This window comes from Trueperaceae bacterium, from assembly GCA_036381035.1.
Lineage (GTDB): Bacteria > Deinococcota > Deinococci > Deinococcales > Trueperaceae > DASRWD01.
In genome coordinates, this window is record DASVDQ010000099.1 from 1 (window position 1) to 106,959 (window position 106,959).

Consider the following 106,959-nt stretch of genomic DNA (forward strand, 5'->3'; position numbering starts at 1 on the left):
GCGTTCGTGAAAGCGTTCTCGCCCCGGCGCACCCTGCTGGTGGGCGGCGACGGGATCCCGCTGCGCGAGTTCCTCGCGAGGCCGGTGACGCACTGGATGCAGGACTGAGCCCCCGCGGAACGCCCCGCTCGACCCGCCCAGTAGCATGGGACGCGAAGCTCTGGGGGGCGCGAGTTGTTCGTAGAGATGTTCGGTTCGGCCCTGCGTCAGGCGTTGCCGCTCCTCGCCGTCCTCGCCCTGGCGTTCGTCGCCTTGGTGGTGCTCAAAGGACGCTCGAGCGGAGCGGGCTCGAGGCCCGCGAGCTTCCCCTACGTGCGGCGACCTGGCCTGTTCACGGAGGCCGAGTCCAAGTTCCTATGCGCACTCCGTGCGGCGGTGCCGGACCTCGACGTGTTCGGGAAGGTGCGCCTCGAGGACGTGGTGGAGGTCCGCCGCGGCCTGTCGGAGGGCGAACGGGCGTCCGCCCGCAACCGCATCAAGTCGCGGCACCTGGACTTCGTCCTCACCGACCCCGCCTCGACCCGGATCGTGTGCGTGGTCGAGCTCGACGACAGGAGCCACGCCACGAAGCGGTCTATGCGGTCGGACGAGGTGAAGGAGGGCGCGCTGGCAGCCGCTGGCGTACCGCTCCTGCGCGTGCCGGTTCGCGCGTCCTACGACGTGGAGGAGCTGAAGGGACGCGTGGCCGCGGCGTTGAACCCTGAGCCGCTTGCCGCCGGACCGAGGCCGCGCGGCAGGATGTAGGCCAAGCGCCGGCGGATCGCAAGCCCATCGTTCGGCAGGTCGAAGGTCGGCTCGCCGGTGGGTCGCAGACCGAACCTGCGGCGGCATCCAAGCGAGAGAGCCACCGCCTACTTGAGGCCTAGCGAACGACCTCGTAGGCGAGGAGGCGGCCGCCGGCATCGAGGACCACCAGGTCGCCGACGAGGCTGACCGCCGGGGAGCCGCCGCTGCTCGCTGCGGCCACCCCTACCTGCGACTTCGCCACGGACAGGGCGCCCAGGTCGAGCCACACGAGCTCGCCCAGGTCGGTGACCAGCGCGAGGGTGCCGCCGGCCTGGTCGAGCACGGAGAAGCTCGGGCTGGTGCCCGGTAGCGGCAGGCGCCACGGCTCAGAACCGTCGATGGGGTCCAGGGCGACGAGGTCGCCGAAGCTGCGGTGCGCGAGGACCGCGGCTTCGCCGGCGAGCGCCACCGTGATGCCCTCCCGGTCGCCGCTCACGTGGGCGCGCCAAGACTCGCGGCCGGTCGCGTCGAAGGCGACGTAGACGCGGCCCTCCCCGCCGACGTCCGCTACCAGGGCGTGTCGTTAGCCGAGCAGGACATCTGCCTCCCACACGGGGCGCAGGCTCGGCGGCTGCGCGTCTGCGGGCGCGGCCGCGAGGGCCAGCGCGGAGAACTGGAGCGCCGCCTAGAACGACGCTGGGCGCATGAGGACAGGTTAGCCGCGGGCAGCGGGGTCGAGCCGCCGGCGTGCCGCCTCCGCTAAGACGGCCACGGCAGCTCGGCGCCGTCGAGCCTTCCCTCCAAGGCCCGCCGGTAGCGCTCCACGGAGCGCCGCACGGCGTCCTTGGCGCCCGACTCGATGACCGTTCCCCACCAGCCGCCGTGGATGCGCTCGAACGCGAACGGCGCGACGGCCGCGCCGACCCTCTCGACCTCCCGGGCGGGCAGGGGGATCTGGTTCGGGTAGGAGTACAGGAACGAGACGTGCCTGCGGTCGGGGACGACCCTGATGATGTCGCTGGTGAGCAGCGCGCCGCGGCCGCCGGCCCCGGCGGGCCAGTGGAGCACGGTGCCGCCGGCGAAGTGGCCGCCCGCCCGCACGAGCGTGACGCCGCCGAACAGCTCCAGGCGCTCCCCCTGCCAGAACCGGATGCGGGGGCTGGGATGGGTCACGTGCTCCCGGTCCGCCTCGTGCAGGTGGACGGTCGCGCCCAGCAGCTCGGCGAACAGGGCGATGCCCGTGTAGAAGTGCGGGTGCGACACCGCGATCGCCGCCACGCCGCCGAGCTCCTCCAGGCGGGCCCGGCCGGCCTCGGTGAGCACCGGCACGCAGTCCCATAGCACGTTGCCCTCCGGCGTCCTCACCAGCAGGGCGCGCTGGCCGATGCCCACCGGCGGCTCGACGCCCACCCCGTGGAGGTCTGGCTCCACCTCCTCGATGCGGTTCACGTGGTCCTCGGCCAGGCTCGCCAGGCTCAGCCAGCGCTGGCCGCCGGTCGGCACGTACTGGCGCTCGTCGGCGCAGATGCGGCAGGTGTCGGGCCGCGGGGCGTCGCCCGGGTAGTGGGCCCCGCAGGTCGCGCATACGTGAGCGGCAACCGGGGTCACGCCACCGCTCCCTCTCGCCCGGCGCCCGTCACGAGCGACCTCACCAGGCCGAGGAACGTGGCGGCCCAGGCGGCGACGGCCGCGACGACGAAGACGCGCGAGACGCCCTCGAGGAAGCCCAGCTCGAGCGCCCGCGCCAGGTGGTGGCTGCACAGCGTGTACATGCCCAGCGGGAAGACCATCCCCCAGTACGCGGCGTCGTAGCGCAGCGGGAAGCGCTTGACCAGGTGCCGCCACACGCCGAGCACCACGAGCATGGGTATCCACCAGGTGCCCGTGGCCCAGAAGAGGATCGTCACGCCCTTCAGGAGCGGCTCGATGGCCGCGAGCAGCGACGAGCCGGCCGTCTCGCCGTGCACGATCAGCAAGGTGCCGGCGAGCGTCGAGATGGCCATGGCCCCCATGTTGATCCAGTAGGGCGGGGTCAGGTCCGCGGGCGAGAACGCGTAGAAGACGTGGCGGTAGAAGATCAGCGCCATCAGCCAGACGTAGAGCATGCCGCCCCACAGCCACATGGAGAGCGCGAGGAACCAGAGCGGCGGCAGCAGCGAGCCCTCGACGGCCGGGACGATCTCCAGGGCCAGCACCACCACCGACTGCGTCGCCACGACGGCCAGCAGCCAGCCGCCCGTGATGCCGCCGGCCAGGTCGGGCTTCGACTCCTTGATCGTCAGGCCGGCGAACACCGTGAACGTGAGGAGCGTCCACAGCGCCAGCGTCAGCACCCACAGCGCGCTCGCGACCCAATAGGCCGCCCACAGCGCGACGAACTGGCTGCCGAGGACCCCCGTGGCCGCTACCACCGTGAAGAAGCCGGGCCCGTTCACGTGGTCGAAGAGGTCCGCCAGCAGCGCCCGTCGGTGGCGGGCGAGGCGGGCGACCGTGAGCGCCCAGAGCAGCGCGTAGGCGACCACGTTGAGCGCTCCCAGGGCGTCAGGCAGCAGGGGCAGTCCGAGCTCGCGGCCGGCGATGGCGATCACGCCGGTCGCCATGACCAGCGCGAAGTAGGAGGAGGGCAGGTTCCTCACGCCGGCGTCGAGGCGGGCCGCGATCCCTGCCGAGCCGTGCCGAGGCGATGTGCTTGCTTGACCTGGCATCGGGGCCCCAGCCTACGCCTGGTGCCCACCTCGGACGGGAGGTGCGCGGCGAGGCGGCGGCCGGTGGCTGGGCTCGGGTTCGGCGGCGGGGCGTGGGGTCGGCGGCGAGGTGGGCGGGACGGGCGCAGGTCCGCGGCGGGACGGGCGTCCTACTGGGACCCGGAGAGGTCCTTCGTGCCGAGGGAGCGCAGCAGGCGCCCATCGAGGCCTATCACGTCGCTGTGGAGCGCGCGGAGGCTGGCCGCTCTCTCGTGAGCCGGGTTGACGATGACCTCGTGGTCGTAGATGCGCCAGACGCGCACTCAGTACACCCCGTACTCGATCTTCCCGAGCGTGCCCTTGACGCGCTCGTACCCGTCGATGCTGTCGAGATGGTCTATGGGCCGCTCGTTGTCGAGGCTGATGATGGGGCTGGTGAGCCACCTGCGAGCGAGCTCCTCGTCCCTGAACACTCGTGTGGTTTCCTCGAGCACCTTCTCGACCATCTCGACCTTCAGGCTCTCTCCGCTCTTGAGGTGCTCTTCCTCGGCGCGGCGCAGGTAGGTGCGGGGGTCGATGCCGAGGAAGTCCGCGTGTTCCTTCTGGGTGAAGCCGACCCTACGGCGGACATGCTCTGCCACCCCGAACGACCGCGGCCGCACACCGCTCGTGGGGCCGTGGCGTCCCCGGGGGCCCGTCCGGCGCTCGCGCCCCTCGTGCGTTCGCGCCTCCGCTCAATCGCTCACGCGGGCCACCCACCAGTCGCCCTCCTCGACGAACAGCTCGACCCTCACGCCGCCCTCCAGCTCGACGAAGAAGTAGTCGCGGTGGAGCTCGTGGCCGTCCCACCAGCGGCCGTCGTAGCGCCAGCGGTCGATGACGGTGAGGACACGGCGCGGGCGGGCGGCCTGCCCCCGCGGGGCGGGGCGGCCCGTCGGGGAGCCGGGGCCGCCGGTCGGAGTGGGGGCGCGGGCGGGCGGCGGGCCGGCGTCCTCGGGCGCCGCGTCCCGCGCCCGCCGCGGCCCGGGCGGCGCCCACGTCACGGCCATGAGGGAGCCGTCGGGGGAGAGCTTGACCGTGGCGGGCGTCATCAGCAGGCGCATGGGACCTCGATCCGTCGGGCGCGGCCGGCGCGGCGCGCCGCGCACCCTATGAATCATAGGGTAACGGCGAGGCGGCCCCGTGCATGAGAGCGTCGTCACCGCGGCGGACACAGCGCGCCGCACGCGTCCCTCACGGCTCTCGCGCGGCCGCTACCAGCGCCGGCGCGACGGAAAGTAAGAGAACGGTGAGAAGAGACCTGGCATGCTCTCGCCGTGGCGGAGGACTCACACCTCTGGGGTGGTCACGCCTGCGTGCCGGAGGCGGCTCCTGGGCTCAGGCTCGGCCTGCCCGGCGACAGCCTCGCCTCCGTGGCCACGAAGACGGGCACGCTCGCCCTGCTGGCCTCGGGCCACGGCGTGGAGGTCATGAACGTCGACCTCCAGGACGGTGAGCGGCTGAACCTCGTCCCCGCCGAGGACGGGCGCAGCGCCCTCGAGGTCGGGGTCGTCGTCTCCGGGGTGCTGACGGCGCCACCGGAGCTCGAGGGTCGCCTGCTGCCGCCCGGCAGCGTGATCACCGCCGAGGGCCTGCGCCGGCCCGTCAGCTTCACGGCGCAGGGCGAGGTCTAGCTCGTCTACGTGACCTCGAGCCCCTTCTTCGAGGAGATCCGCCGCGACCTCAACGAGCTCCGGCGCCTGGCCGTGGAGATCGAGGTCACCGACGGCTACACGGCCGACCACTGCGAGAGGCTCCAACGCCTCTCCTACGCCACCGGACGGGAGCTGGGGCTCGACGCCGCCAGCCTCTACACCCTCGACTTCGGGGCGTACCTGCACGACGTCGGCAAGGTGAAGGTGCCGCGCGAGATCCTGACCAAGCCGGGCAAGCTCACCGACGAGGAGTGGGCGATCGTCAAGCTCCACCCCACGTACGGACGCGAGCTGCTGGAGCCCACGTTCATGCGCGACGCGGGCGCGATCGTCGAGCAGCACCACGAACGCCTCGACGGCAGCGGCTACCCGCATGGCCTGGCCGGCGACGAGGTGCTGACCGAGTCGTACATCGTCGCCGTCGCCGACACCTACGACGCCATGACCACCGACAGGCCGTACCGTTCCGCACTCCCCGCGCAGGCCGCGTTCGACGAGCTCGAGCGCCTGGCCGGCGTCCACTACCCGCGCGACGTAGTGCGCGCGTTCCGCTCGGCCGTCACCCAGGTCGAGCCCTTCCCCCACGCTGAGGACCGCCGCTGTGGGGGCGCGGCGATTCTCTGAGAGAGGAGTGTCGGTGAAACGTCAGCTTCGCGTCCTCGTCATCCTCACCGCTGCCCTCGCCATGGCGAGCAGCGCATCGGCCAGGGACTTCCACCTGTTCCTGAACGTGCCGATCGTCACCGCGGTGACAGACCGGCTGCCGCTGGGAGGCATCGGGGATGGGCTCCACGCCGCACAGGAGAGCGTGCACGAGGTCGTCGGACGCCTCACCGGGGTGCGCCTCCCCCACGACTACCTGTGGCTGCACCTCGGCAAGACCAGGGTCCCGATCGACCCCATCAACTTCAGCCGCTGATCCGCTAGCCGGTCAGCCACGAGGTGGCGCCCCCACGGGCGCCACCTCTCTCTTGCCCTCGGCGGGCCGCTGTCCGGCGGGGCGCCCGCTGCGGTCGGCGCCCATCATGCGCAGGAACTCGGCGGCGATCGCCGGGTCGAACTGGCGGCCGGCCTGCGAGGCGATGTAAGCGAGCGCCTCCTCGCGCGACCACGCCGGCCGGTAGGGCCTGTCGTTCGTCAGCGCGTCGTAGACGTCGACGATCGCGAAGATGCGCGCGGCGCGCGGGATCTCGTCGCCCTTGAGGCCCAAGGGGTAGCCGGTGCCGTCCCACCGCTCGTGGTGCAGGTAGGGGATCTCGAGGGCCGGCCACAGGAACGGGATTGGCTTGAGCAGCTCGTAGCCGTGCGTCGTGTGGCGCTTCATCACCTCCCACTCCTCGCGGTCGAGCTTGCCGGGCTTCAGCAGGATCGCGTCGGGCACGCCCATCTTCCCGATGTCGTGGAGCAGCGCGCCGCGACGGACGTGCATCAGCTCCTCGCCGCGGATGCCGAGCCGGGCCGCCAGCGCCACCGACAGCTCGGTGACGCGGCGGCTGTGACCCTCGGTCTCCTGGTCCTTGAGGTCCAGCGCCCGCGCCCAGCCCTCGATCGTGCGGTCGTAGGAGAGCGTGAGCTCGTCGTGCGAGCGCTTCAGGCCGGCGATGAGGTTCGCCTTGGCGATCGCGATCGCGGCCTGGGCCGCCACCGTCTGGAGGAACTCGTGCCACTCGTCGTCCGGCGCTATGCGCCGGCGGGTGAAGAGCTCCAGCGCGCCCACGAGCTCCTCGTTCGCGACCAGGGGGACGGCGACGTACGACTCGAAGCCCTCCCGCGCGTACTGGTAGTGGCGCCACAGGCGGCGCGCGATCTCGTCGGACCCGCGCAGGACTATGACCGCCCTCTGCTCCACGCAGCGGCCCATCAGGCCGTGGCCGACGGGCACCGAGACCGGACGCCACTCCGAGTCGCGGAAGCCGCGCCTGGCGCCGAAGACGAGCCGCTCCTTCTCGGCCGAGTAGAGGAGCACGTTGCCGGCGTCCAGGTGGAGGCGGTCCAGAGCCACCTCGAGGATCAGCCCGAGGGTCTCGCGGAGGTCGCCGGCCTTGGCGATCGCGGCGTCGATGGCGTGCACGGCGCTGAGGGCGTGGAGCCGCTCGCGGAGCACGGCGTTGAGGGCGTCGATGCGGGCGTGGGCGGCGTCGAGCTCGCGCCGGTCGATGCCGACGCCGGCCAGGAAGCGGTCGCCCCTCGACCTCACGCGGGCCGCGACCACGTAGAGGGGCACGTGGTGGCCGTCCCGCGACAGCACGCGGACCTGGAAGCTGGCGCTGCCCGACTCCAGCGCCTCGGCCATCGCGCCGCGCGCGGCCTCGCGGTCCTCTGGCGCGACGAGGCTCAGGGCGTGCGACCGCCGCAACTCCGCCTCGCTCACGCCGAGCAGGTCGAGGACGTTCTTGTTCCACTGCACGAAGCGGCCGGCCTCGTCGACCACGTAGTACGCGCCGGGGAAGCTGTCGCGGATGGCCTCGTTGAGCTCGCGCTGGGCCTCGAGCTCCGCCCTCGCCTCCAGCGCCTGCACGCGCAGTGCCGACTCGTGCGCCGCAGCCCTGAGCAGCGCCCAGCGCAGCGTGATGCCGAACCGCTCGAGGAGCACGACGATCGCCACGTAGACGACGCTGAAGTCGAGGGCCGACGCGCGGCCTAGCCACACGGAGCCGAACTGGGAGCCGAGCTGGAGGCCGTCGCCGGTGCCGGGGGTCGGCGCGTCGAGGCCGGGCTGGGCGCCGGGCCCGAGGGTCGCGACGAATGGCGCCAGCCACACCGTCGCCAGGGACGCCGCGGCGGTGATCACGAGGCCGCGCCGGCCGAGGGTGAGCCCGGCGAGCGCGAGGGGGATGAACAGGTGGTACGGCGTCAGGAGGGAGCCGGCCGGCGCCAGCCGCGAGGCGTTCAGCGCGACGAGGAACGCGGCCGTGACGAGCCAGACGGCCGCCGCGCTGCGCCCGCGGTGGTTGAGCACCAGCCCCGTCGCGAGGATCGCGATGATGACGACGGGGAAGGCGTAGAGGTAGCGGCCGGGAGCATCGACGGCGTGCGGGCCCGCCACGAGGCGCGCGAGCACCAGGACCAGGAGCGTCGCGAGGAACACGGTGAGGACCTGGCGGCGCCGCGCCTCGAAGCGCGCCATCACCAGGTCGTGCGCCGTCGGCTGCGGCGAGCGTGCGGCGTCTCTGGCCGGCGTCTCTGGCGTCTCTTCCATGCTGCGAGCGGCCAGGTTAAGCCGGGGCTACTTACCCGACTCTTACAGCCGCCCTGGGAGGGGCCCGGTCGGGCCCCGGCCGCCGCGGCGCGCGGCGTCCGTCCCGGGCGCGGGTCGGGGCCCGCGCGTCCGGGCTGGCCGCGGGAGGCCGCGGCGTGCAAGTCTGCCAGCCATGCGCGCCGATCCGACGGAACCCGCGCTCGTCGCCTCCGGCCTGAGCGTGCGGCTGGGCGGCGTGGTCGTCATCGAGCGCGCCGACCTCAAGCTCGCCGCCGGCGACCTCGTGCTGCTGACCGGCCCCAACGGGGCGGGGAAGAGCACGTTCCTGCGCGCGCTGGTCGGCCTCGTGCCCGCGAGCGGCGACGTCGCGATCGCGGGACGCCCCCCGGCCTCGCTGTCGGGGCGCGCCGCCTTCGCCTTCGTCCCCGACGAGCCGGCGCTCTACGAGGACATCACGCTGGCCGAGCACGCCTACCTCAACGCCGCGCTCTACGGCGACGCCGGCGCCGAGGGCCGGGCGCTCGAGCTCCTCGGGCGGTTCGGGCTCGGCGAGCGCACAGACGAGTTCCCTGGCACCCACTCACGCGGCATGAGGCAGAAGCTGGCCCTGTCGCTGGCTCTCGCCCTGGAGCGTCCCGTCACGTTGCTCGACGAGCCCTTCAACGCCCTCGACCTGGGGTCGCAGGAGCTGCTGGCGCGGCTGCTCGCCGAGCGCGCCGCCGCGGGCGGCGCCGTGCTCCTCACCGGCCACCAGCGCGACCTCGCCGGTCTCCTGGGCGCCCGCGTCGTGGCGATGGACGGCGGCCGGCTCGAGGCCGTCGGCGCCGCCGCGCCCGCCGCGTCGGAGGGCGCGTGACTGCGGCCTCGGCTCCGGAGGGCGCCCGGCGCCGTACGAAGGCCGCGCAGGGCGCGTGAGCGTGGTCGCCGTCGCGGACGCCGCCCGCGCGGTGTCCTTCCTCCGCCGCCGCACGCTGCTGCGCTCGGCGCGGGCCTACGCCCGCTGGGTCGGCAGGGCGGTCGGCTGGTGGACCGTCGCCTACCTCGTCTTCTGGCTCGCCGTGTTCGTCGCCTCCGGCGTGCAGCTGGCCCTCGTACCCGCCGCCGAGCCCCTGCCCGCCGAGCTGGCGGCGCTGGCCTCGGCCGGGCTGGCGGTGTGGCTGGCGCTGCCGCTGCGAGCCCGCGTGCCGCCGGTCCACCTCGACCGGCGCGACCTCGTGCGCCTGGCGCTGGCGCCCGTGCCACCGCGCGCCGCGCTCGGCTACCGCCTGTGGCTGCGAAGCGGCGCCGCCGCCCTCGGCGGGGCCGCCCTCGGCGCGGTGTGGTCGCTGTTCGCCGGCTCGTACCTCCGCTTCGCCGCCCCGTGGGCCGCGCTGACCGTGGCCGCCCTGGCCGTCGCCCGTGTACAGCTCGCTTGGCTCCGCTACGTGGGGGCATCCGCCGCGACCCCCGCCGACCGCGGTGCCGGGCGGCTCGGCGGCCTCCTCGCGCTCGCAGCCGCGCTGTCCGCGGCGTCCCCCGCCCTCCTCGCGCTTCTGGGTAGCGCGCCTCGCTGGGACCTGGCCGTGACGAGCGGTCTCGCGGCGGGAGGACCGGCGGTCGCGCTGGCGCCGCTGGCGCTGCTCGCGGTCTCCTGGCTGGCCGTCAGGAGCTCCCTGGCGGAGAGCTGGCCGCCGCGCTTCGCCGCGCAGTGCCTGGTGCTCTCGCAGCTCGGTGGCCTGCGGGCGCTGCAGCTGTTCTCCGCGGCGGCCGGGCTCGACCTGGGCGGCGGGGCCCAGGGCGCGGAGCGCGAGCGGCTCCTGGCGGCGCTCCACGACAGGCCCGGCAGCCTGCGGCCGGCGCGGTCGCTGCGGCGCCCCGCCCCGGGCGGGCCGGCCTGGCTCGCGCTCGCCTGGCGCACCGCGTCGGCGCTGTACCGGCGACCGGCGCGTCAGTGGCCGCGCCTGGCTCTGCAGGCGCTCGCGGCCACCGCTGCCGGGCTGGCGGTGAGCGGGGCGGCAGGCCTCGCGCCCATAGCCCCGGGTGCGCCCGCGAGCGGCGGGGCGTCCTCGGCGGTCGCTCCGGCGCTGCCCGGCGCCGCGCTGGGAGCGTCGCTCGGCGGACCCGTCGCCGTGCTCGTCGCCGGCTTCCTCATTGCCCAGGCGGTAGCCGCGCTGCTCGGACCGGCGCCGCCCTCGCGCCTGGCGCCGCTGGCTCCCGCCGCGCGGACCTGGGGCCGGCTCCTGCCAGTGCTGGCCGCCCTGGCCGTGGTCGCCGCGTTCGCCGCCCTGCTCCTCGACGCCGTCTCCGCGGGGCCGCTGGCGAGCGCCGCGACGGCCGTGGCGGGGTTCGTCGCCCTGACCCTCGCGGCGGCGCTGGTGCTCGAGAAGTACTCGTCGTGGACCGGCGTTCCTCCCACGCGGCTCGAGCCCCAGGCGGTGGCCGCGATCGTGGTCGCGCTGCCGGCGCTGCTCCTCGAGGCGTTCGGCTACGCCTCCTGGACCCTCGTCGCCCAGTGGGTGCTGCTGGGCGTGGTGCTGCTCGTCGACGTCTAGGCGCGCCTAGGCGCCCGCACGCGCCGGGCGCGCGTGCTGCTGATGCCTTTCGTCTTCGGCCGCCGCGACGTGGAGCGGATCGCCGACGTCCCCTGCGGCGATGGAGGGCGTGAGCAGACCCCGGACGCCTACCGCACGCCGATGCGTCCCGCGGGTGCCCCGTTGCTCACGGCGCCTCCAGCCAGGCGTAGACCCAGCTCAGGCCGTTCGTGTTCGAGCAGGTGCCGTCGCCCGTCCAGTCGATGTCGAGCGCCTCGCCGGCCGGCGACAGCATGTCGCGGCCCATGCGGAGCGGGCGCCGCGAGCCGTCCGGCGCGACGAGCGTGGCGGTCACGCGGTACGGCCCGGCGGGCAGGTCGCGCACGTCGTAGTCGCGCGCGGGGTCCGTGATCGTGCGGGTGAACGGCGCGACGGTCGAGCCGTCGATGCGGGGACCCGTGGGCGTGAAGGCCAGCTCGATCGCGTTGCCGGCGTAGTACCCGGCGTTCATCACGCGGAGCATCCCGCCGAAGTGCTCGCCCAGGTCCCGGAGGTCCTCGATGGGGCCGGTGAGCTGCCAGCGGAAGTTCCGCACCGCCCCGTGGGTGGGCACGAACGAGTCGTAGTCGACGGGCGAGTCCATGCCCAGGCGCAGGCAGAGCTGGCTACCGCCGTACTCCACGTAGGCCCAGGCCTTGGCCGTGTAGGGCACGTCGAGGAGTCCCTGCGCCAGGTAGCGGCCGGTGGCGTCGGTCCTGACCTCGACCAGTCCCGTGGTTATCGACGGCTGGATCCACACGCGGGCGCCGGGGATGGGGCGCCCCTGGGTGTCGACCACCGTGCCCGTGACCGTGCGCGGCTGGGCGGCCGGCGGCGGCTGCGCCTGGTCCGCCGGCGGGGCCGGGGGCCGGCTCACCGGCGGGACCGGCGTCTGGCCAGCGGGCGGCGTCGGTGGGGCGCCGCCCCCTCCCGCCGCTCCGCCTGCTCCCGCCGCGGCGATCGTGAGGCGGTAGGCGCCCGACTCGTTCGGGAAGGCGGACGTGACCACGACCGTGTAGCGTCCGGCCTCCGGCAGGGTCACCGTGGCGTTCACGTTCAGGCCCGCCCCGGCGCTGTCGTCCTCCTGGAACAGCGGTCGGTCGCTGGGGTCGAGGACGATCAGGTAGGGGTCGAACTCGGTGGACGTCAGCTCGATGACGACGGTGTCGCCGGCCGCGGCGTCGAAGGTGACGCGGTCGTAGTACTCGCCGCTGGCGAGCTGGGCGTCGCCGGGGCCCAAGCGACCGGCGCCGGCGGCGGCCGTGCCGGCCAGCGCCAGGGCCAGTGCCGCCGCGGCGGCGCCTGTGAAGCGTCGAGACGAACCGGGTAGCCGCATGTCCGACCTCCGCGGGCCGTGCAGTGTGGAGCTCGCCGGAGGATAGCGCCCGCGCGGCGGCGTGGCGGTGGCGGACGCGGCGCGTCGGTCCCGGTGTGGCGCCCGCGGCGCGCCGGTCCCGGTGTGGCGCCCGCGGCGCGGCGGTCCCAGCGTGGCGCCCGCGCGGCGAGGGGTGGTGCGGCGGTCGGCGCGTGCCGCGTGGGCCCCGGCCGCGCGGTGTCTCGCGTCGGCGCGCGCTCAGGCCGCCTCGAGGCCGTAGTCGTCGTCCTCGAGCGAGTACTCCTCGGTGTAGCGCTGGCCCCGGCGCCTGGGGAAGAGCCGGCGCTGCGTCGGAGCGTCGCCCCGGCTCCCGGCGGAGACGCGCGCGGGCAGGCCCAGGCCCTCGTCGTCGCTCACGAGCTCCTCGGCCGGCGTGAACGCGCCGGTGAAGAGGGCGTCCAGGTACCTCGCCGCCGCGACGGTGCCCGGGGCGGGCTCCTGCGCGGGGGCGCCGTGCGCACCGGCGACGTCGGCGACGGCCGGCGTGGGCAGGTAGGGCTGGTCCTCGAACAGCGGCACCGAGGCGGCCAGGGCCGCCTCCGGCACGGGCGCGCGCTCGCCCGCGCCGGCGCGACGGCGCCGGCCCGCGGGGGCGGCCTGCGGCGCGGCGCGCTCGGCCACCGACGCGGCGTCGTACGCCCCTCCCTGCCTGGCGTAGCCCTCCCAGCGGCCGACGCGGTCCGTCGCCTGCGCGTGGGGGTCGTCCCACTCGAGCCGCCGCGGGGCGCTGGGGAAGCGCTCCATGGTCGCCTCCAGCGCCCGCTGCCGCCGCTCCCGGCGCGGCCACAGGCCCTCCTGCACGCCGAGCGGCTCGGGGGCGGCGAGCTCGAGGGTGATCCGCTCGATGGGCTGGCCCTGGGCGCGGCTGTCGTGCAGGGCGAAGAGCGCCTGCTGGCGGATGTGGCGCGCCTGGGTGAGCGGCTGCTTGCTCAGGCGGCTGGCGCGGCGCGTGCTGCCGGGGAGGCTGGCGGTGAGCGTGAGCCGCCGCGCGGCGCGTCCGCCGAGCTGCCTGGCGAGCTCCTCGGCCAGGCGGTCGATGGCTGGGAGGAGCTGGCCCGGCTCGACGACGGGCTCGGTGAAGGCGAGCGACCGGCTGACCGTGGGCACCTGCTCGAAGGGCCGCAGGGCGGTGCGGCGCGGCCCGTGGACGTAGGGGAGGAGGGCGTCTCCCTCCTCGCCCAGGTACGAGGAGACCTGGGAGGGCGTCCACGCGGCGAGGTGGCCGACGGTGCCGAGGCCGAGCCAGGTGAGGCGGGTGAGGTTGCCGTCGGACAGCCCGACCCCGCGCAGGAAGCGCAGCGGGAGACGGGCGAGGAAGCCGTGGACGTCGTCGACCTGCCGCGCCGCGCCCGGCCGCACGCTGAGGGCGGCCAGCTCGGCGGTCTCGCAGTCGGGCGCGACGCCGACGCGTACGCCGTAGGCGGCGGCGAGGGCCTCGGCCTCGTCCGGCTCGAGCCGGGCCAGCGCCCGGCCGCGCGCGAGGCTCTCGACCCAGGGGGTGTGTCCGCTCAGCTCGCGCAGGAGCTCGTCCCAGGCGTGCTGGAGGTCGGGCTCGGCGTAGGAGACCGCCTGCAGGCCCTCGACGCGCAGGCGCGCGCCGTCGAGCCGCATGCCGGGCGTGATGCCGTGGCGCTTGGCGGCGGCGTTCGCGTGGGTGACGCGCTGCTCCTCGACGCTGACGAGGGGCGCCCTGGCCAGCTCCGGGTCGGCCCTGACCGCCAGGAACAGCGGCAGCGGGTCGAAGCAGAGGGCGGCGATCATCGGCGCCCCCTGACCGACAGGCGCAGCGGCGGTCGGCCGACGGGCGGCCGGCCCGGCCGCGGCGGCGTCCCGGCCGGCTGGGTCGGCTTGGTTGCCCGGTTGGGGGGTGTTAGCATGAGAGCGACCTGAGTTCCGACCGCGTTCGCGGTCGACTATGGGCGGCGAAAGGACACATTCTCTTGCTTGGCGGCGGTGGATGTGTCCTTCCGTTTTTGTCCTCGACTAGCGGCCCGGCGGCGAGCCGGGGCCGTCAACCACTCCCTTCGAGGAGCAGGTCCTGCACCACGTCACCGCGGATGAGGCCGCGCATGACGCCGTCCACGTGCAGCTCCGACGCCGGGACCGTGAGCGTGGGGTAGCTGGGGTTGTGGGGCCGCAGCCGGTACGCCGGGGGCCTGTCCCCCGCGCGCGGCTGGCTCCACTCCAGGTACTTGAGCGTGGACTCGTCGTCCCCCACCCTCACGGCGCAGACCTCGCCGGAGCGCTGCGGCTCGCCGCGCTGCAGGAGCACGACGTCGCCGTCCTCGATGCGGTCGGCCATGGAGTCGCCCCGCACGCGGAGCGCGAAGTGGTCGGGCCGTCCGCGGAGCACGAGGTACCCCTCGGGCTCCGGGTAGGTGCCCACGGGCAGGCCGGCGGCGATCTCGCCGAAGAGCGGGACGCCCACGGCGGAGCCGAGCAGCCGCAGGCGCGGCGCGCGGCCGGGGCCGCGGCTCTCGAGCACGAGCTTGCCCTTGGCCTCCAGGGCCTTGAGGTGCTCCCGCAGCGTGGGGTAGGTGATGCCGAAGCTGCGCGCCAGGGACGAGAGGTCAGGCGTGGCGCCCGTGCGCTCGTAAGCGCTCTTCAGCGCCTCGAGGATCTGGGTCTGCTTGAGCGGCCGCGGCGGCATCGTGCCTCCCTCCGTCACCCTTAGAAAATAAGGGTAAGCACAGGATAGGGGCGGTGCGGGCGGCTGTCAAGCGGGACGCGACGCGCGCTCGCGCGGCGGCGGACGCCGGCGACGGACCGGCGGGCGCCGGGGCTCCGCCCGCCCCCTGGCCAGGGGAGGCGGGCGCGAGACCGCCTATGGGAGAGATGTACTGCATCGAGGGCCCGAGTCACTTAGGCTGTCGAGGTCAGCGTCACAGCGCGCCCTGGGGGTGGGGCGCGTCGAGCCACCAGGGGGTGAGCATGATCCAGCGTCGTCACGTCACGTCCTCCCGCGTCGGGCCGGGCCGGTCGCGGCCACCGAGGCCGCGCGGCCCCGCCCCTGCGAGAGCCGCGTGACGCGGGAAGCGTCCGAGCTCTTCTCGCGCGTCGAGAAGCAGCGGATCGCCGTCGTCCAGCGCGTCCTGTGGGTCCTCTTCGCGATCTCCGGGGTCACGCTACTCGCCATCGTGCTGGGCTCGAGCGGCGCACCGTGGCGCGAGACGCCCTTCTGGGTGAACCTCATCGCCCTGCCCGTGCTGGGGGCGGCGCTGTGGCTGAACCACAGGAACCGCTTCGCCTTCGCGGTCTCCATCGTCATGGTGGTGCTGGTGCTGGCGGGCACGGCGCCGCTGATGCTGGGAGGGCTCGACGGCAGCCCGCTCAGCCTGCTGATCCTGGCCGTGCCCATCGTCCTCGCGGGCCTGGTCCTCACGCGGCGTGCCCTGGTCGTCGTCACCGCCTGGTCCGTGGGGGTCGTGGCGCTGACGACGGCGCTCGAGGCCCGCGGGCTGCTGCCCTCCGCCGGCGGGCCCGACCTCAACCTCGCCGTCCAGGCGGTCGTGCTCCTGCTGCTGATCGCGTTCTTCCTCGACCGCTTCGGCCTGGTGTTCCGGGCCACGCTCACCGACGCCCTCGACTACCAGGTCCGGCTCAAGGAGCAGGCCAACGACCGCCTGCGGACCCAGGCCGCCCTGCTCGAGCAGAAGAGCCTGACGGAGGCGATGATCGAGAACACGCCAGGCCTGTTCGCGCTCATCGGGCACGACGGCAGGCTCAGCCGCTGGAACCGCAGCCTGCAGCGCGTGCTCGGCCACACCGAGTCGGACCTCGAGGGGCTGGCCTCGACGGACCTGGCCGCGCCGGAGGACCGGCCGGCGTTCGCCGACCTGCTCCGCGAGATCCTCGAGCGCGGCGTCGGCTCCGGCGAGGTGAGGCTCGCGACCCGCGACGGACGCAAGGTGCCGTTCATCATCCACGGCGCGCGGCTGACGCTCGCCGGCGAGGACTTCATCATCGGCATGGGCCTGGACCGCAGCGAGGTCGCCGCGGCGCGCTCGCGCATCGAGAGCCTGGACAGCGAGCTGCAGGAGAGGCTCGAGCACATCACGGCCCTGCACGAAATCGACAGGGCGATCACGGGCAGCCTCGACCTGGGCCTCACCCTCGACGTGATCCTGCTCCAGGTGACCCGACGCCTCCACGTGGACGCCGCCTCGGTGCTGCTCTTCGACCCCTCGCGCAACATGCTCGTCTTCGGCGCGAGCCGCGGCTTCCACGGCAAGGTCCTCCGCAGCACCGCCCTCAACCTGGGCGAGGGGCTGGCGGGGAAGGCGGCGATCGACAGGAGCCGCGTCGTCGTCGTCGGCGCCGACGAGCTGAGCGCCTCCTTCCCGCCCGACAGCAAGGTCCAGGCCGAGGGGTTCGAGAGCTACGTGGCCACCCCCCTCGTCGCCAAGGGCAGGCTGCAGGGCGTGCTCGAGCTGTTCCACCGCAGCGAGCTCGAGCCCGACGACGACTGGCACGACTTCCTCACGACCCTGGCCACCCAGGCGGCGATCGCGCTCGACAACGCTACGCTGTTCGAGAGCCTCGAGCGCTCGAACCTCGAGCTGCGGCTGGCCTACGACAGGACGATCGAGGGCTGGGCGCGCGCCCTCGACCTCCGCGACGAGGAGACCGAGGGCCACAGCAGGCGCGTCACCGACATGACGGTGCGACTCGCCGAGCGCATGGGCATGCCCTCCGAGGAGCTCGTGCACGTCAGGCGCGGCGCGCTGCTGCACGACATCGGCAAGATGGGCGTCCCCGACCGCATCCTCCTGAAGCCGGCGAAGCTCGACCCCGACGAGTGGGAGATCATGAAGAAGCACCCCACCTACGCGGTCGACCTCCTGTCGCCGATCGAGTTCCTGCGGCCGGCCCTCGACATCCCGTACGCTCACCACGAGCGCTGGGACGGCAACGGCTACCCGCGCGGCCTCTCCGGCGAGCGCATACCGCTGGCCGCGCGCATCTTCGCCGTCGTCGACGTCTACGACGCCCTCACCTCGGACAGGCCGTACCGCGCCGCCTGGCCACCCGAGAAGGCGCTCCAGTACATCAGAGAGCAGTCGGGCCAGCACTTCGACCCGCGGGTGGTCGACGAGTTCCTCGAGATGATCGCGCAGGGCTGACGGGCGCGGGCGAGCCCGCGCCGGAGCGCCGGCCCAGGGGGGGCGTACGGCGCTCGCCGGCGCGCGGTCCCGTTTACGGCCGACCGGGCCCCGCCCCGCCCCCGAGCGGCCGGTGTGGCCGACCCCACAGGCGCTTCGTGGTGCGGGCCAACGAAGCGCGGGGAGTTCGGCGCGTTATCGTCGGCCTCATCCGGCCCTCATGGGCCGCGGGAAGCCCCCGATGATCCGACCGCTGAGACGCCGCCTCCCCAAGCCCCACGCCGCGTTCGCCGAGCTGCTCACGGCCGAGGAGGCGCAGGAGTACCTGCCGCTCTCGCGCACGAGCGAGGCGCTCGTCTACTTCGCGGTCCACGGCTACGGCTGGGACCGCGGTCAGGGGTGGCCGGCCCGCCGGCAGCGCCGGCGGCGGCCCGTCGCGATCGTCACCTGGGACCCTCGGGCGCGGGAGGTGCGCGGCGTGACGTGCTTCACATACCCGTTCTGCGTCGAGTACCACTCCCTGCTCATGGTCATCGAGAGGCCGCAGGACCTCGACGACCTCGTCGACAGCCTCCACCCCTTCGTCGACCCGCGCGACCGGCGGGTCCGCCTGGCGTGAGCGTCGCGCGCTACCGACGGCTCACGGCCGGCGAGCTCGAGCCCTTCGCCGGCCGCGACTGGGTGGCGTGGGGGGCGAGCCGCGACCCGCGCTCGTTCCGCCTCGACGGCGTCTCGCTGCACGTCCCCGACCACCCCGAGCCCGTCGTGTTCGTGTGGTCATTCGCGACGGTCAGCGGCGACGAGCGCGGCACGCCCGTGTTCAGCCACGTGCCCTACCCGCACGACCTCCCCAAGCAGGCGCGCCGGACCGTCGAGGCGCTCCAGTCGTACGACGGGCCCTTCGCGGGCTTCCTGCGCCTCCTGGACTCGCTCGCCTCGCGCCTGGACTGAGCGCCCGCGCCCGGACCGCGGCCAGGCGGCGCCATACCGCGCCACCATAGCCGGACGGCGGGCGTGGCGCGGCGTCGCGCCGGCCGTCACGGGGGCATCACGATGGCGTCACGGCCCGTTCCCTACCCTCCGACCGAGCCAGCGAAGCTGGCCCGAAGGAGGTCGGCGATGAAGAAGGCACAGGTCCTGCTCCTCGGCGTCATCCTCGCTGCGTCCTCGATCACCACGGCACACGTCGGCGCCACCTACGACCGCGGCACGTCTGGCGGCTCCGCCGCGGACTTCTCGAGCTCCTACCCCTGGTCGCTCACCGACCCGCGGGCGAGCGTGGCGGTGAGCGAGAGCGAGCTGTTCCCCGGCTACCCGCAGCCGAGCCACGCGGCGCGGGCCGCGACCGACGCGCGCCTGCAGCGCGTCGGCCTCGCCGCCCCGCCGGAGCGCGTCGTGCTGTTCGGCGGCCAGGGGCTGAGCCAGTACCTCGTCCCCTGAGGAGCACACCGAGCCCGGCGCGTCGACCGCGACGGGCCGCCCCCGCGCGCCCCCGGGGCACCGAGCACCCGAGGGCGCGCGGGGGCAAGTGGCGCGTAGTGCGGGCGCGAAGGCACGGCTTCGCGGAGGACGGGGAACGGGCGTAGTACCACGGAGCCCTCAGGAGCCTGGGACTCGTCTCATGCCGGGCTCTGGCACCATCCGTTGCCGGGTCGGGGCGGGCGCGAAGGGCGCCCGAGAGGCGCCACCACCTTCGCTACGCGTTCGGCGCCCGCCGCGGCCCTCCACCTCCGCGCCTGCGGTGCGACGGATTCCCATGCTGTGGTCACGGGGTGGCTGTAGCTTGGTGCACGGATGTCACAGGGCGCACCTCGGCAGGGGGTCGGGGGTCCATCTGGACGCCCACGCTCGCTCGCGCGCCCGTCAGGGGCGCCGCCCTGTGGGTGCTGCTCGGTGCGGCGACCGCGGGCGCGGCGCTCGTCGTTCTCGCCTGGTACATGGGGTTGGGCGACCCCTTCACGAACCTCGTCGTGCTGGCGGCGATCGGCTGGCTCACCGTGGCAGGCGTCGTGGGGGGCGAGCCGCGGCGCTACGTACTGGCCGTCACCCCGTACGCGCTGGCGGGGCTGACCCTCGTCACGCTCGCCGTGCTCCAGGCGACCGGGGACCCGGGTGAGATCCGGCACACGAACGCGCTCCTCGGGGCGTTCCTTACGCTGCCCGTCGTCTACCTGCTGTTCTTCCTGCTCAGGCGCCCGTCCGAGGCGCTGTGGGCGGCGATCGTCACGCTCGCCGCCGCCGTGGCCCTGCAGCTCGCGCTGCCGCCCGCCGTAGCAGGCAGGCAGACGGAGGCCACCTGGGTGGGCCTCCTCACGGCCGCGTGGCACGGCGTCCTCGTCCTGCTCTTCTACTCTGTGCCGCGCCTGCGCTCGGCCAAGGACCTGCTCGAGGCGGTGATCGGCAGCTCGCGCGACGCCGTGGTCCTCGTCAGCCCGACGGTCGAGGAGCCGGCGGACGGTGCCGCCCGCGCCGTGACCCTGGCCCCGGTGAGCTTCGCCAACGAGGCCGCCAGGCGCCTGTTCGCCGCGCGCCCCGGCGAGGACCTGCTGGCGTCCGGGCCTCTGGCGGGGGAGACGAGCCTGCACGAGCGGCTCCTCGAGGCGGAGCGCGGCGACGGCGCGGTGAGCAGCAACGTCTCCCTGCCCACCCTCGAGGGCCCCGTCTGGTTCCGCGTGACGGCGGCGGCGTTCTGGGGCGGGGTCGCCGTGACGTTCGCCGACATCACCGAGCATAAGGAGGACGAGTCGCGGGCCCTCGAGCTCGCCCACACCGACCCACTCACCGGGCTGACGAACCGGCGCGGCTTCGAGGCCGAGGCCGAGGAGTGCCTGAAGGCGGCCGCGGCCGCGGGCGAGGAGGTCGCGCTGTGCTACCTCGACCTCGACGGCTTCAAGGCCGTGAACGACCGCCACGGTCACGACGTCGGCGACGACCTGCTGCGGCACGTCGCCGGCAGGCTCCGCACGGCCGTGCGCGCGTCCGACCTCGTCGGTCGCATCGGCGGGGACGAGTTCGTGATCCTCGCCACGGGCCTGGACCGGGACGCCAGCGTGGCGTACTTCGAGCGCGTCCGCGCGGCGGTGGACGCCCCCTACTCGGTGACGGGCCTGCGGCTGGACGTCACGGCGAGCCTCGGCGTGGTGCCGCGCGTCGCGTCGCTTCCGTCCGCGCTCGCCCGCGCCGACGCCGCCATGTACCGGGCCAAGCAGCGCGGCGGGGGCGTCGAGCTCGACACCGAGCCGCCCTAGGGGCGCGGCGCGGCGGAGAGCGCCGTCCGGGGCAGCGTCGGCGCGGCCGGCGCGGTCGGCGGGTCGCCGTGGGCCAGGGTCTCCCGGAGCGCGCGTCGCGAACCAGGGGGCGGCATAATGCTTGTCGACCTAGGGAGATGGCAGAGGTGAGGCAGTTCACGCTCTCTGCGTTCTTCGGGTTCCGCGGTCGCCCGATGAGGGTGATCACACAGGTGCCGAGGGACGCGATGACACGTGAGCACTGGTTCGCCGAGTCGGGCCTCGAGGCCAGCCTCACGACCGAGGAGCTGAGGATGCTCAGGCGCGAGCGCTACCTCTACGACCCCGAGACGAACACGATCCACCTCGACCTGGAGGACGCGACCGGCAAGCTGGTGCTCGACGAGGCCGGACGCCCCGTCATGGAGGCCGAGCGCGACACCGAGACGGGAGAGCTCCGCTCCCTGCGCTTCCACCTGCCGCAACCCGAGGGCGTGGAGCTCACGGTCGGACCGGACGAGTCGTCGCCCGGCGCCGTCGACCTCTCCGCGCTCACGGCGGACCACAGGTTCGACAGGCGCGGACGTCCCACGTACACGCGCTACCGCGACGAGTCCGGACGGGTAGTCGAGGAGCGCTTCTACACCTACGACGCTCGCGGCTTCCTCGCCAGCGTCATGCGGCTCAGCCCCAGCGCCGCGCTGCGGGTCCTGTTCGAGTACGAGGTGGACGGACCCGGCAACTGGACGACGAGGCGGGCGCTGCGCCGCGACCTGATGAGCGGCGCCGAGGCGCTCAGCGTGGCGCTGCGCGAGATCGCGTACTGGCGTCAGTAGTCGGGGTCAGAGGTGCAGGTCGGAGTCGCCCTCGGCGAGCAGCAGCGCGCCGAGGTGCAGGCGGACGGCCTTGGCCGTCGCCGCCTCGACCTCCGGCAGCCGCGGCTCGTAGAGCGGCGGGACCGGGTCGGGCCGCGGGTGACCGATGCCGAAGCCCTGCACGTGGGTAGCGCCGAGCTCGCGCAGGCCGTCGCACAGCGCGGGGTCCTCCACGCCCTCGATGACGACCACGGGGAAGCGCTCGCCGAGCTCGCGCACGAAGCGCTCGAGCTCCCGGCGCCGGCTGCCGTCGGCGAGGCCGCCGGTGACGCTGCGGTCGACCTTGACGCCGTCGATGAGGTCGGCCGAGGGGATGCGGTCGGCGGCGTCGCGCTCGGTGACGTCGTCGAGCAGGAGCGCGCCGCAGCGCTCGCGCAGGGCCGCGAGGCTGTTCCACAGGCGCCTGGCGTCGCCGAAGCGCTGCTCGGTGAGCTCGATCCTCAGGCGCTGCCTCACGTCGGGCAGCAGGCCCTCTAGGCTCGCCAGTGTCTGGGGGTGGGTCACCTGCGCCGGGCTGAGGTTCACCGACACGCTTACGTCGTCGTGCTCGGCCAGCGTGGCCGCCACGCGCTCGATGCTGAAGCGCGTGAAGACGTCCTGGCGCTGCTCGGAGAGCCAGTGCGGCAGGACCTGCAGGGGACCGCGGACGGTGCCGTCCAGGAGGTGCCAGCGCACGAGCGCCTCGACCCAGATGGCCTCGGGCTCGCTGAGGCTGACGATGGGCTGGTACTGGAAGCCCAGTTCGTGCAACGGGGGCATGCTGTTTCTTTCAGGCACTATGCGGCCCCTCTGAGGGCTTCCGTGGTCGAGAACGTGGGGGCAGGGACGGCCGCGGCCTCGCGGTGCCCTGCTGCTTGGCCGGTCGCGCTGCGAGCCCGTGCGGGCTCCCCCCGTCGGTCAGCGCGCCGGAGCGGTCAGGCGGGGTGGGGTAGGGAAGACGGCGGGCTCAGCCGGGATCCCAGTCGCCCCTCTGGCCGCCGCTGTCGGCGATCGTGGCGTTGGCGGTGAAGGCGTTGGTGACCTGGACGGAACCGAAGGCGAGACCGAGGACGGTGAGGGCGACTGCGACTGCACGAGCGACCTTGTTGAACATGAGTACCTCCTGAGATGGATGAAAGGTACATCCGGGGGCGCTTCAAACCCGCTTCAGTGCCTCGCAGCGTCGCCGTACCCGAATGATGCGCCGCTGAATCGGCGCGCCGCCTAACGTGGCCGCACTACCAGGGAGGTAGGCAGTGGAAAGAGCTGAAGCACTCGCGCGTCTGCAGCGCTCGACTAGGTTCCAGTTCGTTGGGGAACGGCTGGTCGTCCGGGAGGTCGCGCTGCTCAGGTCGATCGCGGCGGCGGAACGGGTCGAAGAGGAGAACGGGGTCGCGGCGCGACGCGCCGACGTGGACGCCACCGCGCCGCTGGGGCTGGCCGCGGCGTAGGCCGCGCCGCTCGTCCGCGCGCCGTCGCGCGGCGAGAAGCGGTTCACCTGAACTAGGCCACACCTCGGCGGCGCTATCCTGGCGGCATGTGGCTGCCGCGCGTCGCCGAGGCCGTGATCGGGTCCGACAGGCCCGTCGCCCTCGTGGGCGGCGAGCCCTTCGGCGTGCCTTTCGTCATCGAGTCGCTGCGGCAGCACGGACCGCTGGCGTGGTTCGACCTCGACCCCTGGGGCGACCAGGTCGCCCAGGGCAACGCGCTCGCGCGGGCCGTCAACGGCGAGCTCTCCGCGCCGCTGCTGACGCTGGCGCTCCCCTACAGGTCGCACCTGGCGGCGCTGGCGCGCTACCGCGCCGACCTGAGGCCGCTGAGGTTCGCGGTCACCACGCCCGACCTCGAGCAGCCGCTCATAGGCGACCTCCTCGACCTCCACGGCAACGGCTACGCGGTCGTCCTCGACGTCAGGAGCCCCGTGGCGGGCCAGCGCGAGGTGCTGGACCGCTGCCTCGTCCTCGACGAGGAGTTCTTAAGCGTCACGCGCGAGGAGGCCGCCGCCATCGTGCCCGGGGGCCTGGGCCGTCACGCGGTCGAGGAGCTGTGGCGCGCCTCCGGTGGCCGGTTCACCGACCTCACGACGGCCGCGCAGCAGGCGGCCGGCCTGCCGCGGCTCCACGTGCCGTCGCCGGGCGGCCCGCTCCTGCCGGAGGCCGTGCCCGAGCTCGTGGACGTCAGGCAGGCGGTCTACGCCTACATGCGGGAGGGCGACCCCATCTCGGCGCTGGAGCTCGCCGTGCTCAAGGCGCCCGACCTCGTCGACGACCTGCTCAAGCACGCCGGCCCCCGCTTCCAGTCCGAGGGCCTGCTGGGTCGCCTCCACGTCCTCCTCTCCGCCCTGCCCGAGTCGCACGCCCACGGCGAGCGGGTCCTCGAGTGGCGGGTGGTCGCCGGCGTGGCCGCCAACGACTACCAGGCCGCGCTGGCCGACGCCGACGCCTACCTCGCCGCCCACCTGGCGCCGGCCCTCCGGGCCCGGCGTGCCGGCACGCTCCCGCAGGACGAGGGCTTCGCGATGGCCGAGCAGGCCGCCGCGGCGCGCAAGACCCCCCTCACGCTGTGGCAGTACGGCCGGCTGCACCCGAACGACGAGAAGGCCGTGGAGATCCTGCGGGACAGCGTGCGGCTGGCCGAGGAGCAGGGCAGCGCGTACGACGTGGCGCGCAACGCCTCTACGCTAGCATCGCGCCTCCTGCACACGGGCGAGTACGCGCGCGCGGCGAGCTGGGCGCGGTGGGCCCTCGACGTCGTGGACCGAGAGCAGCTCCAGGACGGCAGCAGGCGGCTGATGATCATCAACCAGCTCGCCATGGCGCGCATCATGGCGGGCGACCTGTTGGGCCTGCGGAACACGCTCGAGGACGCGCAGGCGCTCGTCGAGGGGAGCCTGCCCAACCTCGCCGTGGCGTTCCGCAGCACGCTGGCCCTGCTGGAGCTGGCCGAGGGCCGCCCCGCCGAGGCCGTGGAGCTCTTCAGCGCCACCTACCAGGCCAGCCAGCGCCGGCACCGCGCCCGCTACGGCTACCAGCTCGTGCGCGCCCTGCTCGAGCTGGACCGCGTAGCCGAGGCCAGGAAGGTCGCCGACGACGCCTGGGAGGTCGCCTCGGCCGGGGAGGGCCACGAGCGCAGCCTGGCGGCCCTCGCCAGGGGCATGGTGGGCGCGGTGACGGGTGAGCCGACGGCGACGGACGACCTGTTAGAGGCGCTCCTCGCCAAGGAGCTCGTCGCCGAGCAGCGCCTCACGGCGGCGCTCTACTACCTGCTCGCCAGCGGCGGCGCGGCGCACAACGTGCCGCGCGAGCTCGTGCCCGTCCTGAGCGGCCTGAGCCGCACCGGCCTGGCCGTGCTCAGCGGCCCGGCGCGGGCCTTCGAGCGCGTGTGGGCGACCCTGTCCGCGCCGCGCGCCCCGCTGTCGTTCCGGTTCCTGGGCGGCTTCGAGTGCCGCCTCGACGGCGAGGAGGTGCAGCTCCCGCCGCGGCTCGCCGAGGCGGCGCTCGCGCTCGTGCTCCATCCCGACGGGATCACCCGCGACGAGCTCAACGACTTCCTCGTCTCGGAGGGCAACGCGCCGTTCACCAGCGGCGGCATGCGCAGCCTCGTGACGCGTCTGCGCCAGGTGCTGCCGGTGAGCGACGCGCCCTACCGCTTCACGGTGCCGTACGAGGCCGACGTCCTGCAGGTCGAGGAGCTGATCAAGGCCAGCCGCATACGCGAGGCCGTGAGCCTGATGCGGGGGCCCCTGCTGGCGCAGAGCGACGCGCCCGGCGTCGTCGACCTGCGCTGGGAGGTCGAGGAGGAGCTCAGGCAGGCCGTGCTGCTGGCCGGCGACGCCGACGCCCTCTACGACCTGGCCGAGCGCCTCGGCGACGACCTCGAGTTCTGGCAGGCGGCCGCGGCCGCGCTCTCGGCGGGCGACCCGCGGCTGGCGCTGGCCAGGGCGCGCGTGCGCCGGCTCGAGGAGTCGTACGGGCTGTCCTGAGGTCGCGTCGCAGCGCGCCTCAGCCTTGCAGCGCGGCGAACGACGCCGCGGCGGCGTCCACGACGGCGGCGATGTCCTCTCGCGTGTGCGCGGCCGAGACGAAGGCCGCCTCGAACTGGCTCGGCGGCCAGTAGACGCCCCTCTCGAGCAGGCCGTGGAACCAGCGCGCGAAGAGGCCGAGGTCGGACCGCTTGGCGCCGTCGAGGTCGCGCACGGGCCCCGGGGTGAAGAACACCGTGACCATCGAGCCCACGCGGTTCACCGTCACCGCGATCCCGGCCGCGTCAGCCCCGGCGCGCAGGCCCCGCTCGAGCGCGGCCGACGCCTCCTCGAGCCGGTCGTAGAACCCGACCTCGGCGTCGATCGCCTCGAGCGTCGCGGCGCCGGCGGCCATCGCGACGGGGTTGCCAGACAGCGTCCCCGCCTGGTAGACGTCGCCGGCTGGCGACACGCGGTCCATCAGCGCGGCCGGGCCGCCGTACGCCCCCACGGGGAAGCCCCCGCCGATCACCTTGCCCCACGTCACCAGGTCGGGCTCGAGCCCGAACCTCTCCACGGCGCCGGCGCGGGCGAGGCGGAAGCCCGTCATGACCTCGTCGACGACCAGCAGCGCGCCGTGCTCCCTGGTAAGGGCCCGGACGCCTTCCAGGTAGCCCGGCTCGGGCGGCACGACGCCCATGTTCCCCGCGACCGGCTCGAGGACCACGGCGGCGACCTCGCCGCGCCGCGAGGAGAGCAGGCGCTCGAGGGCCGGCAGGTCGTTGTAGGGCGCCACCAGCGTGTCGCGCGCGACCGCCTCCGGCACGCCCGCGCTCGACGGCACGCCGGTGGTCAGGGCGCCGGAGCCGGCCTGCACGAGGAACGGGTCGGCGTGCCCGTGGTAGTTGCCGGCGAGCTTGACGAACGCGTCGCGGCCGGTGACGGCGCGCGCCAGGCGCAGCGCGCTCATCGTCGCCTCCGTGCCGGAGTTCACGAAGCGCACGCGCTCGCAGAGCGAGTACCTGTCGAGGACCAGCTCGGCGAGGCGGACCTCGCGCGGGCTGGGGGTACCGAACGCGACGCCGTCCTCCAGCGCCTCGCGGGTCGCGGACACCACGGAGGGGTGCGAGTGGCCGAGCAGGTGCGGGCCCCAGGCCCCGACCATGTCGACGTACTCGTTGCCGTCGACGTCGTAGACGCGACTGCCCCGGCCCCTCGCCATGAACACCGGGCTGCCGCCCACCGCTCCGAAGGCGCGCACCGGCGAGCTCACGCCGCCGGGCATCAGGCGGCGGGCCCTCTCGAACAGCGCGCGCGACGTCTCGTGGCTCCTTGGCATGGCGGGCATGTTGTCACATGCCGGGCCGCGGCCGGCGTCAGCGTGAGCCGCGGCCACAGGCTGACACTTCCGTGACAAACCTCAGCCGGGACGCGCTTAACATTCGCCGCGTGGAGCGGCTGGCCGTCATCGGCGTGTCACATTCCCGCGGCGGGCCGGAGGCCGTGGCCGCCTTCCAGGCCTGCTACCGCGGACCGCTGGACGTGGCCCGCCTGGGCTTCCCCGAGGCCGTCGTCGTGGCGACGTGCAACCGCTTCGAGGCCGTCGTCGCGCTGCCCCCAGGCGTGAGCGCGCGGTCGGCGCGCGCGGCGCTGCCGCCGGCCGACGGGCGCTACGAGCCCGCCTTCGCCTTCGCCGGCGACGCCGCCGTCGAGCGACTCATGCGGGTCGCCGCCTCCCTCGACTCCATGAACCCGGGCGAGGACCAGGTGATGCGCCAGGTGCGGCGCGCCTACGCCGAGGCGCAGGCCCGCGGCACCACAGGTCGCCTCACCAGCTTCGCCTTCGAGCAGGCCCTCAAGGCGGCGAAGCGCGTGCGCCGCGAGGTGCCGCTCGCGCCGCTCAACACCTCGCTGTTCACGCTGGCCCTGCCGCGGCTGCGGGAGCTGCTGCGCCCGGGGGACGGCGTCGCCGTGCTCGGCGCCGGCGAGATGGGCAGGGCCGCCGCCGTGGCCCTGGCGCGCGCCGGGCTGGGCCTCGACCTACTCGTCGTGAACCGCGACGCCGTCCGGGGCGGGGCGCTGGCGGAGGAGGTCGGCGGGCGCTGGACGCCGCTCGACGCCTTCCTCGGGGAGCCTCCCGCGGTGGCGGCGGTCGTGTGCGCGACGCCGCGACGGGACCTGCTGAGCGCCCCCGTGCTGGCCGCCATGCCGGACCTGCGGGTCGCCGTCGACCTCGGCACGCCGCCGAACGTCGACGCGGGCGCCGCGCGCTCCCTGGGCGTCGAGGTGATAGGTCACGCTGAGCTAGAGGCCGCGGGTCGGCGCCGGCGCGAGCGCCTCGCCGCCAGGCTGGCGCGCGCCGAGGCCGTCGTGCTCGAGGAGCTCGACGCCGCGCTGGAGGCCTGGACCGAGCGCGAGCTCGCGCCGGCGATCGGTCGGCTGCGCGCGCACTACGTGGACACGATCAGGGGCCTGGTGGCGCCCGGCGACGCCGAGCGCCTGGCGAGCCGCTTCGCGCGCGCGCCGCTCAAGGGCCTGCGGGAGCTGGCCAAGCGCTACGGCGTCGGCGCGGCCGAGGCGTTCGTGGCGGCCATGGAGGAGAAGTGATACGCATCGCGACGAGGTCCAGCGCGTTGGCGTTGTGGCAGGCGCGCCGGGTCCAGGAGCTGCTGGCAGCCGCGGGGGTGCGCTCCAGGCTGGTCACCGTGACGACGGAGGGGGACCGCGACCACAGGCCCTTCGCCCAGCTCGAGGGCAGCGGCTTCTTCACGAAGGCCGTCCAGGAGGCCGTGCTGCGCGGCGAGGCCGACGCGGCCGTCCACTCCTACAAGGACCTGCCCAGCGCGCCGGTGCCGGGCCTCGTGATCGCGGCCGTCCCCGAGCGCGCCGACCCCCGCGACGCGCTGCTGTGCCGCCGCGAGGCACACGACCCGGGCGCGCCGGGGCTGCCCGTCGCGGCCGGCGCGCGGGTGGGCACGAGCGCCTCGCGGCGCCGGGCCCAGCTCGCTGCGCTGCGCCCGGACCTCGTGCAGGCCGACCTGCGCGGGAACGTCCCGACCCGCGTGGGGAAGCTGCGGTCCGGCGACCTCGACGCGATCGTCGTGGCCAAGGCCGGCCTGGACAGGCTCGGGCTCGACCTCCGCGACCTCGCCTGCGAGGTGCTGGAGCCGGAGGTGCTGATGCCGGCGCCGGCGCAGGGAGCGCTGGCCGTGGAGACGACGCCGGAGCTGGCGGACGCGGTCGGGGCGATCGACGACCCCGCCGCGCGGCGCCGCGTCGCCGCCGAGCGCGCGCTCATGGCCCGCTTCGACGCCGGCTGTCAGCTCGCCCTGGGCGCCGTGGCGCGCGAGACGGGCGGTCGGCTGGAGCTGAGCGCCTGGTACGAGGGCCGGCGCGCCAGCGCCACCGCCGACGCACCGGAGGAGGCGGCCGCGGCCGTCTACGCGCTGCTCACCGGCCGCTCCGGGGAACCGGGCGTCGCGCCGCTCGCCGCCGGGAGGGCGCCGTGAGGGTGGGCCTCACGCACTCGCGCGGCGCGCTGCCGGGCCTGGACGCGCGCCTCGCCGCCGCGGGCCTGACCGTCGAGTGGCAGCCGCTTGTCAGCACCGAGCCGCGAGGCGCGGCGGCGCTGGTCGAGGAGGCGGGGAGGCTCGTCGGCTGCGACTGGCTGGTGTTCCCGAGCCGCTCCGCCGTAGGCGCGTGGTTCGGCCACGCGCTACCCGCGCTCCGCTCCGCTTCGCCGGCGGCCGCGGTCCGCCTCGCGCGCCAGCGCGCCGACGGCGGTCCGTCGCTGGCCGTCGTCGGCGCGGGCACGGCGGCGGAGCTGCGCGACTGGGGCCGCGCGGCCGACCTCGTCGGCGGCGGCGACGCCCGCTCCACCGCCGCCGCGCTGGTGGCCGTGACCGGCGCCGGCGAGCGCGTCGGCCTCGTCCAGGGCGCGCTGGCGCGCCCGACGCTGCGCTCGGAGCTGGAGCGGGCGGGGCGAGAGGTGGTAACCGCGACCGTGTACGACACGATCACGCGTCCGTGGGCGGGAGAGCCGGCCCACGTGACGGTCTTCGCCAGCCCCTCGGCCGTGAGGGCGTTCGGCGGCGCGGCCCTGCGCCGCACGCGCCCCGTGGCGATCGGGGAGGTCACGCTGGCCGAGCTCGCGCGGCTGGGCCTGGAGGCGACGGTCGCGGCCCGGCCCGACGGAGCTGCGGTGGCCGAGGCCGTGGAGCGGGCCGCCGCGGTCGCCGGCGTCCCGGACCGGTCCGCTGGCGGGGAGGCGCGTCCGTGACGCTCACGAGGGCGCGCGGGCCCGCCGTCAGGCCGCGCCGGCTGCGGGCGACGCGGGCGCTGCGCGACGCCGTGGCCGAGACCGAGGTCTCGCCGCGCCACCTCATCGCCCCGCTCTTCGTCACGTCGGGTGAGCCGGGTCCGGTCTCCGGCATGCCCGGCGTCGAGCGCCACGCGCCCGAACGGGCGCTGGCCGCGATCGAGGAGCTCCTGCGCCACGAGGTGAGGACCGTGCTGCTGTTCGGCGTGGTCGAGGAGCCCGCCAAGGACCGCCTGGGCAGCGCGTCGCGCGACCCGGGCGGGCCGGTCCCGCGCACGCTGGCCGCCGCCAGGCGCGCGTTCGGCGACGACGTCGTCCTCGTCACCGACGTCTGCCTGTGCGGCTACACGGACCACGGACACTGCGGCGTGCCGGCCGCCGGGCCGCGCTTCGCGGTCGACAACGACGCCACGCTGCCGCTCCTGGCGGCGATGGCGCTGGCGCACGCCGAGGCGGGCGCCGACCTCGTCGCCCCCTCCGACATGATGGACGGCCGCGTCGGCCACATCAGGAGCGAGCTCGACAGGGCCGGCCACGAGGGCGTGGGCGTGCTGTCCTACGCCGTGAAGTACGCCTCGGCGTTCTACGGGCCGTTCCGCGAGGCCGCCGGCTCCTCGCCCGAGCACGGCGACCGCTCCGGCTACCAGATGGACCCGCGCAACCGGCGCGAGGCGCTCAGGGAGGCGCGGCTCGACGTGGCCGAGGGCGCCGACATGCTGATGGTCAAGCCGGCGCTCGCTTACCTCGACGTGATCCGCGACGTGCGCGCCGCCACCGACCTGCCCCTCGCCGCCTACAACGTCTCGGGCGAGTACGCGATGGTGAAGCACGCGGCGGCGGCGGGCGCGCTCGACGAGCCGCGCGCGGTGCGCGAGACGCTCATGGCGATCAGGCGGGCGGGCGCCGACCTGATCATCACCTACCACGCCCTCGACGCCGTGCGGGGAGGATGGCTGTCATGACGACCAAGCACCTCCGCCGGCGCGCCCGCTTCACGCAGTGGGCCTTCGGCTTCGTCGTCGTCTTCACCGTGGCCCAGGTGGCGTGGTGGCTGTGGTTCCAGGCCGACTACATCGGCCGCGTCACGGACGCGACCGAGGCCGCCTGGCGCGACGACGCCGCGCTGGCCGACCGCATCGCCGCGATCGAGCCGGCGGCGATCGACGAGCTCCTCGCGGCGCACCCGCACCTGCGCTACGAGGACGGCCGCTTCGCCGTCGACCAGCTCCGCCTCGAGGCCTTCGTCGACGAGCAGCGCAGCGCCCTGAGGATGTACCGCTACGAGGGCGTCTTCTTCCTGCTCATCGTCATGACCGGCCTCGTCCTCCTGGCCAGGAGCCTGGCGGCGGAGCGCGAGCTCGAGCGGCGCCAGCACAACTTCCTCCTCGCGGTCACCCACGAGTTCAAGACGCCGATAAGCGCCATGAGGCTGCTGATCGAGACGCTGCAGTACCGGAAGCCGTCGCCGGAGCGGCTGGAGGAGTACCTGCGCCGCATGGACCGCGAGCTCACGAGGCTCCAGCACTCCAGCGACCAGGTGCTGGCCAGCGCCAGGCTCGAGCAGCTCGCGCACCAGGGCGAGGCGAGGCGCGAGGACCTCGACAGGCTGGTGCCGGCCCTCGTGGCCAAGGTGCGCGGGTCCTTCGAAGCGCGCGGCGCCCGGCTCACGGTCGAGCCGGCGGGAGAGCCGCTGGAGGTGCGCGCGTCGCCCGAGGCGTTCGAGCTGGTGCTCACGAACCTGCTCGACAACGCCGTGAAGTACAGCCCGGGCGAGGAGAAGCCGGTGCTCGTGAGGCTGGCGCGGCGCGGCGACCAGGCCGTGCTCGTCGTCGAGGACGAGGGCGTCGGGGTGCCGCCCGCGGAGGCCGACAAGGTGTTCGAGAGGTTCTACAGGCCCGGGAGCGAGATGACGCGGAGGAGCCGAGGTGTCGGATTGGGTCTCTACCTGGTGAGGAGCAACGTCGAGATGATGGGCGGTCGCGTGGCCTGTCAGCCGCGACCCGACGGGAGGAGGGGCACCCGCTTCACGGTGACGCTGCCGCTCGCGCCGGCGGCCGACGCGGCGCCGGGACTGCAGGGCGCCCCGGTCGGCCAGGCGGCGGGGAGGTCGGCGTGACGGGGCTGGCGGCCGAGGGGACGCGGCCCGCCGCCTCAGTGCTAGTGGTCGAGGACGAGCCGGCCCTCGCCGAGGTGCTCTCCGAGAACCTCGTCGAGGAGGGGTACGACGTGACGGTCGCCGGCGACGGGGCCGAGGCGCTCGCCGCCTGGCGGCGCGAGACGCCCGACCTGGTGGTCCTGGACGTCATGCTGCCGCACGTCGACGGCTTCGAGGTCTGCCGCGTGCGGCGCGCCGAGGGCGACTCGACGCCGGTGCTGTTCCTCAGCGCGCGCGGCGAGGCCGTGGACCGCATCACCGGCCTCGAGGCCGGGGCCGACGACTACCTGACGAAGCCGTTCCACCTCCACGAGTTCCTGCTGCGCGTGCGCGCGCTCCTGAAGCGGACGCTGCCCGCGCCGGCGCAGCGCCTGGCCTTCGGCGGCCACGTCGTCGACTTCAGGACCTGGACCGCGAGGCTCGACGACGGCCGCGAGGTCCAGCTGTCCGAGCGCGAGCTCGGCATCCTGCGCGTGCTCGCCGAGCGGGCGGGCGAGGTCGTCAGCCGCGACGAGATCATGGACCGCGTCTGGGGCGACGACACCTTCCCGAGCAGCCGCACGATCGACAACTTCATCGTGCGCCTCCGGCGGCACTTCGAGCCCGACACCGACGAGCCCGTCTACATCCACACCGTGTGGGGCGTCGGCTACCGCTTCACGCCGGACGCCACGCCGGCGTCGTCGGCCGGGCCCGAACGAGCGGGAGAGGAGCGTCCGGCGTGAGCGTCTACCTCGAGACCCTCAGGGGACGGGACGGCGAGCGCGCGCCGGTCTGGTTCATGCGCCAGGCGGGCCGCTACCTGCCCGAGTACCGGCGCATTCGCGAGAGGCACTCGTTCTGGGAGATGGTGCGCACGCCGGAGCTCGCCGCCGAGGTCACCCTCCAACCGGTCGAGCGCTTCGGCGTGGACGCGGCGATCCTCTTCCAGGACATCATGTCGCCGCTCCCGGACATGGGCGTGGAGGTCGAGTTCGCGCCCGGCCCCGTGATCGCCAGGCCCGTGCGCGACGCCGCGTCGGTCGCCGCCCTGCGCGTGCCGCCAGCGGGGGAGGTGGCGCCCTTCGCCGCGGAGGCCGTGCGGCTCGCCTCCCAGGCCTCGCCGGTGCCGGTCATCGGCTTCGCCGGCGCCCCCCTCACCCTGGCCGCCTACCTGGTCGAGGGCGGCGGCTCGAAGGACTTCGCGACGTTCCGGGCGTTCCTGCGCTCCGAGCCGCTCGTCGCGGAGGCGCTGCTGGCGAAGCTCGCCGACGTGGCGGTCGGCTACCTCGCCTCGCAGGTGGCCGCGGGCGCCAGGGCCGTGCAGCTCTTCGACTCGTGGGCCGGCCTCCTGGACCGGCGCACCTACGCCAGGCACGGGGCGCCGCACCTGCGGCGCATCGTCCGCGCCGTGCGCGACCTGGGCGTGCCGGTGACCTACATGGCCGTCGGCGCGGGACACCTGCTCGAGGAGGTCGCCGGCCTCGGCTGCGACGCCGTCAGCGTCGACTGGCGCACGCCGCTGCGCGCGGCGCGGCGCCTCCTGCCCGGCAAGGCCCTGCAGGGCAACCTCGACCCGGCGGCGCTGTTCGCCCCGCGCGAGGCGCTGCTCGCGGAAGCGCTGCGGGTCCTCGACGAGGGGCGAGGCGGCCCGCACGTGTTCAACCTCGGCCACGGACTGCTCCCCGGCACCGACCCCGACGCCGTCGCCGCCGTCGTCGACCTCGTCAAGGGCTACGCGCGTCGGCCGGCGTCCGCGGCGGAGGTGGGGGCGTGAGCGCGCCGTGGGACTCCGCCGCGGCGCGGCGCGTCGTCGACCTGGTGAGGGGCGCGCAGGGCGAGATCGTGGCGCGCTTCGAGGGGCTCGAGGAGCGGGCGCGTTTCCGCCCTCACACCTGGGAGCGGCAGGGCGGCGGTGGCGGCACGGCGATGGTGCTGCAGGACGGGGAGACGTTCGCCAAGGTCGGCATCAACGTCTCGGCCGTGCACGGCGCCGAGGTGCCGGCCAGCCTGGCGGCCGTCCACCCCGAGGCGGCCGGTAAGCCGTTCTTCGCGACCGGCCTGTCGCTCATCGCCCACGCCGTGAACCCGTACGTGCCGTCGTTCCACGCCAACTACCGCTACTTCGAGGTCGGCGACCTGTGGTGGTTCGGCGGCGGCGCCGACCTCACGCCCAACTACGGCTTCGAGGAGGACGTGCGCTACTTCCACGGCGTGCTCAAGGCGCAGTGCGACGCGCGCGACCCGGCGCTCTACGACGAGCTCAAGCGGCGCTGCGACGAGTACTTCTACCTCCCGCACCGCCGCGAGACGCGGGGCGTGGGCGGCATCTTCTTCGACCAGCTCACGCCGCCGCGCGAGCTCGCCGCCGCCGGCGCCGACGGCGCGCCCGGCGGACCGCTCTGGGAGGCCGACCTGGCGTTCGTCGCCAGCGGCCTCGCGGCGATCCCCGAGGCGTACCTGCCGCTCGTCGCGAGGCGGCGCGCCGCCCCTTACGGCGAGCGCGAGGTGGCGTGGCAGCGCCTGCGGCGCGGGCGCTACGTGGAGTTCAACCTCGTCTACGACCGCGGCACGCTGTTCGGCCTGCAGACGGGAGGGAACATCGAGGCGATCCTCGTCTCCCTGCCCCCGCTGGCCGCCTGGGCCTTCGACCACCGGCCCGAGCCCGGCAGCCCCGAGGCGCGACTGGCCGAGTACCTCGTCCCCCGCGACTGGCTGGGGACCCGCCGACAGGAGACGGCATGAACGAGACGGACACGGCGTCCGCGGGTGTGGACCGCGGGGAGGCGCGGGGCGACGAGCGCGGCGCGTCCCGCGGGGCACAGCGGGGCGAGCCCCGCCGCCCCACGGGCATCGTGATGCTGAACCTGGGCGGCCCACGGGACCTCGACGAGGTCGAGCCGTTCCTCCTCGAGCTCTTCGCCGACGAGGAGATCATCCAGCTACCGGCGCAGCGCTGGCTGGGGCCGTTCATCGCCAGGCGGCGCGTGAGGTCGGTGCAGGCGAACTACCGGGACATCGGCGGCGGCAGCCCGATCCTCGACTGGACGACCAAGCAGGGGCGCGGCATGTGCGAGCGGCTCGACAGGATCTCGCCGCAGACCGCTCCGCACCGGTTCTACGTGGCGTTCCGCTACGCCAAGCCGAAGAGCGAGGACGCGCTGGCCCAGATGAAGGCGGACGGCGTGACGCGCGCCGTGGCCTTCACGCAGTACCCGCAGTTCTCCTGCGCGACGACGGGCAGCAGCCTCAACGAGCTGTGGCGCGCCGCGCGGCGGCTGGGCATGGAGGGCGACTTCGCCTGGAGCGTCATCGACAGGTGGTTCGCCCACCCGCGCTTCGTCGAGGCGATGACCGAGACCGTGCGCGCCGGCCTGGCGGGCTTCGCCCCCGAGGACCTGGCCGACGTGCTCATCGTCTTCAGCGCCCACAGCCTGCCGATGAGCGTCGTCAACCGCGGCGACGCCTACCCGGCCGAGGTCGGCGCGACCGTGCACGAGGTCATGAAGAGGCTCGGCTACGCGCACGAGTACCTCGTCAGCTACCAGTCCGAGGTGGGCCCGGTGCCGTGGCTCGGGCCCTCGACCGAGAGCGTCGTCAGGGAGCTGGGCGCGAAGGGGAGGCGCAACGTCCTCGTCGTCCCCGTCGCGTTCACCAGCGACCACATCGAGACGCTCCACGAGCTCGACATCGAGTACGGCCACCTCGCCGCCGAGGTCGGCATCACGAACTACCGCCGCGCCCCGGCCCTGAACGACGCGCCGCTGTTCCTCGACGCCCTCGCCGCGATCGTCGCCGAGCACCTGGCGGCGGGCGAGGCCTGCTCGGGACAGTACGGCCTGAGGTGCCCGGGCTGCGTGAACCCGCAGTGCCGCGACCTGCCGAACGCCGTCGCACCCTACCGGCGCACGCCGGTGGGTCCGCGCGCCCGCGAGGCGAGTTGACGCCCAGCGCGAGCGAGCGGGACGGCGCGGGCGAGCCGCGGACCGCCGCGGCCGCCGGGCAAGGTCAGAGGGCCGGCGCCGCGCCGGTCGACGTCCTCGTCGTCGGCGGCGGCCTAGCCGGCCTCGTCACCGGGTTCTGGGCCTCGCGCCTCGACCCCTCTGCGCGCGTCGTCGTGCTCGAGGCCGCGGCGCGCGCCGGGGGCAAGGCGTCCACCGTGGAGGTGGACGGGTTCGCGGTAGACACCGGGCCCGGCACGCTGTCTCTCGAGCCGGAGGCGACCGCCCCGCTCCTCGAGGCGCTCGGACTGGCGGGGGAGGCCCTGGACCCGGCCACCGACGTCGGCCGCCGGTACCTGGTGAGGAACGGCCGCCTCGTGCCCGTCCCCTCCGGCCCGGGCGGCTTCCTGGCGTCGCCGCTGCTGCCGTGGCCGGCCAAGGCCTGGGCGCTGCTCGAGCCGACGCGTCCGCCCGCGACCGGCGACGAGACGGTGCACGACTTCCTCGCCCGCCGCTTCGGGCCGGGCGTCGCGCGGGTCTTCGGCGAGGCGCTGGTCTCTGGCGTGGCGGCCGGCGACCCCCGCGACCTCAGCGTCGCCGCGCTCTTCCCCCAGCTCAAGGCGCTGGAGGCGCGCGCCGGCAGCCTCATCAGGGGCATGGCGGCCGCGCGTCGGGCGGGGGCGCCGCCGCGGCGCACCGTGGCCCTGCGCGGCGGGATGCGCCGCCTGCACGAGGCGCTCGCCTACGCTCTGGGCGCGCGGCTGGTCACCGGCGCGGAGGCCGCGTCGCTGCGGACCAGGGGAGGCGTCTACGAGGTCGCGTCGCTCGACGGCCGGACGTGGACGGCGCGGTCGGTGGTCCTGGCGACGCCGGCGTACGTCACGGCGCGGCTCCTGGAGGACACGGCGCCGGAGGCGGCGAGGCTGCTCGGGGAGGTGCCCTACGCCCCGGTCGACGTCGTGGCCCTGGGTTACCGGCGGGAGGACGTCCCGCCGCTCGCGGGCTTCGGCTTCGTAGCGCCGCGCGGCCAGGGCGTGAGGAGCCTCGGGGTCATCTACGCCTCGGCCATCGCGCCCGGCCTGGCGCCCGAGGGGCACGTGCTCCTCAGGGCGATCGCCGGCGGCGCGCTGGACCCGGGCTTCGCCGACCTGGAGGCCGGCGATAAGGTCGAGGCGGTGCGGGCCGACGTGCGGGCGGCCCTGGGCGTGACGGCCGAGCCGGTCGTCGCGCACGTCGCCAGCTGGCCGCGGGGGATACCGCAGTACCGCCTCGGGCACCTGGAGAGGCTGGCGGCGGCCGAGGCAGACCTGGCGCGGCTGCCCGGCGTGCGGCTCGCCGGCGACGCCTACCGGGGGCTCGGCGTCGTCGACAGGCTCAGGGAGGGCCTGCGCGTCGCCAGGGAGCTGACGGCCGGACGCGCGGCGGCGCCCACCGGCGCGTCCCCGCCCGGCTAGCCGGGCCGCCGCGGCGGCCCCGCCCGCGGTCGTCCTAGCGGAGCCGCAGCGACACGTCTGGCACCAGCAGCGCGCGCTCGGCGAGCAGGGGGGCCACGGACGCGAGCGCCTCCTCCGGCCCCTCGCCGGCCGGCAGGACCAGCCGGGCGGGCGCGTGGACGTCCCACACGTCGGCGTCCTCGTGCAGGCCCGCCAGCTCCTTGGCCAGGGCGATCGCGTGCCTCACGTCTCCGAGCTCGTCGACGAGGCCGACCTCCAGCGCGTCGAGGCCCGTCCAGATGCGCCCGCGACCGATCTCGTCGACCCGCTCCCTGCTCAGGCGCCGGCCCGCCGCGACGCGGCTCACGAACCTGTCGTAGACCTCGGCGATGTAGCGCTCCATCAGCCCGCGCTCGTCGTCGTCCCAGCCTCGCGACGTGCGCATGAGGGTCGCGAAGCGCCCGCGCCTCAGCACCTCGGGGTTCAGGCCATGGCGCTCGTTGAACTCCTCGAGCACGAGCTTGCCGGCGACGACCCCGATGGACCCGGTCAGGGTCGCGGGGGAGGCGACGACCCTGGTGGCCGCGGCGAGGACGTAGTAGCCGCCGCTGGCGGCGAGCCGGCCCATGACAGCGACCAGCGGCATGCGCTCGGCGATGCGCCTCACCTCGCGCCAGATCAGGTCGCTCGCCAGCGCCGAGCCGCCGCCGGAGTCGACGTGGAGCACCACGGCCTCGGTGTGCGGGTCCCTGGCGGCGGCGCGCAGTGCCCGTACCAGGGTCTCGCTGCCGGCCATGGTCCCGCCGAAGATCGGCAGGGGAACGGGCGAGCGGCGCGAGCGGCCCGTGACGATGGTGCCCTCCAGCGAGACGACCGCGACCCGTCCGCCAGGCGGGCGCGGCCGGCTCGGCGCGAGGGCCGCCGCCCGCTCCGCGGGCACGTACCCGGCGCCGACGACCTCGTCCTCGTAGGCCACGCGGTCGACCATGCCCAGCTCGAGCGCGCGCCCGGCGCTGGTCACGCCCTCCTCGATCCAGCGCCTCACCTCGTCCGGGGGCCGGCCGCGCCCCGCCCCGACGGCCCCGAGGTAGTAGCGCTCGACGCCGTCCAGGACGGCCTCGTACTGGCGGCGCTGCGCCTCGCTCATCGCCGGGAGCGCGAGCTCGTCGCCGGCGTTCTTGTACTCGCGGATCGCGAGCTTCTCGAACCTGATGCCGGCGCGCCCCAGCGCGTCGGCCACGAACGTCGCCCCCAGGGCGCTGCCGTGCACCCACAGCTCGGCGCTCTCGGGCACGACGACCTCGTGGGCCGCCGAGACCACGAGGTAGCCGGCCATGTCGAGGGCCGGGGCGACGGCGACGGTGCGCTTGCCGGCGCCGCGTAGGCGCGCGACGAGGCGCCGCAGGGCGTAGGCCGCGGCGAGGTCGACGCTCAGCTCGTGAACGCGCAGCACGACGCCCTCCAGCGACGGGGAGCGGCACAGCGCGTCCACGGTCTCGGCCAGCTCGGCGAGCGAGGTCTCGCGCCGGCCGGAGGCGAGGGCCTCGAGGGAGAGTAGCCGGCGCGGGGGCCTGCGCTCCGGGTAGCGCCCGGTGAGCTCGAGCACCGCCCAGCGCGGGCGCGGACCGGGCAGCGCGGCGACGAGGGCGTCGCGCACCCGCGCCGCGGCGTTGCCGAGGGCTCGCCCGGCCTCGCGCAGCGCCGGTGACGTCCCCCGGCCCGGCGGGGTCATGCGCCGGCGAGGCGCTCGAGCTCAGCCACGTGCCCCTCGAGGACGGCGAAGGCGCGCTCGATGGGCTCCGGGGTCGTGAGGTCGACGCCAGCGGCGCGCAGCGCGTCGATGGCCGGCAGCGAGCTGCCGGCGCGCAGGAAGCCCAGGTAGCGGTCGACCGCGCCCGGCTCGCCCCCGTAGACGTCCTCGGCGAGCGCCGCGGCGGCCGAGATCCCCGCCGCGTACTGGAACGTATAGAACGGTATGTACAGGTGCCCGAACTCCGCCCAGGTGATCCCCACGCGCTCGTCGGCGCGGATGTGCTCGCCGTAGCCCTCCTGGAACAGGTCGCGCATCAGGCCCACGAGCTTGTCGGCCGTGAGCCCCTCGCCGCGTGCCGCCGCCTCGTGGACGGTCAGCTCGAAGCGCACGAGCGTGGGCATGACGAAGAAGTAGCGGTGGAAGTTCCCGAACGCCTCGTCGAGCACGTCGAGGCGCTCGTCCGGCTCGGTGAAGCGGGCCAGGAGGTGGCGGCGCACCAGCGCCTGGTTGAAGTTCGAGGCCGTCTCGGCCGCGACCATCGACACGTCCGTGTACGGCAGCGGCTGGGCCGAGTCCATGAGGACGTCGTGCATCGCGTGGCCGAGCTCGTGCGCCAGGGTCGACAGCGAACCCAGGTCCCCGACGAAGCTCATCATCACCTGGGGCGTGCAGCCGTAGGCGTGCGAGCAGAAGGCACCGTCGCGCTTGCCGCGGTTCGGGTAGACGTCGACCCAGCGCTGCTCCAGCAGGCCGCGGCGCAGCGGCTCCACGTAGTCGGCGCCGAGCGGCGCCAGGCCCTCGAGTACCATCTCCACGGCCTGGGGGTAGCTGATCTCCATGGGCCGGCGCGACAGGGGAGCGAAGACGTCCCACTCCTCGAGGCGCTCGACGCCCAGCAGCCTGCGGCGCGCCGCCCAGTAGCGGTGCCACACCGGCAGCTTCGCCTCGAACGTGTCGACGACGGCGTCGAGGACGCTGCGGGGCACCTCGTACGGCTCGAGCTCCTGGGCCACGGTGTCCGCGTAGCCGCGCGCCCGCGCCGTGTACACGGCCTGCTTGACGCGGCCGACGTAGAGCTCGGCGAGCGTGTCGGCGAAGGAGAGGAAGCCGTCCTTGTAGGAGAGGTACGCGGCCTCGCGCACGGCGCGGTCGCGCGAGCCCTTGAGGGCCGGGTAGGTGCTGCGCTCGACGACGTACTCCTCGCCGTTCACCCGCGCGGGCTCGAAGCGTATGTCGCCGTTGGCGAGGCTGTTGTAGGCGCGCCCCACGGCGCCGAACGGCTCCGACAGACCCGACAGCAGCTCCTCGACCTCGGCCGAGCGGACGTGCGGCCGCATCACCTCGAGCCGCTCGAAGTACCGCCTGAGGTAGGCGAGGCCCGGCTCCTCGCGCATGAACTCCTCTACCTTCGCGGCGCCGAGCCCCAGCAGCTCGGGGCGCACGAAGGCCAGGCGCTGGCTCGCCCGAGCCGCCACGGCGGCGAACTCGCCGGCCTTGCGACGGGCCTCCTGGTCGTGCTGGTCGACGCTGACCGGCAGCGTCGCGTAGTTGCGGAGCCGCTGCATCGTCTCCAGGTAGCCGAAGAACAGCTCGAGGAACGAGGCGAGCGTGGCGGCCGACTCGCCGAGGCGTCCGCGGTAGCCGGCCAGGGCCTCGACCTCGCCGGCGACGCGCTCCAGGTCGGCGCGGTAGGCCTCCTCGCTGGCGTAGAGCACGGAGAGGTCCCAGGTGTAGGCGGCATCGACCTCGTGGCGTGAGGGGAGCGTCTTGACTGCCATGCCCCCGAGTGTAAGGGGGCCGCCCGCTTCCGCGGGCCGTCGCGGGGCCGGCGCCGCCGCAGACCCGGGCGCTGGCGCTCGGGGAGGGTCCGTCGCGCCCCTCCGGCACCGCCGCGGGGTCGCCGCCGCGGTTAGAGTCGCCTGGTGCTCCGCGACGGCCGGCTCCAGCTGTTCCTCGTGTGGGTGGCGGCGTACGTGCTGTCGTACTTCTACCGGTCGGCGAACGCCGTCATCGCCGGCGACCTGCGGGACGACGTGGGCCTCGACGCCGAGCAGCTCGGCCTGATGACGAGCCTCTTCTTCCTGGCCTTCGCCGCCGTGCAGCTCCCGCTCGGCGGAGCGCTCGACAGGTGGGGGAGCCGCCGCGTCGTGCCGGTCATGCTCCTCGCGGGCGCCGCCGGCTCGGCGACCTTCGGGCTCGCCGACGGCTTCCTGCCCCTGGCGGTCGGCCGCGCGCTCCTTGGCGTCGGGTTCGCCGGCGTGCTGATGGGCGCGGTCAAGGCGTTCGCGGCGTGGTTCCCGCCCGGAGCCTTCGCGACGGTCTCGGGCCTGTTCGTGGCGATCGGCTCGGCCGGGGCGCTGATGGCGGGCACGCCGCTGGCGCTGCTCGCCGGCGCGTTCGGCTGGCGCGCCGTGTTCGCTTGGGGCGGCGCCGTCGTGCTGGCGGCCGCGGCCGCGATCGCCCTGCTGACCAGGGACGCCCCGCCGGCTGCCGGGCCGGGAGAGCGCGCCGCCGGGCGGCCGGCGGGCTCGGGGGCCGGTGCGTCCCTACGAGCGGGCCTCGAGGCGACCGGGCCAGAGCGCGTCGCCGACGGCGGCGAGATCGCTCCTGGAGCGGCGAAGGCGGCGTCCGCCGGCCTCGTCGGCGTCCTGCGCGACCACCGCTTCTGGCGCATCTCGTTCGTGAACCTGGGGCTCGTCGGCGCCGTGCTGGCCGTGCAGGGCCTGTGGGCCGGGCCCTACCTCGCCGACGTCTACGGCCTCCCGCCCGTGGCCGTCGGCAACCTGCTGGTGGCGCTGGGCATAGGCGTCGTCGCGGGCAACGCCGTCACCGGCTGGCTGGCCGACACCTTAGGCCGGTACGCGACCGTGCTCCTCGCCGGCGTGCTGGCGGCCGCCGCGAACCTGGTGCTGGCGGCGGCCCCGCCGGGGCTGTCGCAGGCGGCGCTGGGCGCCGCGTACCTGGCGCTGGGCTACTCGGGCTCGTTCTTCGCCGTGCTGCTGGGGCACGTCAGGGAGCTGGCCGCGCCCGGGGCGCTCGGGCGCGCCATCACGGCCGTGAACTTCTTCGGCATCGCCGGCGCGATGGCGCTGCAGTGGCTGATGGGCGCGATCGTCGAGGGCGGTGCCGCGGTCGGCGGCTACGGGGCGGCGGCGTACCGGCCCGCCTTCCTGCTCACCGCCGGCCTGGCCGTCGTCTCCACGCTCCTCTACCTGCCGGTGGCCGGGGGGCGCAGGGCGGCGCGCGGGAGGCGGACCCCGGCCGCGGCCGAGCCGGGCTGAGCCCCGGGGGGTCAGGCGCCCCGCAGCGCCCCGAGACGCGCCTCGACGTCCGCCCGTCCCTCGCCCAGCTCCGCGCGCGGCAGCCCCCCGGCGGCCAGCTCGGCGTCGTCCCTCAGCTCCAGGTCGGCGTAGAGCCGGCCGGCGACGCGCCCCACGTCGGCGGCGTCGCCGCCCCGCTCCTCGACCTCGTCGAGCCAGTCGAAGAGCGCGTCCTCGGCGTGGGCGTAACGGCGCAGCGCGAGCCAGAACCAGACGAGGCGCTCCCGCGTCGCGGGGCTCAACGAGCCCGCGGGCGCGAGGGCGAGGAGGCGCTCGACGCGGTCCGGCAGGTCGGGCTCGCCGAGCTCCTCGATGCCGGCCTCGAGCGCCATGTCGAGGGCGCGCGACCGCAGCGAGACCACGAGTGGGTCGTCCGCCCCGGCGCCGAGGGCGTGCTCGAGCTCAGCCTCGGTCTCGAGCAGGGCCGAGAGTAGGTAGGCGCGCTCGCCGTCGACGTAGCCGGCGGAGCCGATCACGGCCAGGAGGTCGTCGGTGGAGAGGCGGGAGACGAGCTCGGCGCTGGTGCCGAGGAAGCGGCGGTAGACGTCGTCGAGCTCGGCGCGCAGCTCTTCGGCCTCGACGTCGCCGACCTCGAGGTCCGCGGAGCGGGAGGTGAGCCGCAGGAACGCCGCCGCGAGCTGGCGGATCACGCGCTCGATGAGCTCGTCGCGTACCGGCACCCCGGCAGGTTACGCCCGCGCGCGCCGGCGCGCCAGCCGGTGGGGCGCGCGCCGCGACGGACGCCGGTCTGCTCGGCTAGCTCCCCGTCAACGGGCCGGGTGCCGCGCAGCCTCGGCCTCGTCGACGGGCACCGATGGGGCACTCCCGGCCCCGCTGATACGATTGGCGCCACTCATGCTCGGCTACGTCGGCCGGCGCTGCCTGCTGGCCCTACCCACGCTCTTCGGCGTCGCGCTCATCGTCTTCGCCCTCATGCGCTCGGTGCCCGGCGACGTCGTCACGAACCTCGTCGGGCTCCAGGGCAACGTCTCCCAGGAGCGCCTGGCCGAGCTGCGGCGGATGTTCGGCCTCGACCTGCCCGTGCACGTGCAGTTCGGCCAGTGGGCCGGCGCCGCGGTCCGCGGCGACCTCGGCAGCTCGCTGCGCACGGGTAGGCCCGTGGCCCTCGACCTGGCGCTGCGCTTCCCCGTGACGCTCGAGCTGACGGTCCTCAGCCTCGTCGTCGCCCTGGCCATCGCCCTGCCGGTGGGGGTGCTGGCCGCGCTGAACCGCGGGCGCTGGGCCGACCACCTCGGCTCGGTGTTCGCGCTCCTGGGCCTCAGCATCCCCGGGTTCTTCCTCGGCATCCTGCTGATCCTGCTGTTCTCCCTGCGCCTCGGCTGGCTGCCGCCCGCCGGCTACGTCCCCCTCGCCGAGGGGCCGCTGGCGAACCTGCGGCACATGATCATGCCCGCCCTGTCGCTGGGGCTGATCCTCGCGGCCGCCACGGCGCGCATCGTGCGCTCGACGCTGCTAGAGGTGCTCGGCCTCGACTTCGTCCGCACCGCCCGCGCCAAGGGCCTCGCGGAGCGGGCCGTCGTGCTGCGGCACGCGCTGCGCACGGCCCTCATACCCGTCGTCACCGTCGTGGGGCTGCAGTTCGGGCAGCTCCTCGGCGGGGCCGTGATCATCGAACAGGTGTTCAGCCTGCCCGGAGTGGGGCGCTTCGCGCTCGAGGGCATCAACCTGCGCGACTACCCCGTCGTGCAGGGCGCCGTGCTGCTGATCGCCGCGTCGTTCGTGGTCGTGAACCTGCTCGTGGACGTCCTCTACGCGCTCATCGACCCGCGGGTCCGCTATGACTGAGAGCGCCGCCACGCTCGGCGAGCGACCCGAAGCGACCTCGTCGCGGCGCCGCCGGCCCTACCGCGTCGCGCTGGCCGGGACTGGCGGCCTGGGCGCGGCGATCGTCGCCGTGGCCGCGCTGGCCGCGGTGTTCGCGCCCTGGGTGGCGCCGTACGACCCGGTCGCGCTCGACCCGCCGGCGCGCCTCCTGGGGCCGACGCGCGAGCACCTGCTCGGCACGGACCAGTACGGGCGCGACACGCTGTCCCGCATCGTCTACGGCGGACGCAGCTCGCTCTCCGTGGCGGCGGCCTCCACGCTCTTCGCGCTCGTCGTCGGCGGCACGCTCGGCGTCCTGGCCGCCTACTACCGCGGCTGGGTCGACGGGCTCATCATGCGCGTCACCGACGTCCTGCTCTCGTTCCCGGCGATCCTCCTCGCGATCGCGCTGCTGGCGTTCCTCGGCCCCGGGTTCGTGAACCTGGTGCTGGCGATAGGCCTCGTCTACGTGGGGCCCTTCGCGCGCGTGGCGCGCGGCGCCGTGCTGACGGTGCGCGAGGAGCTGTTCGTCGAGGCCAGCCGCTCCCTGGGCAGCCGCGACTGGCGCGTGATGCTGGGCACGGTCCTGCCGGCGGCCGCGGCGCCGCTGATCGTCGAGGTCACGCTGCGCCTCGCCTACGGCATCCTGGCCGAGGCCTCGCTCTCGTTCCTCGGCCTCGGCACGCAGCCGCCGGCGGCGAGCTGGGGCCTGATGGTCGCCGAGGGGCGGCGGTTCCTCTCGCTCTCGCCGTGGGCGACGGTGGCGCCCGGTCTGGCCATCATGGTCGTCGTGCTCGGCTTCAACCTCTTCGGCGACGCGCTGCGCGACGCCCTCGACCCGCGGACGAGGACGCGCGGCTGACGGCGGCTAGCGCGACCGCGCGGCCGGCCGTCGCGGACGCGGGCGCGCGGCTGGAGTATCGTCGGCCGGTAGCTGACACTCGGAGGAGGTCCCGCATGGCTCGCCGCCTGATGGCCCTGTTACTCGTCGCGACCGCCGGACTGGCGCTCGCCCAGCAACCGAAGTACGGCGGAACGCTGATCGCCGGCATGCAGACGGACCCCGTGGGCCTCGACCCCCACATCACGAACGCCACCTCCACGCGGAACATGCTCGAGAACGTCTACGACACGCTGGTGATGTTCGACTCGTCCCTGCAGATCGTCCCAGGCCTCGCCGAGTCGTGGGAGGTGTCGGACGACGGGCTCACCTGGACGTTCCACCTGCGCCAGGGCGTGACGTTCCACGACGGCGACCCGCTGCAGGCGTCGGACGTCGTGTTCTCGATCAACAGGATCAAGGACCCTGCCGTCGCCTCGCCGCGCGCCGACGACTTCGCCGTCGTCGCCGACATCCAGGCCCCCGACGACAGCACCGTGGTCATGACGCTCTCCGAGCCGTTCAGCCCGCTGCTCTCGAAGCTGGCCGCCAGCCTCAACGTGATCGTCTCCGAGGACGTGGTGAAGGCCAACGGCGACCTGCAGAACGTGGTCGTGGGCACGGGGCCCTTCAGGTTCGTGGAGTACGTGCCGCAGACGAGGCTGGTGCTGGAGCGGAACCCCGACTACTGGGGCGCGGACGAGAGCGGCAACCAGCTCCCGTACCTCGACGGCATCGTCTTCCAGTTCTACCCGGACCCCACCGCGCGCACCACGGCCATCCAGACCGGCAACGCCGACTTCATCGAGTACGTGCCCTCGGCCGACGTGGAGGTCCTGCAGGCCGACCCCAACGTCGAGGTCGTCGGCGGCCTCTCGGCGAACTTCCGCAGCATCTACTTCAACGTCGAGCGTCCCCCGTTCGACGACGTGAACGTGCGCCGCGCGATCGCCTACGCGATCGACGAGCAGGCGATCGTCGACCTGGCGCTCTTCGGCACCGGCGGCGTCCCGGCGACCGGCACGACGATCCCGGCCTCGAACTACTACGGCATCAGCGACAGCCCCTACGTCGGCCGCGACCTCGAGGCGGCGCGCGCCGCCCTGGCCGAGTCGGCCTACCCGGACGGCTTCGAGTTCGACCTCTACGTCACGAGCACGTACGACTTCCTGCGCACCCCCGCCGAGGTGATCCAGGCGAACCTGGCGGACATCGGCATCACGGCGAACATCGTCGCCGAGGACTGGTCGATCTACCTGCCGAAGGCGCTGGAGGGGGACTTCGCGGCCACGATCCTCGGCGAGTCGGGCCAGAGCGACCCGGACGACTTCCTCTTCAACGTCTTCTACACGGACAACGGCGGGAACCTCGGCAACTTCAGCGACGCCGAGCTCGACGCGCTGCTCGAGGAGGGCCGCAGGGTCGCCGACCAGGAGGCGAGGCGCGAGGTCTACCGGCAGGCGCAGGAGCGGATCCTCGAGCTCGTCCCGCACGTGTTCCTGTTCCACTCCTCGCAGTTCGAGGCGCTGCGCAGCGACGTGAAGGGCTTCGAGCACTTCCCGAACACCAGCTACCTCGGCCTGCGCACGACCTGGCTCGACCGCTGAGCGGCTGAGCGTCGCAGAGGCGGAGAGGAGGCGCCCGCCGACCGAGCGAAGATCGGCTGGCGCCTCGCCGTCGAGGCAACGGGTCTCACTGGACCCCGGCGCGGCGGCGGCCGTCCGCGGGCACGCGTCAGCGGCTCGGCGCCGTGCGGCCGCCGCCGGCCGGGGTCGCCTCAGCCGTTCGCGGTCTCCGGGCCGATGACCTCCGCGATCACGGTCACTGAGTCGCAGGGGAAGCCGCCGCGGCGGGCGTGCTCGCGGACGATGTCGGGGTCCGCGGTCTCGTGCACGCAGTAGATCTTGTCCCCCGCCACGTAGCTATGCAGCCAGCGGTACGGCACGCCGAGGTCTGCCACGACCCGGTTCGACGTGCGGGCGATCTCCCGCAGCTGCTCCTGGCTCAGCTCGCCGGCACCCGGCAGCGTCCGCTCGATGATGAAAGTGGGCATCATGGGCTCCCTTCCGACCTCTACGGTCGGCCCGATCCTGCGGCGGCGCGGGGCCGCGCGGCATCGGGGGAACCCCCTAGCTTGAGGCCGGCGGGAGGTCCTCGCCCCCCGGCACCAGCCCGAGGCCGACGGCGGTGGCGACGGCCCGCGCCCGGTTCGGGGCGCCGAGCTTGGCCAGCACGGCCGACACGTGGTGCTCGGCGGTCTTCTCGGTGATGTCGAGACGCTGGGCGATCTCGGCGTTCGTCAGCCCGGCGACCATGAGCTCGAGGACCTCGACCTGGCGCGGCGTGAGCTGGGCGGGGTTCCGCCTGGTGACGCGGCGCGGTCCGCGCGGCAGATGGGAGAGGCCGAGCTGCCGCATGCGCGCCGCGAGCCGAGCGGCGGCGGGAGCGGCGCCGAGGCGCCTGAACTCGACCAGCGCCTCGCGCATCGCGTCCTCGTCGCCGTGCGCCAGGGCGAACGCGCGCTCGTAGGGGCAGCCGATCTCGCCCCACAGCCGGGCCGAGCGGCGCCAGTCGCCGCGCACGAGGGCGGCGAACGGCTCGGCCGAGCCCGGCAGCGGCTCCGCCATGGCGCCGGCCTGCCACGACCACAGCGACACCTCGCCGCGCGCCCACGGGCTGTCGGCGTCGGTGACCTGCGGCATCACGGGAGCGAGCAGCTCCGGGATCTCCGCCTCGCGGCCCTCGAGCCAGGCGAGCTCGGCCAGGCCGCAGTAGGGGGACCACAGGTACTGCATGGCGGCCCTCGGGCTGACGGCCAGCGCCTGCCGCAGCACCTCTTCGGCCCCGGCCTCGCCGCGGCGCACCATGGTCCTCCCCTTGGCGCCCAGCGCGGTGATCGGCCCGATGATGCCGTGGCCGGGGCGCGGCGGCACGCGGTCGGCGAGCCGCACGGCCTCGTCGTACGCGCCGCGCTCGAACGCCACGCGGGCCCGCCAGGCCACGCCGTAGGCCAGCGCCGAGTCGTCGTCGGTGTCTGAGGCGGACGCGACCATCGCGGCCAGCGCCTCCTCGGCCTCGTCGTAGAGCCTCGCCTCGCCGGCGCCCGAGCCCAGCATCCAGGTGGCCAGCCGGGAGACGTCGGGAGCGCCCACGCGCTCGCCGATGCCGTGGGCCTCGCGCAGCAGTCCCACGGCGCGCCGTGCGTCGCCCATCACGATCTCGGTGGTGCCGAGCATGATCATCGTCCGGCCCTCGAGGCGCGCGTCGCCCAGGCGCCGCGCCATCTCCAGCGCCGCTTCCGCCGCGGCGACGGCGGGTCGGTAGTGGCGCTGGAGCATCGAGACCATGGCGGCCTGGTCGTAGGCGCGGGCCTTGGCGAGGCTGTCGGGGAGGTCCCGGAGCAGCTTCAGGCACTCGCCGATGGGCCCGGCCACCTGGTCGTCGAGGCCGGCGCGGAAGCGCGCGTGGCCGAGCTGGCCCAAGGCGAGCGCGAGCTCCTCGGGGTCGCCGAGCTCTCGCCTCAGCCCCACCGCCCTCTCGCTGGCCGTGAGGGCCTCGGCGTGGAGGTCGAGCACGTGCAGCTCGTACGCCAGCTCCGCCCACAGCGCCGCCGCGGTGGGCCGGTCGAGGTGCTGCTCGCGCTCGAGCGCCAGCCTGAGGAACTGCGCCGCCTCGCGGTGGGCGCCGCGCTCGGCCGCCTGGCGCGCCGCCAGCGGCGCGAAGCGGACGAAGAGGTCCCAGGCGTGCGCCCTGGCGGCATGGTGGGCGAGCCGGGCCAGGTCGTCCGGCTGGCTCCGCTGCAGCAGGTCGACCATCGCCCGGTGCCACGCGAACTGGCGACCGAGGGGCGTGACGGCCTCGATAGCGCCGCGGGCCAGCTCGTGCCTGAACCTCAGGTGGCCGCGCTCGGCGAGCAGGACGCCTGCGGCCACCGCCTCGTCGGCCGCCGACGGCTCGGCCTGCGCCACCTCGAGCGCGACCGTCAGCTCCAGCGAGCGCGGCGCGGTGGCGACGACCTCGACGACGCGCCTGGCGCTGTCTCCGAGCCGCGCCGCGCGCGCCAGCACGGCCTCTCTCACGGTCCGTGGCACCTCCTCGCCGGAGGCGAGCACCTCGGTGACGTAGAAGGCGTTGCCGTCGGTGGCGCGGTGGACCCGCGCCGCCCGGGCGGCGTCGCCGCCCGCCAGCTCCGTCACGGCCTCGAGGCTGAGCGGCGGCACCGACAGCAGGCGCACGGAGGGCCGCGCGGTCAGCTCGCCTATGACCGGCCGCGCCGGGTGCCGGGGGCCCACCTCGTCGTCGCGGTAGGTGGCCACGACCAAGGAGGGGAGCCCCGCGATGCGGCGTCCGATGAACCGCAGGAAGTCGAGCGTGCCCTCGTCGGCCCAGTGGACGTCTTCGATCACGAGGACGAGAGGGACGTCGGAGTCGGCCATCCGGCGCTGGATGGCCGTGAACAGCTCGTAGGGCTCGGCCGAGGCGGCGAACGTGGCGGAGAGGTGAGAGCGGGGGTCGACCGCGATGTCGACGAGGGGGCTCAGGGGGCGCGGGGTCGTGAGCGGGTCGCAGCCGCCGAACAGCACGTGCGCGCGCTGGCCGTGACGGTGCCCGAACTCGGTGACGACCGCCGTCTTGCCGGCCCCGGCCTCCGCGCCGAGGAGCACCAGCGAACCGCGGCCGCCCACGGCGGCGCGCAGCCGCGTGCCCAGCTCGTCAAGCAGGCCCTCGCGTTCCAGGAGCGGCACCCGGGCGGCACCCCCCTTCCGGTTCGTGTGCTGTGACCATACTGCTCCGCGCCGGCCGGCCCGTCTCCCTCCGTGTTGTAGGGTGACGGGGTCCGCGCACAGGCAGGCCGCTCACGGGGCTCGTGCGCGGCGCGCCTAGAAGAGCCGCTCACTGTCCCTTGACCCCGACCGCTACGGAGACGACATGACGACCGCACAGCGACGAGACGCCCCAGCTCCCCCCGACGGCCAAAGCCGAGAGACGACCAAGATCGCGGTGCGGGGCCTCTACAAGGTCTTCGGCCCCGAACCCGCCCGCGCCATCGCGGCGCTCGAGCGGGGCGCGACCAAGGCCGAGGTGCAGACGCGCCTCGGCCACGCCGTCGGCGTCGCCGACGTGAACCTGGACATCGAGGCGGGGGAGACCTTCGTGCTCATGGGCCTCTCTGGCAGCGGCAAGTCGACGCTGCTCAGGCTCCTCAACCGGCTGCACGAGCCCACCCGCGGCAGCGTCGTCGTCGACGGCGTCGACATCACGCGGCTGTCCCGGCGGGAGCTCCTGGAGTTCCGGCGCGAGAGGTTCAGCGGCATGGTCTTCCAGCAGTTCGCGATCCTGCCGCATCGCACCGTGCTCGACAACGTCGCCTACGGCCTCGAGGTCCAGGGCGTGCCGAGGACCGAGCGGCGGGCGCGCGCCGAGCGGGCGATAGAGCTCGTGGGCCTCGCCGGCTGGGAGGGCAGCTACCCTCACCAGCTCTCGGGCGGCATGCAGCAGCGCGTGGGCCTGGCCCGCGCGCTCGCCGTGGACGCCGACGTCCTGCTGATGGACGAGGCCTTCAGCGCCCTCGACCCGCTGATCAGGCGCGAGATGCAGGACGAGCTCATAGACCTGCAGGCGCGCATGAGGAAGACGATCGTCTTCGTCACTCACGACCTCGACGAGGCCCTGCGCCTCGGCGACCGCGTCGCGATCATGAAGGACGCGCGCGTGGTCCAGGTGGGGACGCCGGAGGAGGTCATCACCGCGCCGGCGGACGACTACGTGGCCGCGTTCGTGGAGGGCGTCGACCGCAGCGGCGTCCTCACCGCCGGGTCGATCATGCAGCCGGTGCGCGAGGTGGTGCGCCTCCGCGACGGACCGCAGACGGCCCTCAACAAGATGCGCCGCTCCGGCCTCTCCGGCGTGCTCGTCGTCGACGGCGAGCGAAGGGTGCTCGGCTACCTGACCTCGGAGCGCATCGTCGCGGCGCTGCGCGAGGGCGGCGTGACCCAGGAGCGCATCCACGGCGACCTCATGGAGGACGCGCCCACCGTGTCCACGGACACCCCCCTCAGCGACGTCATGCCGCTCGCCTCGGAGGGCTCGTTCCCCATAGCGGTCGTCGACGAGGACGGGCGCCTGCGCGGCGTGGTCGTCAAGGGCGCGATCCTGGCGGCGCTGGCGCGACCCTCGGGGGCCGAGAGGGACCGGGCAGCCGGCGCGCCGCCGCCGGCCCAGGCGCCGACCGAGCCGAGGACGGAGGCCCGCGGTGCCTGACTTCCGCGTGCCCATACGCGACTGGGTGTCGGCCGCCGTCGACTTCCTGCGCGACGCCCTGGGCCCGCTCTTCGACGGCTTCGCCGACGGCGTCGACGCCCTCATCGGCGGCCTGCTGGCGGCGCTCCAGTGGGCCCCGGTGCCCGTCGCGATCGCGTTCTTCGCCGGGCTCGCGGCTCTGCTGGCCGGCTGGCGCGTCGGTCTGTTCGCGGTCGCCGGGCTCTTCGTGGTGGCCAACGTAGGTCTCTGGCGTCCGTTCCTGGAGACGCTGGCGCTGGTGCTCGCCGCGCAGGTGCTGATCCTCGCCGTGGGCGTCCCTCTGGGGATCCTGGCGGCCCGCAGCGACGCCGTGGACGGCGTGCTCAAGCCCGTCCTCGACTTCATGCAGACGATGCCAGCCTTCGTCTACCTGATCCCTGCCGTGATGTTCTTCGGGATCGGCGTCGTGCCGGGCGTCGTGGCCACCTTCGTGTTCGCGATCCCGCCGCTGGTGCGCCTCGTGAGCCTCGGCATCAGGCAGGTGCCCGCGGACCTCATCGAGGCCGCCGACGCCTTCGGGTCCACGAGCTGGCAGCGCCTCGTCAAGGTCGAGATGCCGGTGGCGCGGCCCAGCATCATGGCCGGCGTCAACCAGTCGATAATGCTCAACCTCTCGATGGTCGTCATCGCCGGGATGATCGGCGCGCGCGGCCTGGGGGCCGAGGTGCTGCGGGGCATCCAGCGGCTGAACGTGGGCCAGGGGTTCGAGGCCGGCTTGGCCGTGGTCATCATGGCGATCGTCCTAGACCGCGTCACCGCCTCGGTGGGACGGCGCCGCGCCCGCGACGCCTGAGAGCCGCCCCTGCCGCCCGGCCGGCGGCCGGCGCTGACCCCGGTCGGCCGCCGCTGACCCGCCGCGGCAGGGGAGCGTCCGCCGCCCACGCGGGACAGCGGGGCGGCGCAGTGCGCGCAGCAGCACTGCCGCGGCACCGAGGGTTGGCAGCCTCGGAGCGAGCGTGTTAGGTTCGGGACTAGCCGGTTGCGGCTTGTGGAAGTCAGCGTGCGTGCGTACGCTCGCGGAACGGTTCGTCGTTCCGTCGCCACCAAAGCCTCGAATTCATCGGGAGGTAACAGATGCGCAAGTGGTGCGCCGCCTTGGCGGCCTTGATGCTATGCGGTACCGCCTTGGCTCAGGACACGACCATCGACCTCGGCTACGTGCTGTGGGACTCCGAGATCGCCTCTACCCACGTGGTCGCCGCCGTGCTGATGGACGAGCTCGGGTACGACGTCGAGCTGACCTCGGTCGACGCCGGCCCCATGTGGACTGGCCTCGCCCAGGGCGACTTCGACGCGATCGTCGCCGCCTGGCTGCCCGCCACGCACGCCGCCTACTGGGAGCAGACGCAGGACAGCCTCACCGACCTCGGGGCGAACCTCGAGGGCGCCGACATCGGTTGGGCGGTCCCCACCTACGTGGAGATCGACAGCATCACGGAGCTCAACGACCACGCCGACACGTTCGGCGGCGAGATCGTCGGCATCGACCCGGGCGCGGGCCTCATGGCCGCCAGCGACAGGGCCCTCGACGTCTACGGCCTCTCGAACTTCGTGCTCCTCGACGGGTCCGACGCCGCCATGACCGCCGCGCTCGACCGCGCCTACAGCCGTGAGGAGCCGATCATCGTCACGAGCTGGCGTCCGCACTGGATGTGGGCCGCCTACGACCTCAAGTACCTCGAGGACCCGGAGGGCGTCTTCGGCGAGGCCGAGGAGATCCACACCATCGTCAACAGCGAGTGGGCCGAGAACGATGCCCCGGAGGACGTGCTCGCCTTCCTCGACAACTTCCACTGGACCGGCGAGCAGATGGGCGAGGTCATGCTGATGATCACGCAGCAGGGCATGGAGCCGCTCGAGGCGGCGCGCGCCTGGATCGCCGACAACCGCGACGTCGTGGAGGGCTGGCTGCAGTAGGCCGCCCGCACGGACGGGGGGCCGGCGCACGTGACGGGTGCCGGCCCCCGCCTCGACCGCTCCGGACGACCGCCTCGCGCTCCGGCGCCACCTACCTGTCCGGACCCGCCCCCGGCTCCGGGCCGTCCCCGCTCTCGAACTGGATGACGCTGAGCTGGCCGTCCACCTCGAGGATCGCCTGCTTCACCGTCGAGACGTCGTCGATGCCCTGCGCGCGCAGGCTGGCGGCCAGCTCTTCCGCGGTGAGACGCTCGCGGCGCATGTTCGCCCGCAGCGGCTTGCCCATGTGGACGACGAGGGTCGGGGTGTCGCGCGTCAGGCGTCGCCAGCTCGGGAACCTGAACTCCCACAGGTCGATCAGGTAGCTCCACATGATGACCACCACGGCCATCAGCAGGTAGTCGAGCATCGAGCTCGAGCCGCCGCCGATCGCGTCGGTCGTCAGGCCGCCGATGATCACGAGGGCGATGAAGTCGTTCGGCGAGATGTTGCCGAGGTGCCGCTTGGGGATCACGCGCAGCACGACGACGATGGCCAAGTAGGCCACCGTGCCACGCAGGACGATCTCCCACAGCGGCTTCTCGAAGGCGAAGACGGTGTCCATCGTTCCGCTCCTCCCGTCGACGGAGCGGGCCGCGCCGCTCGTGGCGCCGCGGCTGGACCGAGCCGGCCACGGCCGGCCGCTCCGCACGCGCGTGCGTAGGGGACTAGTTTGGGAGCGTGAGGCGCCTCCTGTCGGTACTCGCCGTCGCGGTGCCCGTGCTCGCGGCGGCGCTGCTGCTCTCGCCGCGCCGGGACGGCGCGGGCCGGCGGGAGCTGACGGTCTTCGCCGCCTCGAGCCTCGAGGAGGCGTTCACCAAGCTGGCCGCGAGGTTCGAGGAGCGGGAGCCCGGCGTGGACGTGAGGCTGCAGCTCGCGGGCTCCTCGACCCTCGCGCTCCAGATCGTCGAGGGCGCCGAGGCAGGCGTGTTCGCCTCCGCCGACGCGGCGCAGGTCGAGCGCGTCGCTTCCGCCGTCGACGGCTACGGTCTCGGGCGCGTCTTCGCCACGAGCCGCCTGGTCGTCGCTCTCGCGCCGGGTTCGGGCTTGCGCGCCGTCGAGGACCTCGGCCGCCCCGGCGTGAGGCTGGTCCTGGCCGGGCCCGAGGTGCCGGCGGGCCGGTACGCGCGCGAGGCGCTCGCCGAGGTGGCTGCCGGGATGCCAGGCGGCGAGGGTTGGCTGGCCAGGGTCCAAGCGAACGTCGCCTCCGAGGAGCAGAACGTGCGGCTCGTCGCCGCGAAGGTGGCGGTGGGCGGCGCCGACGCCGGCATCGTCTACGCGACCGACGCCGCCTCGTTCCCGGGACTCGAGACGGCGGCCATCGACGCGTCCGTGACGCCGACCTACGTGGTGACGGACCGGGCGGGCGACCGGGCGGCCGAGAGGTTCGTGGCGCTGCTCATGTCAGAGGAGGGAGCGGCCGTCCTGCGCGGCTACGGCTTCTCGCCGGCGCGGTAGCGTGCGCCCGTGAGCCGCGGTCGACCGCGCGTCGAGGTGCTGGCGGCGGGGGTGCTCCTCGCCGCCTACCTCTCGCTCCCGACGCTGGCGATCGCCGTGCGCGCCTTGGGCGCGCCCCGCGCCGCGCTGGTATCGCCCGCCGTCCTCGACGCGCTGCGCCTCAGCGTGGCCACCAGCTCGCTGGCCATGGCCCTGGTGGTCGCGCTCGGGACGCCGCTCGCCTACCTGCTGGCGCGCCACGACTTCCGCGGGCGCAGGCTCCTCGACGCCGTGGTCGACCTGCCTCTGGTGCTGCCGCCCGTGATCGCCGGTCTCGGCCTGCTGCTGGTGTTCGGCAGGCGCGGACCCGTCGGGGCGGCGCTGGAGGCGGCGGGGCTGGGCGTCGCGTTCACGACCGCCGCGGTGGTGATGGCGCAGGTCTTCGTCGCCACCCCGTACTACGTGCGTACGCTCAAGGTCGGGCTCGCCGCCGTGCCGCGCGAGGTCGAGGCGGCGGCGCTGACCGACGGAGCGGGTCGCTGGCTCGCCTTCTGGAGCGTGACGCTGCCCGTGGCCCTCCCCGCCGCGACAGAGGGGCTGGTCCTGGCGTGGTCGCGCGCGCTGGCCGAGTTCGGGGCCACCCTGGTGTTCGCCGGCAGCCTCATCGGCCGCACCCGCACCCTGCCCCTCGCCACCTACGCGGCGCTGGAGAGCGGCGTCGAGGAGTCCGTGGCGCTGGCCCTCGTGCTCACCGTGCTCTCGCTGGCCCTGTTCGCCCTGTCCCGCGCGGCGCTGCGGGCGCCGGGGGCCGCGCCAGGGCGGGGGTGACGTCGTCCCCGCGACGCGCGCGGGGAGGTGGACCCGCGCCCCCGTGAAGCGGTCGGCTAGGCCAGCACCTTCAGCGCCGCGTCGAGCCCCTCGAACCCGAAGGACAGGTCCTCGCGCGAGATCGTGAGGGGCGGCGAGACGATGAGCACGTTGTAGCGTCCGAAGGCGTAGACGCCGCGCTCGCGCAGCGCCGCCGTGAGCTTGCCGATGGGAGCGTTGTCCCCGCCGTACCACGGCACGAGCGGCTCGCGCGTGGCGCGGTCCTTGACGAGCTCGATGCCGAAGAACGCGCCGACCCCGCGCACGTCGCCGACCACGGGGTGGCGCTCCTTGAGCGTCTCGAGGCCGTCGCGGATCACGGGCTCGAGCTCCCGTGCGCGCCGGAACAGGCCCTCCTGGCGCATCGCCGTCACGGTCGCGAGGCCGGCGGCCATCGCCAGCGGGTGGCCAGAGTAGGTGTGGCCGCACATCAGCACGTTGTCGTCGAAGTGCTCGGCCAGCGACTCGCGCACGAGCACGCCGCCGAGAGGCACGTACGCCGAGGCGACGCCCTTGGCGAAGACGATCATGTCGGGCGTGACCTCGAAGCGCTGCGCCGCGAACGTCTCGCCGGTGCGGCCGAAGCCCGTCATGACCTCGTCGAACACCAGCACGATGCCGTGGCGGGCGGTGATGTCGCGCAGGCCCTTGAGGTAGCCCTCGGGGTAGACGACCACGCCGTTCGAACCGACCACGGGCTCGATCACGAGGGCGGCGATGTTCTTGGCGCCCTCGAACGTGATCACGTCCTCGAGGTGCTGCAGCGCGCGCCGCGTCTCCTCGGCCGGGTCGTCGGTGAAGAACGGCGAGTTGAACGGGTAGGGCGCGAAGAAGCGCACCACGCCCGGCATGCCCGGCTCGTTCGGCCAGCGCCTGTCCTCGCCGGTGAGGCTGCCGGCGCCCGGCGCCGAGCCGTGGAACGACCGGTATGCCACCAGCACCTTGTGCCGGCCGGTGATCATGCGCGACATCTTGACCGCGTCCTCGTTGCCCTCGCCGCCGTTGGCCGTGAAGAAGACGCGCGCGCCCTCGTCCCAGGGCGAGACCTCGGAGAGCAGCGCCGCGAAGTCGCTGCGCACGTCGTTCATCAGCGAGGGCGCGGCGTAGAGGAGGCGCTCGGCCTGGCGCTTGATCGCGTCGACGACGGCGGGGTGGCCGTGCCCGAGGTTCACGGCGACGAGGCCCGCCGAGAGGTCGAGGTAGCGCTTGCCGTCCTCGTCGTAGAGGTACGAGCCCTGGCCCCGCGTGATCGTCGGCGTGTTGACCGCCGACTGCTTGCTCCACGGGGTGAGCACGTGCTTGTGGGTGCGGCTGGTGGCGGTAGGCGACATGCTGACTGCCTCCCTCGCTGCGCCGGTCTGCCGGCGTCGCTGTGGCTCGGCTGGCAGAGTACTCCTTCCGGAACGGGCCCGGCCGCCCTCGCCTCGCGGACGCGGAGCGTCCCGGACGCCCTCGGTGTCGGGCGATGACCGGCGCCGCCGGCCCGCGCGGCGGCTGCCCGGCCTCAGCCCACCCGCAGCGGACCGAAGCTCGGCAGCGGCAGGCCGGAGTCGGCGCCGCGGATCACGTCCTCGAGGTACTCCGAGGTGGCCGTCGGCTCGTGCGGCCTCATGTAGCGCAGGTAGACGTCGCCGGCCGGGTTCGACGCCAGCGTGATCACGACCTTGCGGGCGTCGGAGGCGTGGCGCTCCACGTTCGCGATGGCCAGCTCGTTGCTGCTGCCGTACGAGCTGGAGTAGTCGGAGCCGCCGTCGGGCGGGCCGTCCCAGGCCGTGAAGTAGCCCGAGTAGGCCGCCGGTCCGCTCACCTGGGGCGGCGTCACCTCCCGGTCGAACGTCAGCGTCACCGTGGTCCCGGAGCGCGTGAGCGAGACGAGGCGCGGGCCGGTGCCGTCGACGTCCCAGCCCAGCACGTGCTCCTGGTAGGCCAGGGCGACGCGTCTGGCGAGCACCTGCTGCCCCTCGGCGCTGAGGTGGATCCTGTCGAACCGCGGCAGGTCGTGCGTCACCACCATGTGCGCGCCCTGCACCCCGCCCTCGAGGCCGGAGCTCGGGAGCAGGTGGGGGGTGCCGAGGAAGGCGCCCTCCTCGAGCCGCCGCTGGCGCTCGGCGATGTCGTGCGACTTGAGCTGCTCGACGTAGGCGTCGGTCGGGCTCTCCGCGCCGAAGCAGCAGCCGTAGGCCGCGAGCTGGGCGTAGATGATCACGGGGTCCACGGCGCCCGTCGCGCCCGCGAGCGTCGCCCGCATCGCCTCGAACACGCTCGCCGTGTAGCCCGCGTAGTCCTCCCGGAGGTCGAGGGTCGAGTTGTCCGACTCGCCCTGGTACCAGAACACGGCGCTCACCGGCCCGCCCTCCGGCTCCTGGTCCCCGACGGGGTCGTCGCGGAGGCCGGCCGACAGCAGCGCCCGGTACATCGCGCTGCCGTAGAGCGTGTCGCGGTCGGTGCCGGCGAGGTCGGCGGGCCCGAGGTACCAGCCGACGTTCGTGATGGGCCGCGGCGTCATGCGGCTGCCGCCGAGGGCGGCGGGTATCAGGTAGGCGGCGCGACCGGTGCCCGTCACGCCGGCGTCCTCGTCCCCCACCGCGAGGAGCCGGCCGAGGGACGTGCCCGCCGAGGTGCCAGGGTCGGCGTCCTCGCTGACCACGTCGAGCTGGCCCGTCGGGTCGTCCAGCGGCTCGGTGGCCGGTCGCCACCTGTAGTCGTTCCCGAGCATGCGCACGGTCGGGAAGGCGTCGCCGTCCTGCAGCTCGGCGGGGACGTCCCTGTCCCAGCCCACGGCGTTCGACTGGCCGGCGACGAGGACCGCGACGTTGCCCACGAGGACCTGGGTCTCGGCGTCCCCGGCGACGACCCGGAGGGTACCGAGGGCGTCGTTCGGGTCGGTCGTCAGCGTCCACAGCGCCGACTGGCCCTCGATGGGCCAGCTCACCTGGCCGACGAAGCCGCTGCCGTTGAGGTTCACGCCGAAGAACGCGAGCCCCGAGAGCGGGGCGTTGCCGGCGTTGCCCACGAGCACCGGCGCGCCGGCGCGCAACCGCGCGTAGCCCAGGAGCGGGGGTTTGGCCACCGGCGCGGCCTCCGCGTCGGGGAAGGCGGCCTTCACGAACGCCTGGCGCACGTCGGCCTCGTCGTAGACGCAGTCGCCGGTGAGGTCGGCGTGGAAGAGCTCGTGGGGGTCGCCGCCGGCGAGGCCTTCCTCGGCGATGGCCGTGTGGATCAGCACCACGTCGCGTAGGTCGACGTCGCCGCCGGCGTCGATGTCGCCGAGCGGGTAGGAGGCCAGCTCGGCCGGGTAGTCGGACGAGAGGCAGGCAGAGGTGGCGTCGGCGTCGGGCTCCAGCTCCGGTAGGCCGTCGTGCAGGTCCACGGGCTCGTCGGAGCCGTCCTCAGCGAAGCCGCCGAGCGCGACCGCGCCGGGGACGTCGGAGCCGTCGGGACCGTAGGCGGAGGACCCGGTCACCGCGGGCGGCGCGGCGTCGGGCGGCGAGGACCAATGGAGCGTGAGCAGGTGGCCCGACCCGGCCTCGTAGGAGAACCAGTGGACGCTCACCCTTCCGGCACCGTCGTCGCGAGCGGCCGCGATGGCGGCTGCGTCGGCCACGGTGAGCCCCCGGAACGTCGCCTCCTCGGGGTCGTAGGCGACCGTGACGACGAGCGCCGAGACCGCGTCCTGTGCTTCGAGATGCTGCGCCAGCCACTGGCTGCCGGGCGGTGGCGGCGGGGGAGGCGGGGGCTCGGGCGGCGGTGGGAACAGCGTGTCGCAAGACGCGAGCAGGAGGGCTACCGCGAGCGCCGCCAGGGCGCCCGGCCCGGGCCGCCCACCGACGAGCGACCGGCGCGTCCTCTCGCTGACCGTCCGCAACGGTGAAGGCTCTCCCACCGGCCCTCCTCCTAGGGCCGGCGCCAGCGGCGGCCGGGCCCCCGCGCGACCGTGTTCGCGCGCTGCCGTGCATCGTGTCAGCGGAAGATGTGAGCCGCGTGACGGCGGCAGCACGCTCCGCCACGCGACCGGCCGGAGGGGCTGCCATGCGCCTCTCATCTGGCCAGCGGTTTCTCATCTTCCTGCTAGTACCCTCGCACTACTCGTACGAGATCGCCTGCCCGGCTCCGTGGGGGACCGCGGATGCCGTTGGCAGCGCGAAGTGGCGATCGCAGCGGTGCCCGGCCGGGTCGGGCGCGAGGCCAGTAGTCCGGCGTACCAGAAGGAGACGACGTGCAGAGACTTCGATTGGTAGCCATCTTCACGGCGCTGGCGGTCGTCGTGGCGGCCTGTGGCGAGCCGATACCACCGGCCGAGACGCACACGCTCACGGTGAACGTGGGCGGCGACGGCACGGGATCGGTGAGGTTCGACGCTGCCGACGGCGAGAACGCGGCCGGCGCCAGCGAGCACGAGGCGGGCACGGAGGTGACCCTCGTCGCCGCGCCCGGCGACGACAGCGTCTTCGGCGGCTGGGGCGGCGCCTGCTCCGGCGCGGACCCGCAGTGCGTGGTCACGATGGACGCGGACAAGACGGTGACCGCGACGTTCACCGCGGAGCCGCAGGTGCCGGCCGAGGTGCAGCTCAACGTGGACTTCACGGGCAGCACCGGCGGCGGGACGATCGAACAGGCCGAGCTCGGCATCGCCTGCACGTTCGCGCCCGGCGCGGGCGCCACGGGCGCGTGCGGTCCCGTCACGGCCTCGACCTCGACCGCCTACACCTTCACCGCCACCCCGGCCACCGACATGGAGTTCGCTGGCTGGGCCGGCGACGCCGACGCCGCCTGTGACGACGCCAACACCACCTGCGCGGTGACGCCGGACCAGGACCCCTTCGTCGTCGTCGCCGTCTTCAGCGACCCCAACGCCGGGGCACCGGTCTCCGGCTCCGTGGCGATCGCCGGAACCCAAGACGACGGCTTCGAGTGGCGGGCCGACGCGAGCGGCGCGACGGGCGTCCCGGCCGACGTGGAGGGCAACACCTACAACGAACTGCGGCAGATCGGCCTCTCGTACCTGTTCCGCTACGGCGTCGAGGTCGTCTCGGGCTTCGCCTTCCGCGACCTCGAGATACCGCGGGGCGCCACGGTCCAGGAGGCCTACATCCAGTTCACGAGCATCGTGCGCGAGAACGGCTCGGGCCCGTCCGGCTCGTACGACCCCAGCGACGGCCAGCCGGTCACGCTGAAGATAAACGTCGAGGACTCGCTGGACCCGGCGCCGATCCCCTCGCGGGACCCCGGTCCGCCGTTCCCCAACAACCTCAGCAGCCGCACCCTCGTGCCCGACGCCACTGTCGACTGGGACGTCCCCGACTGGGCGGACCACGGCGAGGCGGGCCCGGCGCAGCAGACGCCGGACCTCTCGGCCCTGCTCCAGAAGCTGGTCGACAAGGGCGGCTGGACGCAGGGCGACAGCGACGTGATGTTCATCGTCTCGAACGCGGACGACTCGCCGGAGACCGGGTGGCGCCAGGTCGCCGACTTCTCCGAGACCGACGGCGACCCGGGAGAGTTCGCGGCGGTGCTGCACTACTCGTACACGCTCCCCGGACCGTAGCGAGTCGCGGTCACCGGCGGGAGGTGCCCCGTGCGCTGCGGGGCACCTCCGCCCCTCGGGCCCCGAAGGGTCGCGTGCCGCCGTACCAGCCGGTGCGTGCCGGCGCCGCGCGCGCCAGCGGGGCGGCCGTCGCGGACAGGGGAACGCCGCTGACCTACCATGGGCGGATGCGACGCGGCTTCGGCTCGGCCATCGCCCGGCGGCTCGGCGCCCCCGGGCGCCGCGTGCGGCGCTGGTGGGACCGCCGCACCATGCCGCGCTTCGCCAGCGTCGGGCCGGGGTTCGTGATGCGGCAGCCCCGCAGCGTCGTGGGCGCCGACCGCATCCACGTCGGCCGCGACGTGAAGCTCGGTCCCGGCAGCGAGCTGAAGGCGAACGTGCGCTACCCGGGAGGCTGGATGCGCCACCCGCTCGGGGAGCACGTCGAGCAGCGCTTCGAGCCCGTGATCCGCATCGGCGACCGCGTGACGGCCACGGCCGCGCTGCAGGTCGTCGCGTTCCGGGAGGTCGTCATCGAGGACGACGTCATGTTCGCCTCCAACGTCTTCGTCGCCGACGGCACGCACGCCACCACGAGCGGGGAGGTCCCGTACAAGTACCAGGGCATCGCGCCGGTGGCCCCGGTCCGCATCGGACGCGGCGCCTGGCTCGGTCAGAACGTGGTCGTGCTGCCCGGCGTGACGATCGGCGAGCTGGCGGTCGTGGGCGCCAACAGCGTCGTCACGCGGGACGTCCCGCCCCGCACCGTCGTGGCCGGCGTGCCGGCCCGGCCCGTGAAGACCTGGGACGAGGCGAGCGGCGCCTGGCGCCCCGCCGACTCAAGGGGGTGAAGCGAGCCTGGTGAGCCCACCGCTGGTCACGATCGGCATCCCGACGTACAACAGGGCGCGCGGCTACCTCCGCGAGGCGCTGGCGTCGGCGCTGGCGCAGACCTACGAGCGCGTCGAGGTCGTCGTGGCCGACAACTGCTCGGAGGACGACACCGCCGAGGTGGTGGCCGAGGTCGGCGCCGGCCGCGTCAGGTACCACAGGCACGAGAGGAACCTGGGCGCGCAGGCGAACTTCAACTCGCTCCTCGAGCTCGCCGCGGGCGACCACTTCGTGCTGCTGCACGACGACGACCTGATCGACGCCGACTTCGTCGCCACCTGTGTCGCGGCCATGGGGGAGAGGCGGCCGGGCCTGGTGCGGACGGGCACCCGCGTGATCGGCGAGGACGGCCGCGTCGTGTACCAGCGCCTGAACCAGGCCCCCGGCACCGACGTCCGCGGCCTCGTCGAGGCCTGGTTCGCGAACCGCACCTCGTTCTACCTCTGCAGCACGATGTTCGACACGGCGGTGCTGCGCGGCGTCGGCGGCTTCGACACGCCGCGCGCCCTGTTCAACGACGTGGCCGCCTACGTTCGCGTCGCCGCCGCGGCCGGGACCGTCGAGGTCCCCGACGTCAAGGCGACGTTCCGGATGCACCAGGACAGCGCCGGCAAGGCCGCGAAGGTGAGGGCGTGGGCCGAGGACGCCGCCTACGTCGTCGAGCTGATGACGGACCTGGTGTCGCCCTCGGCGGCGCTGCCGGACACCGCCTTCGCCGCGCGGGCCAGGGAGTACTTCTGCGGCAACTGCTACCACCGGGCCAGCCGCATCGCCGACCCGCGCGCCCGGCGCGAGGCGATGGCGGCGGTGCACGAGGCCCTCGGCTGCACGCCGCCGTGGCGCTACGAGCTCGAGCGCCTCGCGCTGCGCGTGCGGCGCCGCCTGGGGCCCCGGCCCGCTTGAGCGGCGCCGCGCCCCGCGCCCGCTACCGGGTGGCGTTCCTCACGCCGGAGTACCCGACCGAGCTGACCGGCGAGGGCGGCGTGGGCAGCTACGTCCACAAGACCGCGCACCTCCTCGCGCGGGACGGCCACGACTGCACGGTGTTCGTCACCAGCGACGCCGACGAGAGGCTGCGCGACGGCGACGTCGCGGTCGTGCGGGTGGCCCGCAGCCGCTCTTCCGCGCTGCGGGGGCTCGCCTGGCTGCTGCGGCGCCTCGACCGCGCCTCCGGCTACCTGCCCGCCTACGTCGCGAACGCGCGGCGGCTGGCCGCGGCTCTCGAGGCGGAGCACGAGCGCGCGCCCTTCGACCTCGTGCAGTCGGCGAACCTGCGGTTGGCGGGCCTGTTCGTGCGTCGGCGGGAGGGCCGGCGGCACCTCGTGCGCATCAGCACCTCGCGGCTGCTCTACGAGCCCGCCTCCGGACGCCCCGTGACGCCTCTGGCGCGCCTCACCGAGCGCCTCGACGTGCTGGCCCAGCGCCGCGCCGACGCCTCCTACGCTCCCAGCAGGCTGCTGCAGCGCCACTTCGCCGACCGCTACGGGCTCGACGTGGGTCTCGTCTGGCCGCCTCTGCCCGTCGACGTCGCCGACCGCGGGGAGCCGCCGCCGCCGGGCCTGCCGGGGCGCTACCTCGTGCACTTCGGCTCCCTGGGGCGCCGCAAGGGCACCGACGTGGTCGCGGACGCGCTGCCCCTGGCCTGGGAGCGCGAGCCGGGGCTGCGCATGGTGTGGGCCGGCCCGCTGGCCGACGCGGCGCGCGAGCGCTACCGCGCCGCGTGGGGCGAGCGCGCCGAGCTGGTCACGCTGCTGGGCCCGCTCGCGAGGCGGCGCCTCTACGGCGTCGTGGCCGGGGCCGTCGCCAGCGTGCTGCCGTCGCTGATGGACAACCTGCCGAACACGGTCATCGAGAGCCTGGCGCTGGGCGTGCCGGTCGTCGGCACCGACGGCGCCAGCATCGACGAGCTGGTGAGGCACGGCGAGAGCGGGCTGCTCGTCCCGCCGGGCGACGCGCCGGCCTTGGCCGACGCCCTCGTCGAGGTGTGGCGCGGCCGGCCGTTCCCGCGCGTCTCTCCGCCGGAGGAGATGCTCCCTGAACGAGCCGTGAACGCCCTCCTGGCGTTCGCCGGCCTGGCGCCTGGTACCGGACTGGTATAGTCCCGGCGTAACGTTCTACCCCACCAGGAGGTGCTGATGCGACGGTCCGCACTGAAGGTGCTCGCGGCGCTGCTGGCTCTCACGCCGGTGGCCGCTGCGCAGCCAGAGATCGAGCTCACGTGGTGGATCAACCCGTGGCGCATCGTCACGCCGGACCTGCCCGAGGGCCAGAGCCCCACGGGCGAGGAGTACGCCCGGTACATGAGCGAGCGCTTCATGGAGCTCCACCCCAACGTCACCGTCCACTACGAGCTGGTGCCCAACGCCGGTTTCGGCGAGAAGGTGACGACGGCGATCTTCGCCGGCAACCCGCCGGACGTCCTCAAGGACCTGGACTGGAACCCCGAGTGGGCGCGCGAGGGCCTGCTCGAGCCGATCGACCCCTACCTCACCGACGAGGACCGTCAGGACTTCCTGCCCTACGCCCTCGAGAAGGGCAACGTCGACGGCCAGCACTACATCTGGCCGTGGAACAACTCGAACAACGGCATGGGCTCGACGCTGCTCCTCAACACCGCCCTGTTCGAGGAGGCGGGCGTCGAGGTCCCGCCGCTGCCCGACCGCTCCTGGACGATCGACGAGTTCCTCGCCGCGGCGGAGAAGCTCACGATGGACCGCGACGGCGACGGCACGACCGACGTCTACGCGATCACCTTCGCCGCCCGCGACACCGAGAACATGCTGGCCTGGCTGATGCGCTTCGGCGCGAAGCTCATCAACGACGAGGGCACGGCGTTCGTCCTCAACTCCGAGGAGGGCGTGCGGGCGCTGCAGTTCATCGTCGACCTCATCTACGAGTACGGCTACGCGCCGCGCGGCGGCGAGGCCCTCGACGTGTACGGCACGATCGAGAACCTGCACAACGGCCGCGCCGCGATCGGCTACGGCGGCATCTACGAGATCGGGCGCATCGACCGCTACCTCAAGGAGGGGCGCATCGCCGACCCCATCGACGTCGTGATCGCGCCGTTCCCGCACGACCCCGAGGTCGGGCCCATCGCCTACCAGACCTCCGGCGGCTTCGTCGTCTTCAAGCAGGAGGACGACTACAAGCGCGAGATGGCGATGGAGTTCGCGCGGTTCCTGACGAGCAGAGAGAACATCAAGATGCTCGAGAGCCTGCTCTACATCACGGCGCGACGCTCCGCGAACGCCGAGCTCGACTTCGCGAACGTCGCCGACTACACCGACGACGTGCCCACCGAGGTGCAGGTCTACCAGGCCGCGATCGACCACGGCGTGCCCTACTTCGGGCCGTCCGACCTCGACATCTCGCCGGCGATGGAGTACTTCACCGCCGCCATGGAGGCCGCGCTCAGCCGCACCAAGACACCGCAGCAGGCCCTCGACGACTTCGTGAGGGAGGCCAACCGGGCCGTCTTCGGCAACTGACGGCGGGACCGGAGCCTTAGGTGTCCACCACTCAGGTGCCCGTCGGCACTCTCGGCGGGGACACGCGACCCCGGGCGCAAGCCCGGGGTCGCGCCGCCGGGCGGCCGCGAGGCGGCGGAGGCGGGCGCGCCCCCGGGTCGGGCGGGCTCTGGGGGGCCGCTTTCGTGGCGCCCCAGACGCTCCTCTTCGCGGCGTTCTTCCTCGTCCCGGTCGTGATCGCGTTCGCCCTGGCCTTCATGGAGGTCCGGCCGACCCGCATGACGTGGGTGGGGCTCGAGAACTTCGAGCGCGTCCTGGCCGACCCGCTCTTCGGGCGGGCGCTGATCAACACCAGCCTGTTCACGGCCGTCGTCGTGGTGTTCTGGCTGGGCAAGGCCCTGCTGATCGCCTACCTGCTCGACCCCATGAACGGCACGCTGCAGACGTTCTTCAAGTCGGCGTTCTACCTGCCGGCGGTGACCTCGAGCATCATCATCTCGCTGATCTGGCTCTGGATATTCAACCCGACTTTCGGCCTGCTCAACGCCTTCGTCGGCCTCTTCGGCGTCGAGCCGGTCGCCTGGCTGGGCAACACGGGCACGGCGCTGCCCTCGCTGATGGTCATGCAGGTCGTGATGGGGGGCGGCTCGAGCATCGTCCTACTGTCCGCGGCGCTGGCGCGCATACCGCGCGACCTCTACGAGGTGGCGCTCATCGACGGCGCCAGGCGTCCGACGATCTTCGCCAAGGTGATCCTGCCCCTGATCCGTCCGACGCTCCTCTACCTGGTGGTGACGGGAACCATCAACACGTTCCAGGTCTTCGACTCCGTCTACGTCATGACGCAGGGCGGGCCGCAGTTCGCGACCACGACGGTCGTCTACCGCATCTACCAGGAGGCGTTCCAGCGCTTCGACCTCGGCCTGGCCTCGGCGATGGCCATCGTCCTCTTCCTCATCACGCTGGTGCTGGCGGCGGTGCAGTTCAGGCTGCTCGGCCAGAACGTGGAGTACTGATGGCCGCCGGCCTCGCGCGACGCGACCCGTTCCTCCGCGACCCCTCGCACCCGGTCAAGCCGACGCCCGCGGGCGCCGTCGCGATACTCGTGACGCTCGTGGTGCTGTCGCTGGCCGCGCTGGTGCCGCTCTACTGGATGTTCGCCACGTCGCTGACCCCCTCGGCGATGACGGTGCGCTTCCCGCCCGAGCTGGTCCCCTCCGACCTGACCCTCGACAACTACCGGGCCGTCCTGCGGCAGCCGAACTTCTGGCGGTGGGTGCAGAACTCGCTGGTCCAGTCGCTGGCCGTGACCGCCGTCGTGGTGACGACGGCCTCGATGGCCGGCTACGCGCTCGCCAAGCTGCCGTTCCCCGGCTCGCGGGCGCTGTTCTGGCTGTTCATCGTGTCGATGATGCTGCCGTTCGAGGCGATCCTGGTGCCGCTGTTCCTCGTCGTCACGCGCCTCGGCCTCGTCGACACCTACCTGGGACTGCTGCTGCCGCTGATGGCGGCGCCCTTCTCGATCTTCCTGATGAAGCAGTTCATCCAGACGCTGCCCAGCGAGCTCATCGACGCCGCCCGCGTCGACGGCGCCAGCGAGCCGCGCATCTACTGGGACGTCGTGCTGCCGCTGGTGCGGCCCGGGCTGGCCTTCCTCGGCATCATCACGTTCGTCGCGCAGTGGAACTCGTTCGTGTGGCCCCTGGTGGTGACCCGCTCGAGCGAGATGCGCACGCTGCAGGTGGGACTGGTCCTGATCAGGGAGCAGGAGCCGCTGTTCTTCGGCCTGCAGATGGCCGCGGCGATGATGGCGGCGATACCCGTGATCGTCGTGTTCTTCGCCTTCCAGCGCTACTTCCTGCGCGGCGTGACCGTGGGGGCCCTCAAGGGATGACGGAGGCCATCGGCGGTCCGCGAGCCCGCCTCGGCGCCGACCGTCCGCCCGCGGTCGGCTTCGACCTGGACGGCGTGCTGATACGCAACCCGTTCGAGACCTGCGTCCTGGCGCGCCTGGCCGCGCTCCTGAAGGCCACGCCCGGCCTCAAGGACCTGGGCGAGGAGGAGGCCACGCGTGCCGTACGGCGGCGCGTGTCCGGCGGCTGGCAGCGGCGCATGGACGCCGGCGACCTCGTGGGGGCCTACGACTGGGACGCGATCTACCGCGAGGTCGCCGCCGAGCTGGGCGGCGCCCCGGAGCTGGCGGGCGGCATCGACGTCGCCCGCTGGGTCGAGGAGTGCTGCTGCCAGGACGGGCACATCGCCGCGCTGCCCGGCGCGCGGGAGGCCCTGGCCGGGCTGGCGGCGCTCGGCGCGCGGCTCGTCGTCGTCACGAACGGCTTCGCCGCCTACCAGGAGCCGGTCCTCGACGCGCTCGGCCTGCTGCCGTACTTCGAGGCGGTCCTGACCCCGGAGCGGACCGGCGCCGCGAAGCCCCAGCCCGGCATCTTCATGGCGGCCGGTCCGCTCGACCTCTTCGTCGGCGACACGCTGGTGCACGACGTGCTCGGCGCGCGCTCGGCGGGCGTGGCGGCGGCGTGGCTGCATCCCCGCCTGCCGCCGGAGCTGGAGCGCCTCTCGCCGCGCGAGCGGGCACTCCACCCGCTGCTGCCCGGCGTGGTCGAGCGCTCCCTGGGGGCCTCGCCGCACGCGCGCTTCCACCCCGAGGCCGACGCCAGGAGCTGCCGGCCGGACTACGTCCTCGCGCGAGTCGACGAGGTCGTGGACGTGGTGGCCGGCGACGCCGCGCGGCGGTAGGGCGCCCAGGCCGGGTCGTGCTCGAACTCCCACCTGTAGTGGTCGCGCCCCGCGAGACTGGCCGCCGCCGCCTCGTCGACGATCACGACGCAGTGCGGGTGCAGCTGCAGGGCCGTCGCGCTGATCATCGAGGTGATCGGCCCCTCCGTGGCGCGGGCCAGCACGTCGGCCTTGCGCTCGCCCGTCACGACCATCAGCAGCTCGCGCGCCTCGAGGATCGTGCCCACGCCCATCGTCAGCGCGCGCTCGGGCACGCTGGCCGGGTCGCCGCCGAACAGGGGGGCGTTCTGCTCGCGCGTCGTGGGCGTGAGCGCGATGTGCCGCGTGCGCGACATCAGGGCTGACAGCGGCTCGTTGAAGCCGATGTGCCCGGTGCGGCCCAGACCCAGGAGCTGGAGGTCGATGCCGCCCGCCAGCTCGATCGCGGCCTCGTAGGCGCGGGCCTCGGCGTCCAGGTCCTCGGCGACGCCGTCGGGCAGGTGGACGTTCTCGGGCCGCAGGTCGACGTGGTCGAACAGGTGCCGGCGCATGTAGTAGTGGTACGAGCGCTCGTCGTCGGGCTCGAGGCCGACGTACTCGTCGAGGTTGAACGTCGTGGCCCGCGCGAAGCTGAGGCCCTCATCGCGGTGCAGGCGCACGAGCTCGGCGTATATGCCCTCCATGGTCGCGCCCGTCGCGCACCCCAGCACCAGGTCGGGCTTGGCCCTGAGCCGGTCGGCGACGATCCGGGCGGCCAGACGCTCGGCGTCGCGCGCGGTGGGCAGGATTACGATCTCCATCGGGCCATCCTAGCCGGGCGGCGCGCCGCGGCGGCGGCCGGCCGGCGCGTCCCGTGCTCGCTCGGCAGGGACATCGGTCGGCCGCCGCGGCGGCCTCCGCGGCGCCGGCGCCTCAGCGCAGCAGCAGCGGGTCGCTCTTGCGCGGGGCGGCCCTGACGCGCGCCTCCAGCTCGCGCGCCTTGTCGAGCGCGCGCTCGGCAGCGGTCCTGTCGCCCGCGAGGAGCACCTCCTCGACAGTGCGGTGGAGGGCGAAGAGCTCCATCTCGAACGCCTGCATCAGGCCCTTCTCCTCGGCGAGGCCGCGGATCTGCTCCACGGCGGACCTGAGCTGCGCCTTCAGGTAGAAGGGGACGTCGTCTCGGCGCATCGGCGTCATGCTCGCCCGGCGGCTATGTCGGGAATGTCACAGGGGAACGCTGACCTCATCCACGGAGCTCCTCCTGAGTCGGCTCTCGGCGACCACCCGCAGGGCTGCGGCTCGAGGCACCGCCGGCGCCCATCCTAACCCCGTGGCCCGGGGCGTCACGGCGCCGGGGCGGGCGGCAGGGGGTGTAGGGGGCCCGTCGTGACCGTCACCTCCTCGCCGACCGCGAACATGCCGCGCTCCGCCGGGTTCGCCTCGTGGGCCACGACGGTATCGCCCGACGGGAGGGTGACGTGGTACTCGGCGTGGTCGCCGAGGAAGGCCGCGCGGGCGATCCTCCCGCGCGCACCGGGCCCGTCGCGCCGCAGCGCCACGGCCTCCGGCCGCACGACGAGCTCGACGCGGCGACCCGGGCCCACGGGAGCGTCCGAGCTGAGCGGCAGGCGGGCGCCGGCGACGTCGACGGTGCGGGCGTCCACCACCTCGCCGGTCAGGAAGTTCGCCTTGCCGATGAAGTCGGCGACGAACCTGCTGTTGGGACGGGAGTAGAGCTCGCGCGGCGGCGCCACCTGCACGATGCGCCCGCGGTTCATGACGACGACGAGGTCGGACAGCGCCATCGCCTCGGCCTGGTCGTGGGTGACGTAGACGCTCGTCACGCCCAGGCGCTGCTGCAGCTCCCGCACCTCGATGCGCATCTGCTCGCGCAGCTTGGCGTCGAGGTTCGAGAGCGGCTCGTCGAACAGGAGCACTTGCGGCTCGAGGACTATGCACCGCGCCAGCGCCACACGCTGCTGCTGACCGCCCGAGAGCTGGCTGGGCGCGCGCCGCTCCAGGCCGGCGAGGCCGACGAGCTCGAGCACCTCGCCGACGCGCTCCCGCACCCGCGCCTCGGGCACGCGCGCCATGCGCAGGCCGAACGCGACGTTCTCGAACACGTCGAGGTGGGGGAAGATCGCGTAGGACTGGAAGACCATGGCCGTGTCCCTGACGTTCGGGGCCAGCCCGTCCACGCGCCTGTCGCCGAAGTGGATCTCGCCGCGCGTAGGCTCCTCGAAGCCGGCTATCAGGCGCAGCAGCGTGGTCTTGCCGCAGCCCGAGGGGCCCAGGAGGGTGAGCATCGCCCCCTTCTCGACCTCGAGGCTCACGTCGTCGACGGCCACGACGACGTCCCCGCCGTCGTGACCAGGGAACTCCTTGCGCAGGCCCACCAACCTCAGGTCGACTGCCACGTCCTTGAGCCCGCCTCCTAGAACCGCACGGTGGCGGCGGCCTCCGCCCGCCTGCCGACGAGCGCGCCGATGACGCCCACGGCGACGAGCACGATGCCGAGCAGGACGATGCTGAACGCCGCGGCCACGCCGAGCCTACCCGAGCCGACCTGGTTGAGGATCTGCACGGTCATCAGGTTCCAGTTCGCGGACACGAGGAAGATCGCCGCGCTGATCGCCGTCATCGCGCGCACGAACGCGAACACCAGCCCGGAGAAGAAGGCGGGTGCGATCAGCGGCAGCGTCACCCTCCTGAAGGTCGTCACGCCGTCGGCCCCGAGGTTCTGGGCGGCCTCCTCGATAGAGGGGTCGATCTGCCGCAGCACGGCGATGCCGTTCTGGATGCCGACGGGGACGTAGCGGAACACGAAGTTGAGGACGAGGATCGCCAGCGTGCCCGTCAGGACCAGGGGCGGGGCGTTGAAGGCCAGGATGTAGCCGATCCCCACCACCGTGCCGGGCACGGCGAAGTTCAGGATCGAGAGGAACTCCATCGGGCGCCTGCCGGGGAACGCGCGCCTCACGACGAGGAAGGCGATGAGCATGCCCAGCAGGCCGGAGACCGGCGTCGAGGTCACGGCGATGACCACCGTGTCCTTGACGGTGTCCCAGCCGACGTCGAAGACGTAGCGGAAGTGCCTCAGCGTGGGCGTGTAGTCGAAGCCCCACACGGCCGTCGTGGCGCCCACGAGGATCACGGCGTAGAAGGCCACGACGACGAGGGCGAAGAGCAGCACGCCGGCGTAGAGCAGCCACCTGCCGGCGGCGCTCACGGCCTTCGTGGTCGAGGAGGTCGGCTTGCCCGTGACCGTGACGTACTGGCGTCTGCCGATGTAGTAGCGCTGGATCGCGAAGGCGGTCAGGGAAGGGACGAGCAGGACGACGGCGAGCATCGCCCCGCGCGGCAGGTTGAACGAGCCGGTGATCTCGAGGTAGGCCTGCGGCGCGAGCATCGGGAAGGCCGCGCCGGCGAGGACGAGGGGGTTGCCGAAGTCGGCCATCGACTCGATGAACACGACCAGGAACGCGCTGGCCACTCCCGGCAGCGACAGCGGCAGCACGACCCGCCGGAAGACCTGCCAGCGCGACGCGCCGACGTTCATGGCCGCGTCCTCGAGCGTGGGGTCGATGCCGGCCAGCACGCCCCGCAGGCTCAGGTAGGCGATGGGCGCGAACGTGAATACCTGCGAGGCGACCACGCCCCAGAAGCCGTAGATGCTGAAGTCCCGCAGTCCGAGCAGGTGCCGCGTGACGAGGCCGTTGAACCCGAACAGGAAGAGGATCGAGATGGCGCCGGAGAAGGGCGGCGACACTATCGGCAGGATCGTGAGGTTGTGCAGCACGCGCTTCAGCGGCACGTCGGTGCGCGACAGCGTGAACGCGACGACGTAGCCGATCACCACGCTGAGCGCGCCCACGAGGGTCGCCACGCCCACGCTGTTGCGGAGGGCGTTGCGGTAGAGGCGCCGCTCGGCCAGGAGCCGGTAGTTGTCGAGGCCGAGCCCGTCAGGCGTGGCGAGGCTCTGCCTCAGCACCAGCACCAGCGGGTAGAGGACGAAGACGAGCAGGGCCGCCACGATCAGCGCCACGAGCCCCAGCAGCAGGGGGTCGCGGGCGAGGAGCCTCAGCTCCCTGGCGGCCCTGCGCACGCCCTTCAGCGGCTCTGGGCGGCCGCCGTCACTGGCCCAGTACCTCCTCGACCCAGCGGTCGATGAGGCGCTGACGCTCGGAGGCGGCCTCCTCGGGGTCGAAGCTGACTAGCTCGATGGTGTCGAGCGGGGGCACGCCCTCGCCGGCGCTGACGTCCGGCCGGATGGGCATGAAGTAGGTCTGCTGCTCCGACAGCGCCTCCTGGCCCGCCGGCGAGGTGACCCAGTCGGCCAGCGCGCGGGCGTTCTCGAGGTTGCGCGCGCCCTGGAGTATCGACATGGCCGCGACCTCGTAGCCCACGCCCTCCTCGGGGAAGACGACCTCGACGGGGAAGCCCTCGTCGATGAGCCGCAGGAAGCCAGGCGAGAACTGGATGGCCACCGCCGTCTCGCCGACGCCCAGGGCGCCGGACGGCGCCGTGCCCGACTGCGTGTAGGTCTGGACGTTCGCGTCGAGCTGGCGCATGTAGTCGAAGGCGGCGTCCTCGCCCATGATCTCGCGCAGCGTGAGCACCAGGTTGTAGGCGGTGCCGGAGGACTGCGGCGACGGCATCTGGATCAGGCCGGCGTAGGCGGGGTCGAGCAGGTCCTGCCACGACCGCGGCACGTCGACGCCGCGCTCCTCCAGGATGTCGGTGCGCACGCCGACGGCCATCGGGTTCATGTAGATCGCGTGCCAGAAGCCCTCGGGGTCCTTGAACTGGTCGGGCAGCGCGTCGGCCTCCTGCACCCTGTAGGCCTGGGTCAGCCCCCGCTCCTTGGCGACGATGTGGTTCTCGCTCGGCGCGCCGAACCAGACGTCGGCCTGCGGGCGCGCCCGCTCGGCCTCGATGCGCGAGAGCGCCGGGCCGGAAGAGAGGAACACCATCTGGACCTCGATGCCCGTGTCGGCGGTGAAGGCGTCGAGGAGCTTGCGGGCGTTCTCCTCGTCGACGCTGCTGTAGACGACGAGCCCCTGGGCGGACGCCACGCCGAGCAGCGCGACCGCGCAGGCCAATAGCGCTCTCCGAAGCATGCTGCCTCCGTTCGGGCCCGCAGCGCGGGCCTGTGCTGACGCCCCATCGTAGCCGCGTCCGCGCGCTCGGCGCGCGGGACGCCGGTCCCCGCCGGCGCCCGCCGGGCGCGCAGCGCTAGCGGCCCCTCGCCGCGCGGTAGCGCCGCTCGACGGCGGTGAACAGGCGCCGGCCCAGCGGCGTGCCGAGCCGCTGCGCGGCGCTGGCGAAGAACTCGTCGAGGTGCGTGTGGCCGCCGGCCGACGGCACCGGGACCGTCGGGTCGTAGCGGCCCCACTCCTCGTAGGCGAGCGCCTGGAGGCACATGTCGAGGATGTTCATGTCGCGCACGAAGAGCGCCTCGGCCGAAGCGCGCTCCTCGTACTCGAGCCACAGCTCGCGCAGCTCGGCGGCCTCCGGCGGCACCAACGACGCGATCGCCGCGCGCTCGGCCGCCGCCTTCTCCGCGTCGCTGACGCGTCGGTCGGCGGCGTCGGCGCGGTTGGCGAAGTCGCCCGTCACGGCCTCCGCCAGGTCGTGGGCCAAGGCGATGGCGACGGCGCGGTCGCGGTCCACCCCGGTGTCGGCGGCGTAGAGGAGGCAGAGGAGGGCCGTGCCGAAGCTGTGGTCGGCCACCGACTCGGGCGCGACGATCCCGTGCATCGCCCAGCCCGCGCGCTCGACGTCCTTGAGCCGCAGGGCCGCGAGGGCCAGGTCGAGCCGCGGCTCCCCCGTGGTCTCGTCGCTCCCGGCCTCGCGCGTCCCCCCGCGCTGGCCGCCGCTCACCGGGGCACGCCGCCGTCGGCGCCCTCGGGCACCGACATGTCGTCGAGGAGCAGGCTCTCGGGCACGCCCGTCGGCCCCGCCGACGCGTCCGCGGCCTGCGCGTCGCGCTGCAGGCGCCCGATGGCCGCGTAGGCGGTGCAGGCGCCCAGCGTGACCATGCCGGCCACCCACAGCGCCAGACGCGGCGAGGTGGCGCTGGCGAGCCAACCGAGGGGCCCTGATGCGACGGCGATGCCGAGCGAGAAGACGAGGGAGTGCACGCTCAGCATCGACGAGCGCCGCGACGACGGCACGGCCTTGTGCAGCAGCGTGTCGTGCGGGACGTTGCTGGCGGCGAGGGCGAGGTAGGCGACGCCCAGCCCGGTCGCCAGCGAGCCGGCGCCGCCCGCCATGGCGAACAGCAGCATCGCGGCGCCCCGCACGAACATGGCGGCGCCGGCGAGCGCGGCGCTGCCGCCGGGGAAGCCGTGCCCGTAGCGCATGACCGCGAGGCTGCCCGTGAGCACGGCCACGCCGGCGAGGGTGCCGAGGACCGCGAAGGCCTGGCTGTCCTCGGCAGCGGCGCCGAAGACGGTGGCGGCGATGGGCTGCCAGAACGTCTCCACGCTGACCATGGCCAGGCCCCCGGCCGCCGCCGCGAGGAGCAGCCAGCGGATCACGGGCTCGTCGCGCGACAGGCGCAGGGCGCCCGCCAGCACGCCGGGGACGGCCCGCACGCCCTCCCGCAGGACGGCGGCGTCGACGCGCGGGCGCTCCGGCTCGCGCACGAGCGCCGCGGTCGCGAGCCACACGAGCGCCCGCATCGCGACGCCGGCGAAGAGCGCGACCCCGAAACCCGAGAGCGGCCAGGGCAGGTCGAGGGGGGCGGCGAGGCTGGGCAGTAGGCCGCCGACCGCCGAGCCGACCAGCATCCCGCCGGCCTGGGCCACGTCCACGACCGCCAGGTGCCGCTGGAGCGGCACGTCGGGGTCGAGGCGGTTGAGCTCGTCGACGAACCAGGCGTCCATGGCGCCCGAGTGCAGGGCCGAGCCGACCGCCTGGAGCACCGCGTAGACGAGGGCCGTGACGGGCCCGGTGACGAACAGCAGTACGCCGAAGGAGGCGAGGGTGAAGAGCTGCGAGGCCAGCGCCACGGGCCGGCGGCCGATCGCGTCGGCGAGCCCGCCGGTGGGCAGCTCGAGCATGACGACGAGCAGCGCCCGCACCGTGAACGCCAGGCCGACCAGGGCGAGGTCGAGGCCGCGTCCCGTCATGTGCAGGATCAGGACGGGCATCGGCAGGGCGATGGCGAGTTCGAGGGAGCCGGCCAGCGCGGCGTACCGCCAAGTCAGCGCCCTGGCTCTACCGGGCTTCAAGACGTAGTCCCCCCACCTCTCACCGGCGCGCCGCCGGCACCCCCAGGAGCGTGCGATACGTGGCGCGATGATAACAGAGGGCCACGGCGGCTACCCACGGGACGCGGACAGGAAGCAGTAGGTCGCCTCCCACGGCGTCTCCGCGTCGGCGAGCTGGGCGAGGAAGGCGCGCCTGACCCGCTCGACGTCGTCGGGGCCGAGGCGCCTCGCCAGGTGGTCGGCGTAGCTGGGCCGCCCCGCGCCCGGCTCGAACCAGCCCTCGACGGTGCGGCGCGGGAGGGTCTCGCGGGTCGTGAAGCGCCTGCGCTCGAGCCGCGCGCCGCGCAGGCCGGCCTCCTCGGCCGCGGCGACGAGGGAATCGTCGTCGATCCGCTCGCCCGCGTAGACCGCTTCCTCGGCCTCCGCCACCGCCTCCGCCAGCTCCGGGTCGCCGAGGTCGACGAGCCTGTGGAGACGCTGCGCGGCGCCGCGGTCCAGCTCGGCCAGCACCAGGCGGCCGCCCGGGGCGAGCAGGTCGGCGGCCTGCGCGAGGACGCCGGCGACGTCGCCTGAGGCGGCCAGGACCCCGCGTCCGACGACGACGTCGAAGGCCGGCGGCTCCGACCCCCGGCGCCGCGCCTCGTCGGCGACGCGCGCCGCGGCCGCCCGCGGGTCCCCGACCACGACGACGGGCCTCTGCGGCTCGGGCAGCGAAGCCGACGCCTCGGCCAGCGCCGCGGCGTCCCTCTCCGACGCCGCCAGCGCCCAGACCTGCCCGTCGGGGGCGCGCCGCAGCGCCTCCCAGGTGAGGAGGCCGCTGCCGGCGGCGAGGTCGAGCACGACGTCGTCCTTGCGCACGCCGGCCAGCGCGAAGAGGTGGTCGCGCACCGCCGCCAGGCGCTCGCCGGCCCGGGAGACCGTGCGCTCGAGCCAGCGCTCGGCCTGGCGCTCGGGCAGCGGACGCCGCGGCGCCCCTCCCGGAGCGGCCGCGCGCTCCTCGGGCTCGAGCATGGCGGCGAGCTGCGCCTCGCGGCGCCGCATGACCTCGTCGCGCACGGCGGCCTCGTAGCCGCTGCGGGTCGGCTGGTAGAAGACCTTGCCCTGCAGCGCGTCGGGCAGGTACTGCTGCGCGACCCAGTGGTCGCGGTACGCGTGCGGGTAGAGGTAGCCCTGGCCGTGCCCCAGCCCCTCGGCGTCGCGGTTCGCGTCCTTGAGGTGGTCGGGCACCTCGGCCTCGCGCTCGCGCTCGACGGCGGCGAGCGCGTCGAAGAACCCCAAGGTCGAGTTGCTCTTCGGCGCGGTGGCCAGGTAGATCGTCGCCTGGGCGAGGTGGAACCTCCCCTCTGGCAGGCCCACGTAGTCGAGGGCCTGCGCCGCCGCGGCGACGACGCCGAGCGCCCGCGGGTCGGCCATCCCCACGTCCTCGCTGGCGAGGATCAGCAGGCGGCGCATGATGAACCGCGGGTCCTCGCCGGCGTAGACCATCTTCGCCAGCCAGTAGAGGGCCGCGTCGGGGTCGGAGCCGCGCACGCTCTTGATGAAGGCGCTGATCGTGTCGAAGTGCGCGTCGCCCTCCTTGTCGTAGAGGACGGCGCGCCGCTGGATCGACTCCTCGGCCACCTCCCTGGTGACCCTGATGACGCCGTCGTCGCCGGGCGGCGTGGTCTCGACCGCCAGCTCGAGGGCGTTGAGCAGGGCCCGCGCGTCCCCGTTCGCGACGTTCACGAGGTGGTCGAGCGCGTCGTCATCGAGCGCGACGTCGAGGCGCCCGTAGCCGCGCTCCGGGTCGGTGAGCGCCTGGTGCGCCACCTGGCGCAGGTGGTCCTCGGTGAGGGGCGTCAGCTCGAAGACGCGGCTCCGGGAGAGCAGCGCCTTGTTGACCTCGAAGTACGGGTTCTCGGTGGTGGCGCCGATGAGCACGACCGTGCCGTTCTCGACCCACGGCAGCAGGGCGTCCTGCTGGGCCTTGTTGAACCTGTGGACCTCGTCGACGAAGAGGATCGTGCGGCGGCCGGCCTCGCGGGTGGCCTGAGCGCGGGTCACCGCCTCGCGTATGTCCTTCACGCCGGCGAGCACGGCGTTGATCGCGAGGAAGTCGGCCCTCGTCGTGTTGGCGATGACGCGCGCCAGCGTCGTCTTGCCCGTCCCGGGCGGCCCGTAGAAGATCACCGAGCTGAGCTGGTCGGCCTGTATCGCGCGCCTGAGCAGGCGGCCGGGGCCGACGATGCGCTCCTGGCCGACGAACTCGTCCAGCGTGCGCGGCCGCATGCGCGCCGCCAGCGGCTCGCGCGTCTCGCCGGAGAACAGGCCTGACTGTCGGGGCGCCGTCATGACGCTCTCAGCGCTTGTAGTACGTCTCCAGCGTGAGGGTGTAGGCGCCGGCCTCGCCGGCGAAGTAGGTGCTGGCGGCGATGACGTACGCGCCCGGCTGGAGGAGGGCCACGAGCATGGAGTCCGTCGAGTACCCGTCGTCGTCGTTCTCCGCGACGACAGCGCCCGTCGCGTCGTAGAGGGTCAGGTAGGCGTCGAGCTCCTGCGATGACATCGCGGCCAGCAGCAGCGTCTCCTCAGCGACCTCGAAGGAGAAGAACTCGGCGCCGCCGCCCGCGCCGTGCGGCAGCGGCGGCATCTCGGCCGTGATCGCCGACTCCAGGGTCGTGGGGAGCGTCAGCCCGCGCGCCTCGCCCGGCCCGCCGGCGACGGACAGGCGTGTGACCGTGTACTGGCCGAGGTCGTAGTCCGACCAGCCGCTGACGACGACCACGTAGAGGCCGCCGGTCTCGGCCACGAAGCTCACCGACGCCACGCCGAAGTCCTGCCCGTAGTCGGCGAACGCGACGAGGTTGCCGGCCGCGTCGAACACGCTGAGCACCGGCGAGAAGACGTCCGAGACGACCCTCACCGTCTGCGCCTCGCCGGCCCGCGCCCTGAGGGCGTAGAGGTCGAGGCGGCTGCCGTCCTTGAAGTTCTGGCCGTCGGTGGCGTCGAGCTCCCCGACTACCTCGTCGCCCGACAGCAGCTCCGCGAGCTGGGAGGCGTAGTAGTTCGGGGTCACGAGGGGCCGCTGCGCGAGGCCGGCCGCCGCGGTCGACACGACCGCGATGACCAGCGCCGCGCGCCTGAGGACGTGCGTCGGCGTGGGCACGTCTCAGCCTACCCGCTCACGGACCGAAGAGCGAGGGCTGCTCCGAGTCGCCCGGGCGCCTGAAGTGCGAGGTGTCGAGCGCGGGGTAGCGCTCGCGCTCCAGGCCGAGCCGCGAGGCGACGAGGTGGAACAGCTCCCGCACCTGCTCGGCCATGGCGCCGTGCCCGCGCATGCGCCTGAAGAACGCGGCGTCGGAGAGCGAGCCGTCGTGCGCCTCGCGCACGCGGTTCAGCACCTTCTCCTTGCGCAGGGGGTAGTTCGACTCGAGCCACTCGGTGAAGATGTCGGCCACGGGGCCGGGCAACCGCAGGACCGTGTAGCCGGCGTAGGTGGCGCCGGCCTCGGCCGCCGCGGCGAGGATGTCGGGCACCTCGTGGTCGGTCAGCCCCGGGATGATCGGCGCCACGTTCACGCCCACCGGTATGCCGGCGTCGGCCAGCTCGCGCACCGCGCGCAGCCGGTTCGCGGCCGTGCTGGTCCGCGGCTCGAGGCGCGAGCGCAGCGTCTCGTCCAGCGTCGTCACGGAGAGGAAGACGTTCACGCCGTTCCAGGCGGCCATCTCGGCGAGCACGTCGATGTCGCGCGTCACCAGCGCGTTCTTCGTGATGATGCCCACGGGGTTGCGGTAGCGGGCTAGCACCTGCAGGACGGCCCGCGTGATGCCGAGCCTGCGCTCGACGGGCTGGTACGGGTCGGTGACCCCCGACATGGCCAGCACCGTGGGCTGCCAGCTCGGCGAGCGCAGGCGCTCCTCGACGAGCCTGGGAGCGTCGCGCTTGACGAGGATCACGCGCTCGAAGTCGAGGCCGGCCGAGAGGCCGAGGAACTCGTGGGTGGGGCGGGCGTAGCAGTTGTGGGCCACCACGCCGTTGGCGATGAAATCGCCGGTGCCCGTCGTGATGTCGTACAGCACCTGGCCGTCGTTCAGCCGCTCGACCACCGCCACTCGCAGGTCCGCGCTCGACCTCAGCGCGGTGCCTCCCCCTCCAGCGGTCCGTTCGTTTGTGTAGTGGCCCAAGGGGCCATCGCCGCGGACGACCCCCGACAGGTATCCGATAGCGTAGTCGTCGTCGGGCTCCACGGCAGCGCCATGTTCGCCCCACCCGACGAGGTTGTTCGCGGTGGTGAGCGTGGGCCGGCGCTCGCCGTCGGGGCTGGCCACGTGCTTCCAGCCGCGCTCGGTGAGGAACAGGTGGTCGGCGCTGGCGACGATCTCCGTGCCGTCCCGCAGCTTGACCGCGAAGGCGGGCTTGAAGGTCGTCCACTTGTCGCGCACCACGGTTGGCACCAGGCGGCGGTAGTGCCCCCGCCTAGCCGTCCCGAGTATCGCGTCGCCGACCTCGACGTCGGCGAGCGGCTTGCTGCTGCCGTCGGCCATGAGGATGAGGGTGTCGCCGCTCAGGCAGTAGCTGCAGCCGTGCTCGCAGCCGCGGTAGGGGTTGACGCTGAAGTCGAAGCCGACGTCGGGGCTCGAGTTGCTGGCGACCGCCGAGCGGGAGGTGTCGTCGAGGTAGCGCGTGCGCACGCGCAGGTCGCCCTCGGTGACCTCCTCGGGGTCGAGCTCGACCTCGAGCTGCGTGTAGCGGTTCACCGTGTTGAGCCGCGCGCCCCTGCCCCTGTGAGCGAACGGGTCGGCCGGACGGGAGCCGTCGTCGCCTGTCATGCCTCAGATACTAAGGTATGGCGCGTGTCGGCGTTACGGCGGCTGCCACACCGCCGCCGCGCGGTTCGCGGGTTAACCTGTCCCGTCATGCCCGATACCAGCACGCCGCCCGAAGCGGTGAGGACCAGGGTGCGTCCCGCGGCGCGGGCGGCCGCCGAGCCCACCACGTGGCGGGGCAAGCTCTGGCGCGAGGTCAGGGGCTACGCCGAGGCCCTGGCCATCGCCTACCTCGTCGTGACCTTCGTCTTCACCACGGTCGGCGTCGTGGGCAGCTCGATGGAGCCGAACCTCGACGGCGGGCAGGGCAGGGGGAACCTGCTCCGCTCGCTCCTCACCGGCGACCGCGTGTTCATCCCCAAGTTCGACACGTGGCTGAGGCGCGCGGGCGTCCTGGGCGAGTTCGAGCGCGGCGCCGTGGTCGTGCTGCGCGAGCCGGCGAACGCCCCCACGGCGCTGGAGACGGGCCGGCGCAGCTTCTACATAAAGCGCGTGATCGCGCAGCCCGGAGACAGGGTCCGCATCGAGCGCGGCCAGGTCTACGTCAACGACTACCCCGTCGACCAGGGCTTCATCACCGACAGCGGCGAGATATACGTGGCTCCCGTCGACTTCCCCAGGGTCATCGTCGAGGACGGCGAGGTCGCGGCGTTCGTCGCGGACTTCCAGATGTCGGCGAACGGCAACTGGCTGCCGCGCCTGGGCGGCGACAACGCCTACGACGTCGACGATCCGCGCGTCCAGCTCTTCTACGGGCGCGTCGTCGACAACGTCGAGGTGCCCGAGGGGACCCCCGAGGGCGTGCCTGTCGTGCTCGACCTCGTGGTGCCGGAGGGCACCTACTTCGTCATGGGCGACAACCGCACGCCTAGCGGCAGCGAGGACTCGCGCTACTTCGGGCCCATCGACGCGATCACGATCGCCGGGCGCGCGACGGCCGTGATCTGGCCGCCGCGCCGCGACGGCGAGTGGAACTGGCGGCTGCTGCCCGCGCCGGAGGCGTTCGACGCCGTGCCGGACGCGCCCGCCAGCGCCAGCCGCTAGCCCGTTCCGTCACCCCGACCCGACGCCCGCGGCCGGACCCTTCGGCCCCGGCAGGAGGGCCGCGTCGGCGCCGGGTCGGGCCCCAGGCCGACCTCCGGCGCACCGGGACGCCGCGCCGGGGCGCGCGCCGGCCCGGTGGTAGAATCGGTGGTCGCCCATAGCCCTGGCGGGGCCCGGGTGCCCCGCAGCGCCGCGGGAGCCGCCCTGGCGGGGGAGGCGACGCGAGAGGGACGAGGGTGAAGACCTTCTACGTCATCGACGGCCACGCGCAGCTCTTCCGCGCCTACTACGCGCCGTTCCGCGACCTCACCGGCCCCAACGGCGAGCCGGTGAAGGCCGTCTACGTGTTCACCCAGCTCCTCATCAACCTCCTCAGGAACGTCAGGCCCGACTACCTCGCGATCGCCTTCGACGTCAGCGACTCGACCACGCTGCGCAAGGGCGACTTCGCCGACTACAAGGCCAACCGCGACCACGCGCCCGACGACCTGCACAGCCAGTACGCGCGCATCAGGCAGGTCGTCGAGGCGATGGGCATCAAGGTCTACGAGATGGAGGGTCACGAGGCCGACGACGTGATCGCCACGATCGCCGAGCGCCTCAAGGGCGAGGACGTCGAGCTGCGGATCGGCAGCAAGGACAAGGACCTCCACCAGATCCTCTCCGACAAGGTCAAGCTGTGGGACCCTTCGAGCGGCGAGCTGCTCGGCCCGCGCGAGCTCCTCGAGACGCGCGGCTACACGCCGGAGCAGTCCGTCGAGGTCCAGACGCTGACGGGCGACAGCACCGACAACATCCCCGGCGCCAAGGGCGTGGGCACGAAGACGGCGGCGAAGCTCGTCGCCAAGTACGGCTCGGCCGACGCCGTCATGGAGCACCTCGACGAGCTGACGCCGAAGCTGCGCGAGAACCTGGCGGAGCACCGCGAGAACATGCACCTCACACGGCGCCTGGTGACGCTCGAGCGCGACGTGCCCATCGACTTCTCCCTCGAGGACTGCGTGACCCCGCGCCCCACGCGCCGCGACCTGCGCGAGCTGTTCGAGGAGCTGGGCTTCCGCTCGTTCCTCGACCAGCTCGACTTCGCCGGGCCCGACGCGGTGGCGGCGGCCACCGAGGCGGCGCCGTCGGACGTCGAGGGCGCGGGCATGGAGACCGACTACCGCGTCGTGAACACGCCAGAGGCCTTCGAGGCGTTCGTCGCCGAGCTGGAGAAGCAGGAGGCGTTCGCGCTCGACACCGAGACGACCGCCCTCAGGGCCGTCGACGCCGAGATCGTCGGCTACGTGTTCTCGTGGCAGGCCGGCACCGGCTGGTACGTCCCCGTGCGGGGCGAGCACGGCGAGACGCTCGACCCCGACACGGTCGCGGCGCGGCTGAAGCCGGTCCTCGAGAACGAGTCGACGCTGAAGGTCGGGCAGAACCTCAAGTACGACATCATCGCGCTGTCCCGCGCCGGCATCGAGCTGAAGGGCCCGCTCTTCGACACGATGGTCGCGGCCGCGCTGCTCTACCCGGGGCGCCGCACCTACAACATGGACGACCTGGCGCGCGACCTGCTGGGCGTGAAGACGACGCCGATCACCGACCTGATCGGCAAGGGCAAGGACCAGCTCAGCATGCTGCAGGTCCCCCTCGATCAGATCGCCGCCTACGCCGCCGAGGACGCCGACATCACCTGGCGCCTCTACGAGCGCCTCGCCAAGGGCATCGACGCCGAGCCCGTGAACGGGCATGACGCCAACGGCCGCTCGCGCGCCGCGGGCAACGACGGCGCCACGCTCAAGCAGCTCTTCACCGAGGTCGAGATGCCCCTGGTGCGCGTGCTCTCAGACATGGAGCGGGAGGGCGTGAGCCTCGACGCCGGCATGCTCACGGCCTACGCCGAGACGATCAAGGGCCGCATCGAGGAGCTGAAGGCGCGGATGGTCGAGGTGGTCGGGCAGGAGTTCAACCCCGACTCGCCGAAGCAGCTCGCCGAGGTGCTCTTCGACAGGCTCGGCATGCGCGTGGTCAAGACCACGAAGACGGGCCGCTCGACCGACGCCGAGGTCCTCGAGACCTTGGCGGCCGAGACCGACCACCCGCTGCTGCCGCTGCTGCTCGAGTACCGCGAGCTGAACAAGATCCTCGGCACCTACCTCCTCCCGCTGCCGGGGTACCTGAGCCCGGTCACCGGGAGGCTGCACGCCTCGTTCCACCAGACCGGCGCGGCCACCGGGCGCCTGTCGTCGTCCGACCCGAACATCCAGAACATCCCCATCCGCACGGCGGCGGGGCGCGAGATCAGGCGCGCGTTCCGCGCCCGCGACGAGGACAGCGTCCTCATCACCGCCGACTACTCGCAGGTGGAGCTGCGGATGCTGGCGCACTTCTCCGACGACGCCGAGCTGGTCAAGGCGTTCAAGGAGGGGCAGGACATCCACGCCTTCGTGGCCTCGCAGGTGTTCGGCGTGCCGATCGAGGAGGTCACGCCGGACCAGAGGCGCATCGCCAAGACCGTGAACTTCGGCATCGTCTACGGGCAGACCTCGTTCGGGCTGGCGCGCACGCTCCGCATACCGCGCGGCGACGCGCAGCGCTTCATCGACGAGTACAAGGAGCGCTACGCGGGGCTGGACCGCTTCCTCAAGACCTGCGTCGAGGAGGCCGAGGACCTCGGCTACGTCACGACGATCCTCGGTCGCCGCCGCGAGATCCCCGAGATCAGGTCGCGCAACCGCAACCAGCGGTTCCTCGGGGAGCGCTTGGCCATCAACTCCGTGATCCAGGGCAGCGCCGCCGACCTCATCAAGGTCGCGATGGTCAAGCTGCGGGAGCGCCTGCAGACCGACTGCCAGGGCGCCAAGCTGCTGATCCAGGTGCACGACGAGCTGGTGCTCGAGGCGCCGCGCGACGTCTCGGAAGCGGTGGTGAGGGCCACCGTCGAGACGATGACCGGGGCGCTGCCGCTGCGCGTCCCGCTGAAGGTCGACGCCTCCGTCGGCACGAACTGGCTCGAGGTCAAGGCCTAGCCGGAAGCGAGGAGGTCGAGGCCCGAGCGAGCCGCTCGCCGCCCCGACCTCCCGCCCTCACGCTGGGGCCTTGATAGACCGGTCAGTCTCCCTCGGCGTCGTCCTCCGCGCCGGCGTTCCCGTCGTCGCCCGCGTCGTCACCGGCGCCGGGCAGCGCGTCCTCGCCCTCCGGGGCCGCGGGCGGCGCCTCCAGCTCGGGCGCGCCCTCGGCCGGCTCGCCGCCGCCCTGCATCAGGCGGGCGGACTCGCGCGCGAACCACTGGTAGGCCGGCTCGCCGGGCGCGAGGGCGACGGCGCGCTCGTAGGCCACGTTCGCGTCGGCGTAGAGCCCCTGCTCGAAGTAGACCCGGCCCAGCCAGGCCCACGCCTCGGCGTAGTCGGCGTTCCGCGCCGTGGCGGCGGCGAAGCTGTTGCGGGCGCGCGTCAGGTCGCCGCTCTCGTAGGCCGTGACGCCGGCGTAGAACGAGTTCGCCGCGTCGACGCCCCAGCGGGCCTGCGCCTGCGCCAGCTCGAGGAAGTACTCGGCGCCGGGCGAGTCGGGGTCGAGCTCCAGCACGGTCCGCCACGCGGCCACGGCCGGCTCGGGCATGCGCAGCTCGAGGAGGATCCGGCCCAGCCACCGGTGCGCCTCCACGTTGTCCGGCTGGACCTCGACGATGTCCTCGTAGCGCTCAGCGGCCAGCTCGCGGTCGCCGACCTGGTAGGCGGCGAAGGCGTACTCGTTCGCGGAGCGGGCGAACAGCTCGGCGTCCTCGCCCTCTAGCTCGCCGCCGGCGTCCAGGTAGTCGCGCCACGCCTGCACGGCCGGCCCGTGCCAGTTCGACAGGCTGTAGGCCCTGGCGAGGAAGCGCAGGGGCTCGGGGTGCCCGGGGGCGAGGTCGATGGCCGTGCGCCCCTCGGCGAACGCCTGCCGCCACAGCGGGCGGTCGGGGTACTGGGCCTCATAGGTGCTCAGGGCCTCCTCGACGAGAGCCTCGCCGCGCTCCAGCGCCTCGGCGGCGTTCTCCGGCAGCTCCTGGGCGCCGGCCATGGAGAGCGCCGTCGCCACGGCGACCAGCAGCATCAGCTCGCGCACCGCTAGACCTGCCCGTCGCAGGACGTGTGAGCCATGGGTCATGGTGCACCTCCGTGCGGAGCGCGCGTCCGCGTCGAGCGGAAAGAGACGCGCGCTCACCCTCATGAGCGAGCCTATCGCGCGCGCATTAGAAGCCCGCGTAGCGCGGGAGTCAGGCGCGACCGGCGTTCAGTTGGGGCTGCGCGGCGTGTCGACCGGCAGCGGAGGCAGCAGGCGGGCGCTGGCGCGCGAGTTGCGCGGCGGGACGATGTTCTCGCAGGCGGTGGGCCGGGAGAACAGGTAGCCCTGGCCGAAGCGCACGCCCTGCTGGATCAGCCAGGTGCGCTGGCTCTCGGTCTCGATCCCCTCCGCCACGAACGGGATCCCTATGCCCTTGGTGAAGACCTTGACCGCCCTCAGCAGGTACTCGTCCTTGTGCGACCGGCCGATGCCCCGCGTGAAGCTGGCGTCGACCTTGAGGAAGGAGATCGGCAGGCGGTCGAGCGTGGAGAGCGACGAGTAGCCGCGGCCGAAGTCGTCGAGCGCGACGCCGACGCCGGTCTCCCGCAGGCTGCGCAGCACGCCCGCGCTCGCCTCGAAGTCGTCGAGCGCGGTGCGCTCGGTGACCTCCAGCACGAGCAGCTCGGCGGGCGCGCCGGTCTCGGCCAGCAGCTCCTCGATGTAGGCGGGCAGGCTCGGGTCGGAGAGCGTCTGCGCCGCCATGTTCACGGTGACCAGCACGTTCGCGCCCAGGCGCGACCAGGAGGCGAGCTGCGCCATGGCCTCGCGCAGGGTCCAGCGGTCGAGGCCGTCGATGAAGCCGCCGCGCTCCGCCATCTCGATGAACGTGGCGGGCGCGATGGGCCCGCGCGTCGGGTGGTCCCAGCGCGTGAGGGCCTCGAGCCCGAGGATCTCGCCCGTCGGCAGGTAGCAGATCGGCTGGTAGACGACGGAGAGCTCCTCGCGCTCGATCGCCGAGCGCAGGTCGGTCTCGAGGTAGAGGCTGTGCCTCCCGGCGTCGCTGTCGCGGCGGTAGAAGGCGACGGCGCGCCGTGCCCGCTTCGCCCGCTCCAGGGCCCGCTCGGCGCGCTGCAGCAGCCCGTCGAGCTCGGCCGCGTCGCGGGGGAACAGCGCCACGCCCGCGCTGGCCTCGAGCCTGATCTCGCGGCCCGAGGTGTGGAACGGGCTGGCGATCGCGCCGACGGCGCGCTGCGCCGCGGCCCGCGCGGCGCTCTCGTCCGCCATGGGCATCAGCACCGCGAAGTCGTCGCTGCCGAGGCGGGCGACGTAGTCGTTGCCGCGCGCCGAGGCGCGGAGGCGGTCGGCCAGGTCGCGCAGGAGCCTGTCGCCCTGCGCCCGGCCCAGCGCCTCGTTCACGAGCTTGAACCTGTCGACGTCGATGAGCACGAGGCCGCCGCCGCGGCCCGAGCGCCTGCTGTCGCCGAGCACCACGCGGGCGGCCGAGCGCAGGTAGTCGAGGTTCGGCAGCGCCGTCACGGGGTCGAAGAACGAGCGGCGCGCCAGACGCGTGGCGAAGAACGCCGTGAGGACCACCAAGGCCACCGAGAGGGCGACGACGGCGACGACGATCAGCCAGCGCGCCAGCGCCATGTCGGCGGCGATGGGCCCCAGGTCCTGCGTGATCTCCAGCACCCCGGCCGGCTCGCCAGAGCGGTGCGCGAGAGGGATCAGCACGGAGTAGTAGCGCGCCGCCTCGGTGCCGGCCAGCTGGGCCAGCGGCGCCCTCATGGGGATGAGGCGCGTCTCGCGCTCGCCGCCCAAGGCGGTGAGGAAGGCGGGGTCGCGCGGCACGCGCGTGCCGATCTCGGACCTGGTCCGGGCGTAGACGACGCGTCCCGACTGGTCGTAGACGTGCACGCTGCGCGTGTTGGGGTTGCGCCCCACGACGGTGTCGAAGTACTGCCACGCCGCCAGGGAGTTGGCGGGGTCTGCGAAGACGATCAGGGCGTCGCCCGTGGAGGAGGCGGCCAGCCCGCTCTGCCGCAGCACGGCGGTGGCGTTCGCGGCCACCTCGGTGGAGCTCGCCTGGGCGACGTGCTCGGTCACCCGGCGCGCGACGAAGTTGCCGGCCGTCCACGCGAGCGCCAGGGTGGGTAGGAGGACGAGGACGCTGGCGGTCACGAGGAACCGGCGCACGGGGTCCGCCTTGAGCACGCGATGCCACTCGGTGCCGCGCGGTGGCCGTATTGCGGTGGAGGATGAAGGAGGTGTCGGGCTCGGTCCGCTTCGTGCCGGCTGAGATGGAGCCGACATCCCGGCAATCTTCGCATCCGTTGCATGAAGATGCGGTGAGGGACGAGCCAAGGATCGCTGAAAGACGCGTGAGCCCCGCCAGGCGCCCGTGAGCCGCGGTCGTCGAGACCCGCTGGACACGACGAGTAGCAGCCCACGCCGGGGAGGCCGGCTGCGGCGCTATGATGGCTGACCCGCAGCGCCTCCCGACGCTGTCCCGGGCACACGACATGGAGTTGAAGCGCATGCGGATCTTGGTGAGCAACGACGACGGCATCTTCAGCCCCGGCATCAGGGCGCTGGCGAAGGTCGCCGCGGAGTTCGGTCAGGTGAGGATCGTGGCGCCCGACGTCGAGCAGTCGGCGATGAGCCACGCGATCACCGTCAGGCGGCCGCTGCACTACACGAAGACGACGATCGAGGACGGCCTGGAGGGCTACCGGGTCGACGGCACGCCCGCCGACTGCGTGGCCCTCGGCACGCACCATTGGGAGGAGGTCGACCTCGTCCTCACGGGGATCAACCTCGGGCACAACCTCGGCCACAACATCTGGCACTCCGGCACCGTCGCGGCGGCCAAGCAGGCGGCGTTCCTGGGGATCAGGGCCATAGCCTTCAGCGCGCGCTACAGCGACGAGCCGCCCGACTACGACCGCTTCGCCCCCTACGTGCGGCAGGTGATCGAGCGGGTCAACGGCGCCACCGGACCGCTGCTCCTCAACGTGAACTTCCCCGACGAGCCCAAGGGCGTGCTGTGGACGAGGCAGTCCGTGCGCCACTACGAGGGCTTCGTGATCCCCGGCGAGGACCCGATGGGCCGGCGGCACTACTGGTTCGCCGAGGAGCCGCGCGACAAGCTCGAGGAGGGGACGGACCGCTGGGCGGTCGAGAACGGCTACGTCTCGATAACCCCGCTCCGTCTCGACCTGACCGACGAGCTCGAGCTGCGCCGCGCCAGGGCGACCGACCCGGAGGCCGCGACCGCGGCGGCGGAGTGACCCGCGGGCCCCGCCCCGGGCGCGCTCGGGACGCCGTCGCGGCCGGGGCGGGGCCGGGCCGCGACGGGACCGCGAAGCCGCTAGCCGGGCGCTTGCGGCGCCGGGCTAGCCGAACTCGAGCCGGGGCTGGACGGCGACCCCGTCGCGATCGGAGAGGTCCGCGACGGTGACGCCCAGCAGCCTCACCGGCCGGCGCGGCCTGTCGGTCTCGAACGCCAACCGCCGCGCCAGCGCCAGCAGCGCCTCCGCCTGCCAGAACGGGCCCAGCTCGGTGTGGCTGCGCGTGATCGTCCTGAAGTCGTCGAAGCGCAGCTTCACGGTCACGCGGCGGGCCGCCAGGCCGCGGCGCTCCAGGGCGCCGTGGACCTCCTCGCACAGCTGCGCCAGCACCGCGTCGAGCTCGGCCTCGTCGGTGACGTCGACGTCGAAGGTCGTCTCGGCGCCCAGCGACTTGCGCGGCTGGTCGGGCACGACGGGCCTGTCGTCGATGCCGTTCGCGATGTCGTGCAGGAAAGCGCCGAGCTTCCCGAGCTCGGCGACGAGGCGCTCCCGACCGGCGGCGCGCAGGTCGGCGCCGGTGCGCCAGCCGAGCGACCGCAGCTTCGCCGCGGTGCGTGGGCCGACGCCGTAGAAGCGCTCGACGGGCAGGGGGAGCAGCACCCGGTCGACGTCCTCCGGCCTGATCACGGTCAGCCCGTCCGGCTTGCTCATGCCGCAGGCGAGCTTGGCGAGGAACTTCCCGCCGGCGACCCCGGCTGACGCCGTCAGGCCCGTCTCGTCCTTGACCTCGGCCTTGATCGCCTTGGCGATCAGCGTGCCGGAGGGCGGGCCCCGCTTCGGCCGGGTGACGTCGAGGTAGGCCTCGTCGAGGGCCAGCGGCTCGACGAGGTCGGTGTAGCGGTGGAAGACGGCCCGCACCTGCGCCGACACCTGCCGGTAGACGTCGAAGCGCGGACGCACGACGACGAGCTCGGGGCAGAGGCGCAGCGCCCGCGCCATCGGCATGGCCGAGCGCACGCCGAACGCGCGGGCCTCGTAGCTCGCCGCCGCCACCACCGCCCGCGGTCCCGTGCCGCCGACGGCGACCGGCAGGCCGCGGAGCTCCGGTCGGTCGCGCTGCTCCACCGACGCGTAGAACGCGTCCATGTCGACGTGGACGATCTTCCTCACGGCCTCAGGCGGCCCGGGCCTGCCTCGCGTGCAGCGCCCTCAGCACCGCCAAGGTGAGCGCCGCGTCGCCCGCGCTGCGGTGCGACTGGTGGCCGACCAGCACCCCCTCGATCGCCGCGGCCCGCGCCAGGCGCAGGCCGCCGCTCGCGAGCCCGCGGCAGACGGCGTAGGCGCGCATCGCGCACTCGAAGCCGGGCAGAGGGTGCTCCACGGACCAGGCGCGGCTCGACTGCGCCGCCAGCCGCTCGTCGAAGGGCGCGTTCCAGGCGAGCACGCGGTAGCCGGAGAGCGCGTCCGCCAGGGCGTCGACGACGCCGGGCCAGGTGGGGGCGTCGGCGAGGTCGCCCCAGGTGAGGCCGTGCACCCGCGAGGCCGCCGCCGGCACGTAGCCGCGCTTGGGCCGCACGAGGCTCTCGAACAGGACGTCGCCGCCGGAGGAGACGGCGGCGACCTCGACGACCTCGTCGCCGCGCGACAGCCCCGTCGTCTCCACGTCGATCACGGCGAAGCCCTCGCGGAACAGCTCCTGCAGCCAGCGGCGCGGCTCGCGGCTCAGCGAGGGCCGGCGGTAGCGCCCGGGCGCCAGCGGCGTGTGGCTGTGTCTGAAGGACAGCCCCACGGCCGTGGCGCGCTTGGCGGCCAGGCTGCCCGCGCCACGCCCGGGCGGGAGGGCGCGGGGGCGCGGCCACATGTCGCCCCGCAGGCGCCTCGCCTCGGTCGTGCTGTAGAGGGGCGAGAGGCCGCCGCCGGACCCGACCCAGGCCGCGGCCCGCGGCGGCACCGGGTAGCCGCGGCCGCGCAGCTCCTCGGCGGTGCGGAGGTCCCGCGGCGCGTGCGTGCGCTCCGGGTAGACGGGCACGCCCGGCGCCGCGCCCTGCCCCTCGTCGTGGGGACGGCCGCTCACGCCGAGAATCCTACCCCCGCGGCGAGCGCCTATGATGGCGCCCTAGCCCAAGCAGGAGGTGTGGCGGATGCAGGTCGGGCGCACGGTGAGACAGCTTCTGCAGGACAAGGGCACCGCCGTCTACACGATCTCGCCAGACGACACGGTCTTCAGGGCCCTGGAGGTCATGGCGCAGCACGACGTGGGGGCGCTGGTCGTCGTGGACGGGTCGCACGGCGTCGTGGGGATGTTCTCCGAGCGCGACTACGCCCGCAAGGTCATACTGCACGGCCACGCCTCGCGCGAGCTGAAGGTCAGCGCGATCATGTCGGGCCAGGTCGTGAAGGTGACGCCGGAGCAGACGGTCGCGGACTGCATGCGCCTCATGACCGAGAGGCGCGTGCGGCACCTCCCCGTCGTCGAGGACGGGAGGCTCGCCGGCCTCGTCTCGATCGGCGACGTCGTGAAGGCCGTGATGTCGGAACAGGAGTTCCTGATCGAGCAGCTCCAGGCCTACGTCTCGGGCGAGCTGCGCTGAGGGCCGGGGGCGCCGGGGCGCGGTCGGCGGGTCGGGCACGCGGGTGCCGCCCCGACGCAGCGGCTCGGTCGGGCGGCCTCGGCGGCGCCCATGCCCCGTCGGGGACGCGTCTCACGGACTTTTGACATAAAGGACTTACATAACTGCCATGAAGGTGTTACCCTCGGTCGAGGAGCGCGAACATGGCGAACCGGTACGTGTTGATAGGCGGCGGCCTGGCAGCGGACGCCGCGGCCAAGGCCATCAGGGAGGCCGACCCGGAGGGGTCAGTCACCCTCGTCACCGCGGAGGGCGACGCGCCCTACCGCCGCCCCCATCTCTCGAAGGCGTTGTGGTCCGGCGGTGACGTGGCCAAGGCGCTGCTGGGCACGGCCGGCCACGGCGTCGACGTCATCACGGGCCGCCGGGCCACGACCCTCGACACCGCCGCCCGCCGCGTCGTGCTGGACGGCGGCGACGCGCTCGACTACGACCAGCTCCTGATCGCCACCGGCGCCAGGGCGCGCGCGCTGCCCGGCCTGCCCGCCGAGGGGCCCGTCGTGGCCTACCGCACGCTGGCCGACTACCGCCTCGCGCGCGAGCGCTCCGGCGAAGGCAGGCGCGCCCTGGTCGTCGGCGGCGGCTTCGTGGGGGCCGAGCTGGCCGCCGGCCTGAAGAACGCCGGCACCGAGGTCCACGTGGTGTTCCCCGAGAAGGGGATCGGCGCGAACAGGTTCCCGGAGGCCCTGGGGCAGGCGCTCAACGAGCGCTACCGCGGAAGAGGCGTGAGCGTGCACGCCGGCGCCACCGTCGAGAGCGCCGAGCGCCGCGGCGAGTGCGTGCGGGCGCGGCTGACCGACGGCTTCGAGGCGGAGTTCGACCTCGTGGCGGTGGGCATCGGCGTCGAGCCGAACGTGGACCTGGCCCGCTCCGCGGGACTGCGCGTCGAGGACGGCGTGGTCGTCGACAGCGCCCTCCGGGCGCTCGGACCCGACGGCAGACCGGTCCCTGGCGTCTTCGCCGCCGGCGACGTCGCCTCGTTCCCCTGGCCACGGCCGTTCCCCCGCTCGCGCATCGAGCACGAGGACGCCGCGGTGACGATGGGCGCCCACGCCGGACGCCAGATGGCGGCGGCCGCGCGAGGCGAGGATCCCGCGCCGTACGAGCACCTGCCCTTCTTCTACTCCGACCTCTTCGACGACGGCTACGAGGCCCTCGGCCGGATGGACGCGAGGCTGGAGATGTTCGAGGACTGGAAGCGCCCGCTCGAGGAGGGCGTCGTCTACTACCTCGACGGCGGACGCGTCGTCGGCGTGCTGCTGTGGAACACCTGGGGCCAGGTGGACGCGGCGCGCGACCTGATCCTCGCCGACGAGCGCGTCACCGCGGCCGAGCTGCGCGGGAGGCTGCCGGCGTGATCACGACGCGGGCGCAGCTCCCGCCCCGCCCCGGGGCGCCCCGACGCGGCGGCCGGCAGGCGCCGGACGAGCCCCTCAGCGTCGACGGCGTCGCCGTGTTCGGCGAGCTGAGCCTGTCTCCGGGGGAGAAGCTCTACGGCGAGGGCGAGCCGGCCGCGGCGCCGTTCCTCGTCGTCGAGGGCGTGCTGCGCGTCACCGTCGACGCGCACGGGCGCAGCCGTCTCGTCGACCTAGTGGGTCGCGGCGACGTCGTGGGCACGGCCGCGCTCGAGGGGCGCCCCCACGCCGAGTCGGTGCACGCCGCCGAGCGCGGGGCCGTCGTCGCCGTGGTCGACCTCGCCACGACCCTCGAGCACCGCGGGCCGCGCCAGGCGCTCGTCGCCGCCCTCGTGCGGCAGATGGTCAGGAGCCGGCAGCTCGCCGACGACCTCGGGCTGCCCATGGGCGCCCGCATCTGCCGCATCCTGGCGCGCCTCGCCGAGCGCCTGGGCGAGCCCGTCGAGGGAGCGCCGGGGTCCCCGGCGGCCGGGCGCTGGCGCCACCTGCCGTTCAGCCTCACGCACGACGACGTCGCGCTGATGGCCGGCTGCGCCAGGGTCACGGCGACGCGCGTGCTCGGCGACCTCAAGGAGGCGGGCGTCCTCGGCGGCACCAGGGGCGACTACGCGCTGGTGCCCGAGGCGCTGGAGGAGGCCGCCGACAGGTACGTCTGGGAGGTCATCTGACCGATGACCGATATTTCGCAACGCCCCGCAGTACCCCGGGACTAGCATCCGGGCAGAGGGGTGGGGTGCCAAGATCCCACCCGGCGCGATCCGCAGAGGACACTCCCATCGTCGTCGCGGTGGCACCCCCCTCTCACGGCTCGCGCCACACGATGGCACTCGGACGCTCACCGCGGGTCGGCGGCCCCGGCCGCCAGCGCCGCGCGGATCGCCGCGCCGCACGGCGCTGGGCCGGCCCTCGCGAGCGCGTGCCCGCGCGGCCTGACGGTCACCGCCCCCGCGATTACGGGGCGGCGGGACCGTCCCTGACGCGCGCCTGAGTGAAGAACCCTTGGTGGTCGCGAAGTCGGCGTGTTAGAACCATGAGCATGAACAAAACCGAACTCGCCGCTAAGCTCGCCAAGAAGACTGGGCTCTCCGAGGCCAAGGCCTACGAGGTCGTCAACGCCATCTTCTCGACCGCCCCGGGCGAGGGCATCATCGCCGTCGAGCTCGACGCCGGCCGCAAGGTCCAGATCACGGGCTTCGGCACGTTCGAGACCCGCCGCCGCAACGCCCGCAAGGGCGTGAACCCGGGCACGGGCAAGCCGATCACGATCCCGGCCAAGAAGTACGCAGCGTTCCGGACGGGCAAGGGCCTCAAGGAGCGCATCGAGAAGTAGCTGGCCCTCGCCGCCGCGCCGCCCCTCGGCGCGGCTCGGGCAGCTCTCAGCCGGCCACGACCTCGAAGTCGTGGCCGGCATCGACTTCCTTGATGTGCTTGCGGGCCCAGGCGTCGATGGAGTCTATGACGTCCTGGAGCTCATAGCCGGCCTGCGTGAGCTCGTAGCGCGTGCGCGGCGGCATCGTCGACTCGACCTGCTTGCTGATCACGCCGAGCTGCTCGAGCTTCTCCAGGCGCTGCGTCAGCGTCGCCGAGTTCACGCCGCCCACCTCGCGCGCGATGGCGTTGAAGCCGCGCGGACCGGCCAGCAGGGCGCGGATGATGTGTAGCACCCACTTCCCCTGCAGCAGGTCTATCGACGCGTGGACCGGGCAGAACTCGTCCCTCACGGCGGCAGGTTAGCACGAGGGGCGGCCCCCGTCGCCGCGCTTGACATTACAAAGCGCTTTATTATACGTTGCGTGGGTATCGGTGCGGCCCGCGATCAGGGCCATCCCCGACACGAGATCCCGCATCTGGAGCGTGAGCATGAGCCTGAAGCTCGACAGGTCGCACAGCAGCCTCGAGTTCGCTGTCCGCCACATGGGACTGGCCACGGTGAGGGGCCGGTTCGCCGAGTTCGACGTCGCCGCCGAGGTGAACGAGCGCGGCGAGCCGGTCGCCGCCACGGTCACGGTCGACGCGGCCTCGCTGGACACCGGCGTCGCCGACCGCGACAACCACCTGCGCTCGGCCGACTTCCTCGACGTCGCCAGCCACCCCAAGATCGTCTTCGAGGCGACGTCGTTCCGCCGCGAGGGCGAGCAGCACGTCGTCGAGGGCCGCCTGACGATCCGCGGCGTCACGCGACCCGTGACCCTGCGTGGCGAGATCAACGGCCCCATCAAGGACCCCTGGGGCAACGAGCGCTTCGCGGCCGACCTGGAGGGCAAGCTCGACCGCACCGACTTCGGCCTCAAGTGGAACCAGGTCCTGGAGGCCGGCGCCCTGCTCGTCGGCGAAGAGGTGCGGCTGCACGCGGTCGTCGAGCTGATCAAGGTGGGAGAGCCGGTCGCCGCCTGACGCCGTCCCCGCACGGCGCGCCTGGGGGCGACGCCCAGTCTAGCTAGACAGTTCTGTACACCAACTGAGCCTCAGTCGTCGGCCGCGCCGGCGATCAGCGACGCCGCCGCGCTCTTCGCGAGCTCGGCGGCGCTCGCGTCGCCCGTCACGACGACGTAGACGCTGGCGCCCTCGAGCAGCATGGTGAGCTGCACCGCCAGCCCCTCCGGGTCGTGGAGGCCGGCCTCCCGCGCCTGGCGCGCGAAGTACTCCTCGACGTTCCTGGCGTGCTCCTGGGCGTAGGGGCGGGCGGTGTTGAGCTGCCCGCCCAGCTCGAACGTCGCCGAGACGAGCGGGCTCCCCCTGAAGTCGGGCGTCTGCGCCCACTCGACGAAGAGGTCGAAGACCGCGAGCATGCGCCCCAGCGGCTCGTCGGCCAGGCCCGGCGCCTGCGCCAGCCACTCGTCGCGCTCGGCCTGGCGGCGCTCCAGCACCGCCTTGACCAGCGCCTCCTTCGAGGGGAAGTGGTGGTAGAGGGTCATGCGCGCGACGCCGGCGCGCGCGATGATCTCGTTGATCCCCACGTTCGACACCCCGCGGGCGTAGAAGAGCCGGGCGGCGGTGTCGAGGAGACGCTCGGCTGCGCTCGATCGGGGTTGTTCGCTCACGACCGGATGATACGTACCGGTCGGTCTGAGCACAAGGGGCGCGCCGCGAAGCGCGCCCCACACGCGAGCGGCTGCGGCGCCCCGGGCTGCCGGGCGCCGCTCGCCCGCCTCAGGCCGCGAGCGTGGCCTCGCGCTCGCCCAGGCCCACGACCTCCCTGACCTCGGCGGCGTCCAGGGACTCGCGCTCGAGCAGCGCCGCGGCGAGGGCCTCGAGCTCGCGCCTGTGCGCCTCCAGCAGCTCCTTGGCGCGGCGGTAGCACTCGTCGACGATGCGCCTCACCTCGGCGTCGACCAGTCGCGCCGTCTCCTCGCTCAGCGGCTTGGCCGCGGGGGCGGTAGCGTCGCCGCTGAGGTAGGGGTCGTCGCGCGAGGCCAGCGAGAGCGGTCCGACGCCGCTGCTCATGCCCCAGCGCGTGACCATCATGCGGGCGAGCTTGGTCACCTGCTCGAGGTCGTTCTCTGCGCCGGTGGTGCGGTCGCCGTAGACGAGCTCCTCGGCCGCGCGTCCCCCGAGGGCGCCGACGATGCGCGCCCGCACGTAGGCCTCCGAGAAGTTGTAGCGGTCGTCGTCGGGCGCCTGGTAAGTGACACCCAGCGAGTGGCCGCGCGGCGTGATCGTCACGCGGGTCACGGGGTCGGCCTCGGGTAGCACGAGCCCGACGATCGCGTGGCCCGCCTCGTGGTAGGCGATCCGCTCCCTGTCGCGCTGGCCGAGCACGAGCGGGCGCTTCGGGCCCAGGACGAGCTTCTCGAGAGCGTCCTCGAAGTCCCGCCGCGCGACGGCGCGGGCGTCGCGGCGGGCCGCCGCCAGCGCGGCCTCGTTGACGAGGTTCCTCAGCTCGGCGCCGACGAGGCCGGGCGTCTTCGCGGCGAGCGCCGCGAGGTCGACGTCCTCGTCCAGCGGCACGCGGCGCGTGTGCACCCGCAGCACGGCCAGCCTCCCGGCCTTGTCCGGCGCCTGCACCGTGACGCGGCGGTCGAAGCGGCCGGGACGCAGGAGGGCGGGGTCGAGGACGTCGGGACGGTTCGTCGCGCCGATGACGATCACGCCCTCGCTGGCCGAGAAGCCGTCCATCTCGGTGAGGATCTGGTTCAGCGCCTGCTCCTGCTCGGCGTTCGCGCCCGAGTAGCTGCCGGCGCCGCGGGCGCGTCCTATGGCGTCGAGCTCGTCGATGAAGACGATGGCCGGCGCGGCCTCGCGCGCCTTCTGGAAGAGGTCGCGCGCCCGGCTCGCGCCCACGCCCACGATCATCTCGACGAACTCCGAGGCGTTCATGCTGAAGAACGGCACGCCGGCCTCGCCGGCCACGGCCCTGGCGAGGAGGGTCTTGCCGGTGCCCGGCTGGCCCACCAGCAGCACGCCCTTCGGCGCCGTGCCGCCCAGGCGCGTGTACTTCTCCGGGTGGCGGAGGAAGTCGACGACCTCCTCGAGCTCGGCCTTGGCCTCGTCGATGCCGGCGACGTCGTCGAAGGTCACGGTCAGGGAGCCGCCCTCGAAGCGCCGCGGGTCGCTCTTGCCGATCGCGAAGCCCAGGTTCCCGCCCAGGCGCCTTATCAGCAGGAAGCCCCCGCCGATCAGCAGGAGCGCCGGCACGAGCTGCAGGAAGAAGGTCAGGAGCGGGTTCCGCTCGGCGTCGGCGGCGACGGCGCTGACGACCACGCCCTGCTCGAGGAGCAGCGCGCCGATCTCCGGCAGCGCGAAGGCGGGCAGGGTGGTCGTGAACTCCTCCAGCTCGCGCTCGCCGCCCCGCACCGTGGCGACGGCGGCGGGACGCTCCAGCGTCACGGCGAGGGTCCGGTCGCGGGCGGTGACGCTGGCGACGTTGCCGGAGCGCAGCTGGCCGAGGAAGGCGGAGTAGGTGACGGCCGCGGGGCGCCGCGCCTGCGTGACCAGCACGGCCGCGACGGGAGCGGCGACGAGGACCGCGGCGGCGGCGACCAGGGCCCACGGGCGCCAGCGCCTGCGGGGAGCGCGCTCGACCCGCGTCACGACTCGTCCGCCTCGAGCACCGAGAGCGCCCCGAAGAGCTGGTCGACGCCGGCCATGCCGAGGCGCGCGATCTTCGGCTGCAGCGACGCGGCCAGGCAGTCGCGGCTGCGCGCCACCACGCGCTTGCCCTCGCGCGTCAGCGAGACGCGGAAGCGCCTGAGGTCCTGCGAGTCGACGGCCCGCTCCACCAGGCCGCGCCCCTCGAGGGAGCGCAGCAGGCGGCTGACCGTCGAGGGCGGGAGGCCCGTCGAACGGCTCACGACCGTGGGGTGGGAGGTCACGACGAGCTCGTTGAGCACGAGCAGCTCGGGGAAGCTGAGCCCGAGGCGGGAGGCGCAGCCCTCGCCGAAGCCGACGAGGGTCCGCCTCGCCCGCTGCAGGCTGGCCAGCAGCCGGAGCGCGGCCTCGCGCTCCGAGGTCGGCAGGGTCGAGCCGGGTGAGGTCACGGCGACAAGGATATGTCAGCCACAGGATAGTTGCAAATGGAAGTATTAGTGACGACGCGTCACACCCGCGGCCCACACCGCGCTCATGGGCGGCGCTCGACGGGGCGGGGCGGGCGCGCCCGGCCCCTCCCTCAGGCGGGGAAGGCGCGGGCGTGCGCCTCGCGCAGGCGCGCGAGGGTGAGGGCGGACGTGTCGGGCAGCGTCAGGTGGGCCGCCCCCAGGACGTCCTCTGGACCGACGCCGACCGCCGCCATGCCCGCCCCCACCACCGCCTCGACCCCGGCCGCCGCGTCCTCGACGCCGACGCACTCGTCGGTCAGCAGGCCGAGCGCGTGCGCGCCGCGCTCGAACGTCTCCGGCTCCGGCTTGCCGCGGAACACCAGGCTCGGGTCGACGACGGCGGCGAAGCGCCCCGCGAGGCCGAGGCGGGAGAGCACGGCGGGGGCGTTGCGGCTGGCCGACGCCAGGGCGAACCTCACGCCGGCGGCGTCGAGCTCGTCGAGCAGCTCGCGCACCCCGGGCAGCACGTCGGCGGGACCGAGGCGCGAGAGCAGCTCGACGTAGCGGCGGTTCTTCCGTTCGGCGAGCTCGTGCAGCTCGCCCTCTGAGAGCACGAGACCAGAGCCCTCGAGGATCAGCTGCAGCGACCGCAGCCTGTCGACGCCCTTCAGCGCCTCGTTGCGCCGCCTGTCGAACGGCACGCCGAGGTGGTCGGCCAGCTCCTGCCACGCCTGGTAGTGCAGCTCGGCCGTGTCCGTGATGACGCCGTCGAGGTCGAAGACGACGCCGCGGAGCTCGGGGCCCGTCGGCACGGCGACCGCCGACCCGGGAGCGAGCTCCACGGGGCGTCCGCGGTGCAGCAGCTCGACCGGTCTACCTGCCAGCAGGCGGTACGTGGTGGACGCGCGCGTGACGTCGACGAGGAAGCGGGACCCGCGCCAGTTCAGACGGAACGCCAGCCTCCGCCAGCGCGCGGGCAGCCGCGGGCGCAGCGAGACGCGGCCGCCCTCCACCCGGTAGCCGGCGAAGCCGTCGACCAGAGCCAGGTAGGTGCCCCCCATGGCCGCGACGTGCACGCCGTGGTCGGCGTTGCCGTGCGTGTCGTCGAGGTCGATGCGCGCCGTGGCGTCGAAGAAGAGCGCTGCCGTCTCGAGGTCGCCCAGCTCGGCGTAGGCGACCGCGTGGGCGCAGGCGGAGAGGGAGGAGTCGTGCGTCGTTCGCGGGGCGTAGTAGGCGACGTCGCGGCGGAGCTGCCAGCGCGGCACGTCGTGGGGGAGGAGCGTGTGCGCCAGCACCACGTCGGCCTGCTTCAGGACCTGGTGCCGGTAGATGTCGAGGTAGTGGTAGTGCAGCAGCAGGGGGTAGCTCTCCGGCGGCACCTCGTCCCACGGCCACTCGGGCTTCGAGAGGAAGCTCGCGTCCTGCTTCGTCACGCCGAGGCGGTCGTCGACGGCCAGGTGCACGAGGGGGGCGAGCTCGAACCAGCGCGCCACCTCCTCGTCCCGCAGGCCGACGCGCTCCTTCACCGCCGCGAAGCGCCCGGGGTCGCGCAGCGCGAGCGAGCCGGCCAGCTCGGCGGCGTAGAGCAGGGTCTCGCGCACGAGCTTGTTCGTGTAGTGGTTGTCGTCGATCAGCGCCGTGTACTCGTCGGGCCCCGTGACCGTGTGCAGGTGGAACCTGCCGTCGAGGCCCACGGAGCCGTAGCCCGCGTAGAAGCGCGCGCACTCGAAGACGACGTCGGCGCCGCCCTCCCACAGGAGCTCGACGTCGTCCGTGGCCTCCACGTAGCGCCTGAGCGCCAGCACGATGTCGCCGTCGATGTGCACCTGCGCGGTGCCGGCGGGGAAGTACGCCGAGGCCTCTGGTCCGGCGATCGTGCGCCACGGGTAGAGCGCCCCGGCGCGGTGCAGCTCGCGAGCGCGGGCCACGGCCGCCGGCAGCAGGGCGACGCGGTAGGAGAGCAGCGACCTGGCCAGCTCGGGCCAGACGCGCGTGAGCACGGGCACGACGTAGACCTCGCTGTCCCAGAACGTGTGCCCCTCGTAGCCCTCGCCGGTGAGCCCCTTGGCGGCGATGCTGGTGCGGCCGTCGCGCCCGGCGCCCTGCAACAGGTGGAAGAGCCCCAAGCGCACCGCCTGCTGCACGTCGTCGTCGCCCTCTACGACGACGTCGGAGGACTCCCAGAACCGCTCCAGGAACGCCCGCTGGCCCTCGAGGAGAGCCGTGACGCCGCCCGCGGCGGCGTAGGCGTCGAGCTCGGCGCGGGCGGCGCCCAGGAGGTCCGCCGGCTGCGCCAGGCGCGCGTCGAGGTAGACCACGCGCACGTCCACGCGCACCGGACCCGCGGCGTCGAAGGTCGCCGACCAGGAGGCGGAGAACGGCTCGCTGGCGGCGGAGGAGACGAAGCCGGCGCCCGTGATCTCGTGGTCGGCGCCGCAGACGAGCTGCATGCCGCTGCGGTCGGCTCGCTGGCTCAGCAGGAGCCTGCCGGCGGTGTCGTGCTCGTGGGCGACGGGCTGCAGGACCTGCCCGGCGAGCGCGGAGCCGAGACGCGGGTCGCCCCTCTCGACCTGGTTGCGCACGCGCCCGTCGACGGTGTGGCCGACGTCGAGCCGCACGGGGCCGTCGAGCGGCTCCACCTCGAGGCGGATCGCCATGCGCGGGGCGTGCTCCAGGGAGACGCACCGCGTGTACCTCAGCCGCGTCCTCTTGCCGTCCGCGCCGGCCCAGACGAGCGAGCGGGTCAGCGTGCCGCTACGCAGGTCGAGCGCGCGCTCGTGCCCCGCGGCGCGCGCACCGACGCGCACCGGCTCGCCGTCGACGGCCACGGTCAGGCGCGTCGCGTCGGTGACGTTGAGGAGCGTCTGCCTGACCTTCGCCTGGCCGTAGCCGCCCTCCGCGTAGACGATCTGGTCGAGCTCGTGGAAGCCGTTGAGGAAGGTGCCCGGCACGGAGGCGACGCCGGGAGGCGCCCCCTCGTCGAGGACCCCGCGCACGCCCAGGTAGCCGTTGCCGAGCGCGAAGACGCTCTCGTGGGCCGCCAGGCGCTCGGGGTCGAAGGCGACCTCGCGCACCCGCCACGGCTCGACCGTGAGGCTGCGCCTGCCCTCGCGGCGCAGCCGCTCGAGACCCCGCGCCGGCACGTCAGGCGGAAGGCACGGCCGCCAGGTCGGGGCGCACCGCGTGGAGGTGGTCCAGGTGCTCGGTCAGCTCGCGCGCCGTCTCCTCGTCGAGCTGCGCGCCGGGCGCGCGCACCAGGGCGTGGCGGATCGCGCCGCGGCGGCGGTAGACCTCCTTGCGGACGGCCAGTCCGACGCCGGGCTGGAACTCGAAGGCGAGGAACGCGGCGGCCTTCCGGTACTCCGCCGACGCGCGGCGCCGGGCCTCGTCGCCCGCCGACGAGCCGCGGACGGCGCCGACGAGGAGCTCGGGGAACGACACGCCGGTCATCACGCCGGCGGCGCCGCGCGCCAGCTCCTCGACGAGGTGGAGGCCGCCGAGGCCGCCGAGGACCGCCAGGCCGGGGGCCAGGCGCTTGAGCGCGCTCAGCTTCGCGCCGGTGGGCGGGTCCTCGAGCTTCACCGTCGTCACGGACGGCACCTCGGTGTGGAGACTGGCCAAGGTGGCCGGCGAGACCCGCACGCCCGTCGACGCCGGGTAGTCGTGCACGACCACGGGCAGGCGACCGCCGCCGGCGGCGAGGGCCTCGTCGAGCTCGCGGTACTGGGCCAGCACGGCGGCCTCGTCGGAGGCGACAGGCGCGACCATCAGGCCGGCGGCGCCGAGCTCGACGAAGCGCAGGGCGCGCTCGACGGACACCTTCACGCCGCCCGCGCTGGCGCCGGCGACGACGGGAACGCGTCCGCCCGCGGCCTGCACCGCCACCGAGACGACGACCTCCTGCTCGGCCTCCGAGAGCTTGTGGGCCTCGCCGAGGAAGCCCAGGACCGTGACGCCGTCCACGCCGGCGGCCACGAGGAACCGGACGAGGGAGGCCACGCTCTCCTCGTCGAGCCTGCCGTCCGGGGTGAAGGGCGTGGGCATGATCGTGTGGACGCCGCGGAGGGCGGCGGGTCGGTCGTCCGGCCCGCGGCGCTCCGACGCGCCGGGTGCCGAGCCTCGGTCCTCCAGGTCTGCGACTCGCGTGTCCGTATCGTGCGCGCTGCGCGGCGCGCTCCCCTGGCTGTTCACTCCCACTCGGACAGGCTACCGCGCAGCCGGCCCCTGTCGACGGCGGCGTAGCGGCGCGCCATGTCGCTGGCCCGGTGCCTGAGGTGCTCCTGGACGAGGGCGAGGTCGCCGGTCTGCCGGTAGAGCCGCTTGCCGGCGGCGTGCCGCAGCGCGTGGACCCCCTTGAACTCCACCTGCGCCCTCTGGCAGAGCCGGCGCAGGCGGTTGTAGACGCCGTACTGCGAGCGCAGCTCGAGCACCTCGGCGCGGTGCCGGGCGACCGGGTCGCGCTCGACCTCGCGGGCGTAGGAGCTCAGCTCGGCGGCGAGCCGCGGGCTGATCACGACCTCCTCCCGCTCCTCGTCTCCGTCCTCGGCGCCCTCGCGCCGGCCCGGTCCGGGGCTCGCCGGACGCACGCGCAGCGTGCCGGACCGCAGGTCGACGTCCTCCCAGCGCAGGCGGACCATCTCGCCCACGCGCAGGCCGGCGTGGGCGCCGAGCAGGAGCATGACGCGCTCGTGGGCGTCGCGCGCGGCGGCGAGCAGCTCGTTGAGCTCCATCTCCGTGTAGGCGCGCGCCCCGTCGGTGTCGTCGGCGCCGGCGAAGTCGCCCCGGCCGAGGTCGCGGAACGGGTCCGCGGTCGTCGCCCCCGCCCAGGTCAGCGCCCCGTAGAGCGCCCTGCCGGACGCGACCCGCAGCGCCACGGTGGCGGGGGATAGGGGACCGCGCTTCACCCTGCGTCCGCGCCTGCCCTGCGGCTGGCTCGCGACGAGAGGCTCCCGCTCGCCCTCGAGCAGGCGGCGGACGTACTCGCGCCCCGCCTCACGGCTCGGCGCCAGCAGGTCGTCCTCCGGCCAGAGCGCGAGGAGCTCCTTGAGGCCGCGCCGGTAGGCGCGCAGCGTGTGCCGGCTGGGGCGCGACCCCGGCAGCGTCAGGTGCGCCTCGACCAGCTCCCACAGCCCCTGCTCGTCGCGCGCCGCGGCCGCGTTCTCGGCGTGACGCCTCAGCGCCTCCTCGGAGAGGCCCTGGAGCCTGGCGACGCGCTGGGCCGGCGTGGCCCCCGAGAGCTCGAGCGAGGTGATGCTCACGAGGCCACGCTAAGCCGTCCGCGCCCGTGCGACGGTGAACCTGGTCGCATTATCAAATCTGGGCGTGTCCACGAACGAGCGGGCGACCGCGACGCCGCACTCCCTCACCCCTCACTCACCACCCAGGGCGTCGGCGATCCGCTCGGCGTTGTAGCGCAGCAGCTCCTGGTACGTCTCCGGCCCGGGCGGACCGCCGATCGGGTCGAGCGTCACGACCTCGACGCCCGCGGACTCGGCGACGACCGCCGCCGTCCGACCGTAGAGCTGGCGCTCGTCGAAGACCACGCGGGCGCCGGCGCGCCTGATCGCCGCCACGGTCTCCGCGACGTAGCGGGCGCTGGGCTCGCGTCCGGGGAACGGCTCGAGCGTGGCCGTGAGCTCGAGGCCGAACCGCCTGGCGAAGTACGGCCAGGCGTCGTGGAAGGGCACGAACGGTAGGTCGCGCACCGGCGCGAGCAGGGCCTCGATCTCGGTCGCGAGCCCGGCGAGGTCCTCCCGCACTGCGGCGGCGTTGGCGTGGAAGGTCTCGGCCAGCTCGGGGCGCAGCGCGGTCAGCTCCGCGGCGAACGCCGCCGCCGCGTCTGCCGCGATGTCGGGGTCGAGCCAGACGTGCGGGTTCGCCGCGACGGCTCCGGCGGCCACCCCGCCGTGCTCATCGCCGCCGATGGGCTCGAACGGCACGCGCTCCATCACCACGAACCGCCGCGCGGCCGGCGCCGTGGCCTCGACGAGGCGCTCGAGCCAGCCGTCGAGGCCGCCGTTCATCACGACCAGGTCGGCGCTCCCCAGGAGGGCCGCCTGCGAGGGTAGGGGCTCGAACGAGTGAGGCGAGGCGCCCGACGGGAGTAGGGTCGTCACCGCGACCGCCTCGCCTCCGACCTGGCGCATCAGGTCGGCCCAGGGCGGCAGCGAGACCACCACCGACAGCGGATCGCCTTGGCCGCGCGCGGTCGCGAGGCAGGGGAGGAGGACGAGCGCGGCGAGCGCGGCGGCGACCGGCCGTAGTGAGGGGCCCCGCCGCATCTGAGAACGCGTTCTCACCTCGCCTGGATAGCCCGGCCGCGGGCGCCTGTCAAGCGTCCGGCCCGCACGACACCTTCGGCCCATGAGTTTAGGCTGGAGGGGCCGGACGACCGCCCAGGCCCGCACTGGGCGCCGGTAACGCGCCAGCAGCGCGCACCGGACGGGAGGGTAGAGATGACGACGGATCGGCTCGACCGCGATGTGAACGACCTCGACGCGCTCCTGGCCCTCGTCGCCCGTCGCGACCGCGGCCCGGGCGACCCGGTCGCCGCGCGGGATCCCTTCGCGGACGAGGACGACGAGCTCGACGACGAGGAGTCCGCGTTCGACGACGAGGACGAGTGGGACGAGGAAGCCGACCTCGAGGACGTCGAGGACGACTGGGACGATGACGACGAGGACGACTGGGACGACGAGGACGACGACTGGGACGACGACGACGAGGACGACTGGGAGGACGACGACGAGGACGAGGGGGGCGGCCTCTGGGACGACGAGGAAGAGGACGAGGACGAGGAGATCGACTTCGGGGACGAGGACGACGAGGAGGAGTGAGGTCGCCGTAGCCCCGTGACGAGCCGCGGTCGCCCGCGGCCCCTCGCCCGGGCCGGCGGCAGCGGCGTGTCGGCGGTCACGCCGGACTGGCGCTCGCATCCGGAGGGTGCTGCGAGCCCCTGCGGCTACCGGGGGACCCGGGGGCCCCTACTTGCCGTCACCGACGGCCTGTGCCCGAGCGGGCCCGTGTTCGTAGGGCGCCCGACTCCCTTAGATATTGAGGGTATCCTGGGGTCGGCCGGGCCGGCGGCGGCAGCGGCCCGCCGCCGCTGCGGAGCGTCGGCGCGCGACACGCGAAGGACCGTTGGGAAGGACAGACCGTGGCGAAGAAGCCTCTCACGAAAGCGCCCGAGGCGAAGCAGCGTGACGCCAGCCAGACCGCCGTCGTGGAGCGCCGCCTCGACGCGCTACACACGACCCTCAGGCTCCTCCTCGAGCCCATGGCGGGGCGGAGGGTGAGGGTCGTGGAGTACCGCCGCAAGCGCGACACCGACGCCCGCTGGTCACGCAACAAGGACCAGGAGGGCGCCGTCTACGACTACGACGAGCTCGGCCTGGCGCCCTCGTTCGACGAGCTCTTCCCGCAGGCCGCGCTGTTCGACCGCGGCGACTGAGGGCCCACGGCGCGGGTGAGCCGGTCCTCGGCCGGGTGGGCCCCGGCGCGCCGCGGATGTCCGATGATGGTGCGTGATGGAGCCGAGGATCAGCGTCATCACGCTCGCCGTCGAGGACCTGGAGAGGTCGCTGCGCTTCTACCGCGACGGGCTCGGGCTCGATACGCCGGGCGTGGTCGGGACCGAGTTCGAGCACGGGGCGGTCGCGTTCTTCGACCTGCAGGGCGGCGTGAGGCTCGCGCTCTGGCCGCGCCGCAGCCTGGCCCACGACAGCGGACTCCCCGCGGGGCCCGCCGGCCCCGCCTCGTTCAGCCTCGGGCACAACGTCAGGTCGCGGGCCGAGGTCGACGACGTCATGGAGCAGGCGCGCCGGGCCGGCGCCGAGGTCGTGAAGCCGGCGGGGGAGACGTTCTGGGGCGGCTACGCCGGCTACTTCACGGACCCCGACGGCCACCTCTGGGAGGTCGTGTGGAACCCGCAGCCGCTGCCGCCGGGCTGACGGGAGCACGCGCGGTCGGGACTGGGCCGACCGGCGCGCCGGCCCCACCCACGACGGCTCAGGCGGGGACCTGACGAGCGGCGGTGCCCGCGGTCACGGCTCGTCGAGCCCGAGGCTCCAGCCCCTCACCTCGTCGGTGTCCTGCGCGGCGGCCATGTAGACCTCGGTGCTGCTCATGCTGGCGTGCCTGAGGTGGTCGCGGACCTTGCGCAGGTCGCTGGTCTGGCTGGCGTAGTAGACGCCGGCGAAGTGCCGCAGCCCGTGCACGCCCTTCGTGAAGCGCTCTGGCGGCAGGCCGCGCGCCGTGAACGCCAGGTGCCACAGCTCCTCGAGGCGCGTGTAGACGCGCGAGCGGGAACGCGTCTCGAGCACGTACGGCGGGGTCTCGCCGGGGCCTCGGGGCGGCACGTCCTGCGAGCGCGCGAGGAGGTTGCGCCGCAGCTCCTCGCTCATCGTCACGGCGGCCGTCTTGCCGCCCTTGCCGAAGCGCACGGTGAGGCGGCCGCTCCGCAGGTCGACGTCGTCCCACGTGAGCGCCAGCATCTCGGAGACGCGCAGCCCGGCGTGCGCGCCGAGGAGCAGGATCAGCCGGTCGTCCCAGTCGCGGGCCACGCTGGCCATCCACTCGAGCTCCTCCAGCGTGTACGCCTTGGCCTTCGCCCTCTCCACGGGCTTCGCCGTGAGCTTGGGCAGCGGGACCTCCTCGAAGGGGTCCGCCGTCGTGACGCCGGCCCACCTGAGCGCCTCGTAGAGGGCCCGAGCCGCCGCGACGCGCTGGCGCACCGAGGCCGGGGAGAGCGGCTTCACCGGCTTCTTGCCCAGGCGCCTCTGCGCCTCGGCGCCGCGGTCCCTGGGGTCGGCCTCGCGGCGCGGGTCGCGCAGGCGCCTCACGTAGGCCTCGGCGTCGGCCCTGGAGGGCCGCAGCAGGTCGACGCCGCGCCACGCCTCGAGCAGCACCATCACGCCCTTGCG

General features: G+C 73.9%; 96 protein-coding genes. 52 read left to right on the top strand and 44 right to left on the bottom strand.

Features of this window, described 5'->3' with window-relative positions; genetic code table 11:
• Window positions 1-174: 174 nt before the first annotated feature.
• A complete protein-coding gene (locus VF202_11255; GenBank protein HEX7040686.1) occupies window positions 175-744 on the top strand; it encodes a DUF2726 domain-containing protein in 570 nt (189 codons plus the stop codon).
• A 118-nt stretch (window positions 745-862) separates the two neighbouring features.
• Here VF202_11255 and VF202_11260 read toward each other — a convergent pair whose 3' ends face one another.
• The 6 genes from VF202_11260 to VF202_11285 form a co-directional block, all read right to left on the bottom strand.
• A complete protein-coding gene (locus VF202_11260; GenBank protein ID HEX7040687.1) occupies window positions 863-1,300 on the bottom strand; it encodes a PQQ-binding-like beta-propeller repeat protein in 438 nt (145 codons plus the stop codon).
• A 185-nt stretch (window positions 1,301-1,485) separates the two neighbouring features.
• Entirely contained in the window at window positions 1,486-2,334 is an 849-nt protein-coding gene (locus VF202_11265; GenBank protein HEX7040688.1) for a hypothetical protein, read from the bottom strand.
• Entirely contained in the window at window positions 2,331-3,431 is a 1,101-nt protein-coding gene (locus tag VF202_11270; protein HEX7040689.1) for a tellurite resistance/C4-dicarboxylate transporter family protein, read from the bottom strand. Before VF202_11270 ends, VF202_11265 begins: the two co-directional genes overlap by 4 nt.
• A gap of 149 nt (window positions 3,432-3,580) precedes the next feature.
• Window positions 3,581-3,733 (bottom strand): hypothetical protein, encoded by a 153-nt coding sequence (locus VF202_11275; protein ID HEX7040690.1) that lies wholly within the window; start codon window positions 3,731-3,733, stop codon window positions 3,581-3,583.
• Window positions 3,734-4,051 (bottom strand): antitoxin Xre/MbcA/ParS toxin-binding domain-containing protein, encoded by a 318-nt coding sequence (locus VF202_11280; GenBank protein HEX7040691.1) that lies wholly within the window; start codon window positions 4,049-4,051, stop codon window positions 3,734-3,736. It lies immediately after the preceding gene.
• A gap of 93 nt (window positions 4,052-4,144) precedes the next feature.
• Window positions 4,145-4,513, bottom strand: a complete 369-nt coding sequence (locus VF202_11285; GenBank protein HEX7040692.1) for a hypothetical protein — start codon at window positions 4,511-4,513, stop codon at window positions 4,145-4,147.
• A 213-nt stretch (window positions 4,514-4,726) separates the two neighbouring features.
• Between VF202_11285 and VF202_11290 the strand changes: the two genes are divergently transcribed.
• Genes VF202_11290 through VF202_11300 form a run of 3 tightly spaced genes read left to right on the top strand, consistent with a single transcriptional unit; the run spans window position 4,727 to window position 6,023 of the window.
• Complete coding sequence (locus tag VF202_11290; protein ID HEX7040693.1) at window positions 4,727-5,083, top strand: hypothetical protein; 357 nt, start codon at window positions 4,727-4,729, stop codon at window positions 5,081-5,083.
• A 9-nt stretch (window positions 5,084-5,092) separates the two neighbouring features.
• Entirely contained in the window at window positions 5,093-5,728 is a 636-nt protein-coding gene (locus VF202_11295) for an HD-GYP domain-containing protein (GenBank protein HEX7040694.1), read from the top strand.
• Between the two features lie 13 nt (window positions 5,729-5,741).
• Window positions 5,742-6,023, top strand: a complete 282-nt coding sequence (locus VF202_11300) for a hypothetical protein (protein HEX7040695.1) — start codon at window positions 5,742-5,744, stop codon at window positions 6,021-6,023.
• A gap of 12 nt (window positions 6,024-6,035) precedes the next feature.
• Here the strand turns inward: VF202_11300 and VF202_11305 are convergent, their stop codons facing one another.
• Complete coding sequence (locus tag VF202_11305; protein HEX7040696.1) at window positions 6,036-8,303, bottom strand: HD domain-containing phosphohydrolase; 2,268 nt, start codon at window positions 8,301-8,303, stop codon at window positions 6,036-6,038.
• Window positions 8,304-8,475: 172 nt separating this feature from the next.
• On the opposite strand from VF202_11305, the gene VF202_11310 reads away from it, so the two are divergent.
• Together VF202_11310 and VF202_11315 are read left to right on the top strand one after the other, a co-directional pair.
• Window positions 8,476-9,159, top strand: a complete 684-nt coding sequence (locus VF202_11310; GenBank protein ID HEX7040697.1) for an ATP-binding cassette domain-containing protein — start codon at window positions 8,476-8,478, stop codon at window positions 9,157-9,159.
• Between the two features lie 55 nt (window positions 9,160-9,214).
• On the top strand, window positions 9,215-10,834 hold the full coding sequence (locus VF202_11315; protein ID HEX7040698.1) for a hypothetical protein: 1,620 nt from the start codon (window positions 9,215-9,217) through the stop codon (window positions 10,832-10,834).
• Window positions 10,835-11,000: 166 nt separating this feature from the next.
• Here VF202_11315 and VF202_11320 read toward each other — a convergent pair whose 3' ends face one another.
• The 3 genes from VF202_11320 to VF202_11330 form a co-directional block, all read right to left on the bottom strand.
• A complete protein-coding gene (locus tag VF202_11320; GenBank protein HEX7040699.1) occupies window positions 11,001-12,188 on the bottom strand; it encodes a carboxypeptidase regulatory-like domain-containing protein in 1,188 nt (395 codons plus the stop codon).
• A 237-nt stretch (window positions 12,189-12,425) separates the two neighbouring features.
• Complete coding sequence (locus VF202_11325) at window positions 12,426-13,988, bottom strand: hypothetical protein (protein HEX7040700.1); 1,563 nt, start codon at window positions 13,986-13,988, stop codon at window positions 12,426-12,428.
• Between the two features lie 250 nt (window positions 13,989-14,238).
• Entirely contained in the window at window positions 14,239-14,895 is a 657-nt protein-coding gene (locus VF202_11330; GenBank protein ID HEX7040701.1) for a S24 family peptidase, read from the bottom strand.
• A 355-nt stretch (window positions 14,896-15,250) separates the two neighbouring features.
• On the opposite strand from VF202_11330, the gene VF202_11335 reads away from it, so the two are divergent.
• From VF202_11335 to VF202_11360, 6 genes are all read left to right on the top strand, one after another.
• Complete coding sequence (locus VF202_11335) at window positions 15,251-17,350, top strand: HD domain-containing phosphohydrolase (GenBank protein HEX7040702.1); 2,100 nt, start codon at window positions 15,251-15,253, stop codon at window positions 17,348-17,350.
• 220 nt (window positions 17,351-17,570) lie between these two features.
• Window positions 17,571-17,948 carry a hypothetical protein gene (locus VF202_11340; GenBank protein ID HEX7040703.1) on the top strand — a complete coding sequence of 126 codons (378 nt, stop codon included), beginning with the start codon at window positions 17,571-17,573 and terminating at the stop codon, window positions 17,946-17,948.
• Entirely contained in the window at window positions 17,945-18,280 is a 336-nt protein-coding gene (locus VF202_11345) for a hypothetical protein (GenBank protein HEX7040704.1), read from the top strand. Before VF202_11340 ends, VF202_11345 begins: the two co-directional genes overlap by 4 nt.
• A gap of 168 nt (window positions 18,281-18,448) precedes the next feature.
• Complete coding sequence (locus VF202_11350; GenBank protein ID HEX7040705.1) at window positions 18,449-18,769, top strand: hypothetical protein; 321 nt, start codon at window positions 18,449-18,451, stop codon at window positions 18,767-18,769.
• A gap of 332 nt (window positions 18,770-19,101) precedes the next feature.
• A complete protein-coding gene (locus tag VF202_11355) occupies window positions 19,102-20,577 on the top strand; it encodes a GGDEF domain-containing protein (protein HEX7040706.1) in 1,476 nt (491 codons plus the stop codon).
• Between the two features lie 146 nt (window positions 20,578-20,723).
• Entirely contained in the window at window positions 20,724-21,392 is a 669-nt protein-coding gene (locus VF202_11360) for a hypothetical protein (protein ID HEX7040707.1), read from the top strand.
• A 6-nt stretch (window positions 21,393-21,398) separates the two neighbouring features.
• Here VF202_11360 and VF202_11365 read toward each other — a convergent pair whose 3' ends face one another.
• Window positions 21,399-22,181 carry an EAL domain-containing protein gene (locus tag VF202_11365; protein ID HEX7040708.1) on the bottom strand — a complete coding sequence of 261 codons (783 nt, stop codon included), beginning with the start codon at window positions 22,179-22,181 and terminating at the stop codon, window positions 21,399-21,401.
• A 196-nt stretch (window positions 22,182-22,377) separates the two neighbouring features.
• Window positions 22,378-22,524 (bottom strand): hypothetical protein, encoded by a 147-nt coding sequence (locus VF202_11370; GenBank protein ID HEX7040709.1) that lies wholly within the window; start codon window positions 22,522-22,524, stop codon window positions 22,378-22,380.
• 142 nt (window positions 22,525-22,666) lie between these two features.
• On the opposite strand from VF202_11370, the gene VF202_11375 reads away from it, so the two are divergent.
• Both VF202_11375 and VF202_11380 read left to right on the top strand, forming a co-directional pair.
• Window positions 22,667-22,861 carry a hypothetical protein gene (locus VF202_11375; protein HEX7040710.1) on the top strand — a complete coding sequence of 65 codons (195 nt, stop codon included), beginning with the start codon at window positions 22,667-22,669 and terminating at the stop codon, window positions 22,859-22,861.
• Window positions 22,862-22,947: 86 nt separating this feature from the next.
• Window positions 22,948-25,392 carry a tetratricopeptide repeat protein gene (locus tag VF202_11380; protein ID HEX7040711.1) on the top strand — a complete coding sequence of 815 codons (2,445 nt, stop codon included), beginning with the start codon at window positions 22,948-22,950 and terminating at the stop codon, window positions 25,390-25,392.
• Between the two features lie 19 nt (window positions 25,393-25,411).
• Here the strand turns inward: VF202_11380 and hemL are convergent, their stop codons facing one another.
• On the bottom strand, window positions 25,412-26,710 hold the full coding sequence (hemL, locus tag VF202_11385; GenBank protein ID HEX7040712.1) for a glutamate-1-semialdehyde 2,1-aminomutase: 1,299 nt from the start codon (window positions 26,708-26,710) through the stop codon (window positions 25,412-25,414).
• Window positions 26,711-26,820: 110 nt separating this feature from the next.
• Between hemL and VF202_11390 the strand changes: the two genes are divergently transcribed.
• The 10 genes from VF202_11390 to hemG are packed head-to-tail and all read left to right on the top strand — an operon-like array spanning window position 26,821 to window position 37,218.
• A complete protein-coding gene (locus VF202_11390; protein ID HEX7040713.1) occupies window positions 26,821-27,978 on the top strand; it encodes a glutamyl-tRNA reductase in 1,158 nt (385 codons plus the stop codon).
• Window positions 27,975-28,880, top strand: a complete 906-nt coding sequence (gene hemC / locus VF202_11395; GenBank protein ID HEX7040714.1) for a hydroxymethylbilane synthase — start codon at window positions 27,975-27,977, stop codon at window positions 28,878-28,880. The genes VF202_11390 and hemC overlap by 4 nt, the downstream gene beginning before the upstream one ends.
• The gene (locus VF202_11400; protein ID HEX7040715.1) at window positions 28,877-29,650 is read left to right on the top strand and encodes a uroporphyrinogen-III synthase; all 774 of its coding nucleotides are present in this window, start codon (window positions 28,877-28,879) and stop codon (window positions 29,648-29,650) included. The genes hemC and VF202_11400 overlap by 4 nt, the downstream gene beginning before the upstream one ends.
• A complete protein-coding gene (gene hemB, locus VF202_11405) occupies window positions 29,647-30,651 on the top strand; it encodes a porphobilinogen synthase (protein ID HEX7040716.1) in 1,005 nt (334 codons plus the stop codon). Before VF202_11400 ends, hemB begins: the two co-directional genes overlap by 4 nt.
• Window positions 30,648-31,805, top strand: coding sequence for a HAMP domain-containing sensor histidine kinase (locus VF202_11410; GenBank protein ID HEX7040717.1), 1,158 nt, complete (start codon window positions 30,648-30,650; stop codon window positions 31,803-31,805). The genes hemB and VF202_11410 overlap by 4 nt, the downstream gene beginning before the upstream one ends.
• A complete protein-coding gene (locus tag VF202_11415; protein ID HEX7040718.1) occupies window positions 31,802-32,569 on the top strand; it encodes a response regulator transcription factor in 768 nt (255 codons plus the stop codon). Before VF202_11410 ends, VF202_11415 begins: the two co-directional genes overlap by 4 nt.
• A complete protein-coding gene (gene hemE / locus VF202_11420; GenBank protein HEX7040719.1) occupies window positions 32,566-33,600 on the top strand; it encodes a uroporphyrinogen decarboxylase in 1,035 nt (344 codons plus the stop codon). The genes VF202_11415 and hemE overlap by 4 nt, the downstream gene beginning before the upstream one ends.
• Window positions 33,597-34,568, top strand: a complete 972-nt coding sequence (gene hemF / locus VF202_11425; GenBank protein HEX7040720.1) for an oxygen-dependent coproporphyrinogen oxidase — start codon at window positions 33,597-33,599, stop codon at window positions 34,566-34,568. The genes hemE and hemF overlap by 4 nt, the downstream gene beginning before the upstream one ends.
• The gene (gene hemH / locus VF202_11430) at window positions 34,565-35,767 is read left to right on the top strand and encodes a ferrochelatase (GenBank protein HEX7040721.1); all 1,203 of its coding nucleotides are present in this window, start codon (window positions 34,565-34,567) and stop codon (window positions 35,765-35,767) included. Before hemF ends, hemH begins: the two co-directional genes overlap by 4 nt.
• A complete protein-coding gene (gene hemG / locus VF202_11435; GenBank protein ID HEX7040722.1) occupies window positions 35,764-37,218 on the top strand; it encodes a protoporphyrinogen oxidase in 1,455 nt (484 codons plus the stop codon). Before hemH ends, hemG begins: the two co-directional genes overlap by 4 nt.
• Window positions 37,219-37,252: 34 nt before the next feature.
• Here hemG and sppA read toward each other — a convergent pair whose 3' ends face one another.
• Both sppA and pepF read right to left on the bottom strand, forming a co-directional pair.
• Window positions 37,253-38,929, bottom strand: a complete 1,677-nt coding sequence (sppA, locus tag VF202_11440) for a signal peptide peptidase SppA (GenBank protein HEX7040723.1) — start codon at window positions 38,927-38,929, stop codon at window positions 37,253-37,255.
• Complete coding sequence (gene pepF, locus VF202_11445) at window positions 38,926-40,728, bottom strand: oligoendopeptidase F (protein ID HEX7040724.1); 1,803 nt, start codon at window positions 40,726-40,728, stop codon at window positions 38,926-38,928. Before pepF ends, sppA begins: the two co-directional genes overlap by 4 nt.
• Before the next feature lie 144 nt (window positions 40,729-40,872).
• Here pepF and VF202_11450 point away from each other — a divergent pair, with 144 nt between their 5' ends.
• The gene (locus VF202_11450) at window positions 40,873-42,231 is read left to right on the top strand and encodes an MFS transporter (protein HEX7040725.1); all 1,359 of its coding nucleotides are present in this window, start codon (window positions 40,873-40,875) and stop codon (window positions 42,229-42,231) included.
• Between the two features lie 11 nt (window positions 42,232-42,242).
• On the opposite strand, the gene VF202_11455 is transcribed toward VF202_11450, so the two are convergent.
• Window positions 42,243-42,950, bottom strand: a complete 708-nt coding sequence (locus VF202_11455; protein HEX7040726.1) for a DUF6483 family protein — start codon at window positions 42,948-42,950, stop codon at window positions 42,243-42,245.
• Window positions 42,951-43,125: 175 nt separating this feature from the next.
• Between VF202_11455 and VF202_11460 the strand changes: the two genes are divergently transcribed.
• The 3 genes from VF202_11460 to VF202_11470 all read left to right on the top strand — a co-directional run bounded on the left by VF202_11460 (window position 43,126) and on the right by VF202_11470 (window position 46,581).
• Window positions 43,126-44,076 (top strand): ABC transporter permease, encoded by a 951-nt coding sequence (locus VF202_11460; GenBank protein ID HEX7040727.1) that lies wholly within the window; start codon window positions 43,126-43,128, stop codon window positions 44,074-44,076.
• On the top strand, window positions 44,069-44,956 hold the full coding sequence (locus tag VF202_11465; GenBank protein ID HEX7040728.1) for an ABC transporter permease: 888 nt from the start codon (window positions 44,069-44,071) through the stop codon (window positions 44,954-44,956). Before VF202_11460 ends, VF202_11465 begins: the two co-directional genes overlap by 8 nt.
• A gap of 95 nt (window positions 44,957-45,051) precedes the next feature.
• On the top strand, window positions 45,052-46,581 hold the full coding sequence (locus VF202_11470) for an ABC transporter substrate-binding protein (protein ID HEX7040729.1): 1,530 nt from the start codon (window positions 45,052-45,054) through the stop codon (window positions 46,579-46,581).
• Between the two features lie 170 nt (window positions 46,582-46,751).
• Here VF202_11470 and VF202_11475 read toward each other — a convergent pair whose 3' ends face one another.
• Both VF202_11475 and VF202_11480 read right to left on the bottom strand, forming a co-directional pair.
• Window positions 46,752-47,030, bottom strand: coding sequence for a DUF4242 domain-containing protein (locus VF202_11475; GenBank protein ID HEX7040730.1), 279 nt, complete (start codon window positions 47,028-47,030; stop codon window positions 46,752-46,754).
• 73 nt (window positions 47,031-47,103) lie between these two features.
• Window positions 47,104-49,719: an AAA family ATPase gene (locus tag VF202_11480; GenBank protein ID HEX7040731.1), complete on the bottom strand. Its 2,616-nt coding sequence runs from the start codon at window positions 49,717-49,719 to the stop codon at window positions 47,104-47,106.
• Between the two features lie 184 nt (window positions 49,720-49,903).
• Here VF202_11480 and VF202_11485 point away from each other — a divergent pair, with 184 nt between their 5' ends.
• The 3 genes from VF202_11485 (at window position 49,904) to VF202_11495 (ending at window position 53,191) form a co-directional block, all read left to right on the top strand.
• The gene (locus VF202_11485) at window positions 49,904-51,235 is read left to right on the top strand and encodes a glycine betaine/L-proline ABC transporter ATP-binding protein (GenBank protein HEX7040732.1); all 1,332 of its coding nucleotides are present in this window, start codon (window positions 49,904-49,906) and stop codon (window positions 51,233-51,235) included.
• The gene (locus VF202_11490) at window positions 51,228-52,067 is read left to right on the top strand and encodes a proline/glycine betaine ABC transporter permease (GenBank protein ID HEX7040733.1); all 840 of its coding nucleotides are present in this window, start codon (window positions 51,228-51,230) and stop codon (window positions 52,065-52,067) included. The genes VF202_11485 and VF202_11490 overlap by 8 nt, the downstream gene beginning before the upstream one ends.
• Window positions 52,068-52,399: 332 nt before the next feature.
• A complete protein-coding gene (locus VF202_11495; GenBank protein HEX7040734.1) occupies window positions 52,400-53,191 on the top strand; it encodes a glycine betaine ABC transporter substrate-binding protein in 792 nt (263 codons plus the stop codon).
• A gap of 91 nt (window positions 53,192-53,282) precedes the next feature.
• On the opposite strand, the gene VF202_11500 is transcribed toward VF202_11495, so the two are convergent.
• A complete protein-coding gene (locus VF202_11500) occupies window positions 53,283-53,795 on the bottom strand; it encodes a YetF domain-containing protein (GenBank protein HEX7040735.1) in 513 nt (170 codons plus the stop codon).
• A gap of 116 nt (window positions 53,796-53,911) precedes the next feature.
• Between VF202_11500 and modA the strand changes: the two genes are divergently transcribed.
• Both modA and VF202_11510 read left to right on the top strand, forming a co-directional pair.
• Entirely contained in the window at window positions 53,912-54,688 is a 777-nt protein-coding gene (gene modA / locus VF202_11505) for a molybdate ABC transporter substrate-binding protein (GenBank protein HEX7040736.1), read from the top strand.
• A 9-nt stretch (window positions 54,689-54,697) separates the two neighbouring features.
• Complete coding sequence (locus tag VF202_11510) at window positions 54,698-55,495, top strand: ABC transporter permease (protein ID HEX7040737.1); 798 nt, start codon at window positions 54,698-54,700, stop codon at window positions 55,493-55,495.
• Window positions 55,496-55,551: 56 nt separating this feature from the next.
• On the opposite strand, the gene VF202_11515 is transcribed toward VF202_11510, so the two are convergent.
• Both VF202_11515 and VF202_11520 read right to left on the bottom strand, forming a co-directional pair.
• On the bottom strand, window positions 55,552-57,042 hold the full coding sequence (locus VF202_11515; GenBank protein HEX7040738.1) for an aminotransferase class III-fold pyridoxal phosphate-dependent enzyme: 1,491 nt from the start codon (window positions 57,040-57,042) through the stop codon (window positions 55,552-55,554).
• A complete protein-coding gene (locus VF202_11520) occupies window positions 57,039-59,399 on the bottom strand; it encodes a sialate O-acetylesterase (GenBank protein ID HEX7040739.1) in 2,361 nt (786 codons plus the stop codon). Before VF202_11520 ends, VF202_11515 begins: the two co-directional genes overlap by 4 nt.
• 351 nt (window positions 59,400-59,750) lie before the next feature.
• Here VF202_11520 and VF202_11525 point away from each other — a divergent pair, with 351 nt between their 5' ends.
• The 8 genes from VF202_11525 (at window position 59,751) to VF202_11560 (ending at window position 68,173) form a co-directional block, all read left to right on the top strand.
• Window positions 59,751-61,079 (top strand): hypothetical protein, encoded by a 1,329-nt coding sequence (locus tag VF202_11525; GenBank protein ID HEX7040740.1) that lies wholly within the window; start codon window positions 59,751-59,753, stop codon window positions 61,077-61,079.
• Window positions 61,080-61,246: 167 nt separating this feature from the next.
• Window positions 61,247-61,909, top strand: a complete 663-nt coding sequence (locus VF202_11530) for an acyltransferase (GenBank protein HEX7040741.1) — start codon at window positions 61,247-61,249, stop codon at window positions 61,907-61,909.
• A gap of 10 nt (window positions 61,910-61,919) precedes the next feature.
• The gene (locus VF202_11535) at window positions 61,920-62,852 is read left to right on the top strand and encodes a glycosyltransferase (protein ID HEX7040742.1); all 933 of its coding nucleotides are present in this window, start codon (window positions 61,920-61,922) and stop codon (window positions 62,850-62,852) included.
• Entirely contained in the window at window positions 62,849-64,048 is a 1,200-nt protein-coding gene (locus VF202_11540) for a glycosyltransferase family 4 protein (protein ID HEX7040743.1), read from the top strand. Before VF202_11535 ends, VF202_11540 begins: the two co-directional genes overlap by 4 nt.
• 36 nt (window positions 64,049-64,084) lie before the next feature.
• Entirely contained in the window at window positions 64,085-65,440 is a 1,356-nt protein-coding gene (locus VF202_11545) for an extracellular solute-binding protein (GenBank protein ID HEX7040744.1), read from the top strand.
• A 164-nt stretch (window positions 65,441-65,604) separates the two neighbouring features.
• Window positions 65,605-66,435, top strand: coding sequence for a sugar ABC transporter permease (locus VF202_11550; protein HEX7040745.1), 831 nt, complete (start codon window positions 65,605-65,607; stop codon window positions 66,433-66,435).
• A complete protein-coding gene (locus VF202_11555; GenBank protein HEX7040746.1) occupies window positions 66,435-67,313 on the top strand; it encodes a carbohydrate ABC transporter permease in 879 nt (292 codons plus the stop codon). The genes VF202_11550 and VF202_11555 overlap by 1 nt, the downstream gene beginning before the upstream one ends.
• Window positions 67,310-68,173: an HAD family hydrolase gene (locus VF202_11560; protein HEX7040747.1), complete on the top strand. Its 864-nt coding sequence runs from the start codon at window positions 67,310-67,312 to the stop codon at window positions 68,171-68,173. The genes VF202_11555 and VF202_11560 overlap by 4 nt, the downstream gene beginning before the upstream one ends.
• Here the strand turns inward: VF202_11560 and nagB are convergent.
• The 10 genes from nagB to VF202_11610 all read right to left on the bottom strand — a co-directional run bounded on the left by nagB (window position 68,110) and on the right by VF202_11610 (window position 80,156).
• Window positions 68,110-68,952, bottom strand: coding sequence for a glucosamine-6-phosphate deaminase (gene nagB / locus VF202_11565; GenBank protein HEX7040748.1), 843 nt, complete (start codon window positions 68,950-68,952; stop codon window positions 68,110-68,112). The two genes, VF202_11560 and nagB, sit on opposite strands and share 64 nt — an antisense overlap.
• 112 nt (window positions 68,953-69,064) lie before the next feature.
• Window positions 69,065-69,319 carry a hypothetical protein gene (locus VF202_11570; GenBank protein HEX7040749.1) on the bottom strand — a complete coding sequence of 85 codons (255 nt, stop codon included), beginning with the start codon at window positions 69,317-69,319 and terminating at the stop codon, window positions 69,065-69,067.
• A 155-nt stretch (window positions 69,320-69,474) separates the two neighbouring features.
• Window positions 69,475-70,548: an ABC transporter ATP-binding protein gene (locus VF202_11575; GenBank protein ID HEX7040750.1), complete on the bottom strand. Its 1,074-nt coding sequence runs from the start codon at window positions 70,546-70,548 to the stop codon at window positions 69,475-69,477.
• 17 nt (window positions 70,549-70,565) lie between these two features.
• Complete coding sequence (locus VF202_11580) at window positions 70,566-72,236, bottom strand: iron ABC transporter permease (GenBank protein ID HEX7040751.1); 1,671 nt, start codon at window positions 72,234-72,236, stop codon at window positions 70,566-70,568.
• A 28-nt stretch (window positions 72,237-72,264) separates the two neighbouring features.
• Window positions 72,265-73,251: an ABC transporter substrate-binding protein gene (locus VF202_11585; protein HEX7040752.1), complete on the bottom strand. Its 987-nt coding sequence runs from the start codon at window positions 73,249-73,251 to the stop codon at window positions 72,265-72,267.
• Between the two features lie 115 nt (window positions 73,252-73,366).
• The gene (locus VF202_11590) at window positions 73,367-74,014 is read right to left on the bottom strand and encodes an HD domain-containing protein (GenBank protein ID HEX7040753.1); all 648 of its coding nucleotides are present in this window, start codon (window positions 74,012-74,014) and stop codon (window positions 73,367-73,369) included.
• Entirely contained in the window at window positions 74,011-75,369 is a 1,359-nt protein-coding gene (locus tag VF202_11595; protein ID HEX7040754.1) for an MFS transporter, read from the bottom strand. The genes VF202_11590 and VF202_11595 overlap by 4 nt, the downstream gene beginning before the upstream one ends.
• A 90-nt stretch (window positions 75,370-75,459) precedes the next feature.
• Window positions 75,460-77,679 (bottom strand): AAA family ATPase, encoded by a 2,220-nt coding sequence (locus VF202_11600; GenBank protein HEX7040755.1) that lies wholly within the window; start codon window positions 77,677-77,679, stop codon window positions 75,460-75,462.
• Window positions 77,680-77,686: 7 nt separating this feature from the next.
• Window positions 77,687-78,493: a hypothetical protein gene (locus VF202_11605; GenBank protein HEX7040756.1), complete on the bottom strand. Its 807-nt coding sequence runs from the start codon at window positions 78,491-78,493 to the stop codon at window positions 77,687-77,689.
• Between the two features lie 16 nt (window positions 78,494-78,509).
• Complete coding sequence (locus tag VF202_11610; GenBank protein HEX7040757.1) at window positions 78,510-80,156, bottom strand: PA0069 family radical SAM protein; 1,647 nt, start codon at window positions 80,154-80,156, stop codon at window positions 78,510-78,512.
• An 87-nt stretch (window positions 80,157-80,243) separates the two neighbouring features.
• On the opposite strand from VF202_11610, the gene lepB reads away from it, so the two are divergent.
• Together lepB and polA are read left to right on the top strand one after the other, a co-directional pair.
• Window positions 80,244-81,197: a signal peptidase I gene (lepB, locus tag VF202_11615; protein ID HEX7040758.1), complete on the top strand. Its 954-nt coding sequence runs from the start codon at window positions 80,244-80,246 to the stop codon at window positions 81,195-81,197.
• 236 nt (window positions 81,198-81,433) lie between these two features.
• Window positions 81,434-84,211, top strand: coding sequence for a DNA polymerase I (gene polA, locus VF202_11620; protein ID HEX7040759.1), 2,778 nt, complete (start codon window positions 81,434-81,436; stop codon window positions 84,209-84,211).
• Between the two features lie 82 nt (window positions 84,212-84,293).
• On the opposite strand, the gene VF202_11625 is transcribed toward polA, so the two are convergent.
• Both VF202_11625 and VF202_11630 read right to left on the bottom strand, forming a co-directional pair.
• Window positions 84,294-85,328, bottom strand: a complete 1,035-nt coding sequence (locus VF202_11625; GenBank protein ID HEX7040760.1) for a tetratricopeptide repeat protein — start codon at window positions 85,326-85,328, stop codon at window positions 84,294-84,296.
• A 126-nt stretch (window positions 85,329-85,454) separates the two neighbouring features.
• Window positions 85,455-87,440, bottom strand: coding sequence for a bifunctional diguanylate cyclase/phosphodiesterase (locus tag VF202_11630; protein HEX7040761.1), 1,986 nt, complete (start codon window positions 87,438-87,440; stop codon window positions 85,455-85,457).
• Window positions 87,441-87,763: 323 nt separating this feature from the next.
• On the opposite strand from VF202_11630, the gene surE reads away from it, so the two are divergent.
• A complete protein-coding gene (surE, locus tag VF202_11635; protein ID HEX7040762.1) occupies window positions 87,764-88,516 on the top strand; it encodes a 5'/3'-nucleotidase SurE in 753 nt (250 codons plus the stop codon).
• Between the two features lie 105 nt (window positions 88,517-88,621).
• Here surE and dinB read toward each other — a convergent pair whose 3' ends face one another.
• Window positions 88,622-89,686, bottom strand: coding sequence for a DNA polymerase IV (gene dinB, locus VF202_11640; protein ID HEX7040763.1), 1,065 nt, complete (start codon window positions 89,684-89,686; stop codon window positions 88,622-88,624).
• A 4-nt stretch (window positions 89,687-89,690) separates the two neighbouring features.
• The gene (locus VF202_11645; protein HEX7040764.1) at window positions 89,691-90,590 is read right to left on the bottom strand and encodes a 3'-5' exonuclease; all 900 of its coding nucleotides are present in this window, start codon (window positions 90,588-90,590) and stop codon (window positions 89,691-89,693) included.
• A gap of 67 nt (window positions 90,591-90,657) precedes the next feature.
• On the opposite strand from VF202_11645, the gene VF202_11650 reads away from it, so the two are divergent.
• From VF202_11650 to VF202_11665, 4 genes are all read left to right on the top strand, one after another.
• Entirely contained in the window at window positions 90,658-91,107 is a 450-nt protein-coding gene (locus tag VF202_11650; GenBank protein HEX7040765.1) for a CBS domain-containing protein, read from the top strand.
• A 182-nt stretch (window positions 91,108-91,289) separates the two neighbouring features.
• Window positions 91,290-92,504: an FAD-dependent oxidoreductase gene (locus tag VF202_11655; GenBank protein HEX7040766.1), complete on the top strand. Its 1,215-nt coding sequence runs from the start codon at window positions 91,290-91,292 to the stop codon at window positions 92,502-92,504.
• Entirely contained in the window at window positions 92,501-93,229 is a 729-nt protein-coding gene (locus VF202_11660) for a Crp/Fnr family transcriptional regulator (GenBank protein HEX7040767.1), read from the top strand. Before VF202_11655 ends, VF202_11660 begins: the two co-directional genes overlap by 4 nt.
• 368 nt (window positions 93,230-93,597) lie before the next feature.
• A complete protein-coding gene (locus VF202_11665; protein HEX7040768.1) occupies window positions 93,598-93,891 on the top strand; it encodes an HU family DNA-binding protein in 294 nt (97 codons plus the stop codon).
• A 46-nt stretch (window positions 93,892-93,937) separates the two neighbouring features.
• On the opposite strand, the gene VF202_11670 is transcribed toward VF202_11665, so the two are convergent.
• Complete coding sequence (locus VF202_11670) at window positions 93,938-94,282, bottom strand: helix-turn-helix domain-containing protein (protein HEX7040769.1); 345 nt, start codon at window positions 94,280-94,282, stop codon at window positions 93,938-93,940.
• A 139-nt stretch (window positions 94,283-94,421) separates the two neighbouring features.
• Between VF202_11670 and VF202_11675 the strand changes: the two genes are divergently transcribed.
• The gene (locus VF202_11675; protein HEX7040770.1) at window positions 94,422-94,955 is read left to right on the top strand and encodes a YceI family protein; all 534 of its coding nucleotides are present in this window, start codon (window positions 94,422-94,424) and stop codon (window positions 94,953-94,955) included.
• A gap of 71 nt (window positions 94,956-95,026) precedes the next feature.
• Here the strand turns inward: VF202_11675 and VF202_11680 are convergent, their stop codons facing one another.
• The 7 genes from VF202_11680 to VF202_11710 all read right to left on the bottom strand — a co-directional run bounded on the left by VF202_11680 (window position 95,027) and on the right by VF202_11710 (window position 104,337).
• Complete coding sequence (locus VF202_11680) at window positions 95,027-95,602, bottom strand: TetR/AcrR family transcriptional regulator (GenBank protein ID HEX7040771.1); 576 nt, start codon at window positions 95,600-95,602, stop codon at window positions 95,027-95,029.
• 109 nt (window positions 95,603-95,711) lie between these two features.
• Window positions 95,712-97,592, bottom strand: coding sequence for an ATP-dependent zinc metalloprotease FtsH (gene ftsH / locus VF202_11685; GenBank protein ID HEX7040772.1), 1,881 nt, complete (start codon window positions 97,590-97,592; stop codon window positions 95,712-95,714).
• On the bottom strand, window positions 97,589-98,038 hold the full coding sequence (locus VF202_11690) for a MarR family transcriptional regulator (GenBank protein ID HEX7040773.1): 450 nt from the start codon (window positions 98,036-98,038) through the stop codon (window positions 97,589-97,591). Before VF202_11690 ends, ftsH begins: the two co-directional genes overlap by 4 nt.
• 131 nt (window positions 98,039-98,169) lie before the next feature.
• Complete coding sequence (pgmB, locus tag VF202_11695; protein HEX7040774.1) at window positions 98,170-101,181, bottom strand: beta-phosphoglucomutase; 3,012 nt, start codon at window positions 101,179-101,181, stop codon at window positions 98,170-98,172.
• Between the two features lies 1 nt (window position 101,182).
• A complete protein-coding gene (locus VF202_11700; protein HEX7040775.1) occupies window positions 101,183-102,235 on the bottom strand; it encodes a dihydrodipicolinate synthase family protein in 1,053 nt (350 codons plus the stop codon).
• On the bottom strand, window positions 102,226-103,296 hold the full coding sequence (locus tag VF202_11705; GenBank protein HEX7040776.1) for a site-specific integrase: 1,071 nt from the start codon (window positions 103,294-103,296) through the stop codon (window positions 102,226-102,228). Before VF202_11705 ends, VF202_11700 begins: the two co-directional genes overlap by 10 nt.
• Before the next feature lie 111 nt (window positions 103,297-103,407).
• The gene (locus tag VF202_11710) at window positions 103,408-104,337 is read right to left on the bottom strand and encodes a metal ABC transporter substrate-binding protein (protein HEX7040777.1); all 930 of its coding nucleotides are present in this window, start codon (window positions 104,335-104,337) and stop codon (window positions 103,408-103,410) included.
• Between the two features lie 156 nt (window positions 104,338-104,493).
• Between VF202_11710 and VF202_11715 the strand changes: the two genes are divergently transcribed.
• From VF202_11715 to VF202_11725, 3 genes are all read left to right on the top strand, one after another.
• The gene (locus VF202_11715; GenBank protein HEX7040778.1) at window positions 104,494-104,874 is read left to right on the top strand and encodes a hypothetical protein; all 381 of its coding nucleotides are present in this window, start codon (window positions 104,494-104,496) and stop codon (window positions 104,872-104,874) included.
• 320 nt (window positions 104,875-105,194) lie between these two features.
• Window positions 105,195-105,488 (top strand): hypothetical protein, encoded by a 294-nt coding sequence (locus VF202_11720; GenBank protein ID HEX7040779.1) that lies wholly within the window; start codon window positions 105,195-105,197, stop codon window positions 105,486-105,488.
• Between the two features lie 76 nt (window positions 105,489-105,564).
• Window positions 105,565-105,987, top strand: a complete 423-nt coding sequence (locus VF202_11725; protein HEX7040780.1) for a VOC family protein — start codon at window positions 105,565-105,567, stop codon at window positions 105,985-105,987.
• A 93-nt stretch (window positions 105,988-106,080) separates the two neighbouring features.
• Here VF202_11725 and VF202_11730 read toward each other — a convergent pair.
• A partial coding sequence (locus tag VF202_11730; GenBank protein HEX7040781.1) for a site-specific integrase occupies window positions 106,081-106,959 on the bottom strand: 879 nt, incomplete at its 5' end.

Excerpts from the sequence above, each read along its gene's own strand:
- VF202_11270 (HEX7040689.1), bottom strand. The coding sequence starts at position 3,431 with ATGCCAGGTCAAGCAAGCACATCGCCTCGGCACGGCTCGGCAGGGATC.
- VF202_11285 (HEX7040692.1), bottom strand. The coding sequence starts at position 4,513 with ATGCGCCTGCTGATGACGCCCGCCACGGTCAAGCTCTCCCCCGACGGC.
- VF202_11305 (HEX7040696.1), bottom strand. The coding sequence starts at position 8,303 with ATGGAAGAGACGCCAGAGACGCCGGCCAGAGACGCCGCACGCTCGCCG.
- VF202_11310 (HEX7040697.1), top strand. The coding sequence starts at position 8,476 with ATGCGCGCCGATCCGACGGAACCCGCGCTCGTCGCCTCCGGCCTGAGC.
- VF202_11320 (HEX7040699.1), bottom strand. The coding sequence starts at position 12,188 with ATGCGGCTACCCGGTTCGTCTCGACGCTTCACAGGCGCCGCCGCGGCG.
- VF202_11325 (HEX7040700.1), bottom strand. The coding sequence starts at position 13,988 with ATGATCGCCGCCCTCTGCTTCGACCCGCTGCCGCTGTTCCTGGCGGTC.
- VF202_11340 (HEX7040703.1), top strand. The coding sequence starts at position 17,571 with ATGATCCGACCGCTGAGACGCCGCCTCCCCAAGCCCCACGCCGCGTTC.
- VF202_11350 (HEX7040705.1), top strand. The coding sequence starts at position 18,449 with ATGAAGAAGGCACAGGTCCTGCTCCTCGGCGTCATCCTCGCTGCGTCC.
- VF202_11370 (HEX7040709.1), bottom strand. The coding sequence starts at position 22,524 with ATGTTCAACAAGGTCGCTCGTGCAGTCGCAGTCGCCCTCACCGTCCTC.
- VF202_11380 (HEX7040711.1), top strand. The coding sequence starts at position 22,948 with ATGTGGCTGCCGCGCGTCGCCGAGGCCGTGATCGGGTCCGACAGGCCC.
- hemL (HEX7040712.1), bottom strand. The coding sequence starts at position 26,710 with ATGCCAAGGAGCCACGAGACGTCGCGCGCGCTGTTCGAGAGGGCCCGC.
- VF202_11410 (HEX7040717.1), top strand. The coding sequence starts at position 30,648 with ATGACGACCAAGCACCTCCGCCGGCGCGCCCGCTTCACGCAGTGGGCC.
- hemH (HEX7040721.1), top strand. The coding sequence starts at position 34,565 with ATGAACGAGACGGACACGGCGTCCGCGGGTGTGGACCGCGGGGAGGCG.
- sppA (HEX7040723.1), bottom strand. The coding sequence starts at position 38,929 with ATGACCCCGCCGGGCCGGGGGACGTCACCGGCGCTGCGCGAGGCCGGG.
- pepF (HEX7040724.1), bottom strand. The coding sequence starts at position 40,728 with ATGGCAGTCAAGACGCTCCCCTCACGCCACGAGGTCGATGCCGCCTAC.
- VF202_11460 (HEX7040727.1), top strand. The coding sequence starts at position 43,126 with ATGCTCGGCTACGTCGGCCGGCGCTGCCTGCTGGCCCTACCCACGCTC.
- VF202_11465 (HEX7040728.1), top strand. The coding sequence starts at position 44,069 with ATGACTGAGAGCGCCGCCACGCTCGGCGAGCGACCCGAAGCGACCTCG.
- VF202_11470 (HEX7040729.1), top strand. The coding sequence starts at position 45,052 with ATGGCTCGCCGCCTGATGGCCCTGTTACTCGTCGCGACCGCCGGACTG.
- VF202_11475 (HEX7040730.1), bottom strand. The coding sequence starts at position 47,030 with ATGATGCCCACTTTCATCATCGAGCGGACGCTGCCGGGTGCCGGCGAG.
- VF202_11485 (HEX7040732.1), top strand. The coding sequence starts at position 49,904 with ATGACGACCGCACAGCGACGAGACGCCCCAGCTCCCCCCGACGGCCAA.
- VF202_11500 (HEX7040735.1), bottom strand. The coding sequence starts at position 53,795 with ATGGACACCGTCTTCGCCTTCGAGAAGCCGCTGTGGGAGATCGTCCTG.
- VF202_11530 (HEX7040741.1), top strand. The coding sequence starts at position 61,247 with ATGCGACGCGGCTTCGGCTCGGCCATCGCCCGGCGGCTCGGCGCCCCC.
- VF202_11545 (HEX7040744.1), top strand. The coding sequence starts at position 64,085 with ATGCGACGGTCCGCACTGAAGGTGCTCGCGGCGCTGCTGGCTCTCACG.
- VF202_11555 (HEX7040746.1), top strand. The coding sequence starts at position 66,435 with ATGGCCGCCGGCCTCGCGCGACGCGACCCGTTCCTCCGCGACCCCTCG.
- VF202_11560 (HEX7040747.1), top strand. The coding sequence starts at position 67,310 with ATGACGGAGGCCATCGGCGGTCCGCGAGCCCGCCTCGGCGCCGACCGT.
- nagB (HEX7040748.1), bottom strand. The coding sequence starts at position 68,952 with ATGGAGATCGTAATCCTGCCCACCGCGCGCGACGCCGAGCGTCTGGCC.
- VF202_11570 (HEX7040749.1), bottom strand. The coding sequence starts at position 69,319 with ATGCGCCGAGACGACGTCCCCTTCTACCTGAAGGCGCAGCTCAGGTCC.
- VF202_11585 (HEX7040752.1), bottom strand. The coding sequence starts at position 73,251 with ATGCTTCGGAGAGCGCTATTGGCCTGCGCGGTCGCGCTGCTCGGCGTG.
- VF202_11600 (HEX7040755.1), bottom strand. The coding sequence starts at position 77,679 with ATGACGGCGCCCCGACAGTCAGGCCTGTTCTCCGGCGAGACGCGCGAG.
- VF202_11610 (HEX7040757.1), bottom strand. The coding sequence starts at position 80,156 with ATGACAGGCGACGACGGCTCCCGTCCGGCCGACCCGTTCGCTCACAGG.
- lepB (HEX7040758.1), top strand. The coding sequence starts at position 80,244 with ATGCCCGATACCAGCACGCCGCCCGAAGCGGTGAGGACCAGGGTGCGT.
- VF202_11625 (HEX7040760.1), bottom strand. The coding sequence starts at position 85,328 with ATGACCCATGGCTCACACGTCCTGCGACGGGCAGGTCTAGCGGTGCGC.
- surE (HEX7040762.1), top strand. The coding sequence starts at position 87,764 with ATGCGGATCTTGGTGAGCAACGACGACGGCATCTTCAGCCCCGGCATC.
- VF202_11650 (HEX7040765.1), top strand. The coding sequence starts at position 90,658 with ATGCAGGTCGGGCGCACGGTGAGACAGCTTCTGCAGGACAAGGGCACC.
- VF202_11655 (HEX7040766.1), top strand. The coding sequence starts at position 91,290 with ATGGCGAACCGGTACGTGTTGATAGGCGGCGGCCTGGCAGCGGACGCC.
- VF202_11665 (HEX7040768.1), top strand. The coding sequence starts at position 93,598 with ATGAACAAAACCGAACTCGCCGCTAAGCTCGCCAAGAAGACTGGGCTC.
- VF202_11675 (HEX7040770.1), top strand. The coding sequence starts at position 94,422 with ATGAGCCTGAAGCTCGACAGGTCGCACAGCAGCCTCGAGTTCGCTGTC.
- VF202_11715 (HEX7040778.1), top strand. The coding sequence starts at position 104,494 with ATGACGACGGATCGGCTCGACCGCGATGTGAACGACCTCGACGCGCTC.
- VF202_11725 (HEX7040780.1), top strand. The coding sequence starts at position 105,565 with ATGGAGCCGAGGATCAGCGTCATCACGCTCGCCGTCGAGGACCTGGAG.